Here is a 101788-nt window from a genome sequence, read left to right as displayed (position 1 = left end):
AGTGGGGCCGGGTGCATCAGCAAGGAACTGGTCGGCTGTCAGGCCGCCATCGCCAGCAGGCGGGCTCCCACACAAAGGCAAGAGCAGAACGCGCACCGCTCTTGCCCCTCACCACTCAACAGGATGAGCGCAAGCTCGGCTGCAGCTCTTGATCTTGATCCACGGGCGACATCGGAAGGCTGAGTGGAGGGATTCATCCGGGGGTGGGAGCGCAGCGACCGTTTGGCGAAGCCAAACACAGCGAGAGGAGGTGCAGCGAAGCAAACCGTAGGCGCTGCGCCCGGATGGAGCCCGGAGCGAAGGGACCCCGAGCTCCGGCGAGCGGGCCGGACGTAGGAGCAAGCCTTTTTGGTTACTTTTTCGGCGTCTGGAAAAAGTGACCCGCCGTAAGGGCGGAACCCTAAGCCGCCGTGACCGCAGCAACGGATATACACCCAAATTTCATCGAAGAAACGAAGCAACCTTCTGCGCAGCACTGGCCAAATGATCCGAATGCGTAAACCCGGAAACCTTCAACGGCTTCAAATCATGATCCCCAGAGGCCAACCAAAACACCTCAATACTCGGCGATAGATCATAAGCCTCGACAGCGTCCCGATTTCCGAGAGCATCCCGCTCCCCCTGAACAATCAACGTCCGAGTCCGCAAAGCAGCCAAATGCTCAACCCGCGGTTTCTCAGGTTTCCCAACCGCATAAAACGGATATCCAAGACAGACAAGCGCATCGGCGCCCAACTCGTCAGCCAAAAGACTGGCCATCCGCCCGCCCATGGACTTACCGCCGATGGCCAAAATCCCAGCGACATGACGTCGCACTTCAGCGAACACTTCGCGCCAGCACTGAAGCAGTTTCGGCGCCGGATTCGGCGGACGCTTGCCACCGTCGATACGCCGCTGCGCCATATATGGAAACTCAAACCGCAACACATTCACCCCAAGTGCAGCAAGGCGCCCAGCCATATCCGTCATCCACTCACTGTCCATCGGCGCCCCGGCACCATGGGCGAGGATGAGCGTCGCCGAAGCCTCGCCAACAGCGGCGTCCCACAACCACCCATGATCCCGCACGCACTGCGCCCATTGATCCCCGTCAATACTGGCCTTGTGCTGTTTGTCCATGCTTGCCTCGCTTTTAGTCTGCCTATAACTCCAGGCGAAGGATTCGCGGCGTTTTCTGCGCGCGCTCACTTCGGCTGAACCGTGGATGGGGAACCATGAACACTTCTATCAGTACCGCCTACAACTACAAGGTGGTCCGCCAATTCGCCATTATGACGGTGGTGTGGGGCATCGTCGGCATGGGGCTCGGGGTTTTTCTCGCGGCTCAATTGGTCTGGCCTGAACTCAACTTCAATTTGCCTTGGACCAGTTTCGGCCGTCTGCGCCCGCTGCACACCAACGCGGTAATCTTCGCCTTCGGTGGCTGTGCGCTGTTCGCCAGTTCGTTCTACTCGGTGCAACGCACCTGCCAGACGCAATTGTTCGCGCCGAAAATCGCCGCGTTCTGCTTCTGGGGCTGGCAGCTTGTGATTCTATTGGCGGCGATCAGCCTGCCGCTGGGTTACACCAGTTCCAAGGAATACGCCGAGCTGGAATGGCCGATCGACATTCTGATCACCATCGTCTGGGTCGCCTACGCCATCGTGTTCTTCGGCACGATCATGCAGCGCAAGACCAAGCACATCTACGTCGGCAACTGGTTCTTCGGCGCGTTCATCATCACCGTGGCGATCCTGCACATCGTCAACAACCTTGAGTTGCCGGTGAGCCTGACCAAGTCCTACTCGGTGTACGCCGGTGCAACCGACGCGATGGTGCAATGGTGGTACGGCCACAACGCCGTGGGCTTTTTCCTCACCGCCGGTTTCCTCGGGATGATGTACTACTTCGTGCCGAAACAGGCCGAACGTCCGGTGTATTCGTATCGCCTGTCGATCGTGCACTTCTGGGCGCTGATCACCCTGTACATCTGGGCCGGCCCCCACCACCTGCACTACACCGCGCTGCCGGACTGGGCACAGTCGCTGGGGATGGTGATGTCGCTGATTCTGCTGGCACCGAGCTGGGGCGGCATGATCAACGGCATGATGACCCTCTCGGGCGCCTGGCATAAGTTGCGCAGCGACCCGATCCTGCGCTTCCTCGTGGTGTCGCTGGCGTTCTACGGCATGTCGACCTTCGAAGGTCCGATGATGGCGATCAAGACTGTAAACGCCCTCTCCCACTACACCGACTGGACCATCGGCCACGTACACGCCGGCGCCCTCGGCTGGGTGGCGATGATCTCGATCGGCGCGCTGTACCACATGATCCCGAAAGTCTTCGGCAAAGAGCAGATGCACAGCATCGGCCTGATCAACGCGCACTTCTGGCTCGCGACCATCGGCACCGTGCTCTACATCGCCTCGATGTGGGTCAACGGCATCGCCCAGGGCCTGATGTGGCGCGCAGTCAACGAGGACGGCACGCTGACCTACTCCTTCGTCGAAACCCTGGTGGCCAGCCACCCAGGCTTCATCGTGCGTCTGGTGGGTGGGGCGATCTTCCTCAGCGGCATGTTGCTGATGGCTTACAACACCTGGCGCACCGTGCGGGCCTCGCAGCCTGCTGACGTCGTTGCTGCCGCGCAGATGGCCTGAGGAGTCCGCCATGAAACACGAAACGATTGAAAAGAACGTCGGCCTGCTGATGCTGCTGATGGTGTTCGCCGTGAGCATCGGCGGCCTGACCCAGATCGTCCCGCTGTTCTTCCAGGACGTCACCAACAAACCGGTGGAAGGCATGAAACCCTACACCGCGCTGCAACTGGAAGGCCGCGACATCTACATCCGCGAAGGCTGCGTCGGTTGCCACTCGCAGATGATCCGCCCGTTCCGCGCCGAAACCGAACGCTACGGGCACTACTCGGTGGCCGGTGAAAGCGTCTGGGATCACCCGTTCCTGTGGGGCTCCAAGCGTACCGGGCCGGACCTGGCGCGGGTCGGCGCGCGTTACTCGGACGACTGGCACCGCGCGCACCTGTACAACCCGCGCAACGTGGTACCGGAGTCGAAAATGCCGGCCTACCCGTGGCTGGTGACGCAAGCGGTCGACAGCAGCCACACCGAAACCAAGCTCAAGACCATGCGCACCCTCGGCGTGCCGTACACCGACGACGACATCAGCGGCGCGGTCGCCAGCCTCAAGGGCAAGACCGAAATGGACGCCCTCGTCTCCTACCTGCAAGTGCTCGGCACTGCGATCAAGAGCAAGAGGTGAGCACGATGATCATTGAAATGAGTGCAGGGCTGATTCGCGGCCTCGGCACCGTCGTGGTGTTCGTCGCCTTCGTCGGCCTGACGATCTGGGTGTTCAACCGCAAGCGCACGCCGGAGTTCGCCGAAGCGCGCCTGCTGCCGTTCGCCGACGAGCCGCAACCCGACACCCAACCAGTATCTGAACCAAGGAGTACCCGGCCATGACCACCTTCTGGAGTACGTGGATCTGCGTACTGACCATCGGCAGCCTGATCGGCCTGACCTGGCTGCTGATCGGCACCCGCCGGGGCGAGACCAAGGGCAGCGTCGACCAGACCATGGGCCACAGCTTCGACGGCATCGAGGAGTACGACAACCCGCTGCCGCAGTGGTGGTTCATGCTGTTCGCCGGCACGCTGGTGTTTTCCGTGGGCTATCTGATCCTGTATCCGGGCCTGGGCAACTGGAAAGGTATTCTGCCCGGCTACGAGGACGGCTGGACCGGCGTCCACGAGTGGGAAAAGGAAATGAACAAGGCCGACGCCAAATTCGGGCCGATCTTCGCCAAATTCGCCGCCATGCCGGTGGAGGAAGTAGCGAAGGATCCGCAGGCGCTGAAAATGGGTGGCCGACTGTTCGCCTCCAACTGCTCGGTGTGCCACGGTTCCGACGCCAAGGGCGCTTTCGGCTTCCCTAACCTGGCCGACAAGGACTGGCGCTGGGGCGGCGACGCCGAAACCATCAAGACCACCATCATGGGTGGCCGCATGGCGGCGATGCCGGCCTGGGGCGAAGTGCTGGGCGAAGCCGGGGTGAAGAACGTCGCGGCGTATGTGCGTCACGAACTGGCCGGCCTGCCGCTGCCTACCGACAGCAAGGCGGACCTGCAGGCCGGACAGCAAGCGTTCAGCACCACCTGCGTAGCCTGTCATGGGGCAACCGGCCACGGCACTGAAGCCATGGGTGCGCCGAATCTGACGCACCCGGCCGGATTTATTTATGGCACGAGTCTGACGCAGCTTGAGCAGACCATCCGCCACGGTCGCCAGGGTCACATGCCGGCACAGAACGAACTCTTGGGCAATGATAAAGTGCAATTGCTCGCCGCTTATGTGTACAGCCTGAGCCATGGATTGAATACAGAAAAACTTATTACTGAAGACAACAAACAGTAATCATTGCACACACCTCTGCCGCACCATTCTCGGTGCGGCAGCATCCCGCCCCTTTGCGACGCATTGTCGCACCCCGTCACACCCTCTCCTTTCGGTTCCCCGGATTCGGGTCTACGCTTGCTCGATGCGGACTGGCTTGTGCTGGTTCCAGGTCAACGCTGACTGCTGTGTTCTGCGAACCGGCTGACTGATGTGGCCGCAAACGCCGGTAGATACCGGCTGTCGTGCCATTTACCGTCCGTCACCCGAACTGAGCGTTTGAACACACCCCGTTACAAGCGACCTGATCCCCTCGCTTTTTTCGTCCGCTGCGACATTTTGTCCGAGGCCAATTTTGACCTTACGCGGCGTATGGAAAGGCCGCAGAATCAGCGTTGGAAAGCATTGACCCAGGTCATGGCGCGTTGCAATGACCCCCTGCTCTCTGCATACTTGCGGCCGATTTTAATCCTAATAAAACACCCAAACCGTGGAACCTTAGAATGAGCACAGCAATCAGTCCGACTGCTTATAACTATAAGGTAGTCCGCCAGTTCGCCATCATGACGGTGGTCTGGGGGATCCTTGGCATGGGGCTCGGTGTCTTCATCGCCTCGCAACTGGTCTGGCCGGAGTTAAACTTCGGTCTGCCGTGGACGAGCTTTGGACGCCTGCGCCCGTTGCACACAAACCTGGTGATTTTCGCCTTCGGTGGTTGTGCACTGTTTGCCACTTCCTACTATGTCGTGCAGCGAACCTGCCAGACGCGACTGATCTCCGACAGCCTTGCCGCCTTCACCTTCTGGGGCTGGCAGGCGGTCATCGTCGGCGCCATCATTACCTTGCCGCTGGGTTACACCACCACCAAGGAATACGCCGAACTGGAATGGCCGCTCGCCATTCTGCTGGCCATTGTCTGGGTCTCCTACGGGCTGGTGTTCTTCGGCACCATCACCAAGCGCAAGACCAAACACATCTATGTCGGTAACTGGTTCTACGGCGCGTTCATCGTCGTGACCGCGATGCTGCACATCGTCAACCACGCCTCCCTGCCGGTGAGTTTCTTCAAGTCCTACTCCGCCTATTCGGGCGCGACCGACGCGATGATCCAGTGGTGGTACGGCCACAACGCCGTGGGCTTCTTCCTGACCACCGGCTTCCTCGGGATGATGTACTACTTCGTGCCGAAGCAGGCCGAGCGTCCGATCTACTCGTATCGCCTGTCGATCGTGCACTTCTGGGCACTGATCACCCTGTACATCTGGGCCGGTCCGCACCACCTGCACTACACCGCACTGCCGGACTGGGCACAGTCGCTGGGCATGGCGATGTCGATCATCCTGCTGGCGCCAAGCTGGGGCGGCATGATCAACGGCATGATGACCCTTTCGGGCGCCTGGCATAAGCTGCGCACCGACCCGATCCTGCGCTTCCTCGTGGTGTCGCTGGCGTTCTACGGCATGTCGACCTTCGAAGGTCCGATGATGGCGATCAAGACCGTCAACTCGCTCTCGCACTACACCGACTGGACCATCGGCCACGTTCACGCCGGTGCTCTGGGCTGGGTAGCGATGATTTCGATCGGTGCGATCTACCACATGATCCCGAAACTGTTCGGTCGTGCGCAGATGCACAGCGTCGGCCTGATCAACGCGCACTTCTGGCTCGCGACCATCGGTACTGTGCTGTACATCGCCTCGATGTGGGTCAACGGCATCACTCAGGGTCTGATGTGGCGTGCAATCAACGATGACGGCACCCTCACCTACTCGTTCGTCGAAGCGCTGCAGGCCAGCCACCCGGGCTACATCGTCCGTGCCCTGGGCGGTGCTTTCTTCGCCAGCGGCATGTTCCTGATGGCTTACAACGTCTGGCGCACCGTGCGCGCCTCGAATGCGGCTGAAGCCGAAGCCGCCGCCCAGATCGCTGTTGTTGGAGCTCACTGATGAAGCATGAAGCTGTCGAGAAGAATATTGGCCTGCTGGCCTTCTTCATGGTCATCGCCGTCAGCATTGGCGGCCTGACCCAGATCGTTCCGCTGTTCTTCCAGGACGTCACCAACAAGCCGGTCGAAGGCATGAAGCCGCGTTCGGCGCTGGAACTGGAAGGCCGCGACGTCTATATCGCCAACGGTTGTGTCGGCTGCCACTCGCAGATGATCCGTCCGTTCCGCGCTGAAACCGAACGCTACGGCCACTACTCGGTCGCCGGTGAAAGCGTCTGGGACCACCCGTTCCTGTGGGGTTCCAAACGTACCGGCCCGGATCTGGCTCGCGTGGGCGGTCGTTACTCCGATGACTGGCAACGTGCGCACCTGTACAACCCGCGCAACGTGGTGCCTGAGTCGAAAATGCCGGCTTACCCGTTCCTCGTGGAAAACAAGCTCGACGGCAAAGACACGGCCAAGAAAATGGAAGTGTTGCGCACGCTCGGCGTCCCTTACACCGACGAAGACATCGCCGGTGCAAAAGATGCCGTGAAGGGCAAAACCGAAATGGACGCGCTGGTGGCCTACCTTCAGGGCCTGGGCACCATCATCAAAAGCAAACGGTGATTCTTCATGGATATCGGGATGATTCGCGGCCTGGGCACCGTCGTCGTGATGGTGGCCTTCATCGGTTTGGCGTTGTGGGTATTCAGCCCCAAGCGCAAGTCGGAGTTTGAAGACGCAACCTTGCTGCCTTTTGCGGATGATCCCGAAGCCATCAAGCACGTCGAGCAAGCTTCTAGGAGTAACAAAGAATGACTACATTCTGGAGTCTGTACGTCACAGTCCTCAGTCTCGGTACGATCTTCGCCCTGACCTGGCTGCTGCTGTCGACCCGCAAGGGCCAGCGCAGCGAACAGACGGACGAAACGGTCGGCCACTCCTTCGACGGGATCGAGGAGTACGACAACCCACTGCCGAAATGGTGGTTCATGCTGTTCGTGGGCACCATCGTGTTCGCCCTGGGTTATCTGGTGCTGTACCCGGGCCTGGGCAACTGGAAAGGCCTGCTGCCGGGCTACAACTACCTCGATAACGACAAGCAGACCGCGTTCGCCAACGGCCAGACCGGCTGGACCGGCGTGCATGAGTGGGAAAAGGAAATGGCCCGCTCGGACGCCAAGTTCGGTCCGATCTTCGCCAAGTTCGCGGCGATGCCAATCGAAGAAGTGGCCAAGGATCCGCAAGCACTGAAGATGGGCGGCCGTCTGTTCGCCTCCAACTGTTCGGTATGCCACGGTTCCGACGCCAAGGGCGCCTATGGCTTCCCGAACCTGACCGACGCCGACTGGCGCTGGGGCGGCGAGCCGGAAACCATCAAGACCACCATCATGGGCGGTCGACACGCGGTGATGCCGGCCTGGGCCGAAGTCATTGGCGAACAAGGCGTAGCCGATGTCGCAGCCTTCGTGGTGACCCAGCTCGATGGCCGCAAACTGCCGGAAGGCACCAAAGCTGACCCGGCCAACGGCCAGAAACTGTTCGCCGCCAACTGCGTGGCCTGCCACGGTCCAGCAGGCAAAGGCACCCCGGCCATGGGCGCGCCTGACCTGACCCACCCGGCCGCGTTCATCTACGGTTCGAGCTTCGCCCAACTGCAGCAGACCATCCGTTACGGCCGTCAGGGCCAGATGCCGGCGCAGGAACAACTGCAAGGCAACGACAAGGTGCACCTGCTGGCAGCGTACGTGTACAGCCTGTCCCACGGTGAAAAAGCGCCGGAGGCCGAGGCGCAATAAGGCCAGGGCTTGATGTAATGAAGAATCCCCCGCCAGTGCTCTGGCGGGGGATTTTTTTATGGGTTACTGGCCCAGATCGACTTCACCGGCACGGTGGCCACCGGCGTACGTTTGCGCCACTGATTGTCCTCGACCAGACTCACCTCCAATTGCTTGCGATCCTTGGAAAAAGTGGCGGTCAGGTACGTCTGCTGAGAAGCTGAACCGCTGAGAAACATCGGCACGCTCCCCATATAGGTATGGCTACCACCTTCGTCGTGGAAGTGGCCGGCGAACATCGCCGTTACCTGATACTTTTCAATCATTTCGCGAAAGCGCTTCTCTTGATCCCAACTGCCTTTCCACTCATAGGGCTTGTGCATGTTGATAATGATCGCGTAACCCTGCGCTCGCGCTATTCGCAAATCATTTTCCAGCCAGTCCAGCGACGCCGTGATATCGAATGTGGTCGGATTCAACGCGTGAGAAATCTTCACCGCATAAGTGGGTTCATTGTTCAACTGCACCAGATGCACTTCACCCATATTCTTTGAATAAGCCAGACTACCCAGATAGTGTTTATTCACAAAGCTGCCGGTGACTTCCAGATCAAATTCATCGACTTTACCGACATGATGATCACGGTAATCAACAATACTGCCCGCTGCGCAACTTTCACTGAAACAGTCATTCACGTTGTTCTGGTAGTCGTGATTGCCCAATCCGTAGAGCACGTGATCGCCAAAGTGTTTCTTCAGCATCGAACCGATGAAAGAGCGCTGCCAGCCGTGGCCAAACGCGGTCATGTCACCGTTGATCATCAATGGCACGGCAGCCTGCCCGCCCATCTCGGTGCGGAACTGGGCAATGCTCGCGAACTGGGTTTCCACCAGCCATTTCGCGCGTTTTTCGAAATCCGCGCTCGATTCATCCTCGCCACTGTCCGACTTTTCTGTCCACGGGTATTGCGGGTCTGATGCAAATACGATGTGCTGCGGCATACCTTCATTGGCACTGGCGAGAGAAGTCAGGGACACCAGACACAGACAAGCGAAAAGCTTTTTAACTTCCTTGATTTTCATAACACTCCATTATTCCGTTAAATTTCAAAACATGAACATGCAACTAGCACGCTGCAGAACAGCCAATAAGCTATTCGAAAAAAACAAGAAAACAAAACCCATCAATTAACTAATGATATTTCTGGAACATTAAAATCGCCTTCGAAATTAATACTTTGAGACACATGCCTGATGGACTCGATTCGCTATGCTCTGTAGGGTCGTCCACAGCCCGTTGACCCTCATCGGAGCCACTTCAAGGATGAAGCCGCTATGTTGAATGACAGCAAAAACCCTCTCCCGGTTGATCAGAAACTCACAGACAACGATCAGACAATCGATCCATCGAACCACCCCGTGGAATCGATTGCCGTGACACTGGGTAATCCGTTGCAACCCGACTCCAGAAGCACCACAAAGCCCCACAGAAATACCGGCAGTCTCGAGAGCCTGGGCGGCGGCAGACTTCCCTGAGTATTGAAGCCACGTCTGAATCAATCCGAGCCGGCCTGCGCCTTTTGCGAGGCTGGCTCGACTATGCCAGCCACGGACCGACCCACGGACGGCTGAGTTCTGTCTTCCTTGATTGCCGCCCCCAAGGCGAAGTAGTAACGTTGCTACATCTGTATTGCGAGAGGTCAACCATGATGGCAATCACCACCATCTCCAGCCGTGAATTCAATCAGGACACCAGCAGCGCCAAAAAGGCTGCGCGTCTGGGTCCAGTGATCATCACCGACCGTGGCAAGGCCTCTCATGTCCTGTTGAGCATTGAGGAATATCAGAAACTGAGCGGCGCAAACACGAGCATTGTCGATTTGTTGGTCATGCCGGAGGCTGCCGACATCGATTTCGAAACCGAGCGCGCAGTCATCATTCATCGTCCCGTGGATCTGTCCTGATGTATTTACTCGACACCAATGTGATTTCCGAACTTCGCAAGCCGCAAGCCGATGCCAATGTCGTCAGTTGGGCCAAAAGCGTCATCGCACCGCGCCTGTACATCTCGGCCATTACCTTGAAAGAACTGGAAACCGGGGTACTACGAATGGAACGGCGTGATCCTGCTCAAGGAAAGCTGTTGCGCAGCTGGCTGACGCGTCACGTCATGCCGGCCTTCGAAGCCCGAATCCTGCCGGTCGATGCCGCGGTGGCACTGCGTTGTGCCAGCCTGCATGTACCCGACCAGGCCAATGAAAGCGATGCATTGATAGCTGCCACGGCCCTGGTGCATGGACTCACAGTGGTCACGCGCAATGTCGGTGATTTCCGCTCGAGCGGCGTCGCCCTGATCAACCCGTGGGAACATTGAATTAGCCGCCACTCCAAAACCGTCCATACTCAACAAGTCAATTGATCTGCATCAGGCTTTTCTGCATTCGCTACACCAATAATGCTTTTTCCCCAACGCGACCAAAGGTCGCACCCTTGAGTTAGAGCGACAGGCGTATCATTGCGCCACTGCCACACCCCTTTCTGACCGCGGTCGGCACGTATCGACCGAGGCATTTGTCCACTGCCGTGGGATGCAATGATGAGCAACCAGATTCCGGTACACGACGTCACACCACCGAGCAAAAACGCGAACAACAGCGTCGATCTTTACGCCTCTCGAGAAAAAATCTACACCCGTGCTTTCACCGGCCTGTTCCGCAATCTGCGGATGATCGGCGGCGCTGCGCTGTTCCTGTTGTATTTCGGTACGGTGTGGCTGAACTGGGGCGGGCATCAGGCGGTGTGGTGGAACCTGCCGGAACGCAAGTTCTTCATCTTTGGTGCGACCTTCTGGCCGCAGGACTTCATCCTGCTGTCGGGGCTGCTGATCATTGCGGCGTTCGGCCTGTTCTTCATCACCGTTTACGCCGGCCGCGTCTGGTGCGGCTACACCTGTCCGCAAAGCGTGTGGACGTGGATTTTCATGTGGTGCGAGAAGGTCACCGAAGGCGACCGCAATCAGCGGATCAAGCTCGATAAAGCGCCGATGAGCGGCAACAAATTTCTGCGCAAGCTCGCCAAGCATTCATTATGGCTGCTGATCGGCTTCGTCACCGGCATGACCTTCGTCGGCTACTTCTCGCCAATCCGCGAACTGGTGTTCGAATTCTTCACCGGTCAGGCCGATGGCTGGTCGTATTTCTGGGTCGGTTTCTTCACCCTCGCCACCTACGGCAACGCCGGCTGGCTGCGCGAGCAGGTGTGCATCTATATGTGCCCCTACGCACGTTTCCAGAGCGTGATGTTCGACAAGGACACCCTGATTGTTTCCTACGACCCGCGTCGCGGCGAAAGCCGTGGCCCGCGCAAGAAAGGTGTCGACTACAAGGCCATGGGTCTGGGCGACTGCATCGATTGCACCATGTGCGTTCAGGTGTGCCCGACCGGTATCGACATCCGTGACGGCCTGCAGATCGAGTGCATCGGTTGCGCCGCGTGTATCGACGCCTGCGACGCGATCATGGACAAGATGGACTACCCGCGCGGCCTCATCAGCTACACCACCGAACACAACCTCTCCGGCCAGAAAACCCATAAACTGCGGCCACGCCTGATTGGCTACGCGGTGGTGCTGCTGGCGATGATCAGCCTGCTGGTGACCGCGTTCTTCATGCGCTCGCTGGTCGGTTTCGACGTCAGCAAGGACCGCGTGCTGTACCGCGAAAACGCCGAAGGCCGGATCGAAAACGTCTACAGCCTGAAGATCATGAACAAGGATCAGCGCGACCACACCTACGTGCTGGAAGCCGCCGGTCTGCCGGATCTGCGCCTGCAAGGCAAACGCGAGATCAAGGTGCCGGCCGGCGAAATCTTCAGCATGCCGGTGGAGTTGTCGAGCGCACCGGAACAATTGCCGTCGAGCACCAACGAGGTGAAATTCATCCTCAAGGATGCCGACGATGATAGCGTCCACGTTGAAGCCAAGAGCCGATTCATCGGCCCACAAACCCGTTGAGAGAACTGAACATGCCCGCAGCAAACGCCGCCAGTCCTTGGTACAAGCACCTTTGGCCATGGATCATCATCGGGATTCTGGCCTGTTCGGTGACCTTGACCCTGTCGATGGTGACCATCGCGGTGAACAACCCGGACAACCTGGTCAACGACAACTATTACGAGGCCGGCAAAGGCATCAACCGCTCGCTGGATCGCGAGCTGCTGGCGCAGGAGCTGAAGATGCGCGCCAGCGTGCATCTGGATGACCTGACCGGCGAAGTTGACCTGCGCCTGAGCGGCGACAGCCAGCCGAAAACCCTGGAACTGAACCTGATCTCGCCGACCCAACCGGAGAAGGATCGCAAGATCGTCCTGACCCGCAGCGAAACCGAAACCGGCCGTTACATCGGTCAGTTGGGCGACAAGGTCGAAGGCCGGCGTTTTGTCGAATTGCTGGGCACGCAGGACGACCACGTGTGGCGCATGTTCGAAGAGGAACAGGTCAGCCACGACAAGGATCTGTTGCTCGGTGACGAACCGCTGCAGGGCGCCGAAGACCTGGATAAATAAATAAACTGCAGAAGCCCCTCACCCTAACCCTCTCCCGGAGGGAGAGGGGACTGATTTCGGCCGCTCGCATACCTTGTGTATGGCAGTGACGATATCCGTGGATGCACCTCTTTTCCGGCCTCCATCAATCGGCTCCCTCTCCCTCCGGGAGAGGGCTGGGGTGAGGGCAAGCGGACAACCCCAATGCAAGGGCTTACCCCCTCAACGATGCCATGACCACCCCACTCCCCTGCTACCACTGCGCTCTGCCCGTCCCGTCGAGCAGCCGCTTCACCGCCGTCGTGCTCGGGGAGTCCCGCGAGTTCTGCTGCCCCGGCTGTCAGGCCGTGGCCGAAGCCATCGTCGCCGGTGGTCTGGAAAGCTATTACCAGCATCGCAGCGAAGCCTCGGCCAACCCCGAAGCCTTGCCGGTGCAATTGACCGATGAACTGGCGCTGTACGACCGCGCCGACGTGCAAAAACCCTTCGTCCGTCACGAGGGCGAACTCGCCGAAACCACGCTGTTGATGGAAGGCATCAGTTGCGCCGCCTGCGGCTGGCTGATCGAGAAACATCTGCGCACCCTGCCGGCAGTGGCCGAAGCGCGGCTCAATCTGTCCAACCATCGCTTGCATGTGCAATGGGCCGACGCGCAATTGCCGCTGAGCCAGATCCTCGCCGAGCTGCGCCACATCGGTTACGCCGCCCACCCGTATCAGGCCGACCGCGCCAGCGAGCAACTGGCCAGCGAGAATCGACTCGCCCTGCGCCAGCTCGGCGTCGCCGGGCTGCTGTGGTTCCAGGCAATGATGGCGACCATGGCGACCTGGCCGGAATTCAACATCGACCTCAGCCCCGAACTGCACACGATCCTGCGCTGGGTCGCGCTGTTCCTCACCACACCAATCGTGTTCTACAGCTGCGCGCCATTCTTCAAAGGCGCCATGCGCGACCTGCGCACCCGGCACCTGACCATGGACGTCTCGGTGTCGCTGGCGATCGGCAGCGCCTACATTGCCGGGATCTGGACCTCGATCACCGGCGTCGGTGAGCTGTATTTCGATGCGGTCGGGATGTTCGCGCTGTTCCTGCTCGCCGGCCGCTATCTGGAACGCCGCGCCCGCGAGCGCACCGCCGCGGCCACCGCGCAGCTTGTGAACCTGTTGCCGGCCTCGTGCCTGCGCCTCGACGCCGACGGCCAGAGCGAACGCATTCTGCTCAGCGAATTGCGCCTTGGCGATCGGGTACTGGTGCAACCGGGTTCGATCCTGCCGGCGGACGGCAAGATCCTCGACGGCCAGTCGAGCATCGACGAATCGCTGCTGACCGGCGAATACCTGCCGCAACCGCGCACGCTGGGCGATGCGGTCACCGCTGGCACGCTGAATGTCGAAGGCGCACTCACCGTCGAGGTACTGGCACTGGGTCAGGACACGCGCCTGTCGGCCATCGTCCGTCTGCTTGATCGCGCCCAGGCCGAGAAACCGCGATTGGCGGAAATCGCCGACCGCGCTGCGCAGTGGTTCCTGCTGTTGTCGCTGATTGCGGCCGCAGCGATCGGCCTGTTGTGGTGGCAGCTGGATTCGTCGCGGGCGTTCTGGATCGTCTTGGCGATGCTGGTCGCGACCTGCCCTTGCGCGCTGTCGCTGGCAACCCCGACGGCGTTGACCGCCGCCACTGGCACCCTGCACAAACTCGGTCTGTTGCTGACGCGCGGCCATGTGCTGGAAGGCCTGAACCAGATCGACACGGTGATCTTCGACAAGACCGGCACCCTCACCGAGGGGCGGCTGGTTTTGCGTTCGATCCGTCCACTGGGCACGCTGAACAGCGACCAGTGCCTGAGCCTTGCCGCCGCATTGGAAAATCGTTCGGAACACCCGATTGCCCGCGCCTTCGGTCGTGCGCCACTGGCGGCTGAAGAAGTGCACAGCACGCCGGGACTCGGCCTCGAAGGGCTGGTTGGCACACAGCGTTTGCGCATCGGTCAGGCAGAATTTGTCTGCGCCCTCAGCGGTTCGCCGCTGCCGGCGATGCCGGATGAACCGGGTCAGTGGCTGCTGCTCGGCGATGACTCGGCAGCGCTGGCGTGGTTCGTTCTCGACGACCGCCTGCGCGACGATGCGCCCGCCCTGCTCGCCGCCTGCAAGGCCCGTGGCTGGCGCACGCTGCTGTTGTCCGGCGACAGCTCGCCGATGGTCGCCAGCGTCGCCGCCGAACTGGGTATCGACGAGGCCCGAGGCGGTCTGCGTCCGGACGACAAATTGCAGGTGCTGCAACAGCTTCATCAAGAAGGACGCAAGGTCTTGATGCTCGGCGATGGTGTGAACGACGTGCCGGTGCTGGCTGCTGCCGACATCAGCGTGGCCATGGGGTCGGCCACCGATCTGGCGAAAACCAGCGCCGACGCGGTGCTGCTGTCCAACCGCCTCGACGCGCTGGTGCAAGCCTTTACCTTAGCGCGCAGAACCCGTCGGGTAATCATCGAGAACCTGCTGTGGGCGGCGCTGTACAATGGCCTCATGTTGCCGTTCGCCGCCCTCGGCTGGATCACCCCGGTGTGGGCTGCGGTCGGCATGTCGATCAGTTCGTTGACCGTGGTGCTCAACGCCCTGCGCCTGACTCGCCTGCCGAGCGCGCCGGTCGCCGGCACCCGTTCAGAAACCCGCCCGTTGCCGGCCTGAGCCGCGCGGGCCAGGAGTACCGATGCCAGCTCTTTACGTGATGATCCCGGCCGCCCTGCTGATCGTGGCCATCGCCGTGTATATCTTCTTCTGGGCGGTGGACAGCGGGCAGTACGACGACCTCGATGGTCCGGCCCACAGCATCCTGTTCGATGATCAGGACCCGAACCACACCGCCGCCGTGGACGAAGCCAAAGCCGACAAACCGCAGGACAAGGCGCCACCCCATGCTTGAGCTGGCGCCGCTGCTGGTTTCCGCGCTGATCCTCGGCCTGCTCGGTGGCGGGCATTGCCTGGGCATGTGCGGCGGCCTGATGGGCGCGCTGACCCTGGCGATCCCCAAGGAACAGCGCAGCCGACGCTTTCGTCTGCTGCTGGCGTACAACCTCGGACGGATCCTCAGTTACGCGACCGCCGGTTTGCTGATCGGCCTTGCCGGTTGGGCGGTGGCGAACAGCCCGGCGGCGATGGTCATGCGAATTCTCGCCGGGTTGCTGCTGATCGCCATGGGCCTGTATCTGGCCGGCTGGTGGAGCGGCCTGACCCGCATCGAAAGCCTGGGTCGTGGTTTGTGGCGTTACATTCAGCCGGTGGCCAATCGCTTGCTGCCGGTGTCGACACTGCCCCGTGCGTTATTGCTCGGCGCGCTATGGGGCTGGCTGCCGTGCGGACTGGTTTACAGCACGCTGCTGTGGTCGGCGAGCCAGGGCAATGCGCTGGACAGTGCGTTGTTGATGCTGGCGTTCGGGCTGGGTACCTGGCCGGTGTTGCTGGCCACCGGCCTCGCCGCCGAGCGGGTCACGGCGCTGCTGCGCAAACGCAGCGTGCGCATGGCCGGCGGTCTGCTGGTGATCCTGTTCGGCATCTGGACCCTGCCGGGGCCGCACCAGCACTGGCTGATGGGCCACTGACCGGCGGCGCGGCCTTCGCGAGCAGGCTCGCTCCCACAGGTTTTGTGTACGCCACAAATCTCCTGTGGGAGCGAGCCTGCTCGCGATGGGGCCGCGTGACTTATACGAATCCTCCCCGTTGATACAAATCAAGATGCCCCGCCGCGCCCTCCCCTAGACTCGCCACACTGCCAGCCTATCCGGGGGAATGCCCGCATGCTCGACGCCATTCGTTGGGACACTGATCTGATCCGCCGCTACGACCTGGCGGGGCCGCGCTACACCTCGTATCCGACCGCCGTGCAATTCAACAGCCAGGTCGGCACCTTCGACCTGTTCCACGCCCTGCGCGACAGCCGCAAGGCGTTGCGCCCCTTGTCGCTGTACGTGCACGTGCCGTTCTGCGCGAACATTTGCTACTACTGCGCCTGCAACAAGGTCATCACCAAGGATCGCGGGCGAGCGCAGCCGTATCTGCAACGGCTGGAGCAGGAAATCCAGTTGATCGCCTGCCACCTGGAACCGGCGCAGAAAGTCGAGCAACTGCACTTCGGCGGCGGCACCCCGACCTTTCTCAGCCACGACGAACTGCGCCAGTTGATGGCGCACCTGCGCAAACACTTCAATCTGCTGGATGACGATTCCGGCGATTACGGCATCGAGATCGACCCGCGCGAGGCCGACTGGTCGACCATGGGTCTGTTGCGCGAACTCGGCTTCAACCGGGTCAGCATCGGCCTGCAAGACCTCGATCCGGCGGTGCAACGGGCGGTCAATCGCCTGCAAAGCCTGGAAGAAACCCGCGCGGTGATCGATGCGGCGCGCACCCTGCAATTTCGCTCGATCAACATCGACCTGATCTACGGCCTGCCCAAACAGACACCGGAGAACTTTGCGCGCACCGTCGAGGAAGTCATCAGCCTGCAACCGGATCGACTCTCGGTGTTCAACTATGCACACCTGCCGGAGCGCTTCATGCCGCAGCGGCGGATCAACAGCCACGAACTGCCAAGCCCTGCGCAGAAACTCGACATGCTCCAGCGCACCATCGAACAACTGACCGCCGCCGGCTACCGTTACATCGGCATGGATCACTTCGCCCTGCCCGACGATGAGCTGGCGATTGCCCAGGAAGAACAGACCCTGCAGCGCAACTTTCAGGGCTACACCACTCACGGCCATTGCGACCTGATTGGTCTTGGGGTGTCGGCGATCAGCCAGATCGGCGACCTCTACTGCCAGAACAACAGCGATCTGAACCAGTACCAGAACACCCTCGCCGCCGCGCAACTGGCAACCAGCCGGGGCTTGGTGTGCAATGCCGACGATCGCCTGCGCCGCGCGGTGATCCAGCAACTGATCTGCAATTTCAGCCTGGAATTCGCCGAAATCGAGCAGGCGTTCAACATCGATTTTCAGGGTTACTTCGGCGCGCTGTGGCCGCAACTGCAAGGCATGGCCAACGATGGGCTGATCAATCTGGAACGCGAGCGGATCGAAGTGTTGCCGGCCGGGCGCCTGCTGGTGCGTTCGGTGTGCATGGTGTTCGACGCGTATCTGGAACAGCAGAACCGCCAGCGCTTCTCGCGGGTGATCTGAAACGCCCTGCTTATGAAACCGATGTATCTCGAACGCCCCGTGTTTTTGTTTGCCCTGCGGCCTTATGCCCGTGGGACAAACTCGCCGCAGACTGGCCTGAATGTCCTCCCGTGGGTTACCCTTACGGCTTATGTGTGTTTTCCCACAAGGATTTAAGAAATGTCCGAGCCAGTCAAACTGCGCGCTCACAACCAGGCCCATTGCAAGGATTGCAGCCTGGCCCCTCTCTGCCTGCCACTTTCTCTGAATCTGGAAGACATGGATGCGCTGGACGAAATCGTTAAACGTGGCCGCCCGTTGAAAAAGGGTGAGTTCCTGTTCCGTCAGGGCGACACCTTCGATTCCGTTTATGCAGTACGCTCCGGCGCCCTGAAGACCTTCAGCCTGAGCGACAGCGGCGAAGAACAACTGACCGGTTTCCACTTGCCGAGCGAACTGGTCGGCCTGTCCGGCATGGACACCGAGAAACACCCGGTGTCGGCCCAGGCCCTGGAGACCACCTCGGTCTGTGAAATTCCTTTCGAACGCCTTGATGAACTGGCCCTGCAACTGCCGCAGCTGCGCCGTCAGTTGATGCGGGTGATGAGCCGCGAGATCCGTGACGACCAGCAGATGATGCTGCTGTTGTCGAAAAAAACTGCCGACGAGCGCATCGCCACGTTCCTGGTCAATCTGTCGGCCCGCTTCCGTGCTCGCGGGTTCTCGGCCAACCAGTTCCGCCTGAGCATGTCGCGCAATGAGATCGGCAATTACCTGGGCCTGGCGGTGGAAACCGTGTCACGGGTGTTCACCCGCTTCCAGCAGAACGAACTGATCGCCGCCGAGGGCAAAGAGATCCACATCCTCGACCCGATCCAGCTCTGCGCCCTGGCCGGCGGCTCGCTCGAAGGCTGATCTCGATCCGCGGTTGAGCGAAGCGTTTCAGCCGCGGGTATACTGCGCCGTTTGCAGCCCTGCCAGGACACCTCGACGATGGTCTTCGACTCCTTCGACATCAAATCCCTGATCCGCCCCGTGATCGACTTCCCGAAACCGGGCGTGATCTTTCGCGACATCACCCCGCTGTTCCAGTCGCCCAAGGCCCTGCGCCTGGTGATGGACAGCTTCGCCCACCGTTATGTGGAAGCCGATTTCACCCACATCGGCGCGATGGATGCGCGCGGTTTCCTGATCGGTTCGGTGCTGGCCTACCAACTGAACAAGCCGCTGGTGCTGTTCCGCAAGCAAGGCAAACTGCCCGCGGACGTGCTGGCCGAAGGTTACGCAACCGAGTACGGCGAAGCGTTCCTCGAAGTCCACGCCGACAGCCTGTGCGAAGGCGATTCGGTGGTGATGTTCGATGACCTGATTGCCACCGGTGGCACGCTGATCGCCGCGGCCAACCTGATCCGCCGCATGGGCGCGCGGGTGCATGAAGCGGCGGCGATTATCGATCTGCCGGAGCTGGGGGGTTCGCAGCGTCTGGAAGATATGGGCATCCCTACCTTCTGCCTGACGCAGTTTGCCCTGACTGATAAGTAAGTAGCGCCTGTCAGACCGCTTTCGCGAGCAGGCTCGCTCCCACATTTGGAATGCATTCTCCTGTGGGAGCGAGCCTGCTCGCGAAGGCGTCGGCCGCCTCAACGCAGAACCTAAAGCCCCATCTGCTTGCTGATGATTTCGTTCATCACCTCCCGCGTCCCGCCGCCAATCGACAGAATGCGGTTATCCCGATACAGCCGCTCCACCAGACTCTCGCGCATGTAACCCAGGCCGCCAAGAATCTGCACCGCTTCGCTGGTGATTCGATCCGAGGTGTCCGTGGCAACGTTCTTGGCCATGGAAATCTCCTTGATCACGCTCTGCCCCGCCGCCATCTTCGCCGCCTGGCGGTAGGTGAACTCGCGCGATACTTCCAGTGCGGTGGCCATTTCGGCCAGCCGATGCTTGATCACCTGGAACTTGCCGATCGGTTTACCAAACGCCTCACGCTCGCGCGCCCACTTCAGCGCCTCTTCGAGGGCGAGCTGCGAGGTCATGTTGGCCATCAGCGCCAGCGCCAGCCGTTCACTCTGGAAATTGCCCATGATGCAGGCGAAGCCCATGTTCTTGGCGCCGATCAGATTGCCCACGGGCACCCTGCAATCGTCGAAGAACAGCTCAGCGGTGTCCGAGGCCCACCAGCCCATTTTCTTCAGCTGGCGGCCTACGGTGAAGCCTGGGGTGCCCTTCTCGATCAACAGCAGGCTGATGCCGCCGAAACCCGGCGCTCCGGTGCGCACCGCGACGGTGTAGAAATCGGCACGCACGCCGCTGGTGATAAAGGTTTTGCTGCCGCTGACCCGGTAGAATTCGCCGTCACGCACGGCGCGGGTTTGCAGGTTGGCGACGTCGGAACCGCCGCCGGGTTCGGTAATCGCCAACGCGCAGATCTTCTCGCCGCTGAGCACTTGCGGCACGACGCGCTCGCGCACCTCGGGCCGGGCCCATTTGACGATCGGTGGCAGACCGATATCCAGCGAACCGAGGCCCGCGACCAGACCACCGGAGCCGCAGCGCATCAGTTCTTCGCTGGCGGCGACCTTGGCGAACACATCACCTTCGTGGCTGCCGCCCAGCGCTTCGGGATAACCGATACCGAGAATCCCCGCTGCCCCGGCCTTCAGGTACAGCTCACGGGGAAAGCTTTCGGCCTCTTCCCACGCATTGATGTCCGGCAGGATCTCGCGCTCGACGAAACGTCTGACGCTGTCGCGGACCATTTGGTGGCTGGGGTCGAAGTAATCCTGGAAAGCAGGCATCGGCGAACTCCATCGAAGGGTTGGCCGACGTTAACCGAGCGCTTGCTTGGTTTTCAATAAGTTTGTGTGAATCAGTCAGACCGAGGTGCGCCATTCGCGAGCAGGCTCGCTCCCACAGGGGATTTGTGAATGGCACAAAGCCAATGTGGGAGCGAGCCTGCTCGCGAAGGCGTCAAATCAGACACTGCATCACTTAAAGAGAGATGGGTTTACGCCCGGCAAACGAATGCGCCAGTGTCCCACCATCCACCAACTCCAGCTCCCCACCCAGCGGCACACCGTGGGCAATCCGCGAAGCGATCAGGCCTTTGTTGCTGAGCAGTTGGGCAATGTAATGCGCGGTCGCCTCCCCCTCCACCGTCGGGTTGGTGGCGAGGATGACTTCGGTAAACGTGCCCGCCTCTTCAATGCGCGCCATCAACTGCGGAATACCGATAGCTTCCGGCCCCAGACCGTCGAGCGGCGACAGGTGGCCTTTGAGCACGAAGTAACGCCCACGGAAACCGGTCTGCTCCACCGCATACACGTCCATCGGCCCTTCCACCACGCACAGCAGCGTGTCGTCGCGGCGCGTGTCGGCGCATTGCGGGCACAGATCGTCTTCGGTCAGCGTGCGGCACTGACGGCAGTGACCCACCCCTTCCATGGCCTGGCTCAGGGCCTGGGCCAGGCGCGTGCCGCCGCTGCGATCACGCTCGAGCAACTGCAACGCCATGCGCTGGGCGGTTTTCTGACCCACGCCCGGCAAAGTGCGCAGGGCGTCGATCAGTTGGCGAATCAAAGGGCTGAAGCTCATGGGTAAAAAGTCCGACAAAACAACGAGACGCGGTTTATACCCGCGCCTCTGGCCAGCGTCAAATGCTCAGTCCTGGGCAACCTTCACCACCAGTTTGCCGAAGTTGCGTCCCTCCAGCAGACCGATGAACGCCTCGGGTGCCTGCTCCAGACCTTCCACCACGTCTTCGCGGAATTTGACCTTGCCGTCGCGCACCCACGGCACCATGTGGCTGATGAATTCCGGCTGACGGTCGCCGTAGTCATCAAACACGATGAAGCCCTGAATCCGCACGCGCTTGGTCAGCAACGTACGCTGCAGCATCGGCAGACGATCCGGGCCTTGCGGCGCTTCCGTGGCGTTGTAACCGGCAATCAGCCCGCACAGCGGGATTCGCGCCCTGGGATTGAGCAACGGCACCACGGCATCGAACACATGCCCGCCAACGTTTTCGTAATAGATGTCGATGCCGTTCGGGCAGGCCTTGGCCAATTGTTCGGCAAAGTCCGGCGCCTTGTGATCGATGCAGGCATCAAACCCCAGTTCCTCGACCACGTATTTGCATTTGTCGGCTCCACCGGCCACACCCACGGCGCGCAGGCCCTTGATCTTCGCCACCTGACCGACCACTGAACCGACCGCACCGGACGCTGCAGCCACCACCAGGGTTTCGCCTTCTTTCGGCTGACCGATGTCGATCAGCCCCATGTACGCGGTCATCCCCGGCATGCCCAACACGCCGAGCGCCATCGACGGGCTCGGCAGGCCGGACGGAATCGGCATGATGTTACGACCGTCACTGATGCTGTGGCTCTGCCAGCCAGTGAGGCCGACCACCAGATCGCCCTGGTGGAATTTCGGATGACGGGAATTCTCGACACGGCTGACAGCGCCACCGGTCATCACTTCGCCGATTTGTACCGGCGCGGCGTAGGACGGTGCATCGCTCATGCGCCCGCGCATGTACGGGTCCAGCGACAGGTACAGGGTTTTCAGCAGCACCTGGCCGTCTTCGAGATCCGGCAACGCTTCGCGCTCCAGACGGAAGTTTTCCGGAGTCGGCGCACCGACAGGGCGCGAGGCGAGGACGAAGCGTTGGTTGAGGGTCAGAGGGTCGGACATGTCAGCGTCTCCTGTGAATGATGAATTCGGCGGTATAGGGAGCAGACCTTTGGCGGCGGTGGTGGGTTCGATGTTTCTTCAGTTGGTCCGAGCCGACGCCTTCGCGAGCAAGCCCGCTCCCACAGGAAGAACGCATTCCAAATGTGGGAGCGGGCTTGCTCGCGAAAGCGTCAGCTCTGCCAACACATGACACTCAGGCAAAAACAAAAATGCCAGGCGCGATGCCTGGCATTTTGTGTAGCTCATCCAACTCGCGATGGCGAATCAGAATGGCAGTTTCATACCTGCTGGCAGGTTCATGCCGGCGGTCATGCTGCCCATTTTTTCCTGGCTGTTGGCTTCGATCTTGCGCACGGCGTCGTTGACGGCCGCGGCGACCACGGCTTCGAGCATTTCCTTGTCGTCTTCGCTCAGGCCTTCAACCAGGCTTGGGTCGATGCTGACGCTTTTCACGTCGTGACGACCGGTCATCACCACGGTGACCATATCGCCACCGGCCTTGCCGGTGACTTCGGCGTTGGCCAGTTCTTCCTGCATCTTGGCCATTTTTTCCTGCATCTGCTGTGCCTGCTTCATCAGGCCGGCCATGCCACCTTTCATCATGGGAATCACCTCAAAAGTACTTGGATCAAAACAGCGCCCGGCACTTAACGCCGAACGCCCTCAGTTATTAGCCTTGGGCGACCAAGGCGTCGACAGGTTCAATAGTATCGTGTCGCACCACTGCACCGAACTGCTGGACCATCTGCTGGATGAACGGATCCCCGTGGATCGATTCCTCCGCCTCGCGCTGACGGTTGGCCCGGCGACGGGACGCGGCCTGCGCCGGGGTTTCCTGCTCGGGCTTGATCAACTCGATGGTCAGGGTCAGCGTGCGACCGTGGAACTGGTTCAACGCATCGTTCAGGCGCCGCTGTTGTGTGGCGTTGAACAGCGCGCTGTGCGCCGGGTCCAGGTGCATCAGCCAGTGGTCGCCATCGATTGCGATCAGCGTGCAGTTGGCGGCGATGCTGCCGGTCATGCCGGAGATCGGCAGTTGCGGGAACAGCTCCAGCCATTGCAACGCCAGACCGGTGGCCGGCGCGGCCGCAGGCTCCGGCTCGGGTTCCGGGGCCGGCTCGGCGGTGTGTTCGCTGGCCAGATCGTCGAGGTAGCTGTAGGCCGAATCCATGTCCGGCTCGATGTAGTCTTCGTCCAACGGCGGCTCATCGTCGAGGTCCATGCCCGGTGTGGCGGCATCGACGTCAGCGACCGACGGCTCGGGAATCGGCGCAGCGGCCCACTCCGGTGCATCCGGCACCACGCTGTCCGGGGTCGGCAGCGGCATCGGCGGCAACTCGGGCTGCTCGCTGGCGGTTTCCAGTACCGGCTCGACGGCTGGTTGCTGCACCGGCTCAGGTTCTGGCTCGGGTTCGACCGGGTCGTTCCACGGCAGGTCGACCAGCGCTTCGGCGACGACCGGTTCAGGTTCTGCTTCTGGCGCGGGTGCCGGCGCAGCCACCACCACAGGCGCTGGAGCTGGCGCTGGCGCAACCACCGGTGCAGGCGCAACAGCCGCAGCGACTACCGGCGCAGGCTTGGGCGCGGCAGCCACTGAGTTTGCGGAATCAACTGTGGCCTGGCTGATCCCCACTGGCTTTAGCGGGTGCCTCGGGGCGTCCGCCGTATCCGCCGGCCGGAAGGCCAGCATCCGCAGCAGGACCATTTCGAAACCACCACGGGGATCCGGCGCCAGCGGCAAGTCGCGGCGACCGATCAGGCCCATCTGGTAATAGAACTGCACGTCTTCGGCCGGCAGCGCCTGAGCCAATGCCAATACGCGGTCACGGTCGCCATGACCGTTGTCGACACCTTCAGGCAAGGCCTGGGCGATGGCGACGCGGTGCAGCACGTTGAGAATTTCCGAGAGCACGCCGTTCCAGTCCGGGCCTTGCTCGGCCAGGTGGCGCACGGCTTCGAGCAACGCCTTGGCGTCGCCTTCGATCAGCGCGTGCAGCACGTCGAAGACCTGGCCGTGATCCAGCGTGCCGAGCATCGCCCGCACATCGGCGGCCAATACCTTGCCTTCACCGAAGGCGATGGCCTGGTCGGTCAGGCTCATGGCGTCACGCATCGAGCCGTCAGCGGCGCGGCCCAGCAACCACAGCGCGTCGTCTTCAAACGGCACGTTTTCGGCGCCGAGCACGTGGGTCAAATGCTCAACCACGCGCTCGGGCGTCATGTTCTTCAGCGAGAACTGCAGGCAACGCGACAAAATCGTTGCCGGAAGTTTCTGCGGATCCGTCGTCGCCAGGATGAACTTGACGTACGGCGGCGGCTCTTCGAGGGTTTTCAGCAGCGCATTGAAGGAATGGCTGGAGAGCATGTGCACTTCGTCGATCAGGTAGACCTTGAAGCGCCCGCGGCTCGGCGCGTACTGCACGTTGTCGAGCAGCTCGCGGGTGTCTTCGACCTTGGTCCGGCTCGCGGCGTCGATCTCGATCAGGTCGACGAAGCGGCCTTCGTCGATCTCGCGGCACACCGAACACTCGCCGCAAGGGCTGGAAGTGATACCTGTTTCACAGTTCAGGCATTTGGCAATGATCCGCGCAATGGTGGTCTTACCGACCCCGCGCGTACCGGTGAACAGGTACGCGTGGTGCAGCCGCTGGCTGTCCAAGGCATTGATCAGAGCCTTGAGCACATGGGTCTGGCCGACCATTTCGCGGAACGAGCGCGGACGCCATTTACGTGCAAGAACCTGATAACTCATCGAAAACCGTCGCAACGAAGGAAGCTGAAGCGGCTAATGCTAGCGGAGCAAGGGCAAAATTGCATCCGGTGTGCTCGTCTAATCTGGCTAAGCTGCTGTTGGCGGGGAAATTTCGCTCGTGATCGGGACTCATCGGAGCATTTATGCGTTGGGCCTTGGGAGCTTTGTTGGGGATCAGTCTGAGCGTGAGCGCGGCCGAACCGCCGCTGCGCTTCGTCGTGGCCGACAGCTGGGCGATGCCGATGGTGCAGATCGACCACGGCCGCCCGACCCAGGGCATCCTCCACGACATCATGCTCAGCCTTGCGACGCAGGTCGGCGTGCCGGCCGAATTCCACGTCCTGCCGCGCGCCCGGGTGCAGAACGCCATGGAGCACGGCGAAGTCGACGTGCGCTGCTATGCCGCACAATCGTGGCTGCCGAATCAGTCCGGGGACTATATCTGGAGCCTTCCGCTGCTGTTCCAGCGCGATTTGCTGATCAGCCGCGACGCTCAGCCGCCCCGCGTCGACCCTGCCGACCTGCCCCGCCAATCGATCGGCACCGTGCTCGGCTATACCTATCCGACCCTGCAACCGCTGTTCGACGCCGATCGCCTGCAACGCGAGGACGCGCGTAATCAGGAACAAGTGCTGGAAAAACTCCTGGCCGGCCGCTACCGCTATGCGGTGAGCAATCAATGGACACTCGACTGGTTCAATCAGCGCCTGCTGCCCGGGCAGCAACTGCACGGCGTCGCGGTGCTGCAGGAGCAGCATGTAGGCTGCTACGTGAGGAATGACCCTCAGGTGCCGGTGCAGCGGATCTTGCGCACGTTGTTGCGGATGAAAATGTCGGGGGAGATTGATGACATCATCCGGTTGTATACCGGGTCCGCTGAAGCCACCCCATAACCCATTGTGGGAACGGGCTTGCTCGTAAAGACGGTGTGTCAGTCACCTGATTCGTTAACTGGCACACCGCCTTCGCGAGCAAGCCCGCTCCCTCAGGGGGACATTTCCGACAGAGAATTATTCAGTAGCCGTGCGACTCACGGAATTTCTGGTAGTCGTGAAATTCGATCCATTCGACCACATCGTACGGCAGGTAAAGCTGCTGCCGGGCGCGGGAGATGGCGATGTACACGGCGCAGATCCGCTGATCGAACGCGTAGGCGTCCTTGAACTGCACGTTGGTCAGCAGCTCGGGCGTCAGCAGAACGCGGTCGAACTCCATGCCGCCCGCCTCGTGCGCCTGCATCAGCAGGCAGCTTTTGCCGGGGCCGCCGATCATCCGGTTGAGCCGGGTCAGATCAGCGACCTTGAAGCCTTTCTCCAGCTCGGCCTCGACCCACAAAAACGCTTCGTCGAACTGGTTGGCATCGCGCACCTGCTGCCACTTGGGCAGATCGCTGAAATAGCGATGCGGGCCCTTCTCGCTGTGCGTGGAACTGTAGTAATCGACCTTGAACAACTCGATGGCGCTGGTCATGAAGTGCTCGAGGTCGCGCTGCGCTGTCATGTCGGCAAAGCTGAACAGGCAATTGGCATCGTGCAGTTGCATGGCCCACTTCATGGTGTCCCAAGGGGACGCCGTCAGCACCACGCAACCTTCCGGCGGGACAAAGCCCTGTGGATAAAACTCGATGCCGACGTCCGCCTCACGCGCACCTTCGAAGGGCACCTTGCTCTTTTCCGAGTGCCGGGAAATCAGCGGATTGACCAGACGCTCGACGTTTCGTCCCGAACGCACCGAGTAGGTGATATCGCTCTGACGCACTTCACGCTTTCTTTTCACCAGATCGCGCTCGGCGTGCTGGTACTCATCGCCCAGCGTGATCAGCACCTGTCGGCCACGCTCGATTATCTGCAGCAGCGAAGCGGGAATGTCCTGACTCTCGTCAATCAGCACGTGGGTATAACGCGGCGGCACCACGCAGCCCGCAAGGCTTGCACGCTTGATCAGCAACAAGGCTTCAAAGCCGCTCTGCCGGCCCCACGCCGGATTGGCCTCAAGGTAAGTCCAGACGCGGCTCGAATACTCCAGCAGCACTTTGGACTCAAGACCGGACAAGGACAGTTTGAAATACGGCAGATGATGCGCCGACAGGCTGTAGTCCCGGGAGTGGCAATAGCGCTCGAGGGTTTCCAGGCAGAAGTTCAGGGTGCGTTGCGCGTCATGCTCGCGAAAGCCGAGGATGTTCAGCTCCTGCGCCAGACTCTGTTTGCTCGCGACTCGGCCGGCGGCGCTTGCCGGCTGTGGCTTGCGCCCATAAATCAGCCCGCGCGCGAACGCCTCAAAGGTGATGCCGGGCTTGCGTTCACTGGCAACGCCCATGCGCTGGCACAGGGTCGCAAGTTTTTCCGGGGTGCGTGCCAGCAACAGGGTTTTCCCGGGGTCCAGGCACTCGGTCAAGGCACCGACCAGGTGGCTCTTGCCGATCCCGGCATAGCCTTGCACGTGCAGGTCTTCATCGAGGTTGGCGCGGAAGGTTCTGACCAGTTTGTCCTGCGCGGCGCTGAGCCAGCGCTCGCGGTGCGCGGGGCTGATCATCTGCTGGCTGAACGGATTGTTGATCGCGTGGTGGCGCGTCTTGAACTCGTCATCCCACTTGCCATCGAGCAGCAGGTAATCCTGCGCCGCCACCTCTTCGGCCAACAGCAATCGCAGGTTCAATCCCCTGATGGCGTTCAGGCCGAAGTACAACTGGCGCGGGTCGAACAGCCGTTGCGCCTCGGACAGCAGCCCTGCCCCGCCATCGACCGCCCAGGCGATCAGGCGCGCCAGCACCTTCTCCGCCGCTGCGGCGGTGAGATCCTTTTCGGTGGCCTGAGCCAGATTCTGGATGACCAGCACGGCGGCCAGCTGCGCATCCGTCAACTCGCCGAGGTTTTTTGCGCCATCGGGCTGCAACAGGCTGGCGCAGGTCTCATCCGTCACGGGCAAGTACACGGCGGTGGATAAATCGTGATGTTCCGGGTGCATACAACCTCGTAGCTAGGGCGCGAACTTGTCAACGACGCGCGCAGCAAGACGGTGGAGTATGCCACTGTTCAACCTTGGTGACTGAACAGGCATCGGGGGGCAGCCTTCGCGAGCAGGCTCGCTCCCACAGGGGCTGGCGTGAAAGCCCAAATCGCGGGCATAAAAAAACCGCAGTGGGCGAAACCCATGCAGTTCTGTTGAAGCGTTCTTCGTTCGTTAAGGTGGTAACCCCACCAGCCACACCCCGGCACACAATGTTCCCGCTGTGGCTGCTGCCTTCCGGCTCTGACCAGGTTCACGGGTAATCGTTGCGGGGGGACCGATGGGGTCACCATAACGACACTCACCTGTCGGCGAGCCGCGCCATTGTACCTATCTGAAGCGAAGTTACAACCGTTGGTTTCAGATTAAAAACATGAAGGGCTTCAAGCACTTGCTATTGCGCCTGCAACACCTCGTCCGCCTTGCCGCCCGCCTGCTGGATCACCAGATGGATGAAGTGCAACTTGGCAATCGCCGCCGCCGGCAGCACGAACGGGTAGAAATCCGGCTGGCCCATACTGCGTGACAGCTCGTTGAGCATGCCCGCCAGTTCGATCCACGCATTGACGAACGATAGGAACGCCGCGCCGCCGGGGTGCTCCGGGTCGTACAGCGTGCTGGACGGGAACGGCTGGTAGTCGAAGTCCATTTCCCGCGCGCTCATGCCGAAACCCAGCGCGGTATCCACCGCATCCATCATGTGCAGGTAATGCGCCCAGGTTTCGGCCCAGTCTTCCCATGGGTGCATGGTCGCGTAGGCGCTGACGTAGTGTTGCGGCCAGTCCAGCGGTGCGCCCTGTTGATAATGACGGTCGAGCGCTTCGGCGTAACTGGCGCGCTCGTCGCCGAACAGGTTGCGGAAAGGTTCAAGCCACGGCCCATTGGCGATCAGACGATCCCAATAATAATGCCCGACCTCATGCCGGAAATGCCCGAGCAGCGTGCGATAGGGTTCATGCATTGCCGCCCGCACCTGCTCGCGATGGGCGTCGTCGGCTTCTTTGATATCTAGGGTGATCAGACCGTTGGCGTGGCCGGTCATTGGCGCGTTGCCTTCGAGATCGACGCCGATGAAGTCGAAGGCCAGACCGGTGGCCTCATCCACGATTTTCGGGATGACCGGCAGGCCGAGGGTGATCAGTTGCGCCACCAGCCGACGCTTGGCGATTTCGACTTTGCGCCAGCGTTCGGGGTTTTCCGGCACTGAGAGGTCGGGGATGGTGCGGTTGAGGCTGCAGGCGATGCACAGGCTGTCGTGGCCGTTATCCGGCAGCAGCCAGTTGCACGCGGCGGGAGTGTCGAGGTTGGCGCAGCGGCGAAACAGCCCGGCGTCGGGATCGGCATCGAGTGTCCAACTGCCGTCCTGTGGCCCGGGTTGCAACGAGGTCAGGCGACTTTCTTCAGGCTGATAGCCCAACATGGCGCTGCAAGCCAGACACTGACTGTTGCGAAAGAACAGCGACTGGCCGCAGCGGCACGGCCAGATTTTGCTGTTGCGTGAAGATTCGCCCATGAACGGCGCGACAATGCGAGAACTGAGCTGCTCGAAAAAGCGGTACATGGCGATCTCTCCCTGGGACTTGCCAAGACTAGATCATCCTGAAGTCAACAATGTTCCCGAATACAACGCAGCTACTGAGTGACACTGCCGATGTGGCGAGGGAGCTTGCTCCCGCTGGGTTGCGAAGCAGCCCCCAAAACCATGCGACCTCATTTACCCTGAAATACCGAGGATGGTGGTTTTGCGACGACTTCGTCGCCGAGCGGGAGCAAGCTCCCTCGCCACAAAAGCAGACTGCCGAACAAAACTGTATCAGGCAGAAATGCCATGGATTTTGAGGAACGCGATAAACGCCTCTTCATCCATCACCTTCACCCCCAGCTCATTGGCCTTGGTCAGTTTCGAACCAGCACCCGGCCCTGCGACCACACAATGAGTTTTCGCAGATACCGAGCCGGCGACCTTGGCGCCGAGGCTTTCCAAATGCTCTTTAGCCACATCGCGGCTCATCAACTCGACCTTGCCGGTCAGCACCCAGGTTTCGCCGGACAGCGGCAGGCCCTCAACGATTTTCTTCTCGCTCAGCCAGTGCATGCCGAAATCCCGCAACTGTTTCTCGGCGGCCTCGGCGATCTGCCGATGCTCGGGCACAGCAAAAAACTCGCGCACCGAATTGGCCTGCTTCTCCGGTAGCGCCTGACGCATGTCCAGCCAGTCGGCATTCATCACCGCTTCCAGCGAACCGAATTTGTCCGCCAGTTTCTGCGCGCCGCCCGGGCCGACAAAGGGAATGTGCAGCTTGTCGAGCAGACCGCCGAGGGTGGTGCTGGCGGCGAACTCGGCGCCCAGTTCGCTCTGATCCTGAATCTGCAGGCCATGCCCCAACAACTCGGCGATCACTTGCTGGTTGTGCGCATCTTCAAAGAAGCTGTGAATCTCGTGGGCCACTTCCAGGCCGATGTCCGGCAGGTAGGTCAGCACTTGCGGCAGCGCCTGCTGCACGCGCTCCAGCGAACCGAGCGAGCGCGCCAACACCTTGGCCGTTTCCTCACCGACACCGGGAATGCCCAGCGCATAAATGAACCGCGCCAGTCCCGGTTGCTTGCTGTCTTCAATCGCCGCCAGCAGCTTGTTGCTGGAGACCTCGGCGAAGCCTTCCAGATCGACAATGTCGTCGAACTTCAACGCGTACAGATCGGCCGGCGAACTGACCAAACCTTCATCGACCAGTTGCTCGACGCTCTTGTCGCCAAGGCCTTCGATGTCCATCGCCCGGCGCGAGACGAAGTGAATGATCGCCTGCTTCAGTTGCGCGCCACAGGCCAGACGGCCAACGCAGCGATACACCGCACCTTCACTGATGGTTTCCTTGCCTTTGCTGCGCTTGACCAGTTGCGTGCGCTCGACATGGGAGCCGCAGACCGGGCAATTCTCTGGAATCGCTACAGGACGGGCATTCTCCGGGCGACGTTCGGTGACCACTTGCACCACCTGCGGGATCACATCACCGGCGCGGCGGATGATCACGGTGTCGCCGATCATCAGGCCCAGGCGCGCCACTTCATCCATGTTGTGCAGGGTCGCGTTGGCGACGGTGACGCCGGCGACCTTGACCGGTTTCAGTCGTGCCACCGGAGTGACGGCGCCGGTACGGCCAACCTGGAATTCCACGTCGAGCAGTTCGGTGAGTTCTTCCATGGCGGGGAATTTGTGCGCGATCGCCCAGCGCGGTTCGCGGGCACGGAAGCCCAGCTCGCGCTGATCGGCGATGCTGTTGACCTTGAACACCACGCCGTCGATTTCGTAGGCCAGCGCGTTACGCCGCTCACCGATGTCGCGGTAGTAATCCAGGCACTCGCCGATGCCTTTGGCCAGCTTCAGCTCGTGGCTGATCGGCATGCCCCACTTCTGCAATTGCTTGAGGTTGCCGATGTGAGTATCGGAGATATCGTGGGAGACCTGACCGATGCCGTAGCAGCAGAATTCCAGCGGGCGATTGGCGGTGATCTTCGAATCCAGCTGACGCAGGCTGCCGGCAGCGGCGTTGCGCGGGTTGGCGAAGGTCTTGCCGCCGACTTCCAGTTGCGAGGCGTTGAGGCGCTCGAAACCGGCCTTGGACATGAACACTTCCCCGCGCACTTCGAGGGTCGCCGGCCAGCCTTCGCCATGCAGCTTCAGCGGAATGTTGCGCACGGTGCGCACGTTGACGCTGATGTCTTCACCGGTGGTGCCGTCGCCGCGAGTGGCGCCGCGCACCAGCACGCCGTCCTGATACAGCAGGCTGACCGCCAGGCCATCGAGTTTCGGCTCGCAGCTGTACTCCACCGCCGCGCCGCCACCGAACAGATCACCGGCCGGCAGATCCAGACCTTCGGTTACCCGGCGGTCGAACTCGCGCATGTCGGCTTCTTCGAAGGCGTTGCCGAGGCTGAGCATCGGCACTTCGTGACGCACCTGGGTGAACGCGGTCAGCGCCACACTGCCGACACGCTGGGTCGGCGAGTCGCTGGTGATCAGTTCCGGATTGGCCGCTTCCAGCGCCTTGAGCTCGTGGAACAACCGGTCGTACTCGGCGTCCGGAATGCTCGGTTCGTCGAGGACGTGGTAACGGTAGTTGTGCTGATCGAGTTCAGCGCGCAGCTCTAGAATGCGGTTTTTGGCGGCGGTCATGGGTGTTCTCTCATAAAGCAAAAGAGCAGCCGAGGCTGCTCAATCTTCTAAATCACAATAGCTCAAGGCTATGGACATTGTGGCGAGGGAGCTTGCTCCCGCCGGGCTGCGCAGCAGCCCCAAAATCACGGCGGCTTCGCCACCGAGCGGGAGCAAGCTCCCTCGCCACAACTGCGCTCTGGCCTTAGCGCTTCTGGGTCAGGGCGCGGCGTTCGAATTCGACGATGCGCTGACGGTAATGCTCGATGGTTTGCGCGGTCAGCACGCTGCGCTGGTCATCTTTCAGCTCGCCGTTCAGCTCTTGGGACAGCTTGCGCGCTGCCGCCACCATCACGTCGAAGGCCTGCTTCGGATGACGCGGGCCTGGCAGGCCGAGGAAGAAGCTCACCGCCGGGGTGCTGAAATGGTCGATGTCGTCCAGATCGAAGATACCCGGCTTGACCGCATTGGCCATGGAGAACAGCACTTCACCGTTGCCGGCCATGCTTTCGTGGCGGTGGAAAATATCCATCTCGCCGAAACGCAGACCGCTTTCCAAAATGTTCTGCAGCAGGGCCGGGCCTTTGAAGCCGGCGGCGTCGCGGCAGATCACGCTGATCACCAGGACTTCTTCGGCTTGCGGCTGATCCTTGTCGGCCACCGCTGGCGCAGGCTTGCTGTCGTCGACGAAGTCATCATCACGGCTGCTGAAGCTCGGGCCGCCGTCCAGATCCAGATCGAGGTTCAGGTCGCCCTGGGCCGGACCATTGCTGCCGCGCTTGCCACGTTTCGAAGCGGATTCGCGAGGCTCGCGTGCTTCGCGGGCCGGCATGCTCACCGACGGCAGATCGTGTTCGTCCAGTTGCGGCTCTTTATGCGTATCTAGCACGCGGGCCGGGCCCAACAGCTCAGCACTGGTGTCCTCGTCCGGCAGGTTGGACAGACTTCGGTCAAGACGGAATTTCAGTTTTCCCTTGCCGCCGCGCATACGGCGCCAGCCATCGAAAAGAATACCGGCTATCACAATGATGCCGATGACGATCAGCCACTCGCGCAGACCGATTTCCATGTAATCCCGTGCCTCTATAAAAAATGCTGAAAAATAAGGGGTTTACATTGTGCAAACCGCTTTAAAACGTGGCGCCAACTCTATGTTCTGACAGGCGTTTTGCCCACGTATACGAAAAATTGACATTAAACTAGCACGACCAAAGACAACTTTACACCGTCTGTCACATTGGCTTGCGCGAATATGTCGATTGGCCAGCAAGTCGAAGTCGGTAAAAAAGTCCTACAGACTACTCATACCCTTCCGACACCACGCTGACTCAGGCGTCCACCATCGCCATCGCCTCCTCGACATCCACTGCAACCAATCGCGAACAACCCGGCTCGTGCATCGTTACGCCCATCAGTTGATCAGCCATTTCCATGGCGATCTTGTTGTGGGTGATATAGATGAACTGCACGGTCTGCGACATCTCTTTAACCAATCGTGCGTAGCGTCCAACGTTAGCGTCATCCAGTGGCGCGTCAACTTCATCGAGCATGCAGAACGGCGCCGGATTCAATTTGAAGATCGCAAAAACCAGTGCCAGTGCGGTCAGGGCTTTTTCCCCGCCAGAGAGCAAATGGATGGTGCTGTTCTTCTTTCCTGGCGGCCGCGCCATGATCGTCACCCCTGTATCGAGTAGATCTTCGCCCGTCAGTTCCAAATACGCGCTGCCACCACCGAAAACTTTCGGAAAAAGCGCCTGTAAACCGCCATTGATCTGATCAAAGGTATCTTTGAAGCGGTTACGGGTTTCCTTGTCGATCTTGCGAATGACGTTTTCCAGGGTCTCCAATGCTTCGACCAGATCGGCGTCCTGCGCATCCAGATAACGTTTACGCTCGGATTGTTGCGTGTATTCGTCGATGGCCGCGAGGTTGATCGCACCCAGGCGCTGAATCCGCGCATTGATCCGTTCGAGTTCTTCTTCGGCGGCGCGTTCACTGGCCTCAGGCGTCAAGGTCGCGAGCACGCCATTGAGATCGTAGCCGTCTTCGAGCAATTGATCCTGCAACGCCTTGCGCCGCACGGTCAGTGCTTGCCATTCCATGCGCTGCTGTTCGAGCTGGCCACGGATCAATTGCGATTGCTGCTCGGCCTGGGTCCGGCGCTTTTCCGCCTCGCGCAGTTCGCGGTCGGCGTCTTCCAGCGCAATCTGCGCAGTCTTCAGTTCTTCGTCGACGGTCATGCGTTTGTCGAGCAGCTCTTCGAGTTTCAGGCGCAGCTCTTCCAGCGGTGCCTCGCCCTCCTCCAGATTCAGACTCAACTGCTCACGCTTTTCGGTCAGGCGCTCGGCCTGCATCTCCAGACGTTCCAATGCCTGGCGCGTAGAATCGTGCTGCGCGCGCAACGAACCGAGACGCACCGCCAGTTGATGGGCGTGATCCTTGTGCTGACGGGCTTCCTGGCGCACGCGATCAAGGCGTTCGCGCAGGCTGTCACGCTGAGCCAGCAGCAACTCGCGCTGCTCGGTGTCCAGCGCCATGGCATCGAGCGCTTCCTGCAATTGCATGCGCGCTTCGCCGATCTGTTCGTGTTCCAGTTCGCGTTGCTCGCCGAGTTCGATCAGCTCCTCATCGAGGCGGGTGCGGCGCAGCGTCAGCTGTTCAGCCTTGGCTTTACCGGCGGACAACTGGGCTTTCAATTCACCTTGGGAGCGGGCTTCGTCCTGCAGCAAACGACGCAAGTGTTCGCGGCCGTTTTCCTGCTGACGCTGTTGCGCCCGCAGGGTTTGCAAACGGGTTTCCATGGCTTCGACCGTGGCTTCGCGCTCTTCGCGTTCGGCCTGCAGCGCCTCGATTTCCTGACCACGGGCGAGCATGCCGCTCTCAGCTTCACTGGCGCGACGCACCCGCAGAAAGTGTCGGCCGACCCAGTAACCGTCGCGACTGATCAGGCTCTGCCCGGCACTCAACTGGCCGCGCAGGGCCAAGGCCTGCTCAAGGCTGTCGACCGGTTTGACCTGGCCGAGCCACGGCGACAGATCGATCTGCGCCTCGACTTTATCCAGCAGGCTGCCCGCTACCCGCACACCATCGCTGGCGGGGCTGAGCAGGCGCAGATCGCCTTGGGTGAAGCCGGACAGATCGAAACCGTTGAAGTCGTCCACCAGCACCGCTTGCAGATCGGCGCCGAGCACGGTTTCCACCGCCAGCTCCCAACCGGCCTCGACCTTCAAGCCTTCGGCCAGACGCGGCCGTTCGGCGAGGTTCTGTTCCTTCAGCCATTCGGCGGTGCCGGTGCCCGGGTCGAGCGCGGCTTGCTGCAAGGCTTCCAGCGAGGCCAAGCGCCCGTTGAGCCGCTGCAAATCGCCCTGCGCCTGCTGCTGCGCGGTCAGTGCCTGCTGCAATTCCTGACGCAGTTGTTCAAGTTTTTCGACCTGCGCTTCTTCGCTGGTCTGCAAATCTTCGAGGGTCGCTTCGGATTCGGCGAGCTGCTCGTTGAGCGCCATGATCGCCGCGTCCTCCGGGTCGGCGGAAAGCAGATCGCGCTCTTCGGCGAGACGCTTTTGCCGATCGGCCAGACGCTCCATGCTGGTTTCCAGCTGCTGGATCCGCGACTGCTGCACTTCGGCCTGGCGCCGTGGTTCGGCAGCGGTCAGGTTGAAAGTGTCCCACTGCTCCTGCCAGCCGTGCATGACGCTTTCGGAATCTTCCAGCGCAGCGGCGGCTTCTTCGGCGGCGGCGCTGGTGACTTCCTGCTCGGGGGTGAGCATGTCCAGCTCTTCGCCGAGGGTCAGCAGCAGCGTGCGGTCGTGGCCCAGGTGCGATTCGGTTTCCAGACGCGCGCGCTCGGCTTCTTTCAGATCGTCCTGCAACTGGCGCAAGCGCTGCTGGCCGTGCTGGATGCTCTGCTCGACCCGGGCGATGTCGCCGCCGACCGAATAGAAGCGCCCCTGCACCAGATTGAAGCGCTCGGACAGTTCATGGTGCCCGTCGCGCAGCCGCTCGATAGCCGCATCGGCATTGCGCTGCTCGGCGACCAGTGCTTCGAAACTGACTTCCTGGTTGCCGATGATCGATTCGCGTTGGCCGACTTGATCGTTCAGATCCTGCCAGCGCAGGGCCGACAGTTGCGCCTTGAGCTGGCGCTCTTCGGATTTGTATTCCTGATACTTCTTCGCGGACTCGGCCTGACGGTGCAGTCGTTCGAGCTGACGCTCAAGCTCTTCACGCAGGTCGGTCAGACGCGCAAGGTTTTCGTGGGTGCGGCGGATGCGGTTTTCGGTCTCGCGCCGGCGCTCCTTGTACTTGGAGATGCCTGCCGCTTCTTCGATGAAGTTGCGCAGGTCTTCGGGTTTGGCTTCGATCAGCTTGGAGATCATCCCCTGCTCGATGATCGAGTAGCTGCGCGGACCGAGGCCGGTGCCGAGGAAGATGTCGGTAATGTCGCGACGACGGCACTTGGCGCCGTTGAGGAAATAGCTGTTCTGGCTGTCGCGGGTGACTTTGCGGCGAATGGAGATCTCGGCATAAGCCGCATACTCGCCGACCAGCGTGCCGTCGGAGTTGTCGAACACCAGTTCAATGCTCGCCTGGCTCACCGGTTTACGGCTGGTCGAGCCGTTGAAGATGACGTCGGTCATCGACTCGCCACGCAGGTTCTTCGCCGAACTCTCGCCCATCACCCAGCGTACGGCGTCGATGATGTTCGACTTGCCGCAACCGTTCGGCCCGACGACCGCCGCCATGTTACTGGGGAAGTTCACCGTGGTCGGGTCGACGAAGGACTTGAACCCCGCCAGTTTGATGCACTTCAGCCGCACGCTCAGGCAACCGTCAGGGCGGAGACCACCAGATCGCAGCTGCGCTGGGCGTAAGCCGTCAGCACGATGCGGATCTGCGGCAAATCACGGGCGAGCACAGCGGCCAGCAGGCGCTCGAACAGTTCGAGGAACTCGCTCATTTCGGCCTTGCGCTGTTCGAGGGCGAGGAAGTAGGCGCGGCTCATGGCCGGCTGCAGGTTCTCGACGGTCTCTTGCAGGTACGGATTGTTGGCGAACGGGTACGCAGCGCGCATCACGGCGAAGCTGTCGTCGACGAAGGTGCGGATGTCCTGACGCTCGTAGCTGGCGGTCAGGCGCTGCTGGATCTGCACGAAGGGCGCCATGTCGGCCTGGGTCTGCCAGCCATTGGCGACCGCATTGCCGAGCAGGATGTACAGCTCGCTCATCAACGTGCACAGGCTCTGCACCTTGTGTGCGGTGAGTTCGGTGACATGGGCGCCACGTCGCGGCAGGATCGCGATCAGGTGACGGCGTTCGAGGATCAGCAGGGCTTCGCGGACCGATCCGCGGCTGACATTGAGGGCCAGCGTGACCTTCTGTTCCTGAATGCGCTCTCCCGGCTTCATTTCGCCGCGAATGATGCGTTCGGCGAGGTGGTGAGCAATTTGCTCGGCGAGGCTGTCCGGCGCCTTGAACGTCATGGTTGTCCTTCAAACTCTTCGATCTGCACAAGCGGCGCAGTGTAGCGCAAATGCAGGTGCATGGCGGAGTGCCCGCACGGCGCTTTTTGGCACGATTCAAGCAAAAAGGCAGTGAATCCGCTCAGGGTCAATACTCAATAGAGCACGCGTTAATCGACAAAACCGTTTTTCCTGACCCTTAAGTCAGAAAACCATTGACCGAAAAGTCAGACCTGCTAAATTCGGCTCAAGTCGGTTAACAACAATAATGAGTCTGCGAGGCCTTCCGTGATCCAGTTTTTACTTAACCAGGAACTCCGTAGCGAGCACGCCCTGGACCCTAATCTGACCGTGCTCAATTACCTGCGCGAACACGTGGGCAAATCCGGCACCAAAGAAGGCTGCGCCAGCGGCGACTGTGGCGCCTGCACCGTGGTGGTCGGCGAGTTGCAAACGGATGACGCCGGCCGCGAACACATTCGCTATCGCAGCCTCAACTCGTGCCTGACCTTTGTTTCGTCGCTGCACGGCAAACAACTGATCAGCGTCGAAGACCTCAAGCACCAGGGCGAACTGCACAGCGTGCAGCAAGCCATGGTCGAGTGCCACGGCTCGCAGTGCGGCTTCTGCACCCCCGGCTTCGTCATGTCGCTGTTCGCCCTGCAAAAGAACAGCGATGCACCGGATCAGGCCAAGGCGCACGAAGCGCTGGCCGGCAACCTCTGCCGCTGCACCGGCTACCGGCCGATCCTCGCCGCCGCCGAGCAATCCTGCTGCGGCAAACAGCCGGACCAGTTCGATGCCCGCGAAGCCGAGACCATCGCCCGCCTCAAAGCCATCGCCCCGACCGATATCGGCGAACTCAACAGTGGCGACAAGCGCTGCCTGGTGCCGCTGACCGTCGCCGATCTGGCCGATCTGTATGACGCTTACCCACAAGCGCGGCTGCTGGCCGGCGGCACCGATCTGGCGCTGGAAGTCACCCAGTTCCATCGCACCCTGCCGGTGATGATCTACGTCGGCAACGTCGCCGAAATGAAGCGCATCGAAACCTTCGATGACCGCATCGAAATCGGCGCCGCCACCGCCCTCTCCGACTGCTACGAAGCGCTCACTGCCGAGTACCCGGACTTCGGCGAACTGCTGCACCGCTTCGCCTCGCTGCAGATCCGCAACCAGGGCACCCTCGGCGGCAACATCGGCAACGCCTCGCCGATCGGTGACTCGCCACCGCTGCTGATCGCCCTCGGCGCGCAGGTGGTGCTGTGCAAAGGCGAAACCCGGCGCACGCTGAACCTGGAAGATTACTTCATCGACTACAAGGTCACCGCGCGTCAGGAAAGCGAGTTCATCGAAAAAATCGTCGTCCCGCGCGCCACCGCCGAACAGCGTTTCCGCGCCTACAAGGTTTCCAAGCGTCTGGACGATGACATCTCCGCCGTCTGCGCCGCATTCAACCTGCGCGTGGAAAACGGCGTGATCACTGATGCGCGCATGGCTTTCGGCGGCATGGCCGCAATTCCGAAACGCGCCGCCCATTGCGAAGCCGTGCTGCTCGGCCAGCCGTTCAACAACGCTGTGATCGAACGCGCCTGCGCTGCGCTGGCCGAAGACTTCACGCCGCTCTCGGACTTCCGCGCCAGCAAGGAATATCGCCTGCTCAGCGCACAGAACCTGCTGCGCAAATACTTCATCGAACTGCAAACACCGCACATCGAGACTCGGGTGACCGCTTATGTCTAACCATCACGCCGTAGAGAAGACTCAAGCCGAACTGGCGGAACTGTTCGCCAAGGATCTGACCACCGGCGTCGGCCGCAGCGTCAAGCATGACAGCGCCGCCAAGCATGTGTCCGGTGAAGCGCAGTACATCGATGATCGGCTGGAATTCCCCAATCAGCTGCACGTGTACGCACGGCTGTCGGACCGCGCCCACGCGAAGATCATCAGCATCGACACCAAGCCCTGCTACGCCTTCGAAGGCGTGCGCATTGCGATCACCCACGAAGACGTGCCGGGCCTGAAAGACATCGGCCCGTTGCTGCCGGGCGATCCGCTGCTGGCCATCGATGACGTGCAGTTCGTCGGGCAACCGGTGCTGGCCGTGGCCGCGAAAGACCTGGAAACCGCACGCAAAGCGGCGATGGCGGCGATCATCGAATACGAAGATCTCGAGCCGGTGCTGGACGTGGTCGAAGCCTTGCGCAAACGCCACTTCGTGCTCGACAGCCACACCCATCAGCGCGGCGATTCGGCCTCGGCATTGGCCACCGCCGAACACCGCATTCAAGGCACGCTGCACATCGGCGGCCAGGAACACTTTTATCTGGAAACCCAGATCTCCTCGGTCATGCCCACCGAAGACGGCGGCATGATCGTCTACTGCTCGACGCAGAACCCCACCGAAGTGCAGAAACTGGTGGCCGAAGTGCTCGACGTGTCGATGAACAAGATCGTCGTCGACATGCGCCGCATGGGCGGTGGTTTCGGCGGCAAGGAAACCCAGGCCGCCAGCCCGGCGTGCCTGTGCGCGGTGATCGCGCACCTCACCGGCCAGCCGACCAAGATGCGTCTGCCACGGGTCGAAGACATGCTGATGACCGGCAAGCGTCACCCGTTCTACGTCGAGTACGACGTCGGCTTCGACAGCACCGGGCGTCTGCACGGGATCAATATGGACCTGGCTGGCAACTGCGGCTGTTCGCCGGACCTGTCGGCGTCGATCGTTGACCGGGCGATGTTCCACTCGGACAACTCGTACTACCTTGGGGACGCGACCATCAATGGTCACCGCTGCAAGACCAACACCGCGTCGAACACTGCCTACCGTGGTTTCGGCGGCCCGCAAGGGATGGTCGCCATCGAAGAAGTGATGGACGCGATTGCCCGTCACCTCAACCTCGATCCATTGGCCGTGCGCAAGGCCAACTACTATGGCAAGACCGAGCGCAACGTCACTCACTACTACCAGACCGTCGAGCACAACATGCTCGAAGAGATGACCGCCGAACTGGAAGAAAGCAGCCAGTACGCCGAGCGCCGCGAAGCGATCCGTCGCTACAACGCCAACAGCCCGATCCTGAAAAAAGGCCTGGCGCTGACCCCGGTGAAATTCGGTATCTCCTTCACCGCCAGTTTCCTCAATCAGGCCGGCGCGCTGATCCACGTCTACACCGACGGCAGCATCCACCTGAACCACGGCGGCACGGAAATGGGCCAGGGTCTCAACACCAAAGTCGCGCAGGTGGTGGCCGAAGTGTTCCAGGTGGAAATGGATCGGGTGCAGATCACCGCGACCAACACCGACAAAGTGCCGAACACCTCGCCGACTGCGGCCTCCAGCGGCGCTGACCTCAACGGCAAGGCCGCGCAGAACGCCGCCGAGATCATCAAGCAGCGTCTGGTGGAATTCGCCGCGCGGCACTACAAGGTCAGCGAAGAAGACGTGGAATTCCACAACGGCCATGTGCGCGTGCGTGACCACATCATGACCTTCGAGGCGCTGATTCAACTGGCGTATTTCAATCAGGTCTCGCTGTCGAGCACCGGCTTCTACAAGACCCCGAAAATCTACTACGACCGCAGCCAGGCCCGTGGTCGGCCGTTTTACTACTTCGCCTTCGGCGCGGCGTGCTGCGAAGTGATCGTCGACACCCTGACCGGCGAGTACAAGATGCTCCGTACCGACATCCTCCACGACGTCGGCGCCTCGCTGAACCCGGCGATCGACATCGGTCAGGTCGAGGGCGGTTTCGTCCAGGGCATGGGCTGGCTGACCATGGAGGAGCTGGTCTGGAACAACAAGGGCAAGCTGATGACCAACGGCCCGGCCAGCTACAAGATCCCGGCCGTGGCGGACATGCCGCTGGACCTGCGGGTGAAGCTGGTGGAGAACCGCAAGAACCCGGAAGACACGGTGTTCCATTCCAAGGCTGTGGGTGAGCCGCCGTTCATGCTCGGGATTGCCGCGTGGTGCGCGATCAAGGACGCGGTGGCGAGCCTCGGTGATTACAAGCATCAACCGCAGATCGATGCGCCGGCGACCCCGGAGCGGGTGTTGTGGGGCTGTGAGCAGATGCGCCAGCTCAAGACTGTGAAAGCGGTCGAAGCTGAAACCGAGTTGGCTCCGCTCTAGGACCGAGGTGCGACCTTCGCGAGCAGGCTCGCTCCCACAGGGAGAATGCATTCCAAATGTGGGAGCGGGCTTGCTCGCGAAGAGGCCCGAACAGACAACGACAGATGTCGAGGTGAACATGTACAACTGGATCGACGCCCTCGCCGACCTGCAGAACCAGGGCGAACCCTGTGTTCTGGTGACGATCATCGAAGAACTCGGCTCGACTCCGCGCAATGCCGGCTCGAAAATGGTCGTCAGCGCGAAACAGACCTTCGACACCATCGGTGGCGGGCATCTGGAATACAAAGCCATGCAGATCGCCCGCGAAATGCTTGCCAGCGGCAAGCAGGACACCCATCTGGAGCGCTTCAGCCTGGGTGCCAGCCTCGGCCAGTGCTGCGGCGGCGCCACCGTGCTGCTGTTCGAACCGATGGGCCAGGTGCAGGCGCAGATCGCTGTGTTCGGCGCCGGGCATGTCGGCCGCGCGCTGGTACCGTTGCTCGCCAGCCTGCCGTGCCGGGTGCGCTGGATCGATTCGCGGGAAGAGGAATTCCCCGAACAGATCCCCCACGGCGTGCGTAAAATCGTCGCCGAAGAGCCTGTGGATGAAATTGACGACCTGCCCGCCGGCAGCTACTGCATCGTCATGACCCACAACCATCAACTCGACCTGGAACTCACTGCCGCGATCCTCAAGCGCAACGACTTTGCCTACTTCGGCCTGATCGGCTCCAAGACCAAACGGGCCAAGTTCGAACATCGCCTGCGTGATCGCGGCTTCGACAGCGGCGTCGTGCAACGCATGCGCTGCCCGATGGGCATTGGCGACGTCAAAGGCAAACTGCCTGTGGAAATCGCCATCTCCATCGCCGGCGAAATCATCGCCACCTATAACGCCAATTTCGGCCAGCACAGCGCCAGCGCCGAACCGATTGCCAGACTGCTGCCGGTTTCGCGGCGCAGTCAGGCCGCCAAACTCAAAGCCTCAAACTGATTAGAGAACCCTCATGCCTCTGACTCGCAAAGCCTACCGCGCCGCCATCCTGCACAGCATCGCCGACCCCGCCGAAGTCGGGATCGAAGCCTCCTACGAATATTTCGAGGACGGCCTGCTGGTGGTCGATGGCGGCAAGATCAGCGCCCTCGGCCACGCCAGCGAACTGCTGCCGACCCTGCCGGCGGACATCGAGATCACCCACTATCAGGACGCGCTGATCACCCCGGGCTTCATCGACACCCACATCCACCTGCCGCAAACCGGCATGGTCGGGGCCTACGGCGAGCAACTGCTGGACTGGCTCAACACCTACACCTTCCCGTGCGAAAGCCAGTTCGGTGACAAGGCCCACGCCGACGACGTGGCCGATATCTTTATCAAGGAGCTGCTGCGCAACGGCACCACCACCGCGCTGGTATTCGGCAGCGTGCACCCGCAGTCGGTGAACTCGTTCTTCGAAGCGGCCGAGAAGCTCGACCTGCGGATGATCGCCGGCAAGGTGATGATGGACCGCAACGCGCCGGACTACCTGACCGACACCGCCGAATCGAGCTACGTCGAGAGCAAGGCGCTGATCGAACGCTGGCATGGCAAGGGCCGCCTGCACTACGCGGTCACCCCGCGCTTCGCCCCGACCAGCACCCCGGAGCAACTGACCCTCGCCGGCCAACTGTTGACCGAATACCCGGATCTGTACATGCAGACCCACATCAGCGAAAACCTCAAGGAAATCGAGTGGGTCAAGGAACTGTTCCCGGAGCGCAAGGGCTATCTGGACGTTTACGATCACTACAAGCTGCTCGGCGAGCGCTCGGTATTCGCCCACGGCGTGCACCTGTGCGACGACGAATGCGCGCGGCTGGCGGAAACCGGCTCGGCGATCTCGTTCTGCCCGACCTCGAACTTCTTCCTCGGCAGCGGCCTGTTCAACCTGCCGATGGCCGAGAAGCACAAACTGAACGTCGGCCTCGGTACTGACGTCGGCGGCGGCACCAGTTTCTCGCTGCTGCAAACGCTGAACGAAGCCTACAAAGTCATGCAACTGCAGGGTGCGCGGCTGAGTCCGTTCAAGTCGCTGTACCTGGCGACGCTGGGCGGTGCGCGGGCACTGCGCCTGGAAGACAAGATCGGCAACCTGCAGCCGGGTTCAGACGCCGACTTCCTGGTGCTGGATTACAACGCCACGCCGCTGCTCAGCTATCGTCTGAAACAGGCTAACAACATTGCCGAAACGTTGTTTGTGCTGATGACACTGGGCGATGACCGCACGGTGCAGCAGACGTATGCGGCGGGGGCTTTGGTGCATCAGCGCTGAGTTTTCTCAAGGCATAAAAAATCCCCCGGTGGTGTTCACCCCGGGGGATTTTTTGTTGCCTGTCAAAAAGCTATCGCGAGCAGGCTCACTCCTACAAGTGAACGCATTTCAAATGCAGGAGTGAGCCTGCTCGCGATGGGGTCGACTCGGTGTCAGCTCAAAGCTTGGCGCTTGGACGCCCAGGCTTCTTGGTCTGCAACAAATGCGAGAACACCGCATGCAGATCATCCGACGCACTTTCCTCATCGAGGTTGAGCTTGCTGTCGATGTGATCCATGTGATGCATCATCAGGTCCACCGCCAGCTCACCGTTGCGTGCTTCGATGGCGTCGATCAATTGGGTGTGCTCGTCGTAGGAGCAATGCGAGCGGTTGCCGCTTTCATACTGGGCGATGATCAGCGAGGTCTGCGAGACCAAGCTGCGCTGGAAGCTGATCAGTGGCGCGTTTTTTGCCGCTTCGGCCAGTTTCAGGTGGAATTCGCCCGACAGACGGATACCGGCGCCGCGATCTCCACGGGAGAAGCTGTCGCGCTCGTCGTTGACCATCTGACGCAATTCGGCGATCTGCTCAGCGGTGGCGTGCTGCACGGCCAGCTCGGTGATCGCGCGCTCTACCAGACGCCGGGCCATGAACACCTGACGCGCTTCTTCAACGCTCGGGCTGGCGACGACTGCGCCACGGTTCGGCCGCAACAGCACCACGCCTTCATGGGCCAGACGCGATAGCGCGCGGCGAATGATGGTGCGGCTGACCCCGAAGATTTCCCCCAGCGCTTCTTCGCTCAATTTTGTACCGGGCGCCAGACGCTGTTCGAGGATGGCCTCGAAGATATGCGCGTAGACAATATCGTCCTGGGTTCCGCTGCGGCCGGCTTTGCCTGCTCGCGGTTGTTTCTTGAGGGGTTGCAACTGTTCGTTCATGGGCACTCGAGTCGGGAGAACTGCGGCGAATAGACCGTGACTGTAATACGGCACAGTAGGTCGCTGGCAAGTATCGCGTAAAAAACAGCGCGATTGTACACAATGAATGGTGGCAACACGACTGTACGGCTGTTTGTGACCACGGCTGTATTGCAACGATCCGTCAGGTTTGAGTTTAGGCTTGATCGCAGAATCCGCAGCCAGAACACAAATCCCCCTGTGGGAGCGGGCTTGCTCGCGAAAGCGGTGTGTCAGACCACATCTGCTTTTACTGACCCACCGCTTTCGCGAGCAAGCCCGCTCCCACAGGGGTTCAGGTAATTGCGGGGATCTTCATCTGTATAAGGAACACCGCCGTCATGAACGACGCCACCTACACCCGCCTGCGCCCCCTCGCCGACACTTCGCCCTCGGCGATCGTCGCCGGTTTCATCGCGATGATGACCGGCTACACCAGTTCGCTGGTGTTGATGTTCCAGGCCGGGCAAGCGGCGGGCCTGAGCAGCGGGCAGATTTCCTCGTGGATCTGGGCGATTTCCATCGGCATGGCGGTGTGTTCGATCGGTCTGTCGCTGCGCTATCGCACACCGATCACCATTGCCTGGTCGACACCCGGCGCGGCCCTGCTGATCACCAGCCTCGGTGGCGTCAGCTACGGCGAGGCCATTGGCGCCTACATCACTTGCGCGGTGCTGGTGACCATCTGCGGGCTGACCGGCAGCTTCGAACGCCTGGTGAAAAAGATCCCCGCGTCGCTGGCGGCAGCGTTGCTGGCGGGGATTCTGTTCAAGATCGGCAGCGAAATCTTCGTCGCCGCGCAACACCGCACCGGGCTGGTGCTGGGGATGTTCTTCACTTATCTGCTGGTAAAACGTCTGTCGCCGCGTTACGCGGTGCTCGCCGCATTGCTGATCGGCACCGCGCTGTCGGGCTTCATGGGTTTGCTGGATTTCAGCGGTTTCCATCTGGAACTGGCGACGCCGGTGTGGACCACGCCGCACTTTTCGCTGGCGGCGACCATCAGCATTGGTATCCCGCTGTTCGTGGTGGCGATGACTTCGCAGAACATGCCCGGCATCGCCGTACTGCGCGCCGACGGCTACAACGTGCCCGCCTCGCCACTGATCACCAGCACCGGCATCGCCTCGCTGTTGTTGGCGCCATTCGGCTCCCACGGCATCAACCTCGCGGCGATCAGCGCTGCGATCTGCACCGGGCCGCACGCCCATGAGGATCGCAACAAGCGCTACACCGCTGCGGTCTGGTGCGGGATTTTCTACGGGATTGCCGGGGTGTTCGGCGCAACGTTGGCGGCGCTGTTTGCCGCGTTGCCAAAAGAACTGGTGCTGTCGATTGCCGCGCTGGCGCTGTTCGGCTCGATCATCAACGGCCTGAGCATTGCCATGACCGAAGTGAAGGAACGCGAGGCGGCGCTGATCACCTTTATGGTCACGGCGTCGGGGTTGACGCTGTTTTCCATCGGCTCGGCGTTCTGGGGGATTGTCGCGGGGGTTTTGACGTTACTGATTTTGAATTGGCGCAAAGCCCAGGCATAAAAAAACGGCGACCCTCAGGTCGCCGTTTTTTTCAGTATCACTTGGCCGCGTTGATCGGCTTTTCCGGATACCAGACGTCCAGCAGCGGGCTGACGGTCATGCCGGTCAGTTCGCTACGGTTTTTCAGCCAGGCTTCAACGGCAGCGCGCTGCTCTTCGTTGACCGAGCCACGCTTCTGCAGGCAAACCAGACCGAAGTCATCGCCGCCAACATAACCCAGACCGTTGGCTTCCATGGCTTCTTTGATGAATGCTTCGAGGAAAGCGTCAATGGCTTCTTCGGACAAGTCTTCTTTGAAGTCCAGGTTCAGTTCGAAACCCAGCTCTTGAAATTCATCAACGCACAGTTTTTTGCGCAGACGCTGGGAACGGTTAGTCGCCATTGGAACAATCCTCTTAAGTAATAACGGCCGGCACTTTACCAGTTTAAGCGGTCAATTGCCCGACTCTCTGGGCGCGGTGGTCGACCGCCTGTAAAAAAAATAACGAAATGGCCGCCTCGGGCAAGGCACAAGCTGTTACACCTTGGGGCATAATGCCGACACTTTCATGACCACTGAGGGCTTTTTCATCCATGCCCTCGTTATTTTCCCCCTCTTCTGCAGGGTTTTATTTCATATGATCAAATCGTTGCGTCCTCTCTTTCTTGCCGGCCTTCTTCTGCCCCTGGCCCTGCCGGTTGCCGCCGCCACCATCAACACCGCCCTCACCCCTAACGTCGAAAAAGCCCTCAAGGCCAGCAAGCTGCAGCCGACTGCGCTGTCGCTGGTGATGATTCCGCTCGACGGCCCGGGCAATCCGACCGTGTATAACGCCGACGTCTCGGTCAACCCGGCCTCGACCATGAAACTGGTCACCACCTACGCCTCGCTGGAAATGCTCGGCCCCAACCATCAGTGGAAAACCGAGTTCTACACCGACGGCGACCTCAGTGGCGGCATTCTCAACGGCAACCTGTACCTCAAGGGTGGCGGCGATCCGAAGCTGAACATGGAAAAACTCTGGCTGTTGATGCGCGACCTGCGCGCCAACGGCGTGACCCAGGTCACCGGCGACCTGATCCTCGACCGCAGCTTCTTCATCCAGCCGCAACTGCCCGAGTTCAACGACGACGGCAATGACGAGAACAAGCCGTTCCTGGTCAAACCGGACTCGCTGCTGGTCAACCTCAAGGCCCTGCGCTTCGTCGCGCGCAATGACGGGGGCCGGGTGCTGATCTCGGTGGAGCCGCCGATTGCCAGCGTGCGCATCGAAAACACGGTCAAGGCGCTCAACTCCAAGCAGTGCACCGGTGGCGTGCGCTACAACCCGGTGACCCAGGCTGATGGCAGCGTGACCGTGACTGTCGCCGGTCAGCTGGGCGAAGGCTGCAGCTCGCAGACTTACCTGTCGCTGCTCGACCATGCGACCTACACCGCCGGTGCCGTGCGCGCGATCTGGAAAGAACTGGGCGGCAGCATCCAGGGCAAGGATCGCCTCGCCGCGACCCCGAGCAGCGCCAAACTGCTGGCTCGCGCCTACTCGCCGGATCTGGCGGAAATCATCCGCGACATCAACAAATACAGTAACAACACCATGGCTCAGCAGCTGTTCCTGAGCCTCGGGCAGAAGTACCGCAACGAAGCCGACGGTGACGACGCCAAGGCCGCACAACGCGTAGTCCGCCAGTGGCTGGCGAAGAAAGGCATCACCGCGCCGCACCTGGTGATGGAGAACGGCTCCGGGTTGTCCCGCGCCGAACGCGTCAGCGCCCGCGAGATGGCCAACATGCTGCAAGCCGCCTGGCACAGCCCGTACGCCGCCGAGTACATCAGCTCGCTGCCGATTGCCGGCACCGACGGCACCATGCGCAAACGCCTGAAGACCACCGCGATGCGCGGCGAGGCCCACGTCAAGACCGGCACCCTGAACACCGTGCGCGCCATCGCCGGCTTCAGCCGCGACGTCAACGGCAATACCTGGGCGGTGGTGGCGATCCTCAACGACAAGGCCCCGTTCGGCGCGTCGTCGGTGCTGGATCAGGTGCTGCTGGACCTGTACAAGCAGCCGCGCCTGCCGCAGACGGCTTCGGCCCTGTAAACCACCGTCGAACCTGTGGATGCAACTCTCTGTGGCGAGGGAGCTTGCTCCCGCTGGGCTGCGCAGCGGCCCCAATGATTTTGTGAGCGCTACGCACTCAAGCGGGAGCAAGCTCCCTCGCCACAAAACAGGGTTCCACAGGGGATTGGTGTAACGGCTCAGCTCATCTGCTCGACCCGATCGCGCCCGCCCTGCTTCGCCGCATACACCCCCGAATCCGCCCGCAGCAGCAGCGCATCCGCGCCCTCCCCCGGGCGCCAGCTGGCGATGCCGAAACTGGCCGTCACCACCCCGACCACGTCCACCGGCGCACTGCGCAGGCCTTGCCACAACTCCACCGCCAGCATGTACGCATGCTCGCCGTCGATGTCCGGGCACAGCACCATGAACTCTTCACCACCGAGACGACAGAACACATCAGTCCGCCGTAAACGATGGCCGATGCGCTCGCACACCGCCTGCAGCACCCGATCGCCCACGGCATGGCCGTACTGGTCGTTGATGCGTTTGAAGTGGTCGATGTCGAGCATGATCACCGACAGCTCACCACCGCCGCGCTCGACCCGGGCCATTTCGGTGGTCAGGCGTTCCTGGAAGTAGCGGCGGTTGTGGATGCCGGTCAGGGAGTCGGTGACCGACAGCGCCCGCAATTCCTCTTCCACCCGTTTCAAATCGGAAATGTCCGAGATGTAGCCGTGCCACAGCACGCCGCCGCCCGGCAGCTCTTCCGGCGTCGCCTCGCCGCGCACCCAGCGCAGGCCGCGCTCGGGCAACTGCACACGGTATTCCTCGCGCCATGGGCTGAGGCTGTCCGCCGAAGCACGGATCGAGCTGCGCACTCGCGAGACGTCTTGTGGATGGATGCGGGTGAAAATCGCCTCGGCATTGAGCAGCAGCACGTCCGGCTCCAGCTCGTAGATCTCGCGGATGCCGTCGCTGGCGTAGATCACGCTGAAGCGCCCGTCGAACTCCATCTTGAATTGGTAGATGCCGCCGGGCACATGGGCGCTGAGCTTTTTCAGCAATACATCGCGCGCCGCCAGTGCTTCGTGCACGCGCTTGCGCTCGGTGATGTCGATGCAGATCGCCAGATGCCCGACCCACAATCCCTGCTCATCGAGCACCGGGGTGGCGAGCATGTTCACCGGCAGATGACTGCCGTCGCTGCGCACCAGCGTCCACTCGCGAGCCTCGTGACCGCCGACCTCGCCGCCCTCGACCAACATCGCGTGGCAGGTCGGAATGCTCTTGCCGTAACGCGCACTCAACTCCGCCGAACGCGCCGCCAGCTCTCGCGGCAGATGCAGGTTTTCCAGGGTCATGTGCCCGACCACATCGGCGCTGCTGTAGCCGAGCATCTGTTCCGCACCAGGGTTGAAGGTATTGATCACCCCGCGCAGGTCGGTGGCGATGATTGCCACCTGGGTCGCGGCATTCAGTACCCCGCGCAACTGACCGTGGGTGCCGCGCAATTCCTGCTCGCGGGCGTGCAGTTCCTGGGTGCGCAGTTCGACCATGCGCAAGGCGCGCTGGCGTTGACTGACCAGCACGTAAAGCAGTGCGCTGAGCAACAGACTCAGCAGCGCCCCCAGCACCACCAGGCTGCTGATTGACGAATGGTTGGCCTGCAGAAACGCTTCGCTGGGCTGCATGTCCACTTGATAGTCATGGTCGGCCATGCGCAACAGACGTGTGGCGGACAGATCACTGGCCCCGGCCTGATTGGCGGACTCGTAGAGCACTTCATGCTGTTCATCGGTGGACAGGTCGAGAATGCGTACATTGAGGAAATCCTGGTGCTCCTCCGGCAGTCCGTCGGCCAGCAACTGCTGCATGCTGATCACCGCCATCACATAGCCTTGCGGCGGCCCTTTCGGCGCCCCTTCACGAGTGACCGGCGCCAGCAGCAAGACGCCCCGGGCATACGCCGGATCAATCCCCACTAGATGCAATGGTTGCGACACCACCATGTGCCCGGTGCGGTCGGCGCGTTCCAGCGTCGCCCGGCGCAGCGGCTGCGCCAGCAAGTCGTAACCCAGCGGTGTGGGCAAGCGGCTGAGGCTCTGGGTGTAGATCACCGGTACGTATTCGGGGCGATCAGCGGCGGTCTGCAACTGATCGTCAGCGTTCAGTTCACGAAAGGTAAAAGTGCTGAAGCCTTCGTTACGCACGGCCTGTTCGACCGCCGGGCGTTCGGCACGGCTGACTCGCGGCGCATAGGAATAGGCCTGGGTGCGTAATAGAAGCGGTTTGGCATAGCCGTCGAATTCATTACGTGAGACCGAATCGGAGTTGGCGAAGAAACGGCGCAGGCCGTCGAGACGCTGTTCCTGATCCTGGAAACGCTCTTCGATACGGCTGTAACGCTCATTGGCCAGCAACTGGAAGCGTTGGCGCAGTTGATGGTGAAACTGATTGAGGGTGGCCCAGGCGAGCAGCCCCGTGAGAATCCCGCCGGCGAGCAATACCAGCAGCGCGACCAGCCAGGCCGAGACGTCTTCGCTGATAAAACCCAGAATCTTTGGGCGCACGGGGTGCAACGACATAGGGGCAACTCACGACGCCATTGTTTCGGGGGGAAAACCCCATTGGCCATGAGTTGAGTTATAGCTATTAGCCATTAATTTGGCTAGCGCTGATCGGATCCAAGAGCCTTTAAAAATCAAGGCTCTGTGGATCCAACCCGCCCAAGCGTCAACGAGCCGTGATTTTCCAGGCGCGGTGGATCTTGGTGTTACGCGCAAAATCCGGATCGATGGTCTGCGCGCTGATTTCCTCGACCGCGTAACGTTCGGCCAGGTTCTCCTCCAGCTGGAACTTGCGGAAGTTGTTGGAGAAATACAGCACGCCACCCGGCGCCAGACGTGCCATGGCCAGGTCGATCAACTGCACCTGATCACGCTGCACGTCGAAGATGCCTTCCATGCGCTTGGAGTTGGAGAAGGTCGGCGGGTCGATGAAGATCAGGTCGTACTCGTCGCGGCTGCTTTCCAGCCACGCCATCACGTCGCCCTGCTCCAGACGGTTCTTGTCGGAGAAGCCGTTCAGCGACAGGTTGCGCCGCGCCCAGTCGAGGTAAGTCTTCGACAGGTCGACGCTGGTGGTGCTGCGCGCGCCGCCCTTGGCCGCGTGCACACTGGCGGTCGCGGTGTAGCAGAACAGATTGAGGAAGCGCTTGCCGGCGGCCTCTTTCTGAATGCGCATGCGCATTGGCCGGTGATCGAGGAACAGCCCGGTGTCGAGGTAGTCGGTGAGGTTCACCAGCAGCTTGACGCCACCTTCGCTGACCTCATTGAACTTGCCTTGCGCCGCCTGACGCTCGTATTGCTTGGTGCCGCTCTGCCGCTCGCGGCGTTTGACCACCACGCGGCTCTTGTCGACGTTCAGCGCCTGCGGGATCGCCGCCAGGGCATCGAACATGCGCGCCGAGGCCTTTTCCGGATCGATCGACTTCGGCGCGGCGTATTCCTGCACGTGCACCCAGTCGTGATACAGGTCGATGGCCATGGCGTATTCCGGCATGTCGGCATCGTAGACGCGGTAGCAGTCGATGCCTTCGCGCTTGACCCACTTGCTCATCGCCTTGAGGTTTTTCTGCAGGCGGTTGGCAAACATCTGCCCGCCTTCGCTCAGGCGCGGCTGCTCGACCACTGGCGCCGGGGCTGGCGTCGGTTTGATCGGGTTGCCGTTCTTGTTGAACTTGCGCTCTTGCGGCTCGTTCGGGGTCTGATCGTAGGCTGCTTGCTCGCGCTCGGCCTGACGCTGTTCCGGAGTCCGCCGCTCGCCGGTGACGAACTGGTCCGGCAGCACCTTGATCAGCAGCAGTTTGCACGGCAGCGCGCCGTTCCAGAACGAATACTGTTTGTGGCTGCGAATGCCCATGCGCTTGCCCAGATCCGGGGCGCCGGTGAATACCGCCGCTTCCCAGTTCAAGCAGGCCTGTCGCAGGCGCTCGCCGAGGTTCTGGTAGAGATAGAGCAGGCTGGCTTCGTCGCCCAGACGCTCGCCGTACGGCGGGTTGCAGATCACCAGACCTTTCTGGTTCTGGTCCGGACGCGGCTCGAAGGTCGCGACTTCGCCCTGATAGATCTTGATCCACTCGCTCAGACCGGCGCGCTCGACGTTATTGCGGCCCGGCTGAATCAGCCGCGGGTCGGCTTCGTAACCGCGAATCCACAGCGGCGGCTTGGCCAGACCGGCAGCGGCGCGTTCGACCGCTTCTTCATGGAGTTTTTTCCACAGCGCCGGAACGTGGCCGAGCCATGCGGTAAAGCCCCACTGCTCGCGGCGCAGGTTCGGCGCCATGTCGGCGGCGATCATCCCGGCTTCGACGAGGAACGTACCGACACCGCACATCGGGTCAGCCAGCGCGCCGCCTTCGGCCGCAATGCGCGGCCAGCCGGAACGGATCAGAATCGCTGCCGCGAGGTTTTCCTTCAGCGGTGCCGCGCCCTGCTGCAGACGGTAGCCACGCTGGTGCAGGCTGTGACCGGAAAGGTCGAGAGACAGGATCGCTTCGCCGCGATCCAGGCGCAGGTGAATGCGCAGATCCGGGTTGAGCTTGTCAATCGACGGACGGTCGCCTTGCGGGGTACGCAGTTTGTCGACGATGGCGTCTTTGACTTTCAGCGCACCGAAGTGGGTGTTGTCGATGCCCGAGCCGTGGCCGCTGAATTCGACGGCCAGGGTGCCGTCGGCGAGCATGTGATCCTGCCACTCGACGTCAAGTACGCCGTGGTACAGGTCTTCGGCGTCTTTCATCGGGAAGCGCTTGAGCACCAGCAACACCCGATTGGCCAGACGCGACCACAGGCACAGGCGATAAGCGGTTTCCATGGTCGCCATGCCACGCACGGCGGAGGTGTGCTCGCGGGCGTCTTCAAGGCCAAGCCCGACGGCTTCCTCGATGAGCAGGCCTTCAAGGCCTTTGGGGCAAGTGAGGAAGAGTTCGAAACGGTCGGACATGGTATTTCCAGAGCCTTTGGCTAGTGAACCGGCAACGCATTGCCGATCCGGTTTTCAATCAGGCGCTTTTCTAAAAGAGCGCCCGCGTGGCACGAAGGTGTGCCGTTCCATCCCCGCTGCTCGGGTTAAAAGAGCTTAGATGCAAGGACAGGTATTAAAGTTGATGAAGCAAAATGACTCAAAGCAACCCTTCGTCGAATATTACCCCAGCGTAAACGTGGGTCATTCTCACTAAAGGATTAACCCCATCATCCAGTGCGGGGCCGATCATACCGGGGTTTGCTGAAAAAACGTTCATGAAACCCGTCGTTACTTATGGCTGTAGCACTATTTTCGTTACGTCCTTATGACAAAACGATCATTCCCTCGGTGTGACTCATTGGTTAGAACTGACCACAGGTTGACGTCGCAACGGCGTCAACACCTTGGCTCGCCACGCCGGCAGCGAGCCGCCCAACGGCAGAGTTTTTTCTGCCAGACCTCGGTTGAGGTCAACGCGACGAAAACAGTCAACAAGTGAGGGAAACACCCTATGAGAAGACTTAAGCGTGATCCGTTGGAAAGAGCATTTTTGCGCGGATATCAATATGGCGTTGGTGGCAAATCCCGCGAGCTTTGCCCATTTACTCTACCGTCGGTACGTCAAGCCTGGATCAACGGCTGGCGAGAAGGACGCGGCGACAACTGGGACGGTATGACCGGCACTGCGGGAATCCACAGACTCAACGAACTTCACGCCGTCGGCTGACACAGGGCACTTATTGCAACACGACAATCTGAATTTTTAGCGACTTACCATGCACGTCCTTCCCGGACGGCGGGCTACGGCCCAGGGGCTCCTTCGAGGAGCCCTTTTTTATGCCCGCAAATCATTTGAACTGCACACATAACCTGTGGGAGCGGGCTTGCTCGCGAAAGCGTCGTGTCAGCCACCGCAAATGTTGACTGAAACAGCGCTTTCGCGAGCAAGCCCGCTCCCACAATGGTATCAGCGCAAGGCGGCGATCGCGTCCACCGATTCACGAATCAGCGCCGGGCCCTTATAGATGAAGCCCGAGTAAATCTGCACCAGGCTCGCACCCGCGGTGATCTTCTCGGCCGCATGCTTGCCTTCGGTGATGCCACCGGCCGCGATGATCGGCAACCGACCACCCAGCTCAGCCGCCAACACCTTCACGGTATGCGTGCTCTTGTCACGCACCGGAGCGCCGGACAGACCGCCCGCCTCGTCACCGTGCTCCATGCCTTCGACGCCGACGCGACTCAGGGTGGTGTTGGTGGCGATCACTGCGTCCATTCCGGTTTCGATCAGTGCCTGAGCCACCTGCGCCGTTTCTTCGTCGGTCATGTCCGGAGCGATCTTGATCGCCAGCGGTACGTGCTTGCCGTGGCGCAGGGCCAGTTCGGCGCGGCGCGTGGCCAGATCCGCCAGCAACTGCTTGAGCGAATCACCGAACTGCAGGCTGCGCAGGCCCGGGGTGTTCGGCGAGCTGACGTTGACCGTGACATAGCTGGCGTGGGCATACACCTTGTCCAGGCAGATCAGGTAGTCATCCACCGCGTGCTCGACCGGGGTGTCGAAGTTCTTGCCGATGTTGATCCCCAGCACGCCCTTGTATTTGGCCGCCGCGACCCGCGCCAGCAGGTTATCCACACCGAGGTTGTTGAAGCCCATGCGATTGATGATCGCCTCGGCTTCCGGCAGACGGAAGATCCGTGGTTTCGGGTTGCCCGGCTGGGGACGCGGGGTCACGGTGCCGATTTCGACGAAACCGAAACCCAGTTGCGAGAAACCGTCGATGGCCGCGCCGTTCTTGTCCAGACCGGCCGCCAGACCCACCGGGTTCGGGAAGTCCAGGCCCATGACCGTCACCGGCACATTCGCCGGCTTCTTGCACAGCATGCCGTTGAGGCCCAAACGCCCACCCGCGCCGATCAGATCCAGCGACAGATCGTGGGAGGTTTCCGGGGAAAGTTTGAACAACAGCTGACGGGCCAGGGTGTACATGGGCGGCGATGACTCGGGCGGCGAAAAGAGGCGGCGATTATAGCCGGGCAACGTCCCCCGGCGCGAGGCACACAGGTAAATCAGCCTGACTGGCATATGCCTTGCACTTTCAGGGTATCAGCCCACAGGCCAATGGCGGCGTGCGGGCACGGACAATGGCGTCGTTCGCAGGTTTTGCCTTAGCAAAGCCTGGGACGGCGTTTTTTTTGAGGGTGGCTTTATATGAGTGATTCATCCGTCGGGCCGCTGGCCTGGGTCAACGGCAGTGATGCTCCGGAAAAAAGCGTGATCAACCTCGGCTTCATGGCCCTGAGCGATTGCGCTTCGGTGGTCGTGGCCGCGACACAGGGCTTCGCCCAGCCCTACGGCCTGACGATCAACCTCAAGCGCCAGGCGTCCTGGGCGACCTTGCGCGACAAACTGGTCAGCGGCGAACTGGATGTGGCCCACAGCCTGTACGGGCTGATTTACGCGGTGCACCTGGGCATCGGCGGCGTCGCCCCGAGCGACATGGCGGTGCTGATGGGCCTGAACCAGAACGGCCAGAGCCTCAACCTCTCTCACGGTTTGCAGCAACTGGGCGTGACCAGTCCTGAAGCGCTGGATCGGCACGCGCACCAAACCCGCGCAAAACTGACCTTCGCCCAGACCTTTCCCACCGGCACCCATGCGATGTGGTTGTATTACTGGCTGGCGAGTCAGGGCATTCATCCGTTGCAGGACGTCGACAGCGTGGTGGTGCCGCCGCCGCAAATGGTCGCTCACCTGCAAGCCGGGCGCATCGATGGCTTCTGCGTCGGTGAACCGTGGGCGGCCAGCGCCGTGCAACAGGATCTGGGGTTCACCCTCGCTACCAGCCAGAGCATCTGGCCTGACCACCCGGAAAAAGTCCTTGGCTGCACCCGCGCGTTCGTCGAGCAATACCCCAACACCGCCCGGGCGCTGGTGATGGCGATCCTCGAGGCCAGCCGCTTCATCGAGCAAAACCCGGAAAACCGCCGCAGCACCGCGCAGATGCTGAGCGCCCCGGAGTATCTCGACGCTCCGCTGTCCTGCATCGAGCCGCGTTTTCTCGGTGATTACGCCGATGGCCTCGGCAATCGCTGGCAGGACCCGCACGCCCTGCGCTTTCACGGCAACGGCGAGGTGAATCTGCCGTACCTGTCCGACGGCATGTGGTTCATGACCCAATTCCGCCGCTGGGGCCTGTTGCGCGAAGATCCCGACTACCTCGCCGTTGCGCGTCAGGTTCAGCAACTGGACATTTACCGCGAAGCAGCCACCGCCGTCGGTGTCGCGGCCTGGGGCAAGGAGATGCGCAGCAGCCAGTTGCTCGATGGCAAAGTCTGGGACGGCAGCGATCCGGCCGCTTACGCCCGCAGCTTCAAGTTGCACGCCCTAAGCGACAGCGCCCCCCTTCTCGCCCGCCGCTGACAGGAGACCGCCAATATGCTGCGCATTCTGCTGATCAACGACACCGCGAAAAAAGTCGGCCGCTTGAAGGCCGCGCTGACCGAGGCCGGCTTCGAGGTCATCGATGAATCCGGCCTGACCATCGACCTGCCGGCCCGCGTCGAAACGGTGCGCCCGGACGTGATTCTGATCGATACCGAGTCACCGAGCCGCGATGTCATGGAGCAAGTGGTGCTGGTCAGCCGCGACCAGCCCCGGCCGATCGTGATGTTCACCGACGAACACGACCCGGGGGTGATGCGTCAGGCAATCAAGTCCGGCGTCAGTGCCTACATCGTCGAGGGCATTCACGCCCAGCGCCTGCAGCCGATTCTCGATGTGGCAATGGCGCGCTTCGAAAGCGATCAGGCCTTGCGTGCGCAACTGCTGGCCCGCGACCAGCAACTGGCGGAGCGCAAACGCATCGAACTGGCCAAAGGGCTGCTGATGAAGATGAAGGACTGCAACGAAGAAGAGGCCTACACCCTGATGCGCCGACAGGCCATGAGTCGCCAGCAGAAGCTGATTCAGGTGGCGGAGCAGATCATTGCCATGAGTGAGTTGCTGGGCTGAAGGCCTGCGCTGGCTTTCCCGGCCCCTTCGCGAGCAAGCCCGCTCCCACATTTGGAACGCATTCCCCTGTGAAGCAGGTCGGGATTCCACTTTGAAATGCATTCCCTGTGGGAGCGGGCTTGCTCGCGAAGGCCGCGACGCCGTTTCACTCATTGGCACAAATCTGGCTAAGTATTCCGCACAGGTAACCAACGGCGGTTGCCCCACCCACGACAAAGACGTCGCTCACCCGTTCGCCCAACCGGCGTATCAGGTGGCGGCGTTTTTGCGTTTTGGCCCCACAGCCCGGGGCCGGTGGTGCGGCCGTGGCGGCGCGCCACCTGCTGTGACTCCTTTCGAGACTCTTTTCAGCTGAGGTGCGCGATGAATTCAAGCTTCTGGAAATCCGGCCACACCCCGACCCTGTTCGCAGCGTTCCTGTATTTCGACCTGAGCTTCATGGTCTGGTACCTGCTCGGCCCGTTAGCGGTGCAGATCGCCGCCGACCTGCACCTGACCACGCAACAACGTGGTCTGGTGGTGGCGACGCCGATTCTGGCGGGTGCGGTGCTGCGCTTTGTGATGGGCATGCTGGCCGATCGTCTGTCGCCGAAAACCGCTGGCCTGATCGGTCAGGTGATCGTGATCTGCGCGTTGTTCGGCGCGTGGAAACTCGGCATCCACAGTTATGAACAGGCGCTGATTCTGGGACTGTTCCTCGGCATGGCCGGTGCTTCGTTTGCTGTGGCCCTGCCGCTGGCCTCGCAATGGTATCCGCCGCAGCATCAGGGCAAGGCCATGGGCATCGCCGGCGCCGGTAACTCCGGCACCGTGTTTGCCGCACTGATTGCCCCGGTGCTGGCTGCGGCGTTCGGCTGGAGCAACGTCTTCGGTTTCGCCCTGATTCCATTGATCCTGACGCTGGTGCTGTTCGCCTGGCTGGCAAAAAACGCCCCGCAGCGGCCCAAGGCCAAAGCCATGGCCGACTACTTAAAGGCCCTTGGCGACCGCGACAGTTGGTGGTTCATGTTTTTCTACAGCGTGACCTTCGGCGGCTTCATCGGCCTGGCCAGCGCCCTGCCCGGCTACTTCAACGACCAATACGGCCTGAGTCCTGTCACGGCGGGTTACTACACCGCTGCCTGCGTGTTCGGTGGCAGCCTGATGCGTCCGCTCGGCGGTGCGTTGGCGGATCGCTTCGGTGGCATCCGCACCTTGTTGGCGATGTACACCGTGGCGGCAATCTGCATCGCCGCTGTCGGTTTCAACCTGCCCAGCTCCTACGCCGCACTGGCGCTGTTCGTCTGCACCATGCTCGGTCTCGGTGCCGGCAACGGCGCGGTGTTCCAGTTGGTGCCGCAACGTTTTCGCCTGGAGATCGGCGTGATGACCGGGCTGATCGGCATGGCCGGCGGCATTGGTGGTTTTGCCCTGGCGGCCGGCATGGGCGCGATCAAGCAAAGCACCGGTAGCTATCAACTGGCGCTGTGGTTGTTCGCCAGCCTCGGCGTGTTGGCGTGGTTCGGTCTGCACGGGGTCAAACGTCGCTGGAGAACCACCTGGGGTTCGGCGGCGGTCACCGCTGCGCGAGTCTGAGGCGTCGATGCCCCTGCAACTGAGCTTTGCCCAGGCCAGCGCCACCGGCCCGCGCGCGGAAAATCAGGACGCCCTGCGCCTGGTGACGCCCGCCCCGGCGCTGGCCGCCAGCAAAGGCTATCTGGTCGCCATTGCCGACGGCGTAAGCCAATGCGCCGACGGCGGCCTGGCCGCACGCTCGACCCTGCAGGCACTGGCGCTGGACTACTACGCCACGCCGCAAACCTGGAGCGTGGCGCAGGCGCTGGATCGTCTGCTGCTCGCACAAAATCGCTGGTTACAGGCCAATGGCGGCGGGCAACCGTTGCTGACCACGGTCAGCGCGCTGGTCCTGCGCGGTCGGCGTTTCACCCTGGCCCACGTCGGTGATTGCCGGGTCTATCGCTGGCAGGCCGACGCTTTGCAGCGGATTTCGCAGGATCATGTCTGGGAGCAGCCGGGCATGCAGCACGTGCTCAAACGCGCGCTGGGGCTGGATCAGCATCTGGTGCTGGATTTTCTCGACGGTGAATTACGCGAGGGCGAATGTTTCGTGCTGCTCAGCGATGGCGTGTGGTCGACTCTGGGCGATACCGCAATCGCGGCGATTCTGCGCGATCAGCCGGATCTCGACCGCGCCGCACACACGTTGGTCAACGCTGCGCATCTGGCCGGCAGTCAGGATAATGCCAGTGCGCTGCTGGTGCGGGTCGATGCGCTCGGCGAAGCGAACATCGGCGATGCGCTGATTCACTTACAGCAGTGGCCGCTGCCGCCAGCGCTGAAAACCGGGCAGATGTTCGAAGGCTGGCAGGTGCAGGGCGTTGTCGCTCAGAGCCAGCAATCGCTGCTGTATCGAGTGCTGGATGGCCAAGGTCGGGGCTGGTTGTTGAAAACCCTGCCGGCGCGGCTGGCCGATGATCACCAGGCCGCGCAAGCCTTGTTGTCGGAAGAATGGTTCCTCAGGCGTGTCGCCGGGCGGCATTTTCCTGAGGTCCACAGCGGTACCCAGCGTCAGCATTTGTACTACGTGATGGGCGAATATTCCGGGATGACTCTGGCGCAGCTGTTTCAACACAGCAACCCGTTGCCGTTGGCGCAGTGGCAGGACATTGCCGAGCGTTTGCTGCGGGCGGTAGGCCTGCTGCATCGGCGGCAGATTCTGCATCGCGACATCAAGCCGGAAAACCTGCATCTGGGCGACGATGGCGAGTTGCGCCTGCTGGATTTTGGTCTGGCGTACTGCTCCGGTCTGTCCGAAGACGCACCGTCAACGCTGCCGGGAACGCCCAGCTATATCGCCCCGGAAGCCTTTCGCGGCGAGCCACCGAGTGCGCAACAGGATCTGTACGCGGTGGGCGTGACCCTGTTTTTCCTGCTGACCGGGCATTTTCCCTATGGCGAGGTCGAAGCGTTCCAGCGGCCGCGATTTGGCCTGCCGGTGAGTGCTGGTCGCTACCGCCCGGACGTGCCGGAATGGATTGCGCAGAGTCTGGAGCGTGGCGTGGCGGCGGATCCGCAACAGCGCTTTGAAACGGCTGAGGAATGGTTGCTGGTGCTGGAACAAGGTGAGCGGCGCAGTTTGAGTGTGCGACCCAGGCCTTTGCTGGAGCGTGAGCCGTTGACGGTCTGGCGGACGGTAGCATTGCTGGCTTTGCTGGGGAATCTGGTGCTGCTGGTGGTGTTGTTTCACCGCTGATACCGCGTCGCGCCCTTCGCGAGCAAGCCCGCTCCCACAGGGGATTTGTGAACGACTCGGTTCCACTGTGGGAGCGAGCCTGCTCGCGAAGAGGCCAGCCCAATCACAACAATTCTGTCTGCCTGAATGCCCCGCGAACGAGCAACCCGCGTCGATTCGGTGCAAAAAATCCCCGTCTATAACCGCGTCCGCCTAATAAACACGCCATTCTCCCACTTGGCACAACCACTGCATTACCCGTTTCACCATACATAAAGCCCAGCCTTCAACGACGAAGGCTGCGCTTCCCGAGAGAACGGGACCAGGACAAAGGCGTCCTCGCTAGGCAACTAGCGGGACGCCTTTTTTTGTTTGCGCAACATTTGTCGAGCACGGCCTGACTGCCCACAAGAGGCCAGCCACCGCTCCCCGGAGAACCTGATGAAAAAACTCAAACTGGTGATGATCGGCAATGGCATGGCTGGGGTTCGCACCCTGGAAGAACTGCTCAAGTTGAGCAACGAGCTTTACGACATCACGGTCTTCGGTGCCGAACCGCACACCAACTACAACCGCATCCTGCTGTCGCCGGTGCTGGCCGGGGAACAGACCTTCGAAGAGATCGTGCTCAACGACCTCGACTGGTACCTGGAAAACCACATCAAGTTGCTGCTCAACCGCAAGGTGGTGCAGATCGACCGGGTCAAACGCCGGGTGATAGCCGAGGACGGCACCGAGGCTGAGTATGATCGCCTGCTGATCGCCACCGGTTCGACGCCGTTCATCCTGCCGATCCCCGGCAACACCTTGCAGGGTGTGATCGGTTACCGCGACATCGCCGACACCCAGGCGATGATCGACACCGCCAAAACCCACAAACACGCGGTGGTCATCGGCGGCGGCCTGCTCGGCCTCGAAGCCGCCAACGGCCTGATGCTGCGCGGCATGCACGTCACCGTGGTGCACATCGGCGAATGGCTGCTGGAGCGACAGCTGGACAAGACCAGCGGCCAACTGCTGCAAACGGCGCTCGAAGCCCGTGGCCTGCATTTTCGCCTGTGCGAACAGACCCAGGCCCTGCACGATGCGGGCAATGGCCGGGTCGGCTCGGTGCAGTTCAAGAACGGCGAGATCATCCCTGCCGATCTGGTGGTGATGGCCGCTGGCATCCGCCCCAACACCGAACTGGCAGAACGCGCCGGCATCCCCTGCAATCGCGGGATTCTGGTCAACGACACCCTGCAGACCTACGATCCGCGCATCTATGCCATCGGCGAGTGCGCCAGTCATCGCGGCATCGCCTATGGCCTGGTGGCACCGCTGTTCGAACAGGCCAAAGTCTGCGCGAACCACCTCGCACAACTGGGTTTCGCCCGCTATCAGGGCTCGGTGACCTCGACCAAATTGAAAGTCACCGGCATCGACCTGTTTTCCGCCGGTGATTTCATGGGCGGCGAAGGCACCGAAACCATCACCCTCTCCGACCCGATCGGCGGCGTGTATAAAAAACTGGTGATCAAGGATGACGTGCTGGTCGGCGCCTGTCTGTACGGCGATACGGCAGATGGCGGTTGGTATTTCCGACAGATTCGTGAGAATCACGCCATCGGCGAGATCCGCGATCACCTGATGTTTGGTGAAAATTCTATCGGCGACGTAGGACATCAGGGCCAGGACAAAGCCATGAGCATGGCCGACACTGCCGAAGTCTGCGGCTGCAACGGCGTGTGCAAAGGCACCATCGTCAAGGCGATTCAGGAACACGGCCTGTTCAGCGTCGATGACGTGAAAAAGCACACCAAGGCTGCCAGTTCCTGCGGCTCCTGTGCCGGGCTGGTCGAGCAGATCCTGATCAACACCGTTGGCGGCGCGGCGGACGTCAAACCGAAAAGCGAAAAAGCCATCTGCGGTTGCAGCGACCTCAACCACGGGCAGATCCGCCAGGCGATCCGCGAACAGCATCTGCTGACCATCGCCGGCACCATGAGCTACCTCAACTGGCGCACCCCGAACGGCTGTGCCACCTGCCGGCCGGCGCTGAACTACTACCTGATTTCCACCTGGCCCGGCGAAGCCAGGGACGATCCGCAATCGCGCCTGATCAACGAACGCGCCCACGCCAACATTCAGAAGGACGGCACCTATTCGGTGGTGCCACGGATGTGGGGCGGCGTGACCAATCCCTCGGAATTGCGCCGGATTGCCGACGTGGCTGACAAGTACAACGTACCGATGGTCAAGGTCACCGGCGGTCAGCGCATCGACCTGCTGGGGATCAAGAAGCAGGACTTGCCGGGCGTCTGGAAAGACCTCGATATGCCCTCCGGCCACGCCTACGGCAAATCCATCCGCACCGTGAAAACCTGCGTCGGCAGCGAGTTCTGCCGCTTCGGCACGCAGAACTCGACGCAGTTGGGCATTGAGCTTGAGCACGACCTGTTCAACATGTGGTCGCCGCACAAAGTGAAACTCGCTGTCTCCGGATGCCCACGCAACTGCTCGGAAGCGGGGATCAAGGACGTAGGAATCATCGGTGTCGACTCCGGCTGGGAGATGTACATCGGCGGCAACGGCGGGATCAAGACCGAAGTCGCCGAGTTCTTCGTCAAGCTGAAAACCGCCGAGGAAGTTCGTGAATACAACGGCGCGTTCCTGCAGCTGTATCGCGAAGAAGCCTTTTACCTCGAACGCACCGTGCACTACCTGCAACGGGTCGGCATGGAGCACATCAAGCAGGCCGTGCTTGAAGATCCGGAGCGGCGCAAGGCCCTGAACGAGCGTCTGCAGTTCTCCCTGTCGTTCGAACAGGACCCGTGGAAAGAGCGTCTGGCGCAGCCGCAACTGAAGAAAGAATTCGAGGTGATCCCCGTGAAAAACCTGGAGGTGCCGGCATGAATTGGCTCGATATCTGTGCCCTGGAAGAGATCAATGCCCTCGGTACGCGGATCATTGCCGGGCCGAAAGGCGACATCGCGATTTTTCGTACAAGCGACGACGAAGTTTTCGCCCTCGACGATCGCTGCCCGCACAAGGGCGGGCCGTTGTCACAGGGTTTGATCTACGGCAAACGTGTGGCCTGCCCGCTGCACAACTGGCAGATCGACCTGCAAACCGGTGAAGCCCAGGCGCCGGACATCGGCTGCGCGCACCATCATCCGGCGCGGGTCGAAAACGGCCGCGTGCAGCTGGCACTGCGGGATGCGGTCTGATGAACCGCCAGACGACCGCCTCGACCTGCTGTTATTGCGGGGTCGGCTGCGGCGTGCTGATCGAGCATGACGGCGAGCGCATTCTCGGCGTCAGCGGCGATCCGGCGCACCCGGCCAACTTCGGCAAATTGTGCAGCAAAGGCTCGACCCTGCACCTGACCGGCGACCTGGCCGCCCGGGCGCTGTACCCGGAGCTGCGTCTGGGCAAAAGCCTGGCCCGCAGCCGTTGCGACTGGGATACGGCGCTGGATCACGCGACCCAGGTTTTTGCCGAGACCATCGCCGAACACGGCCCGGACAGCGTGGCGTTTTACATTTCCGGGCAGTTGCTGACCGAGGACTATTACGCCTTCAACAAATTGGCGCGAGCGCTGGTCGGGACCAACAACATCGACAGCAATTCCCGACTGTGCATGTCGTCAGCGGTGGTCGGTTACAAGCGCAGCCTCGGCGCCGATGCGCCGCCGTGCAGCTATGAAGATCTGGAGCTCAGCGATTGCGTGATGATCGCCGGCAGTAACATGGCCTACGCCCACCCGGTTCTTTTCCGACGCCTTGAAGAGGCAAAATCGCGCCGACCGCAGATGAAGGTCATCGTCATCGATCCCCGACGCACCGACACCTGTGAGTTGGCGGACCTGCATCTGGCGATTTTGCCCGGCACCGATGTCGCTCTGTTCCATGGGATTTTGCATCTGCTGCTGTGGGAAGACTGGATCGACCGCGACTTCATCAAGGCGCACACCGACGGTTTGCCTGAACTGAAAAATCGGGTGCGCGATTACACCCCGCAAATGGTCGCGCAACTGTGCGGGATCAGTGTCGAGCAATTGCAGCAGTGCGCGGAATGGGTGGGCACGGCGCCAAGTTTCCTGTCGCTTTGGTGCATGGGCCTGAATCAGTCCACCGCTGGCAGCGCGAAAAACAGCGCGCTGATCAATCTGCACCTGGCCACCGGGCAGATCGGCCGGCCAGGCGCAGGACCTTTCTCGCTGACCGGTCAGCCAAATGCCATGGGCGGGCGGGAAACCGGCAGCCTGTCCAATTTGCTGCCCGGTCACCGGGAGGCAGCCAACCCCGAACACCGCGCCGAAGTGGCAGCCTATTGGGGCGTCGATCAACTGCCTGAAAGCAGCGGCCTGAGCGCCATCGAGCTGTTCGAACGGATGCGCAGCGGCCAGATCAAGGCGCTATGGATTGCCTGCACCAACCCCGCGCAGTCCATGCCCGATCAACACGCGGTTCGCGAAGCACTGCAAGCTTGCCCGTTCGTGGTGTTGCAGGAAGCCTTCCGCACCACCGAAACCGCCGCCTTCGCCGACCTGTTGTTGCCTGCTGCCAGTTGGGGCGAGAAGGAAGGCTCGGTGACCAACTCCGAACGGCGCATTTCCCACGTGCGCCAGGCCATTCTCCCACCGGGCGAAGCGCGGCCGGACTGGGCGATCACCGTGGATTTCGCACAACGGCTGGAGCAACGTCTGCGCCCGCATCGCCCGAGCCTGTTTGCTTTCGAGCATCCGGCGCAGTTGTTCGACGAATACAAACAACTGACCCGTGGACGCGATCTGGACCTGTCGGGCATCAGCCATCAATTGATCGATGAACTGGGACCGCAGCAGTGGCCCTTCCCCACCGGCGCCCGACAAGGCACCGCGCGTTTGTATGGCGACGGGATTTTTCCCACGGCCAACGGTCGTGCGCAATTCGTTGCCGATCCTTATCGCGCGGCCAAAGAACAACGCGATGCACGGTTTCCGCTGACCCTGATCACCGGCCGTCTGCGCGATCAATGGCACGGCATGAGCCGCACCGGCACCGCAGCGCAATTGTTCGGGCATGTCAGCGAAGCGCTGTTGAGCCTGCATCCGGACGAAATGCGCCGTCATCGTTTGCAGCCGGGAGATCTGGTCAATCTGAAGAGTCGACGCGGTGCGGTGATTGTGGCTGTCGGCAGCGACGACGGCGTGCGTCCGGGTCAGGCTTTTTTGCCGATGCACTGGGGCGAGCGCTTTCTCAAGGGCGGAGTAAACAACCTGACCCTGGCGGCCTTCGACCCGCTGTCGAAGCAGCCCGAACTCAAGCACAGCGGCGTGCGTCTGGAACCGGTGAGTCTGCCATGGCACTTGTTTGCACTCATCGAGGGCGATGTTCAACGGCATTTCGAGACACTACGACCCCTGTGTGAGGCGTTTTCCTACGTCAGCCTCAGCCTTGCCGGACGTGAACGGCCCGCGCTGCTGATACGCGCTGCCAACGCCACGGCGCCGGAGCCGCAACTGCTGCGCGATATCGATCAGTGTCTGGCGCTGCTCGACGGGCCGGTACTGGCCTACGACGACGCGCGTCGAGCCATCGGCAAACGGGTACGCATCGAAAACGGCCGCATCACCGCGATCCGCCTGGCCGGCGAAACCCTGGCCCGGCATTGGCTGCAGGGGCTATGGCTGGAGGGCCGCGCCGATGAACAACTGCGACGCTGGCTGCTGGCGCCGATGAGCGCGCCGCCGGGCAGTGCCGGTTTGCAGGCCAATCCGGGAAAAACCCTATGCAACTGCCAAAACGTCAGCCACAGCGCGGTATGTGCCGGGATTCGCCAGGGTCTCGATCTGCAAGGCCTCAAACAACAACTGGGATGCGGCACGCAATGCGGTTCGTGCGTCCCGGAAATCAAACGATTGCTGGCGGCCGATCTGCAGCCGGTATCCAGCTGATAAGGAAAACACCATGAATGCAAAAGTCTGGCTGGTGGGGGCAGGTCCCGGTGATCCCGAACTGCTGACGCTCAAAGCGGTGCGCGCATTGCGTGAAGCGCAGGTGGTGTTGATTGACGATCTGGTCAATGCCGCGGTGCTGGAGCATTGCCCCACCGCGCGAATCATTGCCGTGGGCAAACGCGGCGGCTGTCGCTCGACACCGCAGGCATTCATCCATCGGCTGATGTTGCGTTATGCGCGCCAAGGCAACTGCGTGGTGCGGCTCAAGGGCGGAGACCCGTGCATTTTCGGTCGTGGCGGCGAAGAGGCGCAGTGGTTACGCGAACGTGGGATTGAGGTCGAGTTGGTCAACGGTATTACCGCCGGACTCGCCGGCGCGACGCAATGCGATATTCCGCTGACGTTGCGCGGTGTGGCGCGCGGGGTGACGCTGGTGACCGCGCACACTCAGGATGACAGTCAATTGAACTGGCAGGCGTTGGCGCGAGGTGGGACGACACTGGTGATTTATATGGGGGTGGCCAAGCTTGGCGAGATTCGCGATCAGCTATTGGCCGGCGGGATGACGGCAGATACGCCGGTGGCGATGATCGAGAATGCCTCTCTGCCAGAACAGCGTGAGTGCCGCAGTGATCTGATGAGCATGAGTGACGATGCCTGCCGGTTTGAGCTCAAGAGCCCGGCCATACTCGTCATCGGCGCAGTGGCTGCCATTGCAGAGCAAAGGATCGCAGTCTCCGGCAGCTCCCCCATGGGAACTGTGTACGCCCTGTAAAGCCAAATCGCAGGCAAAGAAAAGCCCGGCCTGAGCCGGGCTTTTCTCGTAGCGGCAGCTAATTACTTAGCTTGAGCTTCAACCTGCGCTTCTACGCGACGGTTAACAGCACGGCCAGCTTCAGTTTTGTTGTCAGCAACTGGGCGGGATTCGCCGTAGCCGATCGACTGAACGCGGGACGACTCAACACCGTACTGCTGGGTCAGAACCTGCTTAACGGCGTTTGCACGACGCTCGGACAGTTTCTGGTTGTAAGCGTCAGGACCGACGGAGTCAGTGTGACCTTCAACAGTGGTGTGAGTGGCTGGGTACTGCTTCATGAAGTCAGCCAGGTTCTTGATGTCAGCGTAGCTGTTTGGCTTGACGACCGACTTGTCGAAGTCGAACTTCACGTCCAGCTCTACACGAACAACTTCAGCAACTGCTGGGCAGCCATCAGCGTCAACAGTTACGTTGGCTGGGGTGTCCGGGCACTTGTCAACGTTGTCGCAAACGCCATCGTTGTCGCTGTCAGAGCAGACTTCAGCCGGAGCTGGAACTGGAGCAGCAGCTGGCTTGCCGCCGCCACCGAAGTTCACACCCAGACCAACCGATGGAGCGTAGTCCCAACGGCCGTTGTCCAGTTTGTAGTCAGCTTCTACGCCAGCACGGGCGAAGAAGTTTTCAGCGAAGTAGTACTTAACGCCAGCGCCAGCAGTCAGGAAAGTCGACTGGTCGCGACCGGTGTGGCCGTCAGCAGCTACGTTGGTCAGGTTGCCGTGCTTGACACCACCTTCAACGTAAGGACGCAGAGCGTCACCAGCGTTGTTGAAGTGGTACTGAGCGGTCAGACCGAAGTTGTCACCGCGCAGTTTCTGGCTACCGGTACCGTCGTTCGAACGGGTGTGGTTGTTACGATCCCAGCCGAAGTTGATCGAGACGTCGTCGGTCAGGAAGTAACCGATTTTGGCGCCTGGGTTGAAGCCGTCTTCGACATGATCAATGCTGTCGTTGTACTGCTTCTTGTAGTTGATCTCGCCTTCAACTGCGCCTTGGCCTTGTGCCAGTGCGCCGAACGAAGTAGCGGCAATAAGAGAACCAATGGCCAAGCCCAAGGTGTTTTTCAGTTTCATCCGTTAAATCCCCATCTGGTGATTGTGAAGCAGTCCCGCAAACCGGGGGACAACTCGGCGGCAAGTCTATCAGAACTTGCCTACACGTAAGAGATATTTGCGCTGAACTAAGTTTCAGCAATGCCTGCAAATTTCTCACGCAATTTGTCTAGAGCACGTTTGTACCGCATTTTTGTCGCACTCAAACCCATGTGCATGATGTCTGCGATCTCCTGAAACTCCAGCTCTGCGACAAATCGTAGCACCAGAATTTCACGGTCAATCGGGTTCACATACACCAGCCAGCGATCGAGTCCGCCCTTCTCCTCGGGTTTCGGCGCCTTTTCTTCCGACGCTTCTTCCAGCGGGTCCAGACTCAAGGCGTCCATCAAGCGACGCTTTCGCCGTTCCTTCCGATACTGCGTGATGCATTCGTTATACGTGATGCTGTAGAGCCAGGTTTTGAACTTCGATTTCCCCTCGAAGTTCTTCAGGCCGTACAGCACCTTAAGCATCACTTCCTGACAGACATCGTCTGCGTCGCGATCGTTCCCAAGATATCTCGCACAAACGTTAAATAATGTTCGCTGGTAACGCCGCATCAGCTCTTCATAGGCGCGCGTCACGTGAAACAGCTCGGTATGCGAGCGCGCGACCAACTCCTCATCAGAGAGCTCACGGGGGTCATAGCGCGTGGATAGCGTTTGGGCTTTATTCAAAACAAGTCGTGCCGACAGTCAGGTCAATGTCCGCCGCACCCCTCTCAGGGCATTTTGCGGCGGCATACATTAGCAGGGTTTGCCGGGTTAGCGGCTACTCACATGCTGTTCCAGCAGGATCCGATTGGAGAGTGAGACTAGCTCACCCTCATCGGTCAGCAATGTGGTTTTAACCGTGCCGATCTCTTCGATCTGGCCTTCGACCTCGCCAACACGCACTTGTTGCCCAACCTGATACAACTCACGCACATAGATTCCCGCAAGAATCTGACCGGCAATTTCCCGGCTTCCCAAACCCATGGCCAGCGCAACGGCCAGACCAACGGTAATCAATACGATGACAATCACATGGTTCAGCAGGTCAGTCTTGACCTCGAGCTGGCTGATCGCGACCGAGATACTGATGATGATCACCAGCCCCTGGGCGATTCGGCCCAAACCCGAAGCGTAGTCCAGCCCTACGCCTTCTGCCGCTCCGCGCACCAGGCCGTTGGCCAATTGCGCGAGCAAAACACCGACCAGCAACACCAGCGCGGCGCCGAAAACTTTCGGCAAATACAACGCCAGCATGTCCAGCGTAGCTGAAACTCGCTCAAGTCCAAGGGACTCTGCTGCAGAAACCAGGAAAATCAGCAGAACGAACCAGTAAACAATCTTCCCGATCAAGGTTGAGATCGGCACTTGCAGGCCGGCCCGCGACATCAACTTGGTCAGACCGGTGCCGCCCATCAGGCGATCAAGGCCCAGTTTGGCGAGCAATTTGGACAGCAAGGTATCGAGCAGCTTGGCCACCACGAAACCCAACAGCAGCACCACCAGTGCGCCGAACAGGTTCGGGATGAAGTTGGCGACTTTGGTCCACAACGCAGTCATTGCAGTGACGAGGCTCTGAGTCCAGAGATCAAGTTCCATATTCAATCAGCCTTATCAGCAGTGCGTGCAGTAGTTTTACGAAGACGGGAAACCGGCGAGACGTGGGCCGATCCGTTATTCAGGGCGATCATCAGCGCGGGCAGCCAGCGGCCCAGCAGGCTGAACAGATCACCGGCGCCCACCTGGCGGTTGGCGGTTTTGAGTACGCGACCCAGGCATGCATCGTCGTCACGGCTGGACGGCGAGGCGTTGAGCATGTCGCGCAAAGACTGTTCAAACGGATCGTGCATACGCACCTCTCGTGATGTCTGTGAAAGACGCGGGCAAATTTGGTCGGGTCACATGTTGCATCTTCACACCCAGCGCAAACGGCGGAATAACCACCATTGACCGAAGGCCATCGCCAGCACCGTCAGACAGGCAATCAGGAAACCATAAGGGCTGCTCGAGAACGGAATGCCGCCCACATTGATGCCCAGCAGGCCGGTGAGAAAACTCATCGGCAAAAAGATGCAGGTGATGATGCCGAAGCGGTACATCGTGCGATTCATGCGCACGTTCAAACGCCGGTCTTCGGCCTCCAGCACAAGCCCCATGCGCTCTCGGGTCAATTCCAGCTCTTCGAGATAGCGCGTCAGGCTGTTGTTCAATTCGTTCCAGTAGTCAGCGTCATCGTCGACAAACCACGGCAGTTTTATCCGGGTCAGTTGTCCGAAAATATCCCGCTGCGGTGCCAGAAAACGCTTCAGTCCGGCCGCCCGGCGGCGGATGTGCAAAATCGAGCCATGCTCGGGGGTATACCGTTCGTCGGCATCCAGTTTTTCTTCCTCTTCATCGACCAGTTCCGACAGGCAGGTGACCAGATCCTGCACCTTGTTGGTAAGGAATTGCGCCAGATACAGGATCAGTTCAGATGAGGTTTTCGGGCCTTTGCCTTCGCTTAGCAGCGCCAGCAGCTCATCGGTGGCACGCAGCGGACGCAAACGCAGCGAGATGACCCGTTGCGCCGACGCGAAAATCCGCACCGAGACCATGTCTTCCGGCTCGGCGCCGGGGTTGAGGTTGACCCCGCGCAGAAACAGCAACAGTTCGGCATCCGGCAACGGCAACAGGCGCGGCCGAGTGTTTTCTTCCAGCAGCAGGTCGCAGGCAAATTCATTCAGGCCGCTGGATTTGCGCAGCCAGGTCTGGGTTTGCGGATGGCTGCGATCCCAGTGCAACCACAGGCTCTCATGGGCCTGCAGTTGCAGATCGTCGAGCTCAGTCCGGGCAATCGAACGCGCACCGCCTTTACCGTCCAGCACCAGGGCATGCACCAGCCCCCACTGCGCGTTTTCTTCCTCGAACATCCGCATCCCTTTGTCGAAAAACTTATTCAGGCATCTGCAGCGGACTTGGCGAAACGATCACGCCGTTGTTGTCCGCATAGATGTATTGGCCCGGATGGAACGTCACGCCGGCGAAAGTCACCGGTACGTTGAGATCGCCGATACCGCGCTTTTCGGTTTTCATCGGATGGCTGGCCAACGCCTGAACGCCGAGATCGGTCTGGGCAATAACGTCGACGTCACGGATACAACCGTAGATGACCATCCCTTCCCAGCCGTTTTTTGCGGCTTTCTCGGCGATCATGTCGCCCAGCAGCGCGCGCCGCAGCGAACCGCCGCCATCGACCACCAGCACCTTGCCGTTACCCTTGAGTTCGGCTTGCTCTTTGACCAGCGAGTTGTCTTCGAAACATTTGATGGTCACGATTTCGCCGCCGAAGGAATCACGGCCGCCGAAATTGCTGAACATCGGTTCCAGCACCTGCACCAGCTCCGGATAGGCGTCGCACAGGTCAGGCGTGAGGTAATGGTTCATCGAAAAACTCCTGTAAAAAGGAAGACGATCAAGGATGTCGCACTCTTTTGAAACGAGTCCCGGCGGTCGCTGTTTACCTTAGTTCATGCAATGGTCGCTGAACGAACCTGAACAAACGCTGAAACGTAATAGCTAAACACCCACCAAATATGACCAGAACCGCACAATGCGTCATATCTTAGCCGCAAGCCGACCTGAACGAAATGCCCTTTTCAGAGCCTCGGACTCAGACCGCAGCGGCAAGATCCGGCTTGTCGCCGAGCAACGGCGTCTGCTGATCATTCAGCCAGCGCGCCACTAGCGGCCAGACCTCGGCCTGCGCCGCCTTGCTCACCAACATCTCGACATGCCCGAAGTTGTCGCTGAAACCCTGCTCGCGCCCCAGATTGACGAACTGTTTGTGCTCGGAGCCGATCTGCTCGAACAGTTTGCGACAGGCCCATGCCGGATCCTGATGATCGCCCGCCGCGGTCACTGCCAGCACCGGCACCTGAACCTCGGCCAAGCCAGCCCACCAGTCCTTGTCCTTGTCGCCAAAACGCCCGAACAAGCCGTACCAGCGCATGCTTTCCAGCGCCAGCCCGATCGGCTCGTCTTCCGGGCCGCGCTTGAGGCGGGAGCCGGACAACTGCGCGAAACGCTTGAGAATGAAGCGCCCGCTCCACTCCACCGGTGGAATCTTCAGCGGCCAGTACGTACGGCTGACCTGCGTGCCGAAAAACGCCGCCGAGGCCACGGCCGGCTCGCCGAGGTATTCGCCACCCAGCGCCGCCGCCAGCGTGATGCCGCCCAGCGAATGGCCGATCCAGTGCGGCACCTGCCCGCTCTGCTCGCGGACGAACGCGGCAATCGCCGGCAGATCGTAACGGGCGTAGTCGGCCACGCGGTTGCGCCGGTAGTCCTCGTTGCGCTGCGACAGGCCGTGACCGCGCATCTCCGGGATCCACACGTCGAAGCCCAGGCGCGTCAGGTACGCGCCCAGCCCCAGGCCTTTGGGGGAAAACCAGAAACGCCGGTTGGAAAAGCTGCCGTGCAGCAAAATCACCGGCACGCCGCGTGGTGTCGTATCGTCGGCCATGCCCAAACGGGTCACGGCGATTTCCACGGACCAGTCGGGACTGTTGCCGGGTTTGAGTCGATACACGTCTTCGCTCAGATCACCGCGTCGTTCGGCGCTGATCAGGGCGACAGGAAACAGGTTGCTGCTGCTTTGCATAATGCTCTTGCACAAAAAAGGGCGGCATCTACAGGAGCCCGCCCTACTTCAATCTCAAAGCCCCCGACCTTTGTGGGAGCGGGCTTGCTCGCGAAAGCGGTGTATCAGCCAACATTTGTGGCGGATCTTATTCCGTCTTCGCGAGCAAGCCCGCTCCCACAGGGGAGGATGGCCGTTCACATATGGATCAAGCCTGCGCCTGACCTTCGGCGAGGAAGAACCAGGTTTCCAGTACGGAATCCGGGTTCAGCGACACGCTTTCGATGCCCTGCTCCATCAGCCACTTGGCCAGATCCGGGTGGTCCGAAGGGCCCTGACCGCAGATGCCGATGTATTTGCCGGCCTTGTTGCACGCGGCAATCGCGTTGGCCAGCAGCTTCTTCACCGCCGGATTACGCTCGTCGAACAGGTGCGCGATGATCCCAGAGTCACGGTCCAGGCCCAGGGTCAGCTGGGTCAGGTCGTTGGAACCGATGGAGAAACCGTCAAAGAATTCGAGGAATTCTTCAGCGAGAATCGCGTTGGACGGCAGTTCGCACATCATGATCACGCGCAGGCCGTTGTCGCCACGGGCCAGGCCGTTTTCGGCGAGCAGATCGACCACTTGACTGGCTTCGCCGAGGGTACGGACGAACGGCACCATGATTTCGACGTTGGTCAGGCCCATCTCGTTGCGCACGCGTTTCAACGCGCGGCATTCGAGTTCGAAGCAGTCACGGAACGATTCGCTGATGTAACGCGAAGCGCCACGGAAGCCGAGCATCGGGTTTTCTTCTTCCGGCTCGTACAGCTTGCCGCCGATCAGGTTGGCGTATTCGTTGGACTTGAAGTCCGACAGACGCACGATGACCTTCTTCGGCCAGAACGCAGCAGCGAGGGTGCTGATGCCTTCCACCAGTTTTTCGACGTAGAAGCCGACCGGATCGTTGTAACCGGCGATGCGCTTGTCGACGCTGTCCTTGATTTCCTGCGGCAGACCGTCGTAGTTCAGCAGCGCTTTCGGGTGCACGCCGATCATGCGGTTGATGATGAATTCCAGACGGGCCAGGCCCACACCGGCGTTCGGCAGCTGCGCGAAATCGAAGGCGCGGTCCGGATTGCCGACGTTCATCATTATCTTGAACGGCAACTCCGGCATGGCGTCCACGGAGTTCTTCTTGACGTCGAAGCCCAGCTCGCCTTCGAAGATGTAACCGGTGTCGCCTTCGGCGCAGGACACGGTTACGCCCTGGCCATCTTTCAACAGTTGGGTGGCGTTGCCGCAGCCCACGACCGCTGGAATCCCCAGTTCACGGGCGATGATCGCCGCGTGGCAGGTACGGCCGCCACGGTTGGTGACGATGGCGCTGGCGCGTTTCATCACCGGCTCCCAGTCCGGGTCGGTCATGTCGGAGACCAGCACGTCACCGGCCTGGACTTTGTCCATTTCCGAGACGTCCTTGATGATCCGCACTTTACCGGCGCCGATGCGCTGGCCAATGGCCCGACCTTCAACCAGCACGGTGCCGGTTTCTTTCAACAGGTAACGTTCCATGACGTTGGCCTGGGTGCGGCTTTTCACGGTTTCCGGACGGGCCTGCACGATGTACAGCTTGCCGTCGTCACCGTCTTTGGCCCACTCGATGTCCATCGGGCAGCCGTAGTGCTTCTCGATGATCATCGCCTGCTTGGCCAGCTCGCTGACTTCGGCGTCGGTCAGGCAGAAACGCGCGCGTTCGGCCTTGTCGACATCGACGGTCTTCACCGAACGACCGGCCTTGGCCTCGTCGCCGTAGATCATCTTGATCGCTTTGCTGCCGAGGTTGCGGCGCAGGATCGCCGGGCGACCGGCTTCCAGGGTGCCTTTGTGCACATAGAACTCATCCGGGTTCACCGCGCCTTGAACAACGGTTTCGCCCAGACCGTAGGCGCCGGTGATGAACACCACGTCACGGAAACCGGATTCGGTATCGAGGGTGAACATCACGCCGGCGGTACCGGTTTCCGAACGCACCATACGCTGCACGCCAGCCGACAGGGCGACCAGTTTGTGGTCGAAGCCCTGGTGCACGCGGTAGGAAATCGCCCGGTCATTGAACAGCGAAGCGAACACCTCTTTGGCGGCGCGGATAACGTTTTCCACGCCACGGATGTTCAGGAAGGTTTCCTGCTGGCCGGCGAACGAAGCATCCGGCAAGTCTTCGGCGGTGGCGGAAGAACGCACGGCCACGGCCACGTCAGGGTTGCCGGCCGACAGCGCGGCGAACGCGGTGCGGATCTCGGTATTCAGTTTTTCTGGGAATTCGGCTTCCATGATCCATTGACGGATCTGCGCACCGGTCTTGGCCAGCGCGTTGACGTCATCGACGTCCAGAGCGTCGAGAGCCTTGTGGATCTGATCGTTGAGGCCGCTCAGTTCGAGAAAGTCGCGATAGGCCTGCGCGGTGGTGGCAAAGCCGCCGGGGACCGACACACCGGCACCCGCCAGGTTGCTGATCATCTCGCCCAGGGATGCGTTCTTGCCCCCCACATGCTCAACATCGTGTTTGCCGAGCTTATCGAGGGAAACTACGTACTCTACCAAGGTGATCTCTCCACTAACTGTGTTGGAAAAGCTCAGAAACCGGCGGCTCGGGGGAGCGTTGGCCGGCTGTATGGCCTGGACCTGGAAAATAAGTGAGAATGCGGGCCAATGGCGGCCGGCAAATCGCGCCTATCATATCCAGAAATACTCTTTAGCTTAAGGCCCAAGGTGCAAATGAAACGATCTGCTTTCTTTATCTCCGATGGCACCGGCATTACCGCCGAAACCCTGGGTCAAAGCCTTCTGGCGCAGTTCGAAAACATTACCTTCACCAAGCTCACGCGGCCGTATATCGACAACGCGGACAAAGCGCGGGCCATGGTACAACAAATCAACAAAGCCGCCGAAACCGACGGCTTCCGTCCGATCATCTTCGACACCATCGTCAATCAGGACATCCGTGAGATTCTCGCAACGTCCAATGGTTTCATGATCGACATCTTCTCGACCTTCCTCGCCCCGCTCGAACAGGAACTGACCGAGCATTCTTCCTACACCGTCGGCAAATCGCACTCGATCGGGCATAACTCCAATTACATGGAGCGCATCGAGGCGGTGAACTTCGCCCTCGACAACGACGACGGTGCGCGCACCCACTATTACGACAAGGCCGACCTGATACTAGTGGGCGTGTCGCGTTGTGGTAAGACGCCGACGTGTCTGTACATGGCGATGCAGTTCGGCATCCGTGCGGCCAACTATCCGCTGACCGAAGACGACATGGAACGCCTGACCCTGCCGACCGCCCTGCGCGCCCATCAGCACAAGCTGTTCGGCCTGACCATCGACCCCGACCGCCTCACCGCGATCCGTAACGAGCGCAAGCCCAACAGCCGTTATTCGAGCTACGCCCAGTGCGAATTCGAAGTGCGCGAAGTGGAAAACCTGTTCCGCCGCGAGAACATCCCGCACATCAACTCCACGCATTTTTCGGTGGAAGAGATTTCGGCGAAGATTCTGGTGGAGAAAGGTGTGGAGCGGCGTTTCAAATAGATTTGCGGCGTCTGCTTTGGCGCCTTCGCGAGCAAGCTCGCTCCCACAAGGTTTTGTGCCTGGCACAACATGCATGAACACTCTGAAACCCTGTGGGAGCGGGCTTGCCCGCGAAGGCGGCGGCACATTCAGCATTGATGTTGCCTGACGCACCGCTAGCGTGAGCAGGCTCACGCCCGCAATGGGTCTTCAATGCTCGCGTTGTCAAATCGCAAACAGGTCGATGAAACGATTCACGGGGGTCGCTTCAAGCTGCGCCTGATCCTTGCACAACGCGAAGATCTCGCCACTGCGCTGCCCGGTGAATCGTGTCAGCAGATTCGCCTTGAACTTGTCCTCCAGCAACGGGATGCCATCGGCGCGGCGGCGACGGTGGCCGATCGGGTATTCCACCACCACGTTCTCGGTGCTCGTTCCGTCCTTGAAAAACACCTGCACCGCGTTGGCAATCGAACGCTTGTCGGCCTCCAGATACTCGCGGGTGAAACGCGGGTCTTCGACGATGACCATCTTCTCGCGCAGCACATCGAGGATCGGGTGCGCGGCGTGAAAGTCGTCCTCGTACTGCTCGGCCAGCAGATTGCCGAACGCCAGCGGCACGGCGGTCATGTACTGGAGGCAGTGGTCGCGATCGGCGGCGTTGGCCAGCGGCCCGACCTTGGAGATGATGCGAATCGCCGACTCATGGGTGGTGATGACGATGCGGTCGATTTCATGCAAGCGGTTGCGCACCAACGGATGCAAGGTCACCGCCGCTTCACAGGCCGTTTGCGCATGGAACTCGGCGGGGAAGCTGATCTTGAACAGCACGTTTTCCATCACGTAACTGCCGTAGGGCCGCGCGAAACTGAAGGCGCGTTTGCCTTCGGGCTTGAGCGCCAGATCGTTGTTGGTGTGGCTGAACGACACGTCATAGAAGCCCCACTGTCTGGCCGTCAACACTCCGGGAATGCCCATCTCGCCACGCAGGGCAATGTCGGCCAGACGCACGCCGCGGCTGGTCGCATCACCCGCCGCCCAGGATTTACGCGATCCGGCGTTCGGCGCATGGCGATAGGTGCGCAGCGCCTGACCATCGGCGAAGGCATGGGACAACGCCGACAGCAGTTGTTCGCGATTGGCGCCCATCAGTTTCGCGGTGACGGCTGTGGAGGCGACTTTCACCAGCAACACATGGTCGAGGCCGACGCGGTTGAAGGAATTTTCCAGGGCTATCACGCCTTGAATCTCGTGGGCCATGATCATTGCTTCGAGCACGTCGCGCACAGTCAGTGGCGCTTCGCCGTTGGCGATACGTTTCTGCGACAGGTGATCGGCCACCGCGAGAATCCCGCCGAGGTTGTCCGACGGATGCCCCCATTCGGCCGCGAGCCAGGTGTCGTTGTAATCGAGCCAGCGCACGATGCAGCCGATGTCCCACGCGGCTTTCACCGGGTCGAGGCGATAGGAAGTGCCCGGCACCCGCGCCCCGAACGGCACGACGGTGCCCTCGACGATGGGGCCAAGGTGCTTGGTGCATTCGGGAAAACGCAACGCCAGCAGGCCACAGCCGAGGGTATCCATCAGGCAGTTGCGGGCGGTGTCGAGGGCTTCGGCAGATTCGACGTTGAAGGTGAGGACGTAATCGGCGATGTCCTGCAGGACACGGTCGTAGTCGGGACGGTTGTTCTGGTCGACGTTGGCGCTCATGTTCGATTCACTCTGGCAGTGGTTCGTTGAGGGGACCTCGGTTCAGGCTGATTTCTTATATTTGAAATGCAATTCCCTGTGGGAGCGGGCTTGCTCGCGAAGACGGTGTGTCAGCCAGCGAAAATGTCGACTGACACTACGCCTTCGCGAGCAAGCCCGCTCCCACAGTTTTTGTTCGGTGTAGTGTCAGAAAGTATTGCCGGGCACAAAAGCTTTCTTTGCGGACTGATTATCCTGGTTGAAATGCAATCCATGTGGGAGCGGGCTTGCTCGCGAAGACGTAGTGTCAGTCGACATCATTTTTGCCTGGTGCGCCGCTTTCGCGAGCAAGCCCGCTCCCACAGTTTTTGTTCGGTGTAGTGTCAGAAGGAGTCGCCTGGGATGCGTACGTAGCCTTCCATGAGGACGCGGGCACTGCGGCTCATGATGGCTTTTTTCACCACCCACTCACCGTTTTCCAGACTGGCCTCGGCTCCGACACGCAAGGTCCCGGACGGATGGCCGAAGCGCACTGCCGTGCGTTCAACGCCACCGGCGGCGAGGTTCACCAGGGTACCGGTGATCGCTGCAGCGGTGCCGATGGCCACGGCGGCAGTGCCCATCATCGCGTGGTGCAACTTGCCCATCGACAACGCACGCACCAGCAGATCCACATCAGCGGCAGCAATCGCCTTGCCGCTGGACGCGATGTAATCCGCAGGCTTGGCGACGAACGCGACTTTCGGCGTGTGCTGTCGCTTGGCCGCTTCGTCCAGATTCGAAATCAGGCCCATGCGCAACGCACCGTAGGCGCGGATGGTTTCGAACATCTGCAAGGCTTGCGGGTCGCTGTTGATCGCGCTTTGCAGTTCGGTGCCGGTGTAGCCGATGTCTGCGGCGTTGACGAAAATCGTCGGGATCCCGGCGTTGATCATGGTCGCCTGGAACGTGCCGACACCCGGCACCTCAAGCTGATCGATCAGGTTGCCGGTGGGGAACATCGAACCGCCGCCGCCCTCTTCTTCCGCCGCCGGGTCCATGAATTCGACCTGCACTTCGGCGGCCGGAAAGGTCACGCCGTCGAGCTCGAAATCACCGGTTTCCTGCACTTCGCCGTTGGTGATCGGCACGTGGGCGATGATGGTCTTGCCGATGTTGGCCTGCCACACGCGCACCACCGCCACGCCGTTGTGCGGAATGCGGCTGGCCTCCACCAGACCGTTGCTGATGGCGAACGAGCCGACCGCCGCCGAGAGGTTGCCGCAATTGCCGCTCCAGTCCACGAACGGCTTGTCGATGGAGACCTGACCGAACAGGTAATCGACGTCGTGATCAGCCTTGATGCTTTTCGACAGGATTACGGTTTTGCTGGTGCTCGACGTGGCACCGCCCATGCCGTCGATCTGTTTGTCGTACGGGTCGGGGCTGCCGATCACCCGCAGCAGCAAGGCATCGCGGGCGGGGCCGGGAACCTGCGCGGCTTCGGGCAGATCCTTGAGGCTGAAGAACACGCCTTTGCTGGTGCCGCCGCGCATGTAGGTGGCGGGGATTTTGATCTGCGGTGCGAAATGAGCTGCGTGAGCCATGGTGCTCCTTACCCGCAAACGCGGGTCAACCGACCCGCGCTCGCACTACGTGATTTATACGGCAACCGCCGACTCTTCGAGGAAGTCCTGGGCGAAGCGCTGCAACACGCCGCCGGCCTCGTAGATCGACACTTCTTCAGCGGTATCCAGACGGCAGGTCACCGGCACTTCAATGCGCTCGCCGGACTTGCGATGGATCACTAGCGTCAGGTCCGCGCGCGGGGTGCGGGCGCCGATCACGTCGTAGGTTTCGCTGCCGTCGATGGCCAGGGTATGGCGGTCGGTGCCCGGTTTGAACTCCAGCGGCAACACGCCCATGCCCACCAGGTTGGTGCGGTGGATGCGCTCGAAACCTTCGGCGACGATCGCTTCGACACCCGCCAGACGCACGCCCTTCGCCGCCCAGTCGCGGGACGAACCCTGACCGTAATCGGCTCCGGCAATGATGATCAGCGGCTGCTTGCGCTCCATGTAGGTTTCGATGGCTTCCCACATGCGCATCACCTGGCCTTCCGGCTCGACCCGCGCCAGCGAGCCCTGTTTGACCTTGCCGTTTTCCTGAACCATTTCGTTGAACAGTTTCGGGTTGGCGAAGGTTGCACGCTGCGCGGTCAAGTGGTCGCCACGGTGCGTGGCGTACGAGTTGAAGTCCTCTTCCGGCAGGCCCATTTTCGCCAGGTATTCGCCGGCGGCGCTGTCGAGCATGATCGCGTTGGAGGGCGACAGGTGATCGGTGGTGATGTTGTCCGGCAGCACTGCCAGCGGGCGCATGCCCTTCAGCGGCCGCGCGCCGGCCAGCGCGCCTTCCCAATACGGCGGACGGCGGATGTAGGTACTCATCTCGCGCCAGTCGTACAGCGGCGTGACTTTCGGGCCGGTGTCTTCGTGGACGGCGAACATCGGAATGTAGACCTGACGGAACTGCTCCGGCTTGACCGACGACTTCACCACGGCGTCGATTTCTTCGTCGCTCGGCCAGATGTCTTTCAGGCGGATTTCCTTGCCATCGACCACGCCGAGCACGTCTTTTTCAATGTCGAAACGGATGGTCCCGGCGATGGCGTAAGCGACCACCAGCGGCGGCGACGCGAGGAACGCCTGCTTGGCGTACGGGTGGATGCGGCCGTCGAAGTTGCGGTTGCCGGAGAGCACGGCAGTCGCATACAGATCGCGGTCGATGATCTCTTGCTGGATCACCGGATCGAGGGCGCCAGACATGCCGTTGCAAGTGGTGCAGGCAAACGCGACGACGCCGAAACCGAGTTGCTCCAGCTCCGTGGTCAGCCCCGCCTCATCGAGATACAGCGCCACGGTTTTCGACCCCGGTGCCAGCGAGGATTTGACCCACGGCTTGCGGGTCAGGCCGAGCTTGTTGGCGTTGCGCGCCAGCAGACCGGCGGCGATCACGTTGCGCGGGTTGCTGGTGTTGGTGCAGCTGGTGATGGCAGCGATGATCACCGCGCCGTCAGGCATTTGCCCCGGCACGTCATCCCACTGCCCGGAGATGCCTTTGGCCGCCAGATCCGCTACCGCCACACGGGCGTGCGGGTTGCTCGGGCCGGCCATGTTGCGCACCACCGACGACAGATCGAAAGTCAGGCCACGCTCGTACTGCGCGCCTTTGAGGCTGTCGGCCCACAGGCCGTTGAGTTTGGCGTACTGCTCGACCAGTTGCACTTGCTGGTCTTCGCGACCGGTGAGTTTCAGGTAGTCAATGGTCTGCTGGTCGATGTAGAACATCGCTGCGGTGGCACCGTATTCCGGGGCCATGTTGGAGATGGTCGCGCGGTCGCCGAGGGTCAGCGCCGAGGCGCCTTCGCCGAAGAACTCCAGCCAGGCGCCGACGACTTTCTGTTTGCGCAGGTATTCGGTCAGCGCCAGCACCATGTCGGTGGCGGTGATGCCCGGTTGCAGCTTGCCGGTCAGTTCGACGCCGACACTTTCCGGCAGGCGCATCCACGAGGCGCGGCCGAGCATCACACTCTCGGCCTCGAGGCCGCCAACGCCGATGGCGATCACGCCCAGCGCATCGACGTGCGGGGTGTGGCTGTCGGTGCCGACGCAGGTGTCGGGGAACGCCACGCCGTCGCGCACCTGAATCACCGGGGACATCTTCTCCAGGTTGATCTGGTGCATGATGCCGTTGCCGGGCGGGATCACGTCGACGTTCTTGAAGGCCTTTTTGGTCCAGTTGATGAAGTGGAAACGGTCTTCGTTGCGCCGGTCTTCGATGGCGCGGTTCTTCTCGAACGCCTGCTTGTCGAAACCGCCCGCTTCCACCGCCAGCGAGTGGTCAACGATCAGTTGCGTCGGCACCACCGGGTTGACCTGCGCCGGGTCACCGCCCTGCAGGGCGATCGCGTCACGCAGGCCGGCGAGGTCGACCAGTGCGGTCTGGCCGAGAATGTCGTGGCACACCACACGCGCCGGAAACCACGGGAAGTCGAGGTCGCGCTTGCGCTCGATCAGTTGTTTGAGGGAATCGCTGAGCGTGGCCGGGTCGCAGCGACGCACGAGGTTTTCCGCCAGCACGCGGGAGGTGTACGGCAGGGTGTCGTAGCTGCCGGGCTGAATCGCCTCGACCGCCGCACGGACGTCGAAATAATCCAGGGAACTGCCGGGCAGGTTTTTGCGGAATTCTGTGTTCATCGGGTCAGGACTCGGGTCACGGTAGTTTCAAAGGGTGGGCCGACACTGGTACTGAAATGGGCTCGGTCAACTGTGGGAGGGGGCTTGCTCCCGAATGCAGAGTGTCAATCAACGGATTTGTCGACTGACACACCGCATTCGCGAGCAAGCCCGCTCCCACATTGGCTCCCGGTTTATCCAGTTACCCGTGTGGCATGCCCACCATTCAGCGACGTTCGATTGGCACGAACTTGCGCTGTTCGACGCCGATGTACTCGGCGCTTGGACGGATGATGCGGTTGTTGGCGCGCTGTTCGAACACGTGCGCGGCCCAGCCGGTCAGGCGCGAGCAGACGAAGATCGGCGTGAACAGCTTGGTCGGGATGCCCATGAAGTGGTACGCCGAGGCATGGTAGAAGTCGGCGTTGGGGAACAGTTTTTTCTGCTCCCACATGGTCTTGTCGATGGCTTCGGAGACCGGGAACAGCACCTTGTCACCGACTTCGTCGGCGAGTTTTTTCGACCAGCCCTTGATCACCTCATTACGCGGATCGCTGTCCTTATAGATCGCGTGGCCGAAGCCCATGATCTTGTCCTTGCGCTCGAGCATGCCGAGGGTGCCTTTGATCGCCTCTTGCGGCGACGAGAAGCGCTCGATCATTTCCATTGCCGCCTCGTTGGCGCCGCCATGCAGCGGGCCACGCAGCGAACCGATAGCCGCCGTGACGCAGGAATACAGGTCGGACAGGGTCGATGCGCAAACGCGAGCGGTAAACGTCGAGGCGTTGAATTCGTGCTCGGCGTAAAGGATCAGCGACACGTTCATCACTTTGACGTGCAGTTCGCTCGGCTTCTTGTCGTGCAACAAGTGCAGGAAGTGGCCGCCGATAGTCGGCTCGTCGCTAACGCAGTTGATGCGTTTGCCGTCGTGACTGAAGCGATACCAGTAGCACATGATCGCCGGGAATGCGGCGAGCAGACGGTCAGTCTTGTCGCGCTGTTCGGAGAAGTCTTTCTCGGGCTCGAGGTTGCCGAGGAACGAGCAACCGGTGCGCATCACGTCCATCGGGTGGGCGTCGGCGGGGATGCGTTCGAGCACTTCTTTCAGTGCTTGCGGCAGGTCGCGCAGCTTGCTCAGCTTTTGCTGGTAGGCATCGAGTTGTGCACGGGTCGGCAGTTCGCCGTACAGCAGCAGGTAAGCCACCTCTTCGAACTGCGCGTCTGCTGCCAGTTCACGCACGTCGTAGCCGCGATAGGTCAGCCCGGCACCGGCCTGGCCCACGGTGGACAGTGCGGTTTGCCCGGCAACCTGGCCCCGGAGCCCGGCGCCACTGAGTACTTTTGCTTCGGCCATTGCTGTCTCCAATTTTCTTGAATTTGTAGGGGAAACGTGTGGGAGCGAGCCTGCTCGCGAAAGCGTCGTGTCAGTCACTTTGTTATTGCCTGACTCACCGCTTTCGCGAGCAGGCTCGCTCCCACAGGGGATCTTGTTCAGCCTTTCTTTTGTGCAAACAACGCATCGAGCTTCTGCTCGAAGGTGTGATAGTCGATACGATCGTAAAGCTCCATGCGCGTCTGCATGGTGTCGATGACATTCTGCTGGGTGCCGTCGCGGCGGATCGCGGTGTAGACGTTTTCCGCTGCCTTGTTCATCGCACGGAACGCCGACAGCGGGTACAGCACCAGCGACACGTCGGCGCCGGCCAGTTGCTCGGTGGTGTACAGCGGCGTCGAGCCGAACTCGGTGATGTTGGCGAGGATCGGCGCCTTCACGCGGTTGGCGAACAGCTTGTACATCTCCAGTTCAGTAATGGCTTCCGGGAAGATCATGTCGGCGCCGGCCTCGATGCACGCCGCGGCGCGATCAAGCGCTGATTCCAGACCTTCCACCGCCAGCGCGTCAGTCCGCGCCATGATCACGAAGCTGTCGTCGGTACGGGCATCGACGGCGGCTTTGATGCGGTCGACCATTTCCTGCTGGCTGACGATTTCCTTGTTCGGACGGTGGCCGCAACGCTTGGCGCCGACCTGGTCTTCGATGTGAATCGCCGCGGCGCCGAACTTGATCATCGACTTCACGGTGCGCGCCACGTTGAACGCCGACGAACCGAAACCGGTGTCGACGTCCACCAGCAGCGGCAGGTCGCAGACGTCGGTGATGCGCCGCACGTCGGTGAGCACGTCATCCAGGCCGGTGATGCCCAGGTCCGGCACGCCGAGCGAGCCTGCGGCCACCCCGCCACCGGACAGGTAGATCGCCTTGAAACCGGCGCGCTTGGCCAGCAGCGCGTGGTTGGCGTTGATCGCGCCGACCACCTGCAATGGATGCTCGCTGGCGACCGCATCGCGGAAACGCTGGCCTGGAGTGCTCTGCTTGGAACTCATGACTCACCTCGTTCAGTGGCTGTCTTATTGTCGGCGCCGTCCTGGTAATGACGGGCGATGTTGCGTTTCGAGGCGCCGATGTGGCGGCGCATCAACAATTCCGCGAGTTCGCCGTCACGGTCGGCGATGGCATCGAGAATCCGGTGGTGTTCGGCGAAGGCCTGACGCGGGCGGTTGGGCGTGGTGGAAAACTGGATGCGGTACATGCGCACCAGTTGATAGAGCTCGCCGCAAAGCATTTGCGTCAGCGTGCGGTTGCCGCTGCCCTGGATGATCCGGTAGTGAAAGTCGAAATCGCCTTCCTGCTGGTAATAGCCGACCCCGGCCTGGAACGCCGCGTCGCGCTCGTGGGTTTCCAGCACCCGGCGCAGTTCGTCGATTTCTTCGACGCTCATGCGTTCGGCCGCCAGCCGACAGGCCATGCCTTCAAGGGATTCGCGGATTTCGTAGAGTTCGAGCAATTCGGCGTGGCTGAGCGACACCACCCGCGCGCCGACATGCGGTACGCGCACCAGCAGACGCTGGCCTTCGAGCCGATGGATGGCCTCGCGCAGCGGCCCGCGACTGATGCCGTAGGTGCGCGCCAGCTCGGGTTCGGAGATCTTGCTGCCTGGGGCGATCTCGCCTTTGACGATGGCCGCCTGGATGCGCCGGAAGACGTTTTCCGAGAGCGTCTCGGAATCGTCGCCGCTGATGACCGGGGGATCGAGTTGATCCAGCATGATTGTCGACACCTTAAAATCCAATGCGGCAAAAACTAGCCAATTAGCCGGCATCAGTCAAAGGATAAATGGATATTGTCGACAATCGTCTAATAGCCCTAGGCAATCTCCCGCTGATCACTTAATCCCTGTGGGAGCGAGCCTGCTCGCGAAAGCGTAGTGTCAGCCAGCATCTGCCTGGATGAAGCACCGCCTTCGCGAGCAGGCTCGCTCCCACAGGATTACCCAAGGGGTATAGACCGGCGCGAGCGCTGGCGCCATAAAACCACCGTGCTAGAATGCCGCCCGCATTTGCTGGCCATTTGTACGGCTTGTCATAAAAAGCTGATAGGCACACGAAGGAGCTTGCGCAGTATTGCCAGGAACCTGAACCGAAAACGGAACGCTGCGCACCAGGATTTATGAGACTCAAGCCCTTCCCCACATTTTTTGCGCTGTTTTGCCTGCCCGGCCTCGCCGCGGCGGGGGAAAAAACCGTGTACGGCCTCAACGAATACGCATCGCTTGACGGCATCAATCTGCAAGTCGCGGCCAAACTCGACACTGGCGCCAAGACCGCCTCACTGAGTGCCCGCGACATCAAACGCTTCAAACGCAACGGCGAGTCCTGGGTGCGTTTCTACCTGGCGATCGACGCAGCGCATTCGCACCCGATCGAGCGGCCGCTGGCCCGGGTCAGCAAGATCAAGCGCCGCGCCGGCGACTACGACCCGGAAGAAGGTAAAAAGTACACCGCGCGCCCGGTGATCGAGCTGGATATCTGCATGGGCACGGCGTTGCGCAGCATCGAAGTGAACCTGACCGACCGAAGTGCGTTCCAATACCCGCTTTTGATCGGCTCCGAAGCCTTGAAACGCTTCGACGCGCTGGTCGACCCCAGTCTTAAATACGCTGCCGGCAAACCTGCCTGCACCATCGCCGCTCATACCGCCGAGTAATTTCCATGCGTTCTCTAACCTTCCACCTGAAAATCCTGATCACCATTCTGGTGCTCCTGGGCGTTTCGGTTACGGCCTATCAGATTTTCGTGCTCGGCATCCCGGTGACCGAAGATGCCACCGACGACCTGTGGAACATCGACGCCAAAGTCGAGTTCGTCGCCAGCACCAAGGATCCGGTGAAGGTCCAGATGTTCGTGCCGCCCCTGAGCCGCGATTACGTCAGCCTCAACGAAAGCTTTATCTCCAATAATTACGGCGTGGCGGTCAACCGTATCGACGGCAACCGCAAGGTCACCTGGTCGGCGCGCCGGGCCAAGGGCAACCAGACCCTTTATTACCGTCTGGTGCTGACCAAGCGCTACACCGCGGAAAAATCCAAGATCAAAGGCCCGACCTTCCGCGACAGCATCGCCATCGAAGGCCCGGAAAAAATCGCCGCCGAAGCCTTGCTCGCGCCGATCCGCCAGCACTCGGCCGACGTCGAGACCTTCATCGGCGAAGCCATCAAACGCGTCAACAACGCCAACGATGACAACGTCAAACTGCTGCTGGCCGGAGACCCGTCGACGCCGCACAAGGCGAAGATCGTCGAACTGCTGCTGTCCATCGCTCACGTGCCGGTGGAAAAAGTCCACACCATTCGCCTCGTCGCCGATCAGCCGCAAACCCCGGAACTGTGGCTGCGCAGTTTCAACGGCAACGACTGGCTGTACTTCAACCCGGAAACCGGCGAACAAGGCCTGCCGACCGACCGTCTGCTGTGGTGGACCGGTGATGAAAACCTGATCACCATCGAGGGCGCGAAGAAAGCCAACGTGACCTTCAGCCTGAACAACAGCGAGATGAACGCGATTCGTCTGGCCAAGCTGACCGACGAAAACACCGACGCCAACTTCCTCGAATACTCGCTGTACGGCCTGCCGCTGCAGACCCAGCAGACGTTCATGATCATGGTGATGATCCCGATCGGCGTGCTGGTGATCCTGATCCTGCGCAACCTGATCGGCCTGCAGACCCTTGGTACCTTTACCCCGGTACTGATCGCCCTGGCCTTCCGCGAAACGCAACTGGGCTTCGGCATCCTGCTGTTTACCGTGATCACCGCGCTGGGCCTGTCATTACGCTCGTATCTGGAACATTTGAAGCTGCAGATGCTGCCGCGTCTGTCGGTGGTGTTGACCTTCGTGGTGGTGCTGATTGCCGCCATCAGCCTGTTCAGCCATAAGCTCGGCCTGGAGCGCGGTTTGTCGGTGGCGCTGTTCCCGATGGTGATTCTGACCATGACCATCGAACGCCTGTCGATCACCTGGGAAGAACGTGGCGCCAGCCATGCCATGAAAGTGGCGATCGGCACCCTGTTCGCCGCCTCGCTGGCACACCTGATCATGACCGTGCCCGAGCTGGTGTACTTCGTGTTCACCTTCCCGGCGATCCTGCTGATTCTGGTCGGTTTCATGCTGGCGATGGGGCGTTATCGCGGTTATCGCCTGACCGAACTGGTGCGCTTCAAGGCTTTCCTGAAGAAGGCTGACGCCTGATGTTCGGTTTCTGGAAGACCTGGAAGGCCCTGGAGGCGCGGGGCATCATGGGCATCAATCGGCGTAACGCCGACTACGTGCTCAAGTACAACAAGCGCAGCCTGTACCCGATCGTCGATGACAAGATCATCACCAAGGAGCGCGCGATCGAGGCCGGCATTCATGTGCCGGAACTGTACGGCGTGATCTCCACGGAGAAGGAAATCGACAAGCTCGACGCGATCATCGGCGGGCGCAACGACTTCGTGATCAAGCCGGCTCAAGGTGCGGGCGGTGACGGCATCATCGTCATCGCCGACCGCTTCGAGGGCCGCTATCGCACGGTCTCGGGCAAGATCCTTGCCCATGAAGAACTCGAACACCACATCTCGAGCATCCTCACCGGCCTGTATTCGCTGGGCGGCCACCGCGACCGCGCACTGATCGAATACCGGGTGACCCCGGACCAGATCTTCAAGAGCATCAGCTACGAAGGCGTGCCGGACATCCGCATCATCGTGCTGATGGGCTATCCGGTGATGGCCATGCTGCGCCTGCCGACCCGTCAGTCCGGCGGCAAGGCCAACCTGCATCAGGGCGCCATCGGCGTCGGTGTCGACCTCGCCACCGGCCTGACCCTGCGCGGTACCTGGCTGAACAACATCATCAACAAACACCCCGACACCACCAACGCGGTGGACGGCGTGCAACTGCCCTACTGGGACGGTTTCATGAAACTCGCCGCCGGCTGTTATGAGCTGTGCGGGCTGGGTTACATCGGCGTGGACATGGTGCTGGACCAGGAGAAAGGCCCGCTGATTCTCGAGCTGAATGCGCGACCGGGGCTGAATATCCAGATTGCCAACGATTGCGGGCTGACCCAGCGTACGCATGCGGTCGAGGCGCATCTGGAAGACCTGAAGGCGCGTGGGGTGACGGAGTCAGTTGAAGAACGGGTGGCGTTTACTCAGGAGATGTTTGGGCATATTCCGGCGGTCGAGGGCTGATCCAGCACTGAGGCGCGGCTATCGCGAGCAGGCTCACTCCTACAGGGGAACGCATTCCAGATTGTAGGAGTGAGCCTGCTCGCGATAGCGGACTTACCGCCACTACAAGACTCAACCCTGCCCCCAATCTGCTCATCCCCGACATCCCCTCTAGGAGCAATTCCCTGAGAGGACTACAATCCCCACCCCGCCTCAATGGCCGATCTGCCCCGCCCATGTTGACCTGTTCCGTACACCCGCTACCCTACCGCGCCAATCCCGCCGACTACTTCGCGGCCATCCGCCATGCGCCCGGCGCCGTGCTGCTCGACAGTGGCCGGCCGAGTGCTGACCGTGGCCGTTATGACCTGCTCAGCGCCTGGCCGCTGGCACAACTGGCGGTGTTACCCGACGAAAGCGGCAGCCTGTTCCTGCAACGCCTGCGCGATAACCTGAGCCGTCTGGGCGAGGCGCAGCTGCCTGGCGAATATGACCTGCCGTTCGCCGGCGGCCTGATCGGCTACCTGAGCTACGACTTTGGCCGGCATCTGGAACACCTGCCGAGCCAGGCCCGGGATGATCTGCAACTGCCCGACGCGCGGTTCGGTCTGTACGACTGGGCGCTGATCAGCGATCACCAGACCGCCACCAGCCAACTGGTGTTTCACCCGTCACTGGCCGACAGCGAGCGGCAACGACTGATCGCGCTGTTCAGCCAACCGACTTCAGCGCCGCTGACGCCGTTCAAGCTGGACACGCCGATGACCGCCGATCTGTCGGCCGATGACTATCGCCAGGCGCTGGAACGCATTCATCAATACATCCAGGCCGGCGACTGCTATCAGGTCAACTTCGCCCAGCGTTTCCGCGCACCGTGTCAGGGCGATCCGTGGCTGGCCTATTGCGCGTTGCGCGAGGCCTGCCCGACACCGTTTTCCGGGTTTCAGAGCCTGCCCGACGGCGATGCGGTGTTGAGCCTGTCGCCGGAGCGCTTCGTCAAAGTCAGCCAGCGTCAGGTGGAAACCCGTCCGATCAAGGGCACCCGCCCGCGCGGCCTGACGCCCGCCGAAGACGCCGCCAACGCCGCCGAACTGCTGGCCAGCCCCAAGGATCGCGCGGAAAACCTGATGATCGTCGACCTGCTGCGCAACGACCTCGGCCGCACCTGCCGCATCGGCTCGGTGCGGGTGCCGGAGCTGTTCAGCCTGGAAAGCTATCCGAATGTGCATCACCTGGTCAGCAGCGTGACCGGTGAACTGGCCGAGGATCGCGATGCGCTGGATCTGATTGCCGGCAGTTTCCCCGGCGGCTCGATCACCGGCGCACCGAAGATCCGTGCGATGCAGATCATCGATGAACTGGAACCGACCCGGCGCGGTTTGTATTGCGGTTCGTTACTTTATCTGGACGTGCGCGGCGAGATGGACAGCTCCATCGCGATTCGCAGTCTGTTGGTCATGGATGGGCAGGTGTGTTGCTGGGGTGGCGGCGGGATCGTGGCCGATTCGGACTGGCAGGCGGAGTATCAGGAGTCGATTACCAAAGTCAGAATCCTCCTCGAAACCCTGCAAAACCTTTAAAAGCTTGAAAGCTTCGCGAGCAGGCTCGCTCCCACATTAGGAATGCATTTCCCTGTGGGAGCGAGCCTGCTCGCGAAAGCGTCCTTCCAGACGACTACAAACTCAACGCTCTGTTAGAAGCTTTGAGGAACTCCTGCTTCAACTCGGCAAACGTATGCACCGCCGGAAACTGCGGGAACTCGCGAATCACGTTGTCCGGCGCATGGAACAGAATTCCCGCATCCGCCTCACCCAGCATGCTCGTGTCGTTATACGAATCCCCCGCCGCAATTACCCGGTAGTACAGGCTCTTGAATGCCAGCACCGACTGACGCTTGGGATCTTTCTGACGCAATTGATAGCCGGTCACCCGCCCGCTGTCGTCAGTGATCAGGCGATGGCAGAGCAAGGTCGGGAAGCTCAGTTGCCGCATCAGCGGCTGGGAGAATTCGTAGAAAGTGTCCGAGAGAATCACCACCTGAAAGCGCTCGCGCAGCCAGTCAACGAACTCCACCGCGCCATCCAGCGGCTTGAGGGTGGCGATCACTTCTTGAATGTCCGAGAGTTTCAGGCCGTGCTCGTCGAGGATGCGCAGACGCTGCTTCATCAGCACGTCGTAATCGGGAATGTCCCGGGTGGTGGCCTTGAGGGATTCGATTCCGGTTTTTTCGGCGAAGGCGATCCAGATTTCCGGCACCAGTACCCCTTCAAGATCCAGGCAAGCAATTTCCACAAGACACTCCCGTTTGTAGTGATTATTGAGTCGAGCGAGCCCGAACTCTAGCGACTCCCCCGCCACCGCGCAACGCAGCGGGCACACCCTACTCCGCCGCTTTTTGTTACCATCGCCGCCATATAGAGCGCCCAGCGCCACCGACCTGTAGGAAGCCGCCCTGATGAGCCCAACGTTCGATGTCGTGGAACTCGCCACGACCTATGCCAACAAATCCGCCCAAGACATCCTGAAACTCGCGTTCGCCGAGTTCGGTGACGAGCTGTGGATATCTTTCAGTGGTGCCGAGGATGTGGTGCTGGTGGACATGGCCTGGAAGCTGAACAAGAACGTCAAGGTGTTCAGCCTCGACACCGGCCGCCTGCATCCGGAAACCTATCGCTTCATCGATCAGGTGCGCGAGCACTACAAGATCGATATCGAACTGGTGTCACCGGACTACACGAAGCTGGAACCGTTCGTGAAGGAAAAAGGCCTGTTCAGTTTCTACAAGGACGGCCATGGCGAATGCTGCGGCATCCGCAAGATCGAACCGCTGCGGCGCAAACTGTCCGGCGTCAAAGCCTGGGCCACCGGCCAGCGCCGCGACCAGAGCCCGGGCACCCGCAGCGCCGTGGCGGTGCTGGAGATCGACACCGCGTTCTCCACGCCCGAGCGCACCCTGTACAAGTTCAACCCGCTGGCGCAGATGACCAGCGAAGAGATCTGGGGTTACATCCGCATGCTCGAACTGCCGTACAACAGCCTGCATGAACGCGGCTTCATCAGCATCGGCTGCGAACCATGCACCCGCCCGGTGCTGCCGAACCAGCACGAGCGCGAAGGCCGCTGGTGGTGGGAAGAAGCGACGCAGAAAGAGTGCGGGCTGCATGCGGGGAATATCATCAGCAAGGCGTAAATCTCGCCCCAATGATGTCCACCCCTGTGGGAGCGGGCTTGCTCGCGAAAGCGGTCTGTCAGTCAGCGGATTTGTTGACTGGAAAGACGCCTTCGCGAGCAAGCCCGCTCCCACATTTGCTTCGTGGTGCCATGAAAAAATGTGTACACAAGAATGTCACCATCGGTGCCATTTATGTGTGCACTTTTTGCTTTCACGCCCTGAAAAGTTACATCCCTGCTGAATTCCCCTGCGCTCTGCCTCCTCCGCAAAATCCCTCGCAAAAAATAAATACCTGTTCAATCGGTCAATTTATAACCAATCATTTTCAAACACTTAGCGCTCATCGATAACTTTTCGAAATGAGCGCAGCGCTGCATAGATCGCTGACTGGCACAGATCTGGCTTTGGTGCATACATGTTTTGTATACAAAACTGCAAAACATCAATCCACACTTTCGATCCGCAAGCCTGAAGCGCCCTATCCCGTACAGGCTGCAGATGCCCCGTAACCAGTGATGCCTGCTGGCCGCGACGAAGATTTGTCGAGCCCTGAGCTCATGCACAGTCATCGCGGCCCCGCCCATCAGGAGCCTGCCGGAATGCGTACAAGTCTCTCCAACAACATCGCGCTGAATCTGCCCGCCTCTGCACTCGACCAGCCATTGCCCAACGCGGGTCTGGCCGAACCGTTACAACTGAGCCCGCGCCTGCACAACAGCGACCTGGCACCGACCCGGGCCGAAGGTCGGCGCTGGGGCAAATACAGCATCTTTGCCCTGTGGACCAACGATGTGCACAACATCGCCAACTACTCGTTCGCCATCGGGCTGTATGCGTTGGGCCTGGGGGGCTGGCAGATTCTGCTGTCGCTGGGGATCGGCGCGGCGCTGGTGTACTTCTTCATGAACCTGTCCGGCTACATGGGGCAGAAAACCGGGGTGCCGTTTCCGGTGATCAGCCGGATCAGTTTCGGCATCCACGGCGCGCAGATTCCGGCGTTGATTCGCGCGGTGATCGCCATCGCCTGGTTCGGCATTCAGACGTATCTGGCGTCGGTGGTGTTTCGCGTGTTGCTGACGGCGATTCACCCCGGGTTCGCCGATTACGACCACAACTCGATTCTCGGCCTGTCGACCCTGGGCTGGGTGTGTTTCGTGGCGATCTGGTTCGTACAACTGGCGATTCTCGCCTACGGCATGGAAATGGTCCGCCGTTACGAGGCGTTTGCCGGCCCGGTGATTCTGCTGACCGTCGCCGCCCTCGCCGTGTGGATGTACACCCAGGCCAACGCCACGATTGCCTGGTCGATCCGCGAACCGCTGAGCGGTGGCGAAATGTGGCGCAACATCTTTGCCGGCGGCGCCTTGTGGCTGGCGATCTACGGCACGCTGATCCTGAATTTCTGCGACTTCGCCCGTTCTTCGCCGTGCCGCAAGACCATCAAGGTCGGCAATTTCTGGGGCCTGCCGGTGAACATTCTGGTGTTCGCCGCTATCACCGTCCTGCTCTGCGGTGCGCAATTTCAGATCAACGGACGGATCATCGAAAGCCCGACCGAAATCATCGCCTCGATTCCCAATACGTTCTTTCTGGTGCTCGGTTGCCTGGCGTTCCTGATCGTCACCGTGGCGGTGAACATCATGGCCAACTTCGTCGCCCCGGCCTTCGTCCTCAGCAACCTGGCGCCGAAGTACCTGACCTTCCGCCGCGCCGGGCTGATCAGCGCGACCATCGCCGTGCTGATCCTGCCGTGGAACCTCTACAACAGCCCGCTGGTGATCGTGTACTTCCTCTCCGGCCTCGGCGCCCTGCTCGGCCCGCTGTACGGGGTGATCATGGTCGACTACTGGCTGATCCGCAGAGGCCGGATCAACGTCCCGCAGTTGTACAGCGAAGACCCCAACGGCGCCTATTACTACAGCCGTGGAGTGAATTTCCGCGCGGTGGCGGCGTTCATTCCGGCAGCGTTGATCGCCATCGTCCTGGCGCTGGTGCCGGGCTTCCACAGCATCTCGCCGTTCTCCTGGCTGGTGGGCGCCGGCATTGCCGCGATGCTCTACCTGATCATCGCCAAACGTCAGCCGCACTACGCCGACATCAGCGGCGAATCGATCGCCGTCGACAACGTCAGCCATTAACTTCCTCGCGGCCCGGATTTGGGCCGCTGAACTGCCCGCAATAAGGACTTCCCATGCGTATTCTTGTGGTCAACGTCAACACCACCGAATCCATCACCCAGGCCATCGCCCGCTCGGCGCAGGCCGTCGCGTCTCCCGGTACGGAGATCGTCGGCCTGACACCGTTCTTCGGCGCCGACTCGGTGGAAGGCAATTTCGAAAGTTACCTGGCAGCCATCGCCGTGATGGACCGGGTGATGTCCTACGACCAACCATTCGACGCGGTGATTCAGGCCGGCTACGGCGAACACGGTCGCGAAGGTTTGCAGGAACTGCTCAACGTGCCGGTGGTGGACATCACCGACGCGGCTGCCAGTACCGCGATGTTCCTCGGCCACGCCTATTCGGTGGTGACCACGCTGGATCGCACCGTGCCGCTGATCGAGGATCGGCTGAAACTCTCGGGCCTGTGGGATCGCTGTGCATCGGTGCGGGCCAGCGGCCTGGCGGTGCTGGAGCTGGAACACGAACCACAGCGCGCGCTGGAAGCCATCGTGCAACAAGCTGAACTGGCGGTGACTCAGGACAAGGCCGAGGTGATTTGCCTGGGTTGCGGCGGCATGGCCGGGCTGGATGAACAGATTCGTCGTCGCACCGGGGTGCCGGTGGTGGATGGCGTGACGGCGGCGGTGACCATTGCTGAATCGCTGGTGCGGCTGGGGTTGTCGACGTCCAAGGTGCGGACTTACGCGACGCCACGGCCGAAGCAGATCATTGGCTGGGCCGAGCGGTTTGCCCGGTAGACCGGGTTATCGCTCTTCGCGAGCAGGCTCGCTCCTACAGTGATCGGTGTTGCCCACAGATTTCGGGCACAACACTGTTCCTGTAGGAGTGAGCCTGCTCGCGATGGCCGCAACTCGGTCAAAAGCCAAACTCAGACAGCACTGAACCGCCGAGCCAACCCCCGCTCGGCAAACTGCTCAATCACAAAATCGACAAACGCCCGAGTCTTGCCCGGCAACAATTTATGCTCGGCGTAATAGATCGAAATGTTGCCGTCATCGATGTACCAGTCCGGCAGCACGCGTTGTAATGTGCCCGCCTCGAGATAACCCACGGCAAACGGCATGCTGACCAGCGCGATGCCCAGCCCTTGTGCTGCCGTAGCGCAGGCGGCTTCGGAGTCGCTCATGGTCATTCGCGTCTTGAGGGTCAAGGGCTGACAGAGCTGACTGCGGCCACTGATCAACTGCCAGGAGCGCACTCGACCGGTCTGCGGCGAACGAATCAGGATGCCATCGTGACGTTGCAGGTCATCCGGTTCGGCGATGGCTTCGTGCCTTTGCAGATAGTCAGCAGACGCCACCAACACGCGATGTGCGGGTGTCAACTTGCGTGCGACCACGCCTTGGGGCAATTCAAAGCCGCCGCCAATCGCCGCATCGAAACCCTGCCCAATCAAATCGACCTGACGGTTATCAAAATGCCAGTCAGGGTTGATCGCCGGAAACCGACGTAAAAACTCTTGCAGCAACGGCACGATGTACAAACGCCCGAATACCGTGCCCATGCTGACTTTCAACGTCCCCGCCGGCAGTCCTTCCACACTCGATAGATTGGCCACCGCATTCTGAATCGTCGTCAGACTGCCACTGACCTGACTCAAAAACAGCTTGCCGGCCTCGGTCAGGGTCAGGCTGCGTGTACTACGCTGGAACAGCCGTACACCGAGCCGCACCTCGAGCTTCGCCACACTCTTGCCGACGGCGGCCGGGGTCAGGCTCAAGCGCCGGGCGGCTTCGGCAAAGCTGCCGACTTCGGCGCTGCGCACGAAGCATTCGATACTGCTGAAAGTTTCCATGATCGCCACTATAAACTTCTGGTTTACACAGACTATAGCAATCATGGTCTACACGGTTGTCGATGCGAGGCCGATACTCGGCTCCAACAACAAGGCACCCCGCCTTGAATTCTCTGGAGATCGAACATGACCACTCAACACCTCAGCGGCAAAGTCGCTCTGATTCAAGGCGGTTCCCGTGGTATCGGCGCCGCCATCGTCAAACGCCTGGCCGCCGAAGGCGCCGCTGTCGCATTCACCTACGTCAGCTCCACCGCCAAGGCCGAAGAGTTGCAGAACAGCATCAACGCCAGCGGCGACAAAGCCTTGGCGATCAAGGCCGACAGCGCCGATGAAGCCGCAATCCGCAATGCTGTCAGCGCCACCGTCGAAGCCTTTGGCCGCCTGGATATTCTGGTGAACAACGCCGGCGTCCTGGCCATCGCGCCGCTGGAAGACTTCAAACTGGAAGACTTCGACCAGACCCTGGCGATCAACGTACGCAGCGTGTTCATCGCGTCTCAGGAAGCCGCTAAACACATGGGCGAAGGCTCGCGCATCGTCAACATCGGCAGCACCAACGCCGACCGCATGCCCTTCGGCGGTGGCGGGGTGTACGCGATGAGCAAATCGGCGCTGGTCGGCCTGACCAAAGGCCTGGCCCGTGATCTGGGCCCGCGCGGCATCACCATCAACAACGTGCAGCCCGGCCCGGTCGACACTGACATGAACCCGGCCCATGGCGATTTCGCCGAGAGCCTGATCCCGCTGATGGCTGTCGGTCGTTACGGCACCGCCGATGAAATCGCCGGTTTCGTCGCTTATCTGGTCGGCCCGGAAGCCGGTTACATCACCGGTGCCAGCCTGACCATCGACGGTGGTTTTGGCGCCTGATTGCGCTGAATCCCGGATACAAAAAACGCCGCGCCTCCTTACAGAGGGCGGCGTTTTTTTATCGGCGCTTATTGGCTGATCAAGCCCATTCCAGCGCCGGCAAACCGCAGGCACTCGGGGTGAACGCCTTGAGCGTGCGCAAAATCCCGTCGGCATGCGCGTATTTTTCATCGGCCATGGCCGCGTCGGGAATCGCGATGGCCGTCATCCCCGCCGCTTTCGCGGCGGTGACGCCAAACGGCGAATCCTCGAACACCAGACAATCCTCAGGCGCGACGCCCAGACGCCGGGCGGCGGTGAGGAAGATGTCCGGCGCCGGTTTCGCCGCACCGACTTCCGGGTCATCGGCGGTGACGATGAAATCGAACAGCGCAAACCAGTCTCGATGCAAGGTGGTTTTCTGGCCGAACGACTGCCGCGACGAACTGGTGCCCACGGCGATCGGAATGTTGTGCGCCTTGAGGTGGCGAATCAGCTCCTCCGCGCCGGGCATCGCCTGGGCCTTGGGGAAGCGTTCGCGCATCAGCGGTTCGCGGATCAGCAGAAACTCTTCGGCGCTGATCGGCAGATCCAGCGCCTGCACCACGTAGTTCGCCAGATCATTGGCGCCACGACCGATGATGTTCTGTTTAACGCTCCAGTCGAAGGTCCGCCCGTAACGCTCGGCAATGAGCGAGGTGACCTCGGTGTAGATGCCTTCGGTGTCCAGCAGCAAACCGTCCATGTCGAAAATCACGGCCTTGATCGGGCCAAACGTCTTCATCGGTGCATTCATCATCGGATCCGTTATCAAAAACATCCCGGGCGGCCCAGCCGGCGCCGCTACGCGGATCTGATTAATGGGTTCAGCAGCATAGCGAGGCCAGCGGACATTGAGCAACGGGCAATGTTTACGGGCGGTGGAATGACTCGCTGACATTTAGCGAAATGCCCTACAGATAACGCCTACTTTCCCGACTTCTTTCCATGTTGATCCCCCGCAAAGTCCGCGCACCTCTTTCATGTGCGCGAGTGCTTGCGAATGTTCCAAACCGATCGGCTCCTGGCCCTGAACAACAGCATCGGCCTGCTGGTGGTTGCCGCCCTGAACCCGCAACACCCGGACTTCGAAACGCTGATCCGCGAGTTTCGCCTGTGCCTGAACAACTACGAGGCCTGGGCCGAGCAGTTCTGGACGGGTACGGCACTGGATGTCGAGCAGGTGTTCAAGGTCGGCGACGACGTGCACCTCAGCGCTCCGGTCAAATCCCGCCAGCCGATCCAGACCCCGGTGGTCATGTGCCCCGCCAGCGGCCCGTTGACCTTGGTGCACCTGTTCGAGGCGGCGCGCTTCGTACCGATCGGCGATACCCCGGTGTTGCTCGAACCGGTGATCGGCGAAGTCGACGGGGTATTGAGTTTCGGTGAACCGCTGCGCCATACCATCGGCCCGAGCGGCATTCTGGAAGTGCGCGACTGCGACCGGGGCCAGCGTTATCGCATCACCTTCTTTCCTGATGTGTCCAGCGCCCATATCCAAGCGCTGTACGCCTCCTATGAAGAGATTCTGGACGGGCTGGAGGTCTGGCTTCGCCAGGAGTGGGACGGGTTTCAGCCGCTGTGGGCGGAGTTTTCCGGCGCCGGTTTGGCTGATCGTTACCAGCAGCTGCAACAGGCCGACTGGCGCGGTTTCGAGAAAGCCCTGCACGACATCTGGGATGACGTTAAACAGCTGTTTGCCCTGCTCGCCGACCTGCAGGCCAACAGTGAAAAACTCCTGCAGTATTTGAGCGATGTCGAGTTGCAAGCGCTGCTCGAAGCCTCCGGCGAGGCCATCGCCAATGGCTTGCTGATCCTCAGTGACGAGCCGTTGCTGTTTATCCATCTGGCGGCGTTTAGCAGTTGGTTGAAGATGCTGCCGCCGCAGTACCTGGCGGAAGTGGTGGCTGAAGTCCGGGTCGAGTTGTTGATCAGCTTTTTGCTGATGCGCGTTTGCGGCGGCGTTGGCGTGCCCGTGCGACTAAGCAGCAAGGTGCTGAGCAAGATCAAGTCGCCCCGGGCGCGGCAATGGCTGGCCGCATCGGCGTTGCGCCTGAGCGAACTGACTTCCCCTGCAGATCTGAACAAGCATGCGGGTGCGTTGAAGCCATTGATGGTCAATGCACGCAATGTGTCTTTGAAGCCGACACCAGCGATCCCTCTGAACATTCGCCAGGCCGACTCGGTCGTGCTGAGTGTTCCGAATCCGGCGCCGATGGCGCGGGAAAAGTCGCGGAACACCACCCGGATGGATCGTCACGAACCCCGCGACGATGCTTCGAACCAGGCCAAAAACCCCAACGGCGACAGCGCCGACTGCGCGCCGCTGACCTGCACCAACGGCTGTCCGGTGTCGATGGTCACCGGCGAAGAACTGCTGACCCTGACCGACGGCACGCTCGATGGCTTGCTGCCGTTCGAATTCACCCGGCTGTACCGCACCAGCGCGGTGGAGATCGATGTCGGGCTGGGGTTTGGCTGGAGTCACTCGCTGGCGCATCGGCTGGAGTTCGATGGCGAGGGGGTGATCTGGGTCGATCACGAGAACCGCCGCACGCGGTTTCCGTTGCCCAGTGTGGAGCGCCCGGCGATTCACAACAGCCTGTCGCGGGCAGCGATTTTTCTCGGGGATGAACCGGAGGAACTGATCCTCGCGCTGGCCGGGGATGCGGCGCGGTTTTATCACTTTCGTGCCGGGCGGCTGGTGGCGATCAGTGATGCGTATGGCAATCGTCTGATCGTTTCTCGCGATCATCAGCAGCGGATTGTCCGCCTGGACAATGGCGCGGGTCAGTCGTTGTTGTTGCGCTACGACCGGGCGCATCTGGTCGCGGTTGATTACCAGGTGTTGGAGGCTGATGGCTGGCGCACCGAGCAGACGCTGGTCAGTTATTGCTACGACGCGCGTCAGCGGTTGTTGGCTGCGACCAACGCGGTCGGTGACAGCGAGCGTTACGACTACGACGATCAGCACGTCATCCTGCAGCGGCAACTGACCGGCGGCGCGAGCTTTTTCTGGGAATGGGAGCGTTCCGGCAAAGAAGCGCGTTGCGTGCGGCACTGGGCGTCGTTCGCGCAGATGGACACCCGTTACGTCTGGGCCGATGACGGCAGCGTCGCGGTGCACTACGTCGATGGCAGCGAAGAAACCTACGTCCACGACGACAGCGCACGGCTGGTGCGCAAGGTCGAGGCCGATGGCGGTGAGCACCTCAAGGCTTATGACGATCAGGGCCGGCTGATCGCCGAGCAGGATCCGCTGGGCGCGGTCACCGAATACCGCTACGACGACATCGGACGGCTGATCGCGCTGCTTCCGCCGGACGATGAGCCAACGTCCTACGAGTACCGCAACGGTTTCCTGCACAGCCGTTCTCGCGGCGAGGCGGTGTGGACGTTTCGGCGCAACGCCGAGGGCGATGTCACCGAGGCGGTCGATCCCGACGGTCAGGTCACCCATTACTACTACGACACGCGCGGGCAGTTGCTGTCGATCCGCTATCCGGACAGCAGCCGGCACAAGTTGTCGTGGAACGACCTCGGGCAACTGATCGAGGAAACCCTGCCCGACGGTGGTGTGCGGCGCTTTTCCTACGACGAGCGGGGGCGACGGACGACCACTTGCGACGAATACGGCGCGATCACCCGTCAGCAGTGGGATGCGGTTGGCCGACTGGTTCAAACGACATTTCCTACAGGCGCCACTCGCGCCTACAGCTATGGCGCTTACGGCCAAGTCACTGCCGAACGCGACGAACTCGGGCGCATCACCCGCTACGAGTATGACGACGACCTGCATCTGGTCTCGCGCAAGATCAACCCCGACGGCACGCGGGTGCAGTACCGCTACGACCATGCGCAGTTGTTGCTCACGGAAATCGAGAACGAATCCGGGGAAAAGTACCGGCTGGACTACACGCCAACCGGATTGATCCGACAGGAAACCGGCGTCGATGGTCGGCGCACCGCTTACGCCTACGACCGCAACGGGCACCTGCTGGAAAAGACCGAGTTCGGCGATGACGGCTCGACGCTGGTCACCGCCTACGCGCGTGATGCGGCCGGGCGCTTGCTGCTGAAAACCCTGCCCGACGGGGTTGAGGTGGCTTACACCTACGACCGCCTGGGTCGTTTGACCGGGGTTGATGACGGCCAGCAACATCCACTGGCCTTCGAATACGACCTGCAGGATCGGCTGATCACCGAGCATCAGGGCTGGGGCACCCTGCGT

Annotated in this window: 79 protein-coding genes and 1 other RNA gene; 44 read left to right on the top strand and 36 right to left on the bottom strand. The window is 61.1% G+C overall.

The genetic code is table 11. The features are described from left to right. Nucleotides 1-441 precede the first annotated feature (441 nt). Nucleotides 442-1119 carry an alpha/beta family hydrolase gene (locus V3W27_RS24650; RefSeq protein WP_330207761.1) on the bottom strand — a complete coding sequence of 226 codons (678 nt, stop codon included), beginning with the start codon at nucleotides 1117-1119 and terminating at the stop codon, nucleotides 442-444. A gap of 95 nt (nucleotides 1120-1214) precedes the next feature. Here V3W27_RS24650 and ccoN (V3W27_RS24645) point away from each other — a divergent pair, with 95 nt between their 5' ends. The 8 genes from ccoN (V3W27_RS24645) to ccoP (V3W27_RS24610) all read left to right on the top strand — a co-directional run bounded on the left by ccoN (V3W27_RS24645) (nucleotide 1215) and on the right by ccoP (V3W27_RS24610) (nucleotide 8116). Next, nucleotides 1215-2639 (top strand): cytochrome-c oxidase, cbb3-type subunit I, encoded by a 1425-nt coding sequence (ccoN, locus tag V3W27_RS24645; RefSeq protein ID WP_103368400.1) that lies wholly within the window; start codon nucleotides 1215-1217, stop codon nucleotides 2637-2639. A gap of 10 nt (nucleotides 2640-2649) precedes the next feature. Further along, nucleotides 2650-3258 (top strand): cytochrome-c oxidase, cbb3-type subunit II, encoded by a 609-nt coding sequence (ccoO, locus tag V3W27_RS24640; RefSeq protein WP_003223389.1) that lies wholly within the window; start codon nucleotides 2650-2652, stop codon nucleotides 3256-3258. A 5-nt stretch (nucleotides 3259-3263) separates the two neighbouring features. Next, nucleotides 3264-3461, top strand: coding sequence for a cbb3-type cytochrome oxidase subunit 3 (locus V3W27_RS24635; RefSeq protein ID WP_095138674.1), 198 nt, complete (start codon nucleotides 3264-3266; stop codon nucleotides 3459-3461). Next, nucleotides 3458-4411 (top strand): cytochrome-c oxidase, cbb3-type subunit III, encoded by a 954-nt coding sequence (gene ccoP / locus V3W27_RS24630; RefSeq protein ID WP_096797660.1) that lies wholly within the window; start codon nucleotides 3458-3460, stop codon nucleotides 4409-4411. The genes V3W27_RS24635 and ccoP (V3W27_RS24630) overlap by 4 nt, the downstream gene beginning before the upstream one ends. A 482-nt stretch (nucleotides 4412-4893) precedes the next feature. Further along, nucleotides 4894-6336 carry a cytochrome-c oxidase, cbb3-type subunit I gene (gene ccoN / locus V3W27_RS24625; protein WP_007969186.1) on the top strand — a complete coding sequence of 481 codons (1443 nt, stop codon included), beginning with the start codon at nucleotides 4894-4896 and terminating at the stop codon, nucleotides 6334-6336. Continuing rightward, nucleotides 6336-6944: a cytochrome-c oxidase, cbb3-type subunit II gene (gene ccoO / locus V3W27_RS24620; protein WP_024164411.1), complete on the top strand. Its 609-nt coding sequence runs from the start codon at nucleotides 6336-6338 to the stop codon at nucleotides 6942-6944. Before ccoN (V3W27_RS24625) ends, ccoO (V3W27_RS24620) begins: the two co-directional genes overlap by 1 nt. A gap of 6 nt (nucleotides 6945-6950) precedes the next feature. Next, entirely contained in the window at nucleotides 6951-7136 is a 186-nt protein-coding gene (locus tag V3W27_RS24615; protein WP_003175465.1) for a CcoQ/FixQ family Cbb3-type cytochrome c oxidase assembly chaperone, read from the top strand. Further along, nucleotides 7133-8116 (top strand): cytochrome-c oxidase, cbb3-type subunit III, encoded by a 984-nt coding sequence (ccoP, locus tag V3W27_RS24610; protein ID WP_096797659.1) that lies wholly within the window; start codon nucleotides 7133-7135, stop codon nucleotides 8114-8116. Before V3W27_RS24615 ends, ccoP (V3W27_RS24610) begins: the two co-directional genes overlap by 4 nt. A 56-nt stretch (nucleotides 8117-8172) precedes the next feature. Here the strand turns inward: ccoP (V3W27_RS24610) and V3W27_RS24605 are convergent, their stop codons facing one another. Continuing rightward, entirely contained in the window at nucleotides 8173-9177 is a 1005-nt protein-coding gene (locus V3W27_RS24605; RefSeq protein ID WP_096797658.1) for a metallophosphoesterase family protein, read from the bottom strand. 626 nt (nucleotides 9178-9803) lie between these two features. On the opposite strand from V3W27_RS24605, the gene V3W27_RS24600 reads away from it, so the two are divergent. From V3W27_RS24600 to V3W27_RS24555, 10 genes are all read left to right on the top strand, one after another. Beyond that, a complete protein-coding gene (locus V3W27_RS24600) occupies nucleotides 9804-10058 on the top strand; it encodes a type II toxin-antitoxin system Phd/YefM family antitoxin (protein ID WP_047599120.1) in 255 nt (84 codons plus the stop codon). Continuing rightward, a complete protein-coding gene (locus V3W27_RS24595; RefSeq protein WP_096797656.1) occupies nucleotides 10058-10468 on the top strand; it encodes a type II toxin-antitoxin system VapC family toxin in 411 nt (136 codons plus the stop codon). The genes V3W27_RS24600 and V3W27_RS24595 overlap by 1 nt, the downstream gene beginning before the upstream one ends. Before the next feature lie 222 nt (nucleotides 10469-10690). Then, entirely contained in the window at nucleotides 10691-12106 is a 1416-nt protein-coding gene (ccoG, locus tag V3W27_RS24590) for a cytochrome c oxidase accessory protein CcoG (RefSeq protein WP_027613255.1), read from the top strand. An 11-nt stretch (nucleotides 12107-12117) separates the two neighbouring features. Continuing rightward, a complete protein-coding gene (locus V3W27_RS24585; protein ID WP_096797655.1) occupies nucleotides 12118-12657 on the top strand; it encodes a FixH family protein in 540 nt (179 codons plus the stop codon). Nucleotides 12658-12869: 212 nt separating this feature from the next. Beyond that, the gene (locus V3W27_RS24580) at nucleotides 12870-15320 is read left to right on the top strand and encodes a heavy metal translocating P-type ATPase (RefSeq protein ID WP_330207760.1); all 2451 of its coding nucleotides are present in this window, start codon (nucleotides 12870-12872) and stop codon (nucleotides 15318-15320) included. 22 nt (nucleotides 15321-15342) lie between these two features. Next, nucleotides 15343-15555: a cbb3-type cytochrome oxidase assembly protein CcoS gene (ccoS, locus tag V3W27_RS24575; protein WP_007965536.1), complete on the top strand. Its 213-nt coding sequence runs from the start codon at nucleotides 15343-15345 to the stop codon at nucleotides 15553-15555. Continuing rightward, a complete protein-coding gene (locus tag V3W27_RS24570; RefSeq protein WP_103368393.1) occupies nucleotides 15548-16231 on the top strand; it encodes a sulfite exporter TauE/SafE family protein in 684 nt (227 codons plus the stop codon). Before ccoS ends, V3W27_RS24570 begins: the two co-directional genes overlap by 8 nt. A 195-nt stretch (nucleotides 16232-16426) precedes the next feature. Beyond that, complete coding sequence (gene hemN, locus V3W27_RS24565; protein WP_330207759.1) at nucleotides 16427-17809, top strand: oxygen-independent coproporphyrinogen III oxidase; 1383 nt, start codon at nucleotides 16427-16429, stop codon at nucleotides 17807-17809. A 159-nt stretch (nucleotides 17810-17968) separates the two neighbouring features. After that, entirely contained in the window at nucleotides 17969-18703 is a 735-nt protein-coding gene (gene fnr, locus V3W27_RS24560) for a fumarate/nitrate reduction transcriptional regulator Fnr (RefSeq protein ID WP_003223347.1), read from the top strand. A gap of 78 nt (nucleotides 18704-18781) precedes the next feature. Further along, nucleotides 18782-19330, top strand: coding sequence for an adenine phosphoribosyltransferase (locus tag V3W27_RS24555; protein WP_003223345.1), 549 nt, complete (start codon nucleotides 18782-18784; stop codon nucleotides 19328-19330). A 110-nt stretch (nucleotides 19331-19440) separates the two neighbouring features. Here the strand turns inward: V3W27_RS24555 and V3W27_RS24550 are convergent, their stop codons facing one another. The 5 genes from V3W27_RS24550 to dnaX form a co-directional block, all read right to left on the bottom strand. Then, nucleotides 19441-20589 carry an acyl-CoA dehydrogenase family protein gene (locus V3W27_RS24550; RefSeq protein ID WP_330207758.1) on the bottom strand — a complete coding sequence of 383 codons (1149 nt, stop codon included), beginning with the start codon at nucleotides 20587-20589 and terminating at the stop codon, nucleotides 19441-19443. 193 nt (nucleotides 20590-20782) lie between these two features. After that, nucleotides 20783-21385, bottom strand: a complete 603-nt coding sequence (gene recR / locus V3W27_RS24545; RefSeq protein WP_003223341.1) for a recombination mediator RecR — start codon at nucleotides 21383-21385, stop codon at nucleotides 20783-20785. A gap of 66 nt (nucleotides 21386-21451) precedes the next feature. Continuing rightward, a complete protein-coding gene (locus V3W27_RS24540; protein ID WP_330207757.1) occupies nucleotides 21452-22486 on the bottom strand; it encodes an NADP-dependent oxidoreductase in 1035 nt (344 codons plus the stop codon). A gap of 264 nt (nucleotides 22487-22750) precedes the next feature. Next, on the bottom strand, nucleotides 22751-23089 hold the full coding sequence (locus V3W27_RS24535) for a YbaB/EbfC family nucleoid-associated protein (RefSeq protein WP_003223337.1): 339 nt from the start codon (nucleotides 23087-23089) through the stop codon (nucleotides 22751-22753). A 67-nt stretch (nucleotides 23090-23156) separates the two neighbouring features. Continuing rightward, nucleotides 23157-25238: a DNA polymerase III subunit gamma/tau gene (gene dnaX, locus V3W27_RS24530; RefSeq protein ID WP_330207756.1), complete on the bottom strand. Its 2082-nt coding sequence runs from the start codon at nucleotides 25236-25238 to the stop codon at nucleotides 23157-23159. A 143-nt stretch (nucleotides 25239-25381) separates the two neighbouring features. On the opposite strand from dnaX, the gene V3W27_RS24525 reads away from it, so the two are divergent. Further along, complete coding sequence (locus V3W27_RS24525; protein ID WP_027613266.1) at nucleotides 25382-26131, top strand: substrate-binding periplasmic protein; 750 nt, start codon at nucleotides 25382-25384, stop codon at nucleotides 26129-26131. A gap of 121 nt (nucleotides 26132-26252) precedes the next feature. On the opposite strand, the gene V3W27_RS24520 is transcribed toward V3W27_RS24525, so the two are convergent. The 7 genes from V3W27_RS24520 to V3W27_RS24490 form a co-directional block, all read right to left on the bottom strand. Then, nucleotides 26253-28202, bottom strand: coding sequence for a hypothetical protein (locus V3W27_RS24520; RefSeq protein WP_330207755.1), 1950 nt, complete (start codon nucleotides 28200-28202; stop codon nucleotides 26253-26255). Between the two features lie 228 nt (nucleotides 28203-28430). Further along, an RNA gene (ffs, locus tag V3W27_RS24515) (signal recognition particle sRNA small type) lies at nucleotides 28431-28527 on the bottom strand. Nucleotides 28528-28638: 111 nt separating this feature from the next. Then, nucleotides 28639-29805 carry a zinc-binding metallopeptidase family protein gene (locus tag V3W27_RS24510; protein ID WP_330207754.1) on the bottom strand — a complete coding sequence of 389 codons (1167 nt, stop codon included), beginning with the start codon at nucleotides 29803-29805 and terminating at the stop codon, nucleotides 28639-28641. A 252-nt stretch (nucleotides 29806-30057) separates the two neighbouring features. Further along, on the bottom strand, nucleotides 30058-32415 hold the full coding sequence (ligA, locus tag V3W27_RS24505; protein WP_330207753.1) for an NAD-dependent DNA ligase LigA: 2358 nt from the start codon (nucleotides 32413-32415) through the stop codon (nucleotides 30058-30060). Nucleotides 32416-32599: 184 nt separating this feature from the next. After that, nucleotides 32600-33463, bottom strand: coding sequence for a cell division protein ZipA (gene zipA, locus V3W27_RS24500; RefSeq protein ID WP_096797077.1), 864 nt, complete (start codon nucleotides 33461-33463; stop codon nucleotides 32600-32602). Nucleotides 33464-33722: 259 nt separating this feature from the next. Further along, nucleotides 33723-37211, bottom strand: a complete 3489-nt coding sequence (gene smc / locus V3W27_RS24495) for a chromosome segregation protein SMC (RefSeq protein WP_330207752.1) — start codon at nucleotides 37209-37211, stop codon at nucleotides 33723-33725. A 2-nt stretch (nucleotides 37212-37213) separates the two neighbouring features. After that, nucleotides 37214-37873 (bottom strand): GntR family transcriptional regulator, encoded by a 660-nt coding sequence (locus tag V3W27_RS24490; RefSeq protein WP_007961062.1) that lies wholly within the window; start codon nucleotides 37871-37873, stop codon nucleotides 37214-37216. 267 nt (nucleotides 37874-38140) lie between these two features. On the opposite strand from V3W27_RS24490, the gene xdhA reads away from it, so the two are divergent. From xdhA to guaD, 4 genes are all read left to right on the top strand, one after another. Continuing rightward, complete coding sequence (xdhA, locus tag V3W27_RS24485; protein WP_330207751.1) at nucleotides 38141-39595, top strand: xanthine dehydrogenase small subunit; 1455 nt, start codon at nucleotides 38141-38143, stop codon at nucleotides 39593-39595. Then, a complete protein-coding gene (xdhB, locus tag V3W27_RS24480; protein ID WP_096797080.1) occupies nucleotides 39588-41987 on the top strand; it encodes a xanthine dehydrogenase molybdopterin binding subunit in 2400 nt (799 codons plus the stop codon). The genes xdhA and xdhB overlap by 8 nt, the downstream gene beginning before the upstream one ends. 118 nt (nucleotides 41988-42105) lie before the next feature. Then, nucleotides 42106-42963, top strand: a complete 858-nt coding sequence (gene xdhC / locus V3W27_RS24475; RefSeq protein WP_095138654.1) for a xanthine dehydrogenase accessory protein XdhC — start codon at nucleotides 42106-42108, stop codon at nucleotides 42961-42963. Between the two features lie 13 nt (nucleotides 42964-42976). Further along, nucleotides 42977-44281: a guanine deaminase gene (gene guaD / locus V3W27_RS24470; RefSeq protein ID WP_123533139.1), complete on the top strand. Its 1305-nt coding sequence runs from the start codon at nucleotides 42977-42979 to the stop codon at nucleotides 44279-44281. A 157-nt stretch (nucleotides 44282-44438) separates the two neighbouring features. Here the strand turns inward: guaD and V3W27_RS24465 are convergent, their stop codons facing one another. Next, nucleotides 44439-45203: a GntR family transcriptional regulator gene (locus V3W27_RS24465; protein ID WP_083366480.1), complete on the bottom strand. Its 765-nt coding sequence runs from the start codon at nucleotides 45201-45203 to the stop codon at nucleotides 44439-44441. Nucleotides 45204-45562: 359 nt separating this feature from the next. On the opposite strand from V3W27_RS24465, the gene V3W27_RS24460 reads away from it, so the two are divergent. Next, nucleotides 45563-46759, top strand: a complete 1197-nt coding sequence (locus tag V3W27_RS24460; RefSeq protein ID WP_097087620.1) for a benzoate/H(+) symporter BenE family transporter — start codon at nucleotides 45563-45565, stop codon at nucleotides 46757-46759. A 37-nt stretch (nucleotides 46760-46796) separates the two neighbouring features. Here V3W27_RS24460 and V3W27_RS24455 read toward each other — a convergent pair whose 3' ends face one another. Further along, nucleotides 46797-47141: a YggL family protein gene (locus tag V3W27_RS24455; protein ID WP_003223308.1), complete on the bottom strand. Its 345-nt coding sequence runs from the start codon at nucleotides 47139-47141 to the stop codon at nucleotides 46797-46799. A 235-nt stretch (nucleotides 47142-47376) separates the two neighbouring features. On the opposite strand from V3W27_RS24455, the gene dacB reads away from it, so the two are divergent. Continuing rightward, nucleotides 47377-48837, top strand: a complete 1461-nt coding sequence (gene dacB / locus V3W27_RS24450) for a D-alanyl-D-alanine carboxypeptidase/D-alanyl-D-alanine endopeptidase (protein WP_139055672.1) — start codon at nucleotides 47377-47379, stop codon at nucleotides 48835-48837. Nucleotides 48838-48995: 158 nt separating this feature from the next. On the opposite strand, the gene V3W27_RS24445 is transcribed toward dacB, so the two are convergent. Both V3W27_RS24445 and rlmKL read right to left on the bottom strand, forming a co-directional pair. After that, a complete protein-coding gene (locus V3W27_RS24445; RefSeq protein ID WP_115990327.1) occupies nucleotides 48996-51383 on the bottom strand; it encodes a sensor domain-containing diguanylate cyclase in 2388 nt (795 codons plus the stop codon). A gap of 148 nt (nucleotides 51384-51531) precedes the next feature. Further along, nucleotides 51532-53802 carry a bifunctional 23S rRNA (guanine(2069)-N(7))-methyltransferase RlmK/23S rRNA (guanine(2445)-N(2))-methyltransferase RlmL gene (gene rlmKL / locus V3W27_RS24440; RefSeq protein ID WP_097087615.1) on the bottom strand — a complete coding sequence of 757 codons (2271 nt, stop codon included), beginning with the start codon at nucleotides 53800-53802 and terminating at the stop codon, nucleotides 51532-51534. A 532-nt stretch (nucleotides 53803-54334) separates the two neighbouring features. Between rlmKL and rmf the strand changes: the two genes are divergently transcribed. Beyond that, nucleotides 54335-54550 (top strand): ribosome modulation factor, encoded by a 216-nt coding sequence (gene rmf / locus V3W27_RS24435; RefSeq protein WP_003223300.1) that lies wholly within the window; start codon nucleotides 54335-54337, stop codon nucleotides 54548-54550. Nucleotides 54551-54790: 240 nt separating this feature from the next. Here rmf and V3W27_RS24430 read toward each other — a convergent pair whose 3' ends face one another. Then, complete coding sequence (locus V3W27_RS24430) at nucleotides 54791-55810, bottom strand: quinone-dependent dihydroorotate dehydrogenase (protein ID WP_330207750.1); 1020 nt, start codon at nucleotides 55808-55810, stop codon at nucleotides 54791-54793. A gap of 222 nt (nucleotides 55811-56032) precedes the next feature. Here V3W27_RS24430 and V3W27_RS24425 point away from each other — a divergent pair, with 222 nt between their 5' ends. The 8 genes from V3W27_RS24425 (at nucleotide 56033) to cobA (ending at nucleotide 67765) form a co-directional block, all read left to right on the top strand. Beyond that, a complete protein-coding gene (locus V3W27_RS24425) occupies nucleotides 56033-57244 on the top strand; it encodes a CmpA/NrtA family ABC transporter substrate-binding protein (protein ID WP_330207749.1) in 1212 nt (403 codons plus the stop codon). Between the two features lie 15 nt (nucleotides 57245-57259). Then, nucleotides 57260-57835 carry an ANTAR domain-containing response regulator gene (locus V3W27_RS24420; RefSeq protein WP_027613283.1) on the top strand — a complete coding sequence of 192 codons (576 nt, stop codon included), beginning with the start codon at nucleotides 57260-57262 and terminating at the stop codon, nucleotides 57833-57835. A gap of 363 nt (nucleotides 57836-58198) precedes the next feature. Further along, nucleotides 58199-59410 carry a nitrate/nitrite transporter gene (locus V3W27_RS24415; protein WP_330207748.1) on the top strand — a complete coding sequence of 404 codons (1212 nt, stop codon included), beginning with the start codon at nucleotides 58199-58201 and terminating at the stop codon, nucleotides 59408-59410. Between the two features lie 7 nt (nucleotides 59411-59417). Next, nucleotides 59418-61088 carry a bifunctional protein-serine/threonine kinase/phosphatase gene (locus tag V3W27_RS24410; RefSeq protein ID WP_330207747.1) on the top strand — a complete coding sequence of 557 codons (1671 nt, stop codon included), beginning with the start codon at nucleotides 59418-59420 and terminating at the stop codon, nucleotides 61086-61088. A gap of 420 nt (nucleotides 61089-61508) precedes the next feature. Continuing rightward, nucleotides 61509-63962, top strand: a complete 2454-nt coding sequence (gene nirB, locus V3W27_RS24405; protein ID WP_139055666.1) for a nitrite reductase large subunit NirB — start codon at nucleotides 61509-61511, stop codon at nucleotides 63960-63962. Beyond that, entirely contained in the window at nucleotides 63959-64276 is a 318-nt protein-coding gene (gene nirD, locus V3W27_RS24400) for a nitrite reductase small subunit NirD (RefSeq protein ID WP_330207746.1), read from the top strand. The genes nirB and nirD overlap by 4 nt, the downstream gene beginning before the upstream one ends. Continuing rightward, nucleotides 64276-66987, top strand: a complete 2712-nt coding sequence (locus V3W27_RS24395; protein ID WP_330207745.1) for a nitrate reductase — start codon at nucleotides 64276-64278, stop codon at nucleotides 66985-66987. The genes nirD and V3W27_RS24395 overlap by 1 nt, the downstream gene beginning before the upstream one ends. A gap of 13 nt (nucleotides 66988-67000) precedes the next feature. Beyond that, nucleotides 67001-67765 carry a uroporphyrinogen-III C-methyltransferase gene (gene cobA, locus V3W27_RS24390; protein WP_330207744.1) on the top strand — a complete coding sequence of 255 codons (765 nt, stop codon included), beginning with the start codon at nucleotides 67001-67003 and terminating at the stop codon, nucleotides 67763-67765. Between the two features lie 62 nt (nucleotides 67766-67827). On the opposite strand, the gene V3W27_RS24385 is transcribed toward cobA, so the two are convergent. From V3W27_RS24385 to ppsA, 8 genes are all read right to left on the bottom strand, one after another. Continuing rightward, on the bottom strand, nucleotides 67828-68877 hold the full coding sequence (locus V3W27_RS24385; protein WP_027613290.1) for an OmpA family protein: 1050 nt from the start codon (nucleotides 68875-68877) through the stop codon (nucleotides 67828-67830). 107 nt (nucleotides 68878-68984) lie between these two features. Beyond that, nucleotides 68985-69575, bottom strand: coding sequence for an RNA polymerase sigma factor SigX (sigX, locus tag V3W27_RS24380; protein ID WP_011333251.1), 591 nt, complete (start codon nucleotides 69573-69575; stop codon nucleotides 68985-68987). 87 nt (nucleotides 69576-69662) lie between these two features. Further along, the gene (locus tag V3W27_RS24375; RefSeq protein WP_007916401.1) at nucleotides 69663-70487 is read right to left on the bottom strand and encodes a mechanosensitive ion channel family protein; all 825 of its coding nucleotides are present in this window, start codon (nucleotides 70485-70487) and stop codon (nucleotides 69663-69665) included. Nucleotides 70488-70489: 2 nt separating this feature from the next. After that, the gene (locus tag V3W27_RS24370; protein ID WP_003223293.1) at nucleotides 70490-70738 is read right to left on the bottom strand and encodes a hypothetical protein; all 249 of its coding nucleotides are present in this window, start codon (nucleotides 70736-70738) and stop codon (nucleotides 70490-70492) included. Nucleotides 70739-70801: 63 nt separating this feature from the next. Then, a complete protein-coding gene (locus V3W27_RS24365) occupies nucleotides 70802-71797 on the bottom strand; it encodes a zinc transporter ZntB (RefSeq protein ID WP_027613291.1) in 996 nt (331 codons plus the stop codon). Nucleotides 71798-71819: 22 nt separating this feature from the next. Next, entirely contained in the window at nucleotides 71820-72311 is a 492-nt protein-coding gene (gene rraA, locus V3W27_RS24360) for a ribonuclease E activity regulator RraA (RefSeq protein ID WP_096797093.1), read from the bottom strand. Nucleotides 72312-72537: 226 nt separating this feature from the next. Beyond that, the gene (locus tag V3W27_RS24355; protein WP_027613293.1) at nucleotides 72538-73527 is read right to left on the bottom strand and encodes an alpha/beta fold hydrolase; all 990 of its coding nucleotides are present in this window, start codon (nucleotides 73525-73527) and stop codon (nucleotides 72538-72540) included. 187 nt (nucleotides 73528-73714) lie between these two features. Beyond that, the gene (ppsA, locus tag V3W27_RS24350; protein WP_123586201.1) at nucleotides 73715-76090 is read right to left on the bottom strand and encodes a phosphoenolpyruvate synthase; all 2376 of its coding nucleotides are present in this window, start codon (nucleotides 76088-76090) and stop codon (nucleotides 73715-73717) included. 174 nt (nucleotides 76091-76264) lie between these two features. On the opposite strand from ppsA, the gene ppsR reads away from it, so the two are divergent. Beyond that, nucleotides 76265-77083, top strand: coding sequence for a posphoenolpyruvate synthetase regulatory kinase/phosphorylase PpsR (gene ppsR, locus V3W27_RS24345; protein ID WP_007960912.1), 819 nt, complete (start codon nucleotides 76265-76267; stop codon nucleotides 77081-77083). Nucleotides 77084-77287: 204 nt separating this feature from the next. Here ppsR and prpD read toward each other — a convergent pair whose 3' ends face one another. The 6 genes from prpD to V3W27_RS24315 form a co-directional block, all read right to left on the bottom strand. Then, on the bottom strand, nucleotides 77288-78772 hold the full coding sequence (prpD, locus tag V3W27_RS24340) for a 2-methylcitrate dehydratase (RefSeq protein ID WP_330207743.1): 1485 nt from the start codon (nucleotides 78770-78772) through the stop codon (nucleotides 77288-77290). Between the two features lie 362 nt (nucleotides 78773-79134). Next, entirely contained in the window at nucleotides 79135-80337 is a 1203-nt protein-coding gene (prpF, locus tag V3W27_RS24335) for a 2-methylaconitate cis-trans isomerase PrpF (protein ID WP_330207742.1), read from the bottom strand. A gap of 54 nt (nucleotides 80338-80391) precedes the next feature. Continuing rightward, a complete protein-coding gene (gene acnD / locus V3W27_RS24330) occupies nucleotides 80392-82986 on the bottom strand; it encodes a Fe/S-dependent 2-methylisocitrate dehydratase AcnD (protein WP_330207741.1) in 2595 nt (864 codons plus the stop codon). A 205-nt stretch (nucleotides 82987-83191) separates the two neighbouring features. Continuing rightward, the gene (gene prpC, locus V3W27_RS24325) at nucleotides 83192-84319 is read right to left on the bottom strand and encodes a bifunctional 2-methylcitrate synthase/citrate synthase (protein ID WP_098967946.1); all 1128 of its coding nucleotides are present in this window, start codon (nucleotides 84317-84319) and stop codon (nucleotides 83192-83194) included. Nucleotides 84320-84456: 137 nt separating this feature from the next. Then, nucleotides 84457-85350 (bottom strand): methylisocitrate lyase, encoded by an 894-nt coding sequence (prpB, locus tag V3W27_RS24320; RefSeq protein ID WP_330207740.1) that lies wholly within the window; start codon nucleotides 85348-85350, stop codon nucleotides 84457-84459. Next, nucleotides 85347-86069: a GntR family transcriptional regulator gene (locus tag V3W27_RS24315; RefSeq protein ID WP_169432611.1), complete on the bottom strand. Its 723-nt coding sequence runs from the start codon at nucleotides 86067-86069 to the stop codon at nucleotides 85347-85349. Before V3W27_RS24315 ends, prpB begins: the two co-directional genes overlap by 4 nt. A gap of 404 nt (nucleotides 86070-86473) precedes the next feature. Here V3W27_RS24315 and rloA point away from each other — a divergent pair, with 404 nt between their 5' ends. The 4 genes from rloA (at nucleotide 86474) to pabB (ending at nucleotide 91096) form a co-directional block, all read left to right on the top strand. Further along, nucleotides 86474-87010, top strand: coding sequence for a retropepsin-like aspartic peptidase RloA (gene rloA / locus V3W27_RS24310; RefSeq protein WP_025110318.1), 537 nt, complete (start codon nucleotides 86474-86476; stop codon nucleotides 87008-87010). A gap of 5 nt (nucleotides 87011-87015) precedes the next feature. After that, nucleotides 87016-88551: an osmotic stress tolerance membrane protein RloB gene (gene rloB, locus V3W27_RS24305; protein WP_150369800.1), complete on the top strand. Its 1536-nt coding sequence runs from the start codon at nucleotides 87016-87018 to the stop codon at nucleotides 88549-88551. Next, complete coding sequence (locus V3W27_RS24300; RefSeq protein ID WP_115990341.1) at nucleotides 88551-89537, top strand: alpha-L-glutamate ligase-like protein; 987 nt, start codon at nucleotides 88551-88553, stop codon at nucleotides 89535-89537. Before rloB ends, V3W27_RS24300 begins: the two co-directional genes overlap by 1 nt. Before the next feature lie 215 nt (nucleotides 89538-89752). Beyond that, nucleotides 89753-91096 carry an aminodeoxychorismate synthase component I gene (pabB, locus tag V3W27_RS24295; RefSeq protein ID WP_330207739.1) on the top strand — a complete coding sequence of 448 codons (1344 nt, stop codon included), beginning with the start codon at nucleotides 89753-89755 and terminating at the stop codon, nucleotides 91094-91096. A 94-nt stretch (nucleotides 91097-91190) separates the two neighbouring features. Here pabB and thrH read toward each other — a convergent pair whose 3' ends face one another. Beyond that, nucleotides 91191-91808: a bifunctional phosphoserine phosphatase/homoserine phosphotransferase ThrH gene (gene thrH / locus V3W27_RS24290; protein WP_330207738.1), complete on the bottom strand. Its 618-nt coding sequence runs from the start codon at nucleotides 91806-91808 to the stop codon at nucleotides 91191-91193. Between the two features lie 163 nt (nucleotides 91809-91971). On the opposite strand from thrH, the gene V3W27_RS24285 reads away from it, so the two are divergent. The 3 genes from V3W27_RS24285 to V3W27_RS24275 all read left to right on the top strand — a co-directional run bounded on the left by V3W27_RS24285 (nucleotide 91972) and on the right by V3W27_RS24275 (nucleotide 95608). Next, entirely contained in the window at nucleotides 91972-92706 is a 735-nt protein-coding gene (locus V3W27_RS24285; RefSeq protein ID WP_003223260.1) for a phosphoadenylyl-sulfate reductase, read from the top strand. 581 nt (nucleotides 92707-93287) lie between these two features. Continuing rightward, nucleotides 93288-94826 (top strand): NCS1 family nucleobase:cation symporter-1, encoded by a 1539-nt coding sequence (locus V3W27_RS24280; RefSeq protein WP_330207737.1) that lies wholly within the window; start codon nucleotides 93288-93290, stop codon nucleotides 94824-94826. Between the two features lie 53 nt (nucleotides 94827-94879). Then, nucleotides 94880-95608 carry an aspartate/glutamate racemase family protein gene (locus V3W27_RS24275; RefSeq protein WP_027613303.1) on the top strand — a complete coding sequence of 243 codons (729 nt, stop codon included), beginning with the start codon at nucleotides 94880-94882 and terminating at the stop codon, nucleotides 95606-95608. Nucleotides 95609-95739: 131 nt separating this feature from the next. Here V3W27_RS24275 and V3W27_RS24270 read toward each other — a convergent pair whose 3' ends face one another. Next, nucleotides 95740-96666 (bottom strand): LysR family transcriptional regulator, encoded by a 927-nt coding sequence (locus V3W27_RS24270; protein ID WP_330207736.1) that lies wholly within the window; start codon nucleotides 96664-96666, stop codon nucleotides 95740-95742. A 126-nt stretch (nucleotides 96667-96792) separates the two neighbouring features. Between V3W27_RS24270 and V3W27_RS24265 the strand changes: the two genes are divergently transcribed. Next, nucleotides 96793-97539 (top strand): 3-oxoacyl-ACP reductase family protein, encoded by a 747-nt coding sequence (locus V3W27_RS24265; RefSeq protein WP_330207735.1) that lies wholly within the window; start codon nucleotides 96793-96795, stop codon nucleotides 97537-97539. 79 nt (nucleotides 97540-97618) lie between these two features. Here V3W27_RS24265 and V3W27_RS24260 read toward each other — a convergent pair whose 3' ends face one another. Continuing rightward, nucleotides 97619-98314 carry an HAD-IA family hydrolase gene (locus tag V3W27_RS24260; protein WP_027613306.1) on the bottom strand — a complete coding sequence of 232 codons (696 nt, stop codon included), beginning with the start codon at nucleotides 98312-98314 and terminating at the stop codon, nucleotides 97619-97621. 246 nt (nucleotides 98315-98560) lie between these two features. Here V3W27_RS24260 and V3W27_RS24255 point away from each other — a divergent pair. Then, on the top strand, nucleotides 98561-101788 hold a 3228-nt coding region (locus tag V3W27_RS24255), incomplete at its 3' end, for a DUF6531 domain-containing protein (protein ID WP_442962676.1).

The organism is Pseudomonas sp. AM14(2022), assembly GCF_036346455.1.
Taxonomy (GTDB): Bacteria; Pseudomonadota; Gammaproteobacteria; order Pseudomonadales; family Pseudomonadaceae; genus Aquipseudomonas; species Aquipseudomonas putida_A.
The sequence above is the reverse complement of the archived record's forward strand: the minus strand, read 5'-3'. Positions and strand labels throughout refer to the sequence as shown.

What these genes read in the sequence shown, in the direction of transcription:
- V3W27_RS24385 (WP_027613290.1), bottom strand. Translation starts at nt 68,877, where the DNA reads ATGAAACTGAAAAACACCTTGGGCTTGGCCATTGGTTCTCTTATTGCC.
- V3W27_RS24650 (WP_330207761.1), bottom strand. Translation starts at nt 1,119, where the DNA reads ATGGACAAACAGCACAAGGCCAGTATTGACGGGGATCAATGGGCGCAG.
- rloB (WP_150369800.1), top strand. Translation starts at nt 87,016, where the DNA reads ATGCGTTCTCTAACCTTCCACCTGAAAATCCTGATCACCATTCTGGTG.
- V3W27_RS24270 (WP_330207736.1), bottom strand. Translation starts at nt 96,666, where the DNA reads ATGGAAACTTTCAGCAGTATCGAATGCTTCGTGCGCAGCGCCGAAGTC.
- V3W27_RS24275 (WP_027613303.1), top strand. Translation starts at nt 94,880, where the DNA reads ATGCGTATTCTTGTGGTCAACGTCAACACCACCGAATCCATCACCCAG.
- V3W27_RS24585 (WP_096797655.1), top strand. Translation starts at nt 12,118, where the DNA reads ATGCCCGCAGCAAACGCCGCCAGTCCTTGGTACAAGCACCTTTGGCCA.
- V3W27_RS24365 (WP_027613291.1), bottom strand. Translation starts at nt 71,797, where the DNA reads ATGTTCGAGGAAGAAAACGCGCAGTGGGGGCTGGTGCATGCCCTGGTG.
- rloA (WP_025110318.1), top strand. Translation starts at nt 86,474, where the DNA reads ATGAGACTCAAGCCCTTCCCCACATTTTTTGCGCTGTTTTGCCTGCCC.
- V3W27_RS24540 (WP_330207757.1), bottom strand. Translation starts at nt 22,486, where the DNA reads ATGTCCGACCCTCTGACCCTCAACCAACGCTTCGTCCTCGCCTCGCGC.
- ccoS (WP_007965536.1), top strand. Translation starts at nt 15,343, where the DNA reads ATGCCAGCTCTTTACGTGATGATCCCGGCCGCCCTGCTGATCGTGGCC.
- prpF (WP_330207742.1), bottom strand. Translation starts at nt 80,337, where the DNA reads ATGGCTCACGCAGCTCATTTCGCACCGCAGATCAAAATCCCCGCCACC.
- fnr (WP_003223347.1), top strand. Translation starts at nt 17,969, where the DNA reads ATGTCCGAGCCAGTCAAACTGCGCGCTCACAACCAGGCCCATTGCAAG.
- ccoP (WP_096797659.1), top strand. Translation starts at nt 7,133, where the DNA reads ATGACTACATTCTGGAGTCTGTACGTCACAGTCCTCAGTCTCGGTACG.
- V3W27_RS24580 (WP_330207760.1), top strand. Translation starts at nt 12,870, where the DNA reads ATGACCACCCCACTCCCCTGCTACCACTGCGCTCTGCCCGTCCCGTCG.
- V3W27_RS24460 (WP_097087620.1), top strand. Translation starts at nt 45,563, where the DNA reads ATGAACGACGCCACCTACACCCGCCTGCGCCCCCTCGCCGACACTTCG.
- V3W27_RS24455 (WP_003223308.1), bottom strand. Translation starts at nt 47,141, where the DNA reads ATGGCGACTAACCGTTCCCAGCGTCTGCGCAAAAAACTGTGCGTTGAT.
- V3W27_RS24535 (WP_003223337.1), bottom strand. Translation starts at nt 23,089, where the DNA reads ATGATGAAAGGTGGCATGGCCGGCCTGATGAAGCAGGCACAGCAGATG.
- prpC (WP_098967946.1), bottom strand. Translation starts at nt 84,319, where the DNA reads ATGGCCGAAGCAAAAGTACTCAGTGGCGCCGGGCTCCGGGGCCAGGTT.
- V3W27_RS24265 (WP_330207735.1), top strand. Translation starts at nt 96,793, where the DNA reads ATGACCACTCAACACCTCAGCGGCAAAGTCGCTCTGATTCAAGGCGGT.
- V3W27_RS24260 (WP_027613306.1), bottom strand. Translation starts at nt 98,314, where the DNA reads ATGAATGCACCGATGAAGACGTTTGGCCCGATCAAGGCCGTGATTTTC.
- guaD (WP_123533139.1), top strand. Translation starts at nt 42,977, where the DNA reads ATGCCTCTGACTCGCAAAGCCTACCGCGCCGCCATCCTGCACAGCATC.
- V3W27_RS24445 (WP_115990327.1), bottom strand. Translation starts at nt 51,383, where the DNA reads ATGTCGTTGCACCCCGTGCGCCCAAAGATTCTGGGTTTTATCAGCGAA.
- V3W27_RS24375 (WP_007916401.1), bottom strand. Translation starts at nt 70,487, where the DNA reads ATGGAACTTGATCTCTGGACTCAGAGCCTCGTCACTGCAATGACTGCG.
- V3W27_RS24490 (WP_007961062.1), bottom strand. Translation starts at nt 37,873, where the DNA reads ATGACGTTCAAGGCGCCGGACAGCCTCGCCGAGCAAATTGCTCACCAC.
- V3W27_RS24550 (WP_330207758.1), bottom strand. Translation starts at nt 20,589, where the DNA reads ATGCCTGCTTTCCAGGATTACTTCGACCCCAGCCACCAAATGGTCCGC.
- rmf (WP_003223300.1), top strand. Translation starts at nt 54,335, where the DNA reads ATGAGAAGACTTAAGCGTGATCCGTTGGAAAGAGCATTTTTGCGCGGA.
- ccoN (WP_007969186.1), top strand. Translation starts at nt 4,894, where the DNA reads ATGAGCACAGCAATCAGTCCGACTGCTTATAACTATAAGGTAGTCCGC.
- V3W27_RS24285 (WP_003223260.1), top strand. Translation starts at nt 91,972, where the DNA reads ATGAGCCCAACGTTCGATGTCGTGGAACTCGCCACGACCTATGCCAAC.
- ligA (WP_330207753.1), bottom strand. Translation starts at nt 32,415, where the DNA reads ATGACCGCCGCCAAAAACCGCATTCTAGAGCTGCGCGCTGAACTCGAT.
- V3W27_RS24425 (WP_330207749.1), top strand. Translation starts at nt 56,033, where the DNA reads ATGAGTGATTCATCCGTCGGGCCGCTGGCCTGGGTCAACGGCAGTGAT.
- V3W27_RS24300 (WP_115990341.1), top strand. Translation starts at nt 88,551, where the DNA reads ATGTTCGGTTTCTGGAAGACCTGGAAGGCCCTGGAGGCGCGGGGCATC.
- V3W27_RS24555 (WP_003223345.1), top strand. Translation starts at nt 18,782, where the DNA reads ATGGTCTTCGACTCCTTCGACATCAAATCCCTGATCCGCCCCGTGATC.
- cobA (WP_330207744.1), top strand. Translation starts at nt 67,001, where the DNA reads ATGAATGCAAAAGTCTGGCTGGTGGGGGCAGGTCCCGGTGATCCCGAA.
- V3W27_RS24570 (WP_103368393.1), top strand. Translation starts at nt 15,548, where the DNA reads ATGCTTGAGCTGGCGCCGCTGCTGGTTTCCGCGCTGATCCTCGGCCTG.
- V3W27_RS24465 (WP_083366480.1), bottom strand. Translation starts at nt 45,203, where the DNA reads ATGAACGAACAGTTGCAACCCCTCAAGAAACAACCGCGAGCAGGCAAA.
- V3W27_RS24605 (WP_096797658.1), bottom strand. Translation starts at nt 9,177, where the DNA reads ATGAAAATCAAGGAAGTTAAAAAGCTTTTCGCTTGTCTGTGTCTGGTG.
- V3W27_RS24510 (WP_330207754.1), bottom strand. Translation starts at nt 29,805, where the DNA reads ATGTACCGCTTTTTCGAGCAGCTCAGTTCTCGCATTGTCGCGCCGTTC.
- prpB (WP_330207740.1), bottom strand. Translation starts at nt 85,350, where the DNA reads ATGAGTTCCAAGCAGAGCACTCCAGGCCAGCGTTTCCGCGATGCGGTC.
- V3W27_RS24520 (WP_330207755.1), bottom strand. Translation starts at nt 28,202, where the DNA reads ATGCACCCGGAACATCACGATTTATCCACCGCCGTGTACTTGCCCGTG.
- dacB (WP_139055672.1), top strand. Translation starts at nt 47,377, where the DNA reads ATGATCAAATCGTTGCGTCCTCTCTTTCTTGCCGGCCTTCTTCTGCCC.
- V3W27_RS24420 (WP_027613283.1), top strand. Translation starts at nt 57,260, where the DNA reads ATGCTGCGCATTCTGCTGATCAACGACACCGCGAAAAAAGTCGGCCGC.
- V3W27_RS24430 (WP_330207750.1), bottom strand. Translation starts at nt 55,810, where the DNA reads ATGTACACCCTGGCCCGTCAGCTGTTGTTCAAACTTTCCCCGGAAACC.
- V3W27_RS24395 (WP_330207745.1), top strand. Translation starts at nt 64,276, where the DNA reads ATGAACCGCCAGACGACCGCCTCGACCTGCTGTTATTGCGGGGTCGGC.
- ccoP (WP_096797660.1), top strand. Translation starts at nt 3,458, where the DNA reads ATGACCACCTTCTGGAGTACGTGGATCTGCGTACTGACCATCGGCAGC.
- ccoN (WP_103368400.1), top strand. Translation starts at nt 1,215, where the DNA reads ATGAACACTTCTATCAGTACCGCCTACAACTACAAGGTGGTCCGCCAA.
- V3W27_RS24280 (WP_330207737.1), top strand. Translation starts at nt 93,288, where the DNA reads ATGCGTACAAGTCTCTCCAACAACATCGCGCTGAATCTGCCCGCCTCT.
- prpD (WP_330207743.1), bottom strand. Translation starts at nt 78,772, where the DNA reads ATGAGCGCCAACGTCGACCAGAACAACCGTCCCGACTACGACCGTGTC.
- V3W27_RS24525 (WP_027613266.1), top strand. Translation starts at nt 25,382, where the DNA reads ATGCGTTGGGCCTTGGGAGCTTTGTTGGGGATCAGTCTGAGCGTGAGC.
- recR (WP_003223341.1), bottom strand. Translation starts at nt 21,385, where the DNA reads ATGAGCTTCAGCCCTTTGATTCGCCAACTGATCGACGCCCTGCGCACT.
- zipA (WP_096797077.1), bottom strand. Translation starts at nt 33,463, where the DNA reads ATGGAAATCGGTCTGCGCGAGTGGCTGATCGTCATCGGCATCATTGTG.
- xdhB (WP_096797080.1), top strand. Translation starts at nt 39,588, where the DNA reads ATGTCTAACCATCACGCCGTAGAGAAGACTCAAGCCGAACTGGCGGAA.
- dnaX (WP_330207756.1), bottom strand. Translation starts at nt 25,238, where the DNA reads ATGAGTTATCAGGTTCTTGCACGTAAATGGCGTCCGCGCTCGTTCCGC.
- hemN (WP_330207759.1), top strand. Translation starts at nt 16,427, where the DNA reads ATGCTCGACGCCATTCGTTGGGACACTGATCTGATCCGCCGCTACGAC.
- ccoO (WP_024164411.1), top strand. Translation starts at nt 6,336, where the DNA reads ATGAAGCATGAAGCTGTCGAGAAGAATATTGGCCTGCTGGCCTTCTTC.
- V3W27_RS24370 (WP_003223293.1), bottom strand. Translation starts at nt 70,738, where the DNA reads ATGCACGATCCGTTTGAACAGTCTTTGCGCGACATGCTCAACGCCTCG.
- V3W27_RS24600 (WP_047599120.1), top strand. Translation starts at nt 9,804, where the DNA reads ATGGCAATCACCACCATCTCCAGCCGTGAATTCAATCAGGACACCAGC.
- rlmKL (WP_097087615.1), bottom strand. Translation starts at nt 53,802, where the DNA reads ATGTCCGACCGTTTCGAACTCTTCCTCACTTGCCCCAAAGGCCTTGAA.
- V3W27_RS24595 (WP_096797656.1), top strand. Translation starts at nt 10,058, where the DNA reads ATGTATTTACTCGACACCAATGTGATTTCCGAACTTCGCAAGCCGCAA.
- ppsR (WP_007960912.1), top strand. Translation starts at nt 76,265, where the DNA reads ATGAAACGATCTGCTTTCTTTATCTCCGATGGCACCGGCATTACCGCC.
- V3W27_RS24615 (WP_003175465.1), top strand. Translation starts at nt 6,951, where the DNA reads ATGGATATCGGGATGATTCGCGGCCTGGGCACCGTCGTCGTGATGGTG.
- pabB (WP_330207739.1), top strand. Translation starts at nt 89,753, where the DNA reads ATGTTGACCTGTTCCGTACACCCGCTACCCTACCGCGCCAATCCCGCC.
- V3W27_RS24415 (WP_330207748.1), top strand. Translation starts at nt 58,199, where the DNA reads ATGAATTCAAGCTTCTGGAAATCCGGCCACACCCCGACCCTGTTCGCA.
- V3W27_RS24410 (WP_330207747.1), top strand. Translation starts at nt 59,418, where the DNA reads ATGCCCCTGCAACTGAGCTTTGCCCAGGCCAGCGCCACCGGCCCGCGC.
- V3W27_RS24355 (WP_027613293.1), bottom strand. Translation starts at nt 73,527, where the DNA reads ATGCAAAGCAGCAGCAACCTGTTTCCTGTCGCCCTGATCAGCGCCGAA.
- rraA (WP_096797093.1), bottom strand. Translation starts at nt 72,311, where the DNA reads ATGAACCATTACCTCACGCCTGACCTGTGCGACGCCTATCCGGAGCTG.
- V3W27_RS24635 (WP_095138674.1), top strand. Translation starts at nt 3,264, where the DNA reads ATGATCATTGAAATGAGTGCAGGGCTGATTCGCGGCCTCGGCACCGTC.
- ccoG (WP_027613255.1), top strand. Translation starts at nt 10,691, where the DNA reads ATGAGCAACCAGATTCCGGTACACGACGTCACACCACCGAGCAAAAAC.
- nirD (WP_330207746.1), top strand. Translation starts at nt 63,959, where the DNA reads ATGAATTGGCTCGATATCTGTGCCCTGGAAGAGATCAATGCCCTCGGT.
- ccoO (WP_003223389.1), top strand. Translation starts at nt 2,650, where the DNA reads ATGAAACACGAAACGATTGAAAAGAACGTCGGCCTGCTGATGCTGCTG.
- nirB (WP_139055666.1), top strand. Translation starts at nt 61,509, where the DNA reads ATGAAAAAACTCAAACTGGTGATGATCGGCAATGGCATGGCTGGGGTT.
- acnD (WP_330207741.1), bottom strand. Translation starts at nt 82,986, where the DNA reads ATGAACACAGAATTCCGCAAAAACCTGCCCGGCAGTTCCCTGGATTAT.
- xdhC (WP_095138654.1), top strand. Translation starts at nt 42,106, where the DNA reads ATGTACAACTGGATCGACGCCCTCGCCGACCTGCAGAACCAGGGCGAA.